This is a genomic window from Chryseobacterium daecheongense (assembly GCA_027920525.1).
Lineage (GTDB): Bacteria > Bacteroidota > Bacteroidia > Flavobacteriales > Weeksellaceae > Chryseobacterium > Chryseobacterium proteolyticum.
The window spans coordinates 3,690,974-3,806,316 of record CP115858.1 but is presented as its reverse complement, the minus strand read 5'-3'; the positions used below and the strand labels follow the sequence as shown (position 1 = coordinate 3,806,316).

The window sequence follows — 115,343 nt, the reverse complement described above, 5'->3', positions numbered from 1 at the left end:
TCAAATCTATATTATGAGTGTTTTAATTATTGTTTTCCTAACTGCAGTTGCTGCGTTATTTTCAGGCGTTTTTGAACAAGGAAAATTCGCAAGGTACATTGGGATTTTGGGGTTAATCATTGCATTATATGTTAGCTTCCTGCCTGAATGTTCATTTTTCGAACATTACAGACATATGTATGAATATGGCTCTAATACTGCCTTATTTACAAAAATCTCAATTGTAACTACTTTACTATTGTTCTTTCTGGGTGGTTTCGCATTCAGTAATCACAGAAGCCATCAGTCCGAATTGTATGCATTGATGCTATTCGCTTTGTGCGGAGGTATTACTCTTTTCGGATATCAGAATCTGGTAACCCTGTTCTTAGGTATTGAAATCCTTTCCATCCCATTGTATGTGATGGCCGGAGCTAATAAAACTGATTTAAGATCAAACGAAGCCTCTATAAAATACTTCCTGATGGGAGCGTTTGCCACCGGATTCCTTTTATTCGGTATTACGTTCATCTATGGAAGTACAGGAACTTTTGATATCTATAAAATCCATGATTTCGGAGCTGCTCACCCAAAAGATGTAATGTTCATCTTAGGGGTGATCCTGATGCTTTGTGCATTGGCATTTAAAGTAGCATTAGCACCGTTCCATATGTGGAGTCCTGATGTATATTATGGTTCTCCATCATTGATCACAGCTTTCATGGCAAGTGTTGTAAAAATTTCAGGATTTTTCGCATTCTTCAGATTAATGAATATAAGTTTTGCAGGAGTAACCCACGAATGGATTAATATACTTGGAGTATTCATTATCATAACCTTGCTTCTGGCCAATGTTATGGGTCTTGCACAGACCAATGCGAAGAGAATGCTGGCTTATTCTTCTGTTTCTCATGCAGGATATATCGGATTGGTATTCTTTGGAATGACGAATCTTTCTACTTATAATCTGGCTTTCTATCTTTTTGCTTACTCATTATCTACTGTAGGAGTATTTATGTGTCTGATATGGGTAGAAAAATTGAAAAGAGAAACTTCTTTTGGAGCATTTAAAGGATTGGCAAAATCAGAGCCTCTTTTGGCTACCGTAGCTGCAATCTCCATGCTTTCAATGGCTGGGGTTCCTTTAACAGCCGGTTTTATGGGTAAATTTGCATTATTTTCCCAGGCAATGAACGGAGCTGCCTTTTTAGTGCTGGTTGCCGTTTTAGGTTCTGCAGTTTCAATTGCTTATTACCTGAGATTAATCATAGCCATGTTTTTCTTTAAAGAAACAACATTCAAAACTTCAGAAAAAGTAACAATTACGTACAATATTGTAGCGGTGGTAATTATAGCTTCTATCATCATTTTAGGAGTATTCCCTGACCTGTTCGCAAAACAATTTGGACTGTAATCAAAATCATAAAAATATAAAAGCACAACATAAAGTTGTGCTTTTTTTATAACTTTACTTTATAATTTTCAGCATTGTTACATCTTTACAAAAAAGACGCCCCTTTTCAAGTATCCATTTCATTCAAAAAATATTTGGATGTTCTTGAGCATATCCGGTACAATGACCGATTAGAATACCGGGTGAATTATGCGGAATCCCTTATCGAGAAAACAAAAAAAATCAAGGAACTCAAAGACGGTTTCCAGGATGTTTCGTTATTAGAAAAACACGAGGACCTCATCAGGCTTTTATTGGCTGACTTGTTTCCAACGGGTTTAACCAATAATGAGATAAAAGCCGCCAGTATTCCTCTTTCAAAAACGACATTCAATTATACCGAACGATTCAAGAATATTTTAAAAGATGCCGGTAAGGATTTTGAAATTGAGCTTAGGAATATCAGTGATGATGAGTTCTATGTATTCTGCTGCTGTCTTATCCTCCAAAGTTATTTCAAGAGAGATGTGAAAAGTACAATGCCATTGTATTATGATATTCCCAATAAGCAGGGAATCATGAAGCATTATAAAATCACAGTAAATTCAGATTTCACAGATATTTATCCTACGGAAAAGGCTAAAATACCGGCGGATGATGTTATCGACATGCTTCTTGAAAACCTGGATGATTACAAGCTGTGGAAAAAACACTTTCCATCGAAATCATGGGTCTTAAAAGGTTTTACCATTGTTTCTCTGGTCGACTGTACATCTGAAGTTGCACTTTCCGATCTTAAATCAAGTATGATCCAGATTAATCCTGAAAACCTTACTCCGGATAACAATTTGATCGAGATATTTAAGTCTTATTTTGATGTCGCGGAATTGAACTTCGGGCTGATGCTTTTCAACAAAAAAGACCAGAGGCTGGAAAAGGTTCCGATTTACGAAAATCTTTTTACGAATCATATCCTTGATTTCTGGATCAATACCTTTGATGAAGAAACCCGGAAAAGCACCTTTGAAAATTTAAATAATAACTCCAGGGCTATTGTCATATCCAATGTCAATAATATGGAGCAGGAAATAAAAGATCAGCCTTCCTTTAGTATCTTAAAGGAAAACAACATCAACAGTTTCATGGTAATTCCAATCATGAAAGATGGGGAATTACTCGCCATTATGGAGTTTACCTCTCCTATTCCCAATAGTCTGAATGGCTTAAAATTGAAAAAGCTAGAGTTTTTCAGTGATATGATTCTTTTTTCGCTGAACAGATTCAGTTTTGAAAAGAATTATCAGATTGAGGCAATCATTCAACGGGAATACACGTCCATCCACAACAGTGTGGTCTGGAAGTTCAGAAATGAGGCAGAAAAGTATTTTAATGCTTCGTTAGCCAAGAAGATCTATACCTTAAAGCAGATTTCTTTTAAAAATCTTACGCCGCTGTTTGGGTTCTCTGATATCCGTTCTTCCTCCGAAAAACGATTCAATCTTATGTTGGAAGATCTTAACAGGCAGATTGATTGTCTTCATGATATTTTCACTCTGGTCAATTCAGATTCCGAGAAATATTTACTGGCTTTGGAGATTTTTGAAAATGAACTGAATAATGAGATCAAGGCCGATACGGAACAGCGCTTCCAAAGGTTATTAAGGGATGAAATTCATCCGTATCTTCAAGCAAAATTAGAGGTAAGGTCCACTAAGGAGGTAAAAACAATGATTTCAGAGTATTTTTCCCAGGTCTTCACTCAAACCGATCTGTTTTACAATAGCAGAAAAAGCCTTGATGATTCGATTACTCTGATCAACAGGAAACTTGCCGATATACTTGATGAGAATCAGATCAAAGCGCAAGCCATATTTCCCCATTACTACGAAAGGTTTAAATCAGATGGTGTAGAGCATAATTTATTCATCGGACCAAGTATCACTCCGGATCTTCATTACACATCCAAGGTGGTTCACCAGTTAAGATACTGGCAGCTGAAAACGATCTGTAAAATGGAACAGGAAATTAAAACCTTTAAGGAAGAGCTTCCCATTCCGTTGGATATCGCTTCACTTATTTTCGTTTATAATGAAAAAATAGATATCCGCTTCCGTATGGATGAAAAGCGTTTCGATGTAGATGGTGCTTATAATTCGTATTATGAAATTATCAAAAAAAGAATAGATAAGGCCCACATAAAAAATTCAACCGAAAGAATTACCTGTCCTGGAAAAATAACTATTGTTTACTTTGGAATGGAAAACCAGAAAGAATACCTGCAATACATCAGTAAGCTTCAGAAAAAAGAAATCCTTCAGTCTGATGTTGAGTTTTTAAAGGTTGAAGACCTCCAGGGGATAACAGGATTATTAGCCCTGAGGGTTTCGATTGCTTAAAGATTTTCTCCACAAAAAAACATCAGGCTTCCCTTTAGTTCACTTGTAAAATATAGTGGGAATAATCCAATTTCCCTATAGAATTATCCTATCATCCTGAACACGATTAAAGTGTAAGGAATGCATAGGCAAAAGAAAGTACGGAAATTATAATTCCTGCCATGAAAATCTGATACGTAATCGATAAAAGTTTATATTTTCTATCCAGTACCTTTCCCAGGTAATACAGGTCTTTTACCATCGAATCATAGATATAATCCCTGTCCTTGATCAGATCCTTCATTGCATTATGGTAATCATCAAAGATCATCTGATGAAAGTTTCCAAAAAACAGGAGGTTTACTTTTCTATTGCTAACATCTGTGTTCGTAAATTTCGTTTTTGTCACATTCGGCTTTGTGGATAAGATGGCAAAAATAATGGTCATCACACTTGAAATAAGCAACAGAAAACTAGGTACAATCAGGTGGGCGTTTTTAGGTGCATCCAGCTTTGGTACCAGAACTGAAAGACAAACCGAGATAATAATCGCATTTACAGAAAGTAATATGTTGGCCTTGCTGTCTGCAATATCACTAAGGCGGGTATGGTTATTTAAAGTAACCCTGAACAGAGTATCCACACTTCTGTCGGATTTCGGTTCTTTAGGTTCTTTTTTATTGTCTTTAGCATCGGAATTTTCCTTCTTCTCCTCTTCCTTTTCCAACTTCTTCTCAATCTTCTTAATATTCTTTTTCTTTAAAGGCTCCCAATTTTCTTTGGCATAATCGGTATAATATTTATGCTTGTTTTTCAGAAGCTCAAGGTTTCCGGCATTCCATTCATCATTAGAAAAGCATCTTACATTGGTAAGCTCCCACTCTTTCCTTAAAGAATCTGAAATATCATTATAATCATGGCTTGCAAAATGACTGCAATCGGCATCTTTTGCTATTTTCTCCAGTAAATTCTGTGGTTCATAGTTGATCTTTGTCGCCAAAATCAATTTAGAAACGTCTTCGATATAATTTTCAGGATAATTTTCATTGATGAGAAAATTTTTCATAATCTCTACTCCCTTCTCTTCATGATCCTGAGCACATTCAACATATCCTGCATCATGAAACCACAGAGCTAATATCACTTTCTCCTGGTCTTCTTTGGAGACAGGAGTATTTTTCATTATTTCTTCGGCCTTGTTAACCGTATATGTGGTATGAATAAAATTATGATAGAAATATACAGAAGATAACTTATCTTTGAATAAGTTTTCAACATAATTTTTAGCTTTTTGTAAAATATCCATTACTGAATTTTTGTTAATGTAAATTTATGAATTTATCCTTTAAAACTCATCTAAAAATAATTTCAGTCCCATTTAGGTTCTTATTGGTATCAGGACTCTTATATTCTTGTGCTACCTATAACGTAAAAAAGGGAAAAAACTTACAGGAAATTAAAAATTCTGCTATAAATTCTGAAAACGACTTTAAAATTTTCCTGGTTGGGGATGCGGGCAACGCAGATGAGCCACAGGCGAAGCAAACGCTGGATATTCTTAAGGGTAAACTGGACTCAGCCGACAAAAATTCGATGCTGATCTTTTTGGGTGATAACATCTATCCTTCAGGAATGCCTAAAAAGAAAGATAAAGAGTATCCTCTGGCCAAAGAAAAAATGGAAAATCAGCTTTCCATTACAAAAAATTTCAAGGGAAGAACCCTCGTCATTCCCGGAAATCATGATTGGTATCATGGTTTAGACGGATTAAAAGCACAGGAAGATTTTGTGAAGGATTATCTGAATGATAAAAAGGCTTTTTTACCTAAAAATGCTTGTCCTATTGATGATATAAGCCTGACCAGTGATATCAAGTTAATCGTTATCGATAGTGAGTGGGTTATAGCCAACTGGGACAAATATCCGGGAATGAATAAAAACTGCAATATCAAAACCCGGGACGATCTTTTTTATGAATTCCAGGATCTGATTACTAAAAATCAGGGAAAAAGGATTATTGTCGCTTTACACCACCCTGTTATCAGCAGTGGAACTCATGCGGGATATAATTCTGCTAGGTCTCACCTTTTTCCATTTAAAGGAAATATTCCGGCTCCCGGAATTGCAACAATTATTAATATTCTCAGAAATACCTCCGGTGCCAGCATGGAGGATATCAACAACCAGCATTATGCCGACCTTGCCAACAGGTTAAAGAGTATCGTCCAGGATAAAGAAAATGTAATCTTTGTTTCGGGACATGACCATAACCTTCAATACCACACCGACAGGAATATCAAACAGATCATCAGCGGCGGAGGTTCCAAAGTAGATCCTGCAACCATCGCTGAACAGACCGATTTTTCCTATGGAGGAAGTGGTTTTGCTGTTTTAAACATCCGCAAAGATCAAAGCTGCGATGTTGAGTACTTTTCCACTAAAAATAGCAAGGTTAAAACATTGGCCCATATCGACGTAATATCCAAACCTGAAACCTTTGTCAACAACTACCCTAATTCCTTTCCGGCTACCATCACCTCAACGGTGTATCCGGCAAACTTAACGGAAAAAAGGAAGTTCTACAGATGGTTATGGGGTGACCATTACAGAAAATATTATGGAATTCCTATTGAAGCTAAAACTGCCAATATTTCAGAATTAGACGGTGGATATATCCCTTTCAGGGAAGGAGGTGGAAACCAGTCCAACAGCTTGAGACTAAAAGCTAAAGATGGTCAGGAATTCGTCATGAGAGGCATTAAAAAAAGTGCCGTACGTTTTCTGAATAACATGGCCTTTAAAAAAAGTACCTTCGGAGAGGAACTGTATGACACTTTTCCGGACAAATTCCTGCTTGACTTCTATACAACCAGTCATCCGTTCACTCCATTTATTGTTGGAAATCTGGCGGAAAAAGTAAATATTACGCACAGTAATCCAAGATTATTCTATATTCCAAAACAACAGGCCCTTGGAGATTACAATGAACATTACGGTGACGAAATGTACATGATCGAAGAACGCTTTTCTTCAGATCCTAAAACGCTTGAATCCCTGGACAATGCAAGAGATATTCTTTCAACCGACGATGTCCTGAAAAACCTATCCAAAAATTATAAATATTCTATCGACAAAGAATCGTACATCAGAGCCAGAATTTTTGATATGCTTTTAGGAGATTGGGACAGACATTCTGATCAATGGAAATGGGCAGAATATAAAGACGGTGATAAGATCATCTATAAGCCGATTCCAAGAGACCGTGACCAGGCTTTCAGCAAGTATGACGGTGCTGCATTTAAACTGATCATGAACGTTCCGGCTATCCGCCATATGAAAACGTTCAAGGAAGACATTCAAAGTGTAAAACTCCTGGCTACAGAACCTTATCCTATTGATCTTGTTTTCTTAAAAGGTTCAACACAGGAAGAATGGGTTGCACAGGCAAAATATATTCAGGAACACCTTACTGATGCTGATATCAATGAAGCATTCGATCATTTGCCGAAAGAGGTTAGAGATGAAACCAGTGAGGATATTCAGAGAAAATTAAAATTAAGAAAAGAAAAACTACAGGACTATGCTGTTCAGTATTATGATGTTTTACAGGAAAAAGTTCCGTTAGCAGGAACTGTAAACCAGGATAAATTTGTAATCGTTAAAAATGCAAATTCCGTTGATGTTAAACAGTATAAACTTGACGATAAAGGTGAAAACCCTGAATTGGTATTTGAAAAAACATATTACGACAATAAAACCAAAGAGCTTTGGATCTACGGTCTTGAAGATGATGATGTTTACGATGTGTCAGGAAACGGCAAACCTAAAATGAATATCAGATTGGTGGGAGGAGATAATCACGATGTGTATAATGTTGCCAACGGAAAAAAGATCAGCATCTATGATTTTAAATCCCAAAAGAATACCTATAACGCAGGTTCAGCGGCCAAACATATTTCTGATGATTATGATGTTAACACCTATAATTACAAGCATCCGAAGTATAACTTCTTTGCCGGCTATCCCAATGCAGATTACAATCCGGATGATGGATTGATTATCGGTGTTTTAGCCAATTATACAGTAAATAACTTCGTTCGTGATCCATTTACACAGAAACATAGTTTAAAAGCCAATTTTTACACCAATACGGCAGGTTTCAGCCTTGCTTACAAAGGTATCTTTAAGAAAGCAATTTCAGGATGGGATTTCAATCTTGATGCAGCCTATACCACTCCCCGTTTTTCCGAAAACTTCTTTGGATTATCCAATGAAAGTGAATATGACCGTGAGGATACTAAAGCAAAGTACAACAGGGCCAGGATCTCAAAATTTAATTTTGCACCTTCCATTTCAAAGAAGAGCTGGCTTAATTTAAGCCATCAGTTTCAGCTTACCTTTGAAGACAATAAGGTACAGAGAAAGGGTGACCGCTTTGTGGATCAATCTCCTGATGTAAATCCTGGTGTTTTCAAAAGTCAGCAATTCGGAGGAGCCAATTATACCTTTAGTTTCAAAAACCTTGATAATAATGCTTTTCCTACCTTAGGTCTGGAATTTGTCGCGAGCGTGAACTGGAAAACCAATCTCTCGGACTTCGACAGAAACTTTTTATTTGTAAACGGATCATTAAATATTCACCACAGAATTGATAAAAAAGCAAATTTTGTTTTTTCGAATTCCAATAATGTAATGTGGATCAACAACAATAATTTTGAGTTTTATCAGGCGGCAAGTATCGGAGGTAATAATGGCTTAAGGGCATTCAGAAATGACCGGTTTTCCGGAAAATCGTACTTCACTAACAACTCCGAGATCCGTTGGGACTTTGGAAGGATCAAAAATAATATTATTCCGGCTAATCTGGGTATATTGGTTGGATATGATCTGGGACGGGTTTGGAATGATAACGAGAATTCCAGAAAATGGCATCAGGCTGCAGGAGTTGGTTTATGGTTAAGCCTTGTCGAAATGTTTTCCGCAAGATTAAACTATTTCTATGGATCTGACGGGGGAAGAATTTCTGCAGGCGTAGGAATGAATTTCTAAAACGGCACTATCCATTTTTATTGTTAAAAATTTTACATTTTTCAAAACAAAAGAGAGCTTTAGAATACCTTATTAAAATAATAAAAGTCGCACAGAAATTTCTGCGCGACTTTTTTATATTATATATTTGAAAGATCAATTTAAAAGGAAGTGCTGATTCACACGTCCGCTTAACTGAAAATTATCTCTAAGGTTTTAATGTAAAAAGATAAACATTACCTCCATCCTTCTTATCCTTTTCATCAGCAATTAAAAGATTTTTATCATCCACAAAAGTAACCGCTTCTTTCTGCGAATTATGGTGTAATGAAATTTTTTGAACTTTAATTTTCGAAAAGTCATCAGGAGTAAAGCCTGTAACGATACGCACATTTTTATGATTCAGCAATACGATCTGATCCCCTTTACTATTGATTGACGCTGCTGTGATCGCTGCATCGGCATACTTTCCATCCAGCTTGAATTTACCCATTAGCTTTGCTTCAAAATCACCTGCTTTATTGGGTACACGGAAAATCAGAAAACTCCCGTCAAAACCTTTGCTTCTGTTTTTAGTAAAAAGATAAAAATTTCCGTTCATCTCAACAAAAGCTTCACAATCATATAAAAGGTTTGACTTTTTAGGCGGAAACTCTGTTTGTCCTTCATAATGAAAGCTGGTTTTCTGGGTAACTTTTGTTGTTGTCTGAGAGGCATCTTTTAAATCAATTTTCAAAATAGAAAGATTGCGTCTGTCATTATCATTGTTCCCAAAATCACCAATATAGATATTTCCGTCACGGTCGCTGGTAATTTCTTCCCAATCATTATTTTCAGCATTCTCCACCAGCACATCCGAAACAAATGCTCCCTTTCTGTCCAGTCCGTACACCCGGTTTTTATTTCCCTGGTCTTCTATAGCCCATATTGTCTTTTTATCCGGAGACAAGGTAATACCGGAAACTTCTTTTAATTTTTTAGGTAATGAAAACTCTACTTTTAAAGTATCTTCTTTAGTTTGTTCTGAATTTTTAGGATTACATCCCATTAATAAAAGAGAGGTTACCATACAAAAGATATACATTTTCATTAATTTTTATTTAATATTTTAACTTCATCCCAAAGCAAATCCATCTCTTCCAGGGACATTTCTCCTAAATTCAGATTTCTTTCCGACGCCATCTCTTCCATCTTCTGAAATCTTGAGATAAATTTTAAATTAGTTTTCTCCAGGGCAGAATCAGGATTAATTCCGGTGATCCGTGCGTAATTAATCAGGGAGAAAAATACATCTCCCAGTTCCTGCTCTTTTTTCTCAAGATCCGTTTCAGCATGAAATTCTTCAAGTTCCTCATCTACTTTCTTCCATGCATCCTCCGCATCATGAAATTCAAATCCAATTCCTTTCACTTTATCCTGAACCCGGTAAGCTTTTACCATACTTGGAAGACTTTTGGGTACCCCTCCTAAAATGGATTTATTCCCTTCTTTCAGTTTTAGTTTTTCCCAATTCTGCTTTACTTCTTCTTCATCTTTCACCTCTGTATCTCCATAAATGTGAGGATGACGGAAAATAAGCTTTTCATTAAGGGAATTGATGACATCTGCAATATCAAAACTTTCTTTTTCAGAACCTATTTTAGCATAGAAAACCAAGTGAAGCAATACATCTCCCAATTCTTTTTTGATCTCCTGCAGGTCTTCCTGTAAGATCGCATCAGAGAGTTCATAGGTTTCTTCAAGTGTAAGATGACGCAGAGATTGTAAGGTCTGCTTCTGATCCCACGGGCACTTTTCACGAAGGTCGTCCATAATGTCCAATAATCTTCCGAAAGCGTCTAATTTTTCTTGTCTGGTATTCATAGGTCAATTGGGAATTCAATCTTATACAAATGTAAGGGTTATTTTAACTTGGGTACAAAACTTCGTGGGGAAAGTTAGATGTTAGATGTTAGATGTTAGATGTTAGATGTTAGATGCAAAATTAAGGAGAAGCCTTTGAATAGATTTTTCTGGCTTTAAAAATTTTATCCGGTACTTTTTTTATTAAAAAAGCCTTGTTAAGAAATTCTCAACAAGGCTTTATTTTAAATCAGGGCAAAGGGATTATCCCATTTTTCTGTGTGTACTTTTAGTAGCAGCTTTTGCTCCCGTTGAAGCTTTTGCTTTTGGAGTAGCAGGTTTTTCTGCTTTTGGAGCTGCTTTTTTAGGAGCTGCTTTCTCAGTAACAGCAACTTCATCCTGTGCCGGGTCTAAAGTTTCAGGCTCAGCTTTAACAAAGCTTTCAGGTGTAATATATCCTGCCTTGTGAAGGATATTATACCACTGTGCTAATTTTTTGATGTCAGAAGCATATACTCTCTCCGTATCATAATTAGGAAGAGAAGCTGCCATAAATTCTTTCAACTCAGCGTCAGAAGATTTATGAGAAATTGTTTCTTTGTAATCCTGGTTTTTAGCAATATTTTCAAAAACCTCAAACAAAGGAACCTCCTTATCAAATGTAAACATAGCAATGTTATCCAACAAGCTCACCTGGCTTGAGTTTCCTATACTTACTTTCTTCTTTGTAGATACATCTTCAATAATAAATCCGTTTCTTAATTGAGAAACTAATTTAAAAAGTCCTGGCTTTCCAGAGATTGAAATTATTTTTTCTAACAACATAATTTTATTTTTTTAATTTTTAGTAATCAGTAGAAACCTTTTACTGTCTATTATTTTTTGTTTATAATTAAATACACCTGTTACTTCGGAAATCTCATTTTGTAGTTGATGCTTACATCCCCCTGAGATATTTTTGTTAATTTACCTTTTACCAGCTTTTTCTTTAAAGCACTAAGGTGATCGGTAAATAATGTCCCTTCAATATGATCATATTCATGTTGAATTACGCGGGCTCTAATATCGGAAAAAGTTTCTGTATGCTTCACAAAATTTTCGTCATAATATTCGATCAGGATTGTGCTCTTTCTTTTTACATCTTCTCTCACATCCGGAATCGAAAGGCAGCCTTCGTTAAACTTCCACTCTTCCCCGGATTCTTCCAGAATTTTAGCGTTGATGAAAACTTTTTTGAAGCTTTTCAATTCTTCTTTGATATCTTCATAATCCTCATCATCAGCCAAAGGAGTTACATCTATTACGAATAAACGAATATCTAGGCCAATCTGCGGAGCTGCAAGGCCAATTCCGTTCGCACTATTCATAGTTTCGAACATATTATCAATCAGTTCTTGTAAATCGGGATAATTTTTGTCTATATCTTTGCCTACTTTTCTTAAAATAGGATCCCCAAAGGCTCTTATTGGTAGAATCATCTTGTTCTTTGTTCTAAAAAATTCTGCAATATGATGGTTGCACTTATTTTATCTATTAAACCCTTTTCCTCTCTCTTTTTTTTACTTTTCCCACTCTGGGAAATAAAAAATGATGCCATTTTGGAAGTAAACCTTTCATCAAAACGGTAAACGGAAATAGTTGGAAATTCTTTTTTAAATTCATCAATGAATTGTAAAATATCTGTTTCCACCTCGGATACGTTTCCTTTTAAATCTATCGGAAGTCCTATTACTACATCATCTACCTTATTTTCGCTGAAATATTTTTTCAGAAAAGACAGTATATGTTTTGTTTCTACAGTATCAAGGCTGCTCGCTATAATCTGCATGTCATCCGTTGTTGCAATGCCACAACGGGCCTTTCCATAGTCTATTGCAAGGATTTGTCCCATAGGTTTGCAAATTTAGTAAATTTTAATGATTTTATTCACAACGTAGTTTTTTTTATAAATCATGTTTCATTCCATATTTTTTTTTATAATTTTAATCTTCCAAAAAACGAAATTATGAAGAAACTCATTCTTGTGAGACATGCAAAGAGCGACTGGCCGGAAGAAACTGAAGATTTTGACAGACCTTTGGCAGACAAGGGTTTGGAGGACGCAATGAACATGTCCAGATTCTTAAAAAACAATAGTATTTCTATAGATTATTTAGTGTCGAGCCCAGCGGTTCGTGCATTGAATACCTGTAAGATTTTCAATCAGACATACCAGTTGAATTACATGACTGATGAAAAGCTATACAACCCTTCTGAAAGGAATTTTGAATCTGTAATTTACAACCTGGATGACCATCATAATTCGGTAGCATTTTTTTCACACAACAACGGAATTTCCAATTTTGCCAACTCTATATCAGAGGATATTTTTCATTTTCCTACCTGCGGAGTTGCCGGTTTTGAAATAGACTGTGATTCATGGTCGGAATTTGATGGAGCAACGAAAAAGCTTTTATTTTTTTACGAACCTGGAAAAATCTAAAATTATTTTAAAAATTTATTGTTTTATTCTTTTTACAATCTCCTTTCTTATGCATAATGCATGAGAAAATTTTTATAAAGATCATATCTCCAGTTCCGCTTTTATACATAACAGTTTCTAATATATGGGCAAATATCATGTTGCCCTTTTTGTCATTGTATTCAGAATAAAATATTTTTGCTTTATTAATATTTATTCTAAATAAAAGTAATAATGCAAAAACAATTCTATTTCTTACTGTTGATCCTGTTGCTTACAGGGAACACAATTTACGCACAGGTTTCGGCCAGTTCAATTATTACCAATCTGAATACACCCAACCCCATGATCATTGAAGACAATGAAATGTATATCGGCATTTATGCTTTGGATAAAGTGGTAAAGATAAACCTCGATAATCCCGGCGCCGCGCCAGTGGATGTGGTTACAGGAGTAAACAGACCTTATGGTCTGGCATTAAAAGATAAATATCTATATATCTCTGAATTTGGAGGAAATAAAATTTCAAGGGTCAATCTCAGTATTTCCAATCCGGCGCCTGAAGTTATCCTGACGAATGTAAACAGTCCTCTAGGGCTTGAATTCGTTGGAAATGACCTGTATATGGCTCTTGAGGGAGATAATAAGATTGCCAAAATAGATGTAAGCCAACCGATCCCACAATTAGTGGATATTACATCCGCAGCATCTCCATTTGAATTGGAAATAATCGGAGATGAAATTTTCTACACTGAACGGTTTGAAGGAAGAGTTTCAAAATTTAAACTCAATAGTTCTACTTCTCCAATAACAATAGCTCAGGGATTAAGTTATCCTTCCGGTTTAACCTCTCATGGAAATCAATTATATATTTCTGAAGCAGGAGCTTCTAAAATATCCCAATTAAATTTCACCCTGGCTAATCCAATAGTTTCCGATGGTATTGTCTCCAGTGAATTCAGCTACCCATCAGGATTAGCCGTAAAAAATAACACGATTTTTATTACGGATTTCTTCGGAGGCTCATTATTAAAAGCAGATCTGGGTGCTTTGTCTGTTTCTGAACAACAGTACAAAAATAAAACACAGATTTATCCCAATCCTGCTAAGGATTTCATAACAGTTATGAACCCTCCATCAAAAGAATATAAAATATATGACATGGTAGGGAAACTTATATTGTCCGGAAAACTCGAAAGAAATAATATCGATATAAGTCAACTGATAAAGGGAGCCTATATCATTCAGACCGGAGATCTGATTAAAAAATTCATTAAAGAATAGCTTATATTAATAATCCGGGCTCTAACAAATATTAGAGCCCGGATTATTATTGTATTTATATTAGAGAATTTTTTTTAAATCCAGATCATCAAAATCAAAACTGAAGTCCGTCACATCGGAAATAGCTTTTAGCCTTGCGGATTCAGCCTTCCCGCTTTCATCATAATTAAAGATAATATACGCATCTGCATCATAACTTCTATCATCCCATTTGATAATGAAAGAATTGTTGGAATAAGGAAGCAATTCTCCCTTTAATCTCGGAGAATTTTCACATGTGATTCTGTAAGCATTTCCCTGCTGGGTAATTTCTACATCCCCAAACCAGATATCATTATATTTTCCAACAAACTGTTCTGCTTTTGGCTGTAGGTTTTTATTCTTTTTAAATGTTTCGGATTTTTCAAAAGCTTCCTTCTTTTGTTTATCGTATTCAGCATTCATTTTAGCCATTCTGTCCCCGTATGTTTTGAGCCAGTTCCGGTCTGCAATTCCCAGATAAGAATCCTTTAAAGTATTGGTCACGGTATTAAAAGCTGCTCCGGACTGCTGATTGGTTAAAACGACAATCCCTAATTTCATATCCGGAATCAATGTAAACTGGGTTACGGTGCCGATCAGCCCTCCTGTATGCTGAATTTGTTTATGTCCTTTAACATCACTCAGGAACCATCCCATTCCATATCCGTAAAAGCTTGTATCATAAGGATTTTTAGGAGCTACTCCGCTAGGTATCTGCAGACTCCATAACTGTTGTACCTGTTTGTCAGAAACCAGTTTTTTTCCTTCTTTCGTTGTGAAATTATTTAATAAGAACTGGGCCCAGGTGGTCATATCTTTGATATTACTCATAATCCCTCCGGCTGCATTTCCTGTTTCATTCCAGTCGTGGGGAACAGCAATTGCTTTTCCATCTACCGGAGCATGGGCATCAATTTTATTGGTTACCCCTTTTGCCCTGTTATAGCTTCCAAAACTGGAGTTCATACCGACAGGTTTCATAATTCTTTGCTCAATAAAATCTGCCCAGCTTAAGCCGGAAATCCTGTGAATAACCTCCCCTGCAACAATGAACATGATATTATTATAATCTAACGTTGTTCTGAAAGGATTTTCAGGTTTCAGATATCTTACATTATGGACGATATCATTTACCGTAAGACTTCCTCCTTCCGGAAAAAACATCAGATCTCCCTGTCCTAATCCCAATCCTGCCCTGTGAGTTACCAGATCCTTGATGGTTACATTTTGAGAAACGTACGGATCATACATCTGGAATTCAGGAAGGTATTTTGAAACCTTATCATCCCATTTCAGTTTTCCTTCGTCTGCCAGAATTGCCAGTGCCGTACAGGTAAATCCCTTAGAATTTGAAGCAATTCCTACAAGGGTATTTTCGTCCATGGGTTGTTTTGAAGCCAAAGAACGAACACCGAATCCTTTCGAATAGATCAATTGTCCATCTTTAATCACTCCAACGGACATTCCCGGAACATCAAAGGTTTTTAAGGTATTTTGAATGAGCTCATCCAGTTTTTTTTCTTCAACCTGTGCATTCATCAAGCCGACTGTCAAAAGAAATATGAAAAAAGAAATTTTCTGTTTCATTATTTTTTAAATTTTCTCAAAGTTAATCAATTCGACATTTATTAAGTAAATTTGAACTTTATTTTAAACACGAAGAATATCCCTGAAAGAAAATGTAAGATAATGACTAAAATCCTTCTTCTTTCCGACTCTCATTCCTATATTGATGACAGGATCCTGGAATATGCCAAAGACGCTGATGAAATCTGGCACTGTGGTGATTTCGGTAGTCTTGAAGTGATCGAACAACTTGAGAAAATCGGTCCACTAAAAGGCGTTTACGGAAACATTGATAATGCAAAAATCCGGTCCGAATTTCCGGAGGTAAACAGGTTTTTCTGTGAGAATCTGGAAGTTCTTATGATCCATATCGGAGGTTATCCCGGAAAATATACCGCAATAGCTAAAAAAGAAATTGGAGAAAAAGCTCCTAAGCTATTTATTTCAGGACATTCTCATATTCTGAAAGCGATGTTTGATGCAAAAAATAATTTACTTCACCTTAATCCCGGGGCATGCGGAAAACAGGGGTGGCACAAAGTGAGAACAATGATGCGTTTTGTGGTCGATGGTGAAGAAGTAAAAGATCTGGAAATTATTGAATTAGGTCCAAAATAGAAATACATATGAAGATTGGAGATCAGGTTTCTGTGGTAGATGAAGATTTAAGCGGGGTTGTAACTTCCGTAAAAGGAAATATTGTTGTTCTTAAAGATGGATATGGTTTTACCCATCAGTATCCAAAGGAAAAGCTGGTTCCGAAAAATGCTTCCATATATGATAATATAAAAGTAGTAAAAAAGGCTGAACCCAAAAAAATCACTTCAAAGAAACATCAGAAAAATCATATGGTTCTCGACCTGCATTTTCATAATCTCGTTAAAAACCCAAATGATTATGACGGATTCGAGAGACTTTTCCTCCAAAAGGAAAAATTAATCGATACATTGATCTTCTGCCGGAAAAATCATCTTAAACGGTTGGAAATTGTTCATGGCATTGGAGACGGTGTTCTGCAAAGGATGGTTTTAGATGTTTTAGAAAGCCAGACCGATCTGGATTTTTACAATAAGGAAATACTTCATCATCAATCAGGTGCGGTAATGGTAGAATTTCACTAAATTTGCAGCAATAGAAATATGAACGTACTTAATTTACTTTTTACAAAAGACGGATTAATCTACCAAATTGCGAGGAATAAAAGCATTTTGGAAGAGAAATCTTATTTCGTTAATGAAGAGTCTCCTAAAAATTTTATCGCTGAGAAACTGGATGAAGTTTTAATAAAGCAAAGGTTCGATGAGATTTCTGTCATTTCAGCCTTGAACCATTTTACCCTTATGCCTGAAGGATTTTCAGAACATGAGGCGGGGTATGAACTTATTGCATTCAATGCTCCTGTGGATAAGGACAATGAAGAGCTGATGCTGTCCCTTAATAAAAAGTTCAGGATTCAGTTCTATTATACTTTTCCTAAAAACTTTTATAAAAAGATAAAGGAGCTGGCCGTTCCCGTTCACTTTAATTTTTCAGGAGAAAAATTCCTGAATTCAATCAGCCATAAAAACAATAAAGAAATCCACATTAACCTTTATCATAACCAATGTGAATTTTTTGCCCTTGATAATAAAAAACTGATCTTATACAATAATCTGGATGTCAATTCTGAGGTTGATTTTCTTTATTTTGTAATGTTCACATTAAGTAAAATAGGATTTGGGATCAATGAAACCAACTTCTATGCTTATGGTGAAACCACTGAAAATGAAACATTCATTTCTGAATTACAAAAATTCGTAAAGAACCTGAAAATTGTATATGATAACGTTCCTAATAAGAATTTTATACTTAATTAGGTCACAGGTTGCAGACGCCAGGTCTTACCTGACATTGCATCCATTACCAACAATCTAATATCTAAACAACATGTACAGAATAATTTCAGGCCGATGGAAAGCCAAAAAAATTGCCGCCCCAAAAAACTTTGATGTAAGGCCAACTACTGACTTTGCAAAGGAAGCTCTGTTCAGTATTCTGGAAAATAAATATGATATGCAATCGATCTCTGTTCTTGATCTTTTTGCAGGAATAGGCTCTATTTCATTAGAATTTGCCTCCAGAGGCTGTCAGGATGTAACTTCTGTAGAGATGAACCCCAAACATACAAGCTTCATTAATTCTACGGCATCCGAACTGGACATGTCGTTACAGGTTAATGTGCAAAGAGGGGACGTGGTGGACTGGCTCAAGAAATTCAGAAATAAAAAATCTTTTGAAATTGTTTTTGCCGATGCTCCTTTTGAAACTGAAGAGAAGAAATACTATGAAATCATCTCTTTGGTATTAAACAATAAATACCTAAAAGAAAACGGAGTTCTTATTATAGAGCATCAGAGTCGCTTAAAATTTGAACACCCGAATCTTATAGATACCAGAAAATATGGAAACGTAAGTTTCAGCTTTTTTGAACCAACTCAATCAGATACAGAAAACCAGGAACTCTAATTCCTGGTTATTTTTTTGGAATTGGCAATGGCTTCGTCTCCCCATCTTGTAATTTCATTCAAAACAGGAAGAAGCGTCTTTCCAAAATCCGTTAAGGCATACTCCACTACTAACGGCGGTTTTTCCGTATAAACCTTTCTGCTGATAATACCGTCTTCCTCCAATTGTTTTAATTGAAGGCTTAATGTTCTTTCCGTAATGGTAGGAATATCTTTCCTGATCTCATTATATCTTTTTGCCCCCTCAATAAGATGGTATAAAATCACTGCTTTCCATTTCCCACCAATAAACTTCATGGTGATACTTGTACAACACGGGTACGTTTTATTATCTATTGTATACATTTTACTACTATCCTTTTTGACCGTTCTTGCAAATTTATTAAACTTAAATTAGTTTTGCAACTATAAAAAATATAGTACAAAATTATGAATTTTTTAAACAAAATGAAAACCAGGTATACTGTGAAAAAGTATAATCCACAAGGTAAAGTAAGCGAAGAACAAATTCTTGAATTAAAGGAAATCCTCAACCTGAGCCCTTCTTCTATCAACAGCCAGCCATGGAATTTTATTTTTGTAAATAATCAGAAAATAAAAGAACAATTGGCTGAAGCTTCTTATTTTAATAAGGAGAAAGTATTGGACAGCAGTCAACTCATTGTCTTCCAGGTTCTGAAAAACGTTGAAGATTTTGAAAAGCAAATTCAGGAAAACTTACCTGAAGGATCGATTAATTACTATAAAACGATGGTAAAACCTAAAGGTGACATTGCAATACGGGCCTGGTTAGCCCATCAGGTATATCTCTCTCTTGGTGTATTGCTTGCTGCATGCGCCGAAATGGGAATAGATTCCACTCCTATGGAAGGAATTGAAACGGACAAGTACGATAATATCCTGAAGAATGATCTTTATGAAACTCTATTTGCTGTCACTATCGGAGAAAGATCCGGAACGGACACTAATCAACCGACAATCACCTCTAAGAAAAGACTGAAATCAGAAAAAATAATAGTAGAACTATAACTTTTTAAATGTTGATTAAAATAAAAGCTGCTACATTCCTTGTAACAGCTTTTTTATATTATAATACTTTCAATTCCAGGTCAATACTTTTACCAAAGAACTTTTTGGATATCTTTTCGAAATTCTTCGTCAGATCCGAAAGATAAAAGTGATAATTTGGCTTGGCATTAAGATCGTTTAAAAGATTGTATTTATCCAGAATAATTTTCAAATGGCTTGCCACGATATTCGGGGAATCGATAACACGAACACGGTTTCCGTAATATTGTTTGATCTCATCAATTAATAAAGGATAATGAGTGCATCCTAATATCAATGTTTCAATATTTTTTAGCTTGTTATTGCTTAAATAATTGTAAATGATCGCATGTGTAATCGGATGGTTTTTAAATCCTTCCTCAATGGCAGGAACCAGCAACGGAGTTGCCAGCTCATCCACTTTGATCCATTTATTATGCTTTCTTATACTTTTTTTATACAGCCCTGAATTCACAGTTGCTTTTGTAGCAATCACTCCAACATTGGTGTGGATCTCATAAGATACCTTCTCTGCAACCGGATTAATAACATCAATAACAGGAACTCTTCCGGCAACTGTCTGCATCACTTCATTAAGAGCATTTGCTGTTGCTGTATTACAGGCGATAACAATTGCTTTACAATTCTGCTCCAATAAAAAATTTGTGATTTTGGTAGAATATTCTATAATAGCTTCACGAGACTTTTCTCCGTAAGGAAGGTGCTTGGTATCACCAAAGTAAATAAGATCTTCATGAGGAAGAAGCCTTTTAATTTCTTTAGCAACGGTTAAACCTCCTACACCACTATCAAAAATTCCGATAGGTTGTTTAGCCGAAAGATGCGAATAATCTTGTTTCTTAGTTTTCAAAAGAGTTGAAATTTTATACAAAAATAATGAATTTCACCAGTATTACATCAAACTTTTACAATCAAATCAGGAACAGATCTGAAGCAATTCCATCCGCCATAAACCAGTGCTTTTCCGGTATTTTCAAATGATTATTTTCAATAACAAGTATGCCGTCAGCTATCTTTTCTTTAATCTCCTGATGAAATTTCTCAACTATTTCAGGAGAAAACTTATTCTTCAGTTTATCCAGGTCCACTCCCCATATCGTCCGTAATCCGATCATGATCATCTCATTAAACTGGTCTTCCTGCGATAGAATTTCAGTTTCTTTAGCCAAAGAATTTGAATTCAGCTTCTTTATATAAAGCTGATTATTTGCGACATTCCAACTTCTCACGTCAGCTCCGTTATATGAATGGGCTGAGGGTCCTAGTCCCAAATATTCTTTGTACTTCCAATAGGACGAGTTGTGCCTTGAATAAAATCCTGGTTTAGCAAAATTAGATACCTCATAATGATCAAAACCATTGTCTTTTAAAAAGTCTGACAAATAGTAGAACTCTCTATTTTGCTTTTCTTCTTTTGGTGTAGCCACTTTCCCTTTCAAAATCCAGTCATTCAATACCGTCTTAGGCTCTACGGTCAGTGCATAAGAAGAGATATGAGGAACATCCAGGGCAATTGTTTTATTCAGATTTTCTTTCCAGATTTCCAAATTAGAAGTGGGAGATCCATAGATCAGATCAATACTCAGATTTTCAAAACCGAAATCCTGTGCTCTCTTAATAGAATCCTCTGCCTGTGAAGCATTATGAGCACGGTTCATCAACCTAAGGTCATCATCAAAAAAGCTTTGCGTTCCGATTGACAATCGGTTAACCGGTGATTTCGAGAGATCTTTCAGGAAGGTCTTATCCAGATCATCCGGATTGGCTTCCAAAGTAATTTCTATATCCTTTTCAAAACTATAATACTTCAATACCTCATCAACAATTGAATTGATCTCATCTCCTGATAGGATTGAAGGTGTTCCGCCACCAAAGTACAACGACTGTAGTGTTTTATTATGTAATTCATCTTTCCTTAAAAAAAGTTCTTTCTTAATAGCAGAAAGCACCTCATCTTTAGACTGTAAAGATGTTGAAAAATGAAAATTACAATAACTACACTTTTGTTTACAAAAAGGAATGTGAATATAAATCATAAAAAAAGCTCTGAAAAATTCAGAGCTCAAATTTATTTAAATTAAATTGATTAATATCTATATCCTCTATGATTAATAAAGTTATCGAAGTTATAACCCAATCCGATCATAAAGCTGTTTCCTCCATAAGTCTGAATATCAGACAAACCTAAATTATAAGTTGCTCCGATCATAAACTTATTGAATCTTACTTTTACTAGTGGTGAAATACTTAATTGCTGGTTATCAAATCTGTTCTGAACTGATCTGTAACTTACCCCAAAAGAGAATGAATTGATATCATTAAAGAATGTGGCCATCAAGTTATAATCAATTGTTCTTGTAGAATTCGTATTCAAATTGATTAATGCAGATGGTGTAACGTACATATTATCTGCGAAATGCCAGTCATATCCTAAGTTTAAGAAGAACTTGATAGGAGAAGGCTCACGACCATTCACAATAGATTCGTCATTCGTCAAAGCAATATCATTAACCGATACTCCGGCAAAGATATTTCTAAAAGTCGCGGCTAAACCAAAGTTGGCATATGCCATGAAAATATTACTCTCCGTACCCTGCAATAAAGGATCATACCCATCTTCAGTATTGATTTTAGTATAATCAAAATTCATATTGTAAAAACTAACACTGGTACCGAATGAGAACTGATCTTTTCTCTCTCCTTCACTACTAAGCGGAATAAAATATGAAGCACCCGCTGTAATACCTCCTGCTGAAATAGGACCATTACTATCTCTAAAAACAGATATCCCTGCACCAACTCTATCAAAAATGTTAGCATTGATCCCTACTGACTGCACATTAGGAGACTCATTAAATTTTGAAAATTGCTGTTGATAATTGAGGTTGAGCTGAACATAATCTGTTTTACCGTATTGTGCCGGGTTGAACAGGAACTCACCATCCAAAAGATATTGTTGATAATATGGTAGTGTTTCTTGTGCTTTGTATGCATTTGACAAAAGAGCCAAACACACTATAGCATATAGTTTTCTCATAACAAATCTTGATTTCAATTCAACAAATATAAAAAAAATCTCAATATATTTTTAGTTTTCCAAATAATTTCTCCATTTTTTTACAGCATCCGCCATATCTTGAGGCATTGGGCTTTCAAAATACAATTCCTGTTTAGTGGTAGGATGTATAAAACCTAAGGTATGGGCATGAAGTGCATGTCTTGGCAGGATTTCGAAAACATTTTTAATAAAATGCTTATATTTAGGTAAATTCACTCCTCTTAAAGGCGTATGACCTTCATATCTTTCATCATTGAAAAGGGTATGGCCAATATGTTTAAAATGAGCCCTGATCTGATGGGTTCTTCCCGTTTCCAGTTTACATTCTACCCAGGTCATATATCTGAATCTTTCCAAAACCTTATAATGCGTAACCGCATGCTTCCCGTGGCTTCCATCCTCGTAAACCGACATCTGCATCCTGTTCTTAGGGTGACGCCCTATATGCCCCCGAATAGTACCTTCATCATCCTGTACATTCCCCCATACAAAAGCCCAATATAATCTTTTCGTCTTTCTGTCAAAAAATTGTTTGGCAAGGAAGCTTAATGCATATTCATTCTTGGCGATAACCAGTAGACCCGAGGTATCTTTATCAATCCTGTGAACAAGGCCTACTCTATCCAGATCAGATTTCTCACCATTTTTGGCAAAATGAAATGCAAGAGCATTTACCAAAGTACCATCCCAGTTTCCAAATCCGGGATGCACAACCATTCCTGGTTCTTTATCTACAACAACAAGATCATCATCCTCATAAACAATATTGATCGGAATATCCTGAGGGATAATTACATTTTCTCTCGGAGGATGGGCCAGTAGAACAGAAATCTGATCTCCCGGCTTTACACGGTAATTCTGTTTTACAGGAGTTCCGTTTACGACAACGTTACCTGCTCTGCATGTTTGTGAAATTTTATTTCTTGAAGAATTCTGCCTGAAAATCAGTAAAAACTTATCTATTCTTAAAGGCTCCTGGTTTTTATCGACAGTAATATTGAAATGCTCATACAGTCCTTTATTTTCCTCATCAATATCAATATTGTTGGAATCCAATAATTCTTCATCAAAAAAATCCTCGTTATCTTCTGTCATGATTTTTATTTTTTACACAAAAGGCTTCAACATGATAAGTTGAAGCCTGTATTTTTAATAATAAATGGTAACTACTCTACTACAACTTTCTTAGCCTTTGGCTTTTGAGCTGGTTGTTGTGTACCATTTGTTGCTGTTTTGTTATTTCCAGCATTATTATTTCCCGCAGGAGTATTGGTTGTTGTACTCTTAGGTTTACTTTCGGTTGTTGTTTTCGGCTTCGTATCAGCAGTCGCAGGTTTTGAAACCGGAGTTTTAGAAACTTCCGTTTTAGCAGGTTCAATTTTTTTATGAACCACTGGTGGTACAGGAACTGGTTCGTAAACAGGCTGCTGATGAACAGGAACTTCTTCATATTGTATAGGTGGCAACGAAGTATCTACCTTCATACGGTATACGGAGTTCAGCTCTTCTATTTTAGAGCGCAATTCTGCCGGAGTCTTTTTACTTGCCCAGAGGTCCATCTGCATTCCCTGATCTCTTACATCTCCTGCAGCAGGATCCTGATAATAGATAATATCAGATTCATCTTTACCTCCATCTTCATGTTCTACCAGTCCTACTTCAAACATACTTCTTGTAATTAATGCTCTGGCCTCTTTTACCGTTAAGCCAACTACATTAGGAATAGATATATTTCTCATGGGTCCAGAACCAACTACTACATCTATCGTTGAGAACCTAGGAATCAGCGATCCTGGTTTCATAGGGTTTCCTTTAAATAAAATTCTAAGTACTGCATCTTTCTGGATGCTAGGTTCGAAGATAGTATCTCCCACTTTCAGACCTACCTGATCTATCCTTTGAAAAGCCAGACCTGAATATTTGTTAATAACATCAGGAATTGCAACCGGAGCCCAGCTTCTCGGGTTTACGATCAGATAAATAGCTCTTCCATCCTTTACATGGGAACCAGGAGTAGGAGACATCTTTAAAACCTGGAAAGGTTTGTATTTTGGATCATAAGCAGCACTGTCTACTTCATAGCCCAGACCGGCATCATCTAATATTTTTACCGCCTCATGAACGGATTTGTTTACAACATTGGGAACCGGAATTTCCTGACCATGATTCGTATGGTATTCTAACCAACGAAATGTAAGCCATACCAACCCTATAAAAACACCGATGGCTATTAACAAATTCAGTAAAACTTTCCAGTTGAAAAGTGATTTAAGCATACTTAAAAATACTTTAATTATAATGGCAAATATAGCTAATAATTTTAGAATGTACTTTTTATTTATCACATTTCATATTTGGTTTCAAAATTTCGGATTTTCACCTGTTGCATTACATAAAATGATTAAATTTGCCTTAATTGATACTATTTGGTTATGAGCAAAAAAAGTGTTGCCGTAGTTATGGGCGGATATTCTGATGAATACGTAGTTTCCCTGAAAAGCGGTCAATTAATTTATGATTCGTTGGACAGGAATCTGTATGATGTATATAAAGTAGTTGTTTTAAAGGATAAGTGGTATTTTCTGGATCAGAACGAAAAGGAATATCCGATCAATAAAGGAGACTTCTCTGTAACATTGGAAAATAATGAACAATTGAAGTTTGATGTATGCTTTAATATCATTCACGGAACACCTGGTGAGAACGGCATACTTCAGGCCTACTGGGATGCTATAGGGCAAACTTATACGGGTTGTGATTTTTATCAGAGTGCCTTAACTTTTAATAAAAAGGACACTTTAGCAGTTCTGTCCAAATATGGTATCCCATCAGCAAAAAGTATTTATCTGAGAAAGGGTGAAAATATCAATGTTGATGAAATAGTAGACTATCTTGGTCTTCCCCTATTTGTAAAGCCTAACCAATCCGGTTCATCATTAGGGATTACTAAAGTAAAAGAAAAGTCCGAATTACTTCCGGCGACAGAAGTTGCATTTAAGGAAGATCATGAAATTTTAATAGAAAGCTTCCTGGATGGAATGGAAGTATCTGTAGGGGTAATTGATTTTAAAGGAGAGACAATTGTTTTGGGAATAACAGAAATTGTTCCTACCAATGAATTCTTCGATTATGAAGCCAAGTACGAAGGTGCTTCAGAAGAAATAACCCCTGCAAGAATTGACGAAGAAACAACAAAAAGAGTTGAAGAAATTTCAAAAAAGGCCTATGACTCTTTAGGAATGAGTGGTTTTTCACGCAGTGAATATATATTGATGGACGGCATTCCTTATATGCTCGAAATGAATACAAACCCGGGATTTTCTCCGGCAAGTATTCTTCCACAGCAGGCAAAACATTACGGTATATCCATAATGGATCTTTGTGGAAATGAAGTTGAAAAAGCATTAGCGAAAAAACCAAACTAATTATGAAAATTGCTGTTTTTCCGGGATCATTCGATCCTATTACTCTAGGTCACTATGACATTATAGAAAGAGCTGCTCCCCTTTTTGATAAATTAATTATTGCCATCGGACAGAATTCCCAAAAGAAATACATGTTCCCGCTTGAAAAAAGAATGGAATTCATCCAGAATTCTGTTGCAGAATTTCCCAACGTAGAGGTTGACTATTTTGAAGGCCTTACTGTCGATTATTGTTTTGAAAAAAATGCACAATACATAATCCGCGGATTAAGAAATCCTGCAGACTTTGAATTTGAAAAAGCAATTGCCCATACCAACCGAACTTTGGCCCATAAGAAGCTTGAAACTGTATTTTTATTAACTTCATCAGGAAAATCTTTTATCAGCAGCAGCATTGTAAGGGAAATCATCAACCACAACGGAGAGTATGAACTTCTGGTTCCTGAAGCGGTAAGAGTAGAGAAGACAAAAAAATAAATAACGGTTGATCAGTGATAAATGGTAAAGGATTTGCTTATGGAAGAATCATCAATCTATTATCAGCTATCATTCAAAATATATGCACGAACAGTTCAATTTTGCCATAGAAGTATTGGGGACAATTTCCTTCTCGATGTCGGGAAGCTTTGCTGCTATGCAAAAACGACTTGATCCTTTTGGAGTTCTCATTATAGCTTTCGTAACTTCAGTGGGAGGAGGAACTGTTAGGGATCTGCTTCTGGATATTCCGGTATTCTGGATGCATGATTTGCTGACCTGCGCTGTTATTATTATGACGAGCATATTTACGATGGTCTTTAAATCTTTTGAAAAAAACTTTCAGGTTACCTTATTTATTTTTGATAGCCTGGGACTCGGCTTATTTACCATTATAGGTATCCAGAAAGGTTTAAATGCAGACATCCATCCTTTGATATGCATCGGGCTCGGAACTATTACAGGTTGTTTCGGAGGGATTATCCGGGATATTTTACTCAACAGGATACCTCTGATCTTCAGAAAAGAAATTTATGCTACAGCCTGTATTTTTGGCGGAGCTGCTTTTTTACTAATGACAAAATATTCTAACCTTTCCTACACTTTTATCCAGATTTTTACGATCCTTCTGATAGTGGTGATCCGTACACTGGCGGTAAAATACCACTGGCAGATGCCTAAGTTCTACGGATATGACCACAATTCGGAAATGTAGATCATACAAAACAATATAAAAAGGCAGAAAGTAAACTTTCTGCCTTTATTTTTTATGATAAGGAATCAATTATCTTATTTTCCCTCCTCTTTGTCTCATATTAGGGTTATGCATATGTTTCTGCATTGTCGGCATCTTCAACTGATCTTTCATCATTTTGATCTGATCTGTCATCATTCCTGCACTATCCAATCTTTTAGCTTCTTCCAATAATTTCTGCCCTTCCTGTTTTCTTCCTTTAGAAATGGCAGAAGCAGCAAGATTTAAAGTAGCCATTGCTCTGTCATGTTTCATATTTAAACCGTACTCAAGTGCTTTCCTCATTAAAGGCTCAACTTTGGTAGGATGTTCCTGAGCCAGAGTTAATCCCTGCAGATAATGGAAATAACCATATTGAGATTTATGAAGCTGTGTCTGATAGTTCCTGATATGGTCTAAATAAGTTACAGCTTTTTCCATATTCTGTTTTCTCAATTGCCAGAAAGCCAAAAGGATATATTCATTTTTAAAGAAAAGAAAGATCGGCAAAGCTGAAAGAAGAAAGATTACAATTCCCCAACCTAAATTTCTTGTGAAAATCATCATGGCAAGTCCACCCAATATAAGAAGAGCTGCGATTACAATTTTTATGTATTTATTCATTATTCAATTTTAGAAGTGCAAAGATAAAAAATTTAGAGGTTAGAAGCTAGAACTTAGCCGTCAGAATTCTACTCCTGTTTACTTTTAATCCTCTCAAACGTTTGAAAACAGAAATCATACGGGTTCTTTTCATCCTTTTCATGGCAAATTTCATTTGTTTTTGCCCAGATTTTACCATCTATTTTTGGAAAAAAGGTATCCGCTTCAAGATCTGCTTTTACTAAAGTTACTTCAAGCTTGTCCACAACATCCATCGTCTGTTCATATATGTTTCCTCCGCCTATTATAAAGATCTCCTCATCAATTTTCTTGGCAAATTTTACAGCCTCCTTGATACTGCCCACGATCAGGATTCCTTCTTCAAACCAATCTTTTTTTCTTGAAATAACAATATTGGTACGGTTAGGAAGTGGCTTCCCGATGCTTTCATAGGTTTTTCTTCCCATGATTACCGGATGTCCGGAAGTTATATCTTTAAAATGTTTTAAATCTTTCGGAAGATGCCAGAGTAACTGATTATTAAAACCAATTTCATTTTTCTCCCCCATTGCTACCACAATTGTTGTCATTCAAATAATTTTCCACAAAATTAGCACATAATTTGTATATTTGATTAGCACAAAAAATTAAAAAAAATAAACTATGAAAAATAAAGGCTGTTTGAGCGCCGGAACTATTGGCATTGCTCTCCTTATCATTGTTGCCGTAATCTTCTTCTGGGGAAAAAGCGGATATAATAATTTCGTAACAAAAGAACAGAATGTTGACAGCAAATGGTCTAATGTAGAGACTGTTTATCAGAAAAGAGCCAACCTGATTCCTAACCTCGAAAGAACGGTAAAATCATATTCTAAATTTGAACAGGAAACTTTAACCAAAGTAATAGAAGCCCGTTCGAAAGCAACCTCTATAAATATTGATCCTACCAATATGACAGAAGCTGACCTTGCGAAGTTTCAGGCTGCACAGGGAGAATTATCAGGAGCTTTAAGCAGATTAATGGCTGTGGTAGAATCATATCCTAATTTAAAGGCTGATCAGCAGTACATCAATTTCCAAAGAGAATACACCGCAATTGAAAACAGTATCAGATCTGAAACGGTTTATTTCAATGATGCTGCGAAAGATTATAACACTACGATAAAAACTTTCCCAAATAATATTTTGGCGAATTTTACAAACTTTAAAGAAAAACCTTATTTCAAAGCAGAAGCCGGAGCTAATAAAGCACCAGAAGTTTTCTCTGAATAATGAGCAATTTCCTGACAAATCAACAAATAGCTTCCCTGGTGGAAGCTATTCAGTCTGCGGAAGAGAATTCTACAGGTGAGATCAGAGTGCATATAGATTCCCATACGGAAACCCAGCATGCCCAAACAGCGCTGGAAGTTTTTAAAAAGCTTGGTATGCACAAAACCACGCATAGAAATGCAGTACTTTTCCATGTTAATTTTGAACAAAAATACCTTACCATTATTGGTGATACGGGAATTCATGAAAAAGTACATCAGTATTTCTGGGACCACCTGCATGACTATATAACTTCTGAATTTGCCAAGGGAAATTATTACAAAGCTTTGAAGAGTGCCATTCTTGAGACTGGTATTGAATTAAAAAAATATTTTCCTGTAGAAGGAGAAAATCCCAATGAACTCCCCAATGAAATTACGTTCTCTTAAATCAGTATTTTCATTTCTATTGATCTGCTTTTACACTTTTGTATCAGCACAATATACCATTCCTAAAAAACCAGCTGTTTTATATCCTGTATATGATGAAGCTAACCTGCTTTCACAACAGGAAAAAGATGATCTTAATAATAAGCTGATCAAATTCGCAGATTCGACATCTACAGAAATTGAGGTGATTATTATTCCAAGTACAAAAGGAGAAGATGTCAATTTTCTGGCAACAATGTTTGGTGAAAAATGGGGAATCGGAAAGAAAGGGGTAGATAATGGAATTGTTTTTCTTATAGCAACTCAGGACAGGACGATGTCTATACAGCAGGGAAGAGCAGTAGAACAATATCTTACCGCCTCAGTTTCCGGACAAATACTGGATTATATTGTAACTCCTAACTTCAGGCAAGGATTGTGGTATGAAGGGATAAACCGCGGTACTTCAGCCATTATGGAAGCTGTTCAGGGGAAATTTAAGCCTGTAAATGAACCGGCAACAGGGGAAGGAAATGGAAAGGCATTGAGAGTTCTTATCATTGCTTTCGTCATATTTATTATTCTGGCTATTCTCTTCGGAAACCGAGGAGGTGGTGGCGGAAATAATGATGATGACGATGTAATCCTGAACAGAAGAGGACGCAGAAATTACCCTGGTGGGTTCTTCCCTTTCCCGGGCAGCTTCGGCGGTGGAGGCTTTGGTGGCGGAAGTTCCGGAGGAGGTGGATTTGGCGGCTTCGGAGGAGGTGGAAGTTTTGGCGGAGGAGGTGCATCCGGAGGGTGGTAACATACACATTAACAAAATATAAAATCAGCCATATAATGACTGATTTTTTTTATTTAAAACACTAAAATAAGAACATTTTATTGCTTTATTTTAATAAAAAATTTAAGTTTTTGTATTAATAAATTAACAAAACCTCTTAAAAACTATCGTTTTTCTATTAATTTTTTAATATATTTACTGAAAACAGGATTATGAAAAAGACATTGGTGGTTTTTGCACATCCTTATCTGGAACATTCAAACTCGAATGTAGAGCTTATCAATTTCTATGTTCGCCATCAGCATTTCACGCTTCGTGATCTTTATGAAGATTATCCGGATTTTCACATTGCTGCCTTTAGAGAAAGAAAACGGCTGAAAAATTATGACCGTTTTATTTTTCAGTTTCCCATTATCTGGTTTGGAATGCCTCCTTTGTTAAGATTATGGATTGATGAGGTTTTTGATCGCGACTGGCTTAAAGAAGGGGAATATAATCCCCTTGAAGGCAAAGAAGTATATATTCTGGTAACAACAGGAGGGAAAGAACGGTCTTTTACCAAAACAGGAACATATCAGTACACGATTGACGAGCTGATCAGTGGATTAATTGTTTCTTTAAATGTTTTTAAAGCCAATATCAAAAATATTAAAATCGTTTATGAAGCCAATAAGCTTACGAAAAAAGAAATTATTCTTCATAAAAAAGAGTTTATGGAACTATTGAATCAATGAAATAATATATGGAATCTTCTTTAGCAATTAACACGTTACTTTTTCTGGGTGTAGCCATTATTATGGTTCCGCTTGCCAGGAAATTTGGGTTAAGCTCCGTCATTGGATATATTGCAGGAGGAATCATTATTGGCCCTTACGTACTTAAGCTCACAGGCAAGAATGTCAATGATATCATGCATGCGAGTGAGTTTGGCGTAATCATGCTTTTATTTTTAGTAGGATTAGAACTGGAACCCAGGAAGTTCTGGGAAATGCGGAAAAAGATTATAGGATTGGGATTAACCCAAATGGTTCTCACCATCTCCCTGCTCATTCTGGTTTTCATCAGTGTTGGATGGAGAGCAGACCAGGCTACTGCTGTAGCAATGTGTTTCGCTTTGTCATCTACTGCTATTGTATTGCAGACCTTACAGGAAAAGAACAACCTCAAAACAACAGCAGGAGAAGCCTCTTTCTCCACTTTATTATTTCAGGATATTGCTGTAATTCCCATTCTGGCCATACTGCCTGTAATAGCACATTATAAACCAAGAAACCATAACAATGAAATACAGGTGATTATTCAGAAACTTCCTGAGTGGCTACAGGCTGCAACGGTACTTTTTGGAGTAGCAATCCTTATTCTGTTGGGAAGGTATGTATTTGTTCCTTTCTTAAGATATGTTTCGAAATCCGGAATGACCGAATTGTTAACAGCCTCTTCCCTATTTCTTGTTATCGGGGTTGCCGAACTTATGGTTGCCATTGGTCTGTCTCCGGCATTGGGTGCTTTCCTTGCAGGCGTCATGCTTGCAAACAGTGAATTCAGACATGAACTGGAAGCACAGATCGACCCTTTTAAAGGTTTATTGCTCGCGGTTTTCTTTGTCAGTGTAGGATCAACGATGAATTTCAATATCATCCAGGATGATCCTTTATTTATATTCACTACTGTTTTTGCAGTTTTGATCGTAAAGTTTATAGTTCTCTATGCTATCGGAAAATTCTTTAAAATAGACACTCCTCAAAGTCTGTTTTATGCGTTTGCCCTTTCTCAGGTCGGAGAGTTTGCTTTTGTCCTTATAAATTACGCATCTGATCTTTACCTACTCGGTCCTGAATTAAATGACCAACTTATGGCAGTAACAGCCATTACAATGTGTATTACTCCTTTTCTTCTGATTGTAAATGACAAATTTTTCACACCTAAATTTATCAAAGAAGAACCGGATACTGATCACGATTTTGATATTCTGGGGAGCGATGTTGCACAAAAGAAAATTATTATTGTTGGGTTCGGCCACTTTGGAAGTACGGTAGGACGGCTTTTAAAAGCCAATAAGATTTCAGCAACTGTTTTGGACAGAGATTCTGATCGGGTAAAATTGTTGCGTAGCTATGGCTTTAAGGTCTATTATGGTGATGCAACCCGTATTCCGATTTTACGTGCAGCAGGAATTGAAGATGCCGAGATACTGGTCCTTTGCCTTGATGATCCTAATGATAATATGTTTATTGCTGATCTTGTCCGGGAGCATTATCCCGATGTGAAAATTTTTGTAAGAGCTAAAAACAGAATTGATGCATACAGCTATCTCAATAAAGGTGTTGATAAAATTTACAGAGAAACATTGGGCACAGCTGTAGACATGGCTATAGACGTTCTTCATGAAACAGGCATGAGAAAATATGCTGCCAGACGTCTCGGACAGAGATTTATGGCCATAGATAAAGCATCTATAAGAAGGCTGGCAAAAATAAAAGAAGAAGATGAACTGCTTCTGTTTACGACAAAAGAACTCCTCCAAAGAGAGGAGGAGTTATTGGCATTTGATAATCTTAGTTTCGATAATAAAGATTGGGAAGGTGCCTCATCCGTTGAAGAAGAAGAAGAGGATTCTGAAGATTAATATCTAGTGTATATTAACGCTTCCTCCACTACTTTCTTCTTTATTTACAGAAGTTACATTTCCTTTTTTGTGAACATCGATACTTCCGCCTGAAGATGCATTAGCATCTATTTTGGATGTAGCGCTTATCTCTACGCTTGCTCCGCTGGAAGCTTCTGCTTTTACATTTTCTGCAAGAACCTGCTCTGCAGATACGCTGCTTCCTGAAGAGGATGTAATATTTGCATTTTTAGATTTCCCCGTTAATGAGATGCTTGCAGCTGAAGAAGCATCAATTTCTAAGTCAACAGCCCAGATTTTCCCTTCAAAACTACTGCTGCTACCCGCTGAAATTTCAAAATTATTCGCTTCCAGATCTCCGGTAACACTTCCCGCGCTGGAAATTTCTATATCCGTTTTCTCCTGGGTAAATTTATCTTTAACTGTGATTTTTCCGGCAGAATTTGCGTCAAGTTTGGTAAAATCCTTGGCATAAATTTTAGCGGTAACATTATTTTGATTCATCACTCTGATTCCCGGCTTATAATGGATATGAAGTTTCCCACCCGTATTATCTACAAGGATTTCATCAATAAGATTCTCTGGTGCAGAGATCACTACTCTTTCAGTTTCAGATTTTATAATCTCAGCATCAATAGCCTGAGAAACCTCAATTTCATCGAACTCGCCTTTAAATTCTTTCTCTCTGATAGGGCCGCTTCCTTTGTCCACTACCTTTGAAACCCAATCACTTTTTTCCTTGTTTTTCCTGTCATATTTTTCATTACATGCAGACACTGCTATTAAAGTTGAAAAAATAAAAAGAGTCGTCGTTTTCATATGTATTAATTTTTTAATTTAAGTTTTAGTATTCTTTTATATTAATAACAACTAAAGTATAAAAAATATTACAACTGTTTAGTTAATTACATTCCTAAAACTGACCAAAGGTAAAATCTTATATTTTTGATTTAAATTCTGCGACCATGTTATTTTCAGGAAAGACTTTACCGGAAAGCAGCTATTATAGTTTAGTTTTTAATATCTTTATGCTTCAATAATAAGTAATTTTATGAAAAATATTTCATCGGTATTATTAATTTCTGCCTTGGCATTTAACTACTCTTGTACTACAATGAAAAAAACCGATACTCAACAGGAAGTTCCTGTACCAGATTCTTCTCTTTCTTCAAATCCATTTATGAAAAAAAGTAAGCTTCAGTACGAGGCTCCGGAATTTGATAAGATTAAGAATGAAGATTTTAAACCTGCTTTTGATTTTGGATTAAAACAGCATGATGCTGAAATTGTTAAAATTGCAAACAATCCGGCAACACCTACTTTTGAAAATACAATTGTCGCTTTGGAGAAAAGCGGGGAAGTATTAAAAAGAGCCCTGATTGTATTTTCGAATTTAACAAGCGCAAATACGAATCCCACATTACAATCACTGGATGAAGAATACGCCCCGGTTTTTGCAGCGCACTCTGATAAAATGTATCTTAATGACAATCTTTACAAAAGAATACAATCTATTAAAGAAGATGGTTTAGATTCTGAAAGCAAGAGATTATTACAATATTATAAGCAGAATTTTGAGATCGCTGGTGCTAATCTTTCTGCGGCGGATAAAGAAAAATTGAAACAGATAAACCAGGAACTGGCTTCGCTTTCCACTCAATACTCCAATAAATTACTGGAAGCAAGAAAGCAGGGAGGTGTTTTCTTCTCGGACGCAAAGGAACTTGATGGCCTTTCTGCTGATGAAATTGAAGCAGCAGCAGCGGATGCAAAAACAGCAGGACAACCCGGCAAGTATTTATTAGCATTACAAAATACAACACAACAACCGCTATTACAGAATCTTAAAAACAGAGCTACCCGTGAAAAACTATTCAAGGCTTCATGGTTGAGAGCTGAAAAAGGAGATGCCAATGACACAAGGGAAACTATTGAAAAACTAGCTAAACTAAGACTTAAAAAAGCCCAGATCCTTGGTAAAAAAAGCTTTGCAGAATGGAAACTCCAGGATCAGATGGCTAAAACGCCGGAAGCAGCTACTAAACTGATGAATCAGATTGCAACTCCAGCAGTAGAAACTGCAAGACGTGAAGCAAAAGATATCCAGGACCTTATCGATCAGCAAAAAGGAGGCTTTAAAGTAGAGCCCTGGGATTGGAATTTCTATGCAGAACAGGTAAGAAAAGCAAAATTTGATCTGGATGAAAATCAAATCAAACCTTATTTTGAAGTAACCACAGTTTTAGAAAAAGGAGTTTTTTATGCTGCCGAAAAGTTCTATGGGCTTACGTTCAAAAAAAGAACTGACCTTCCAACCTATCATCCTGATGTGGTAACATATGAGGTTTTTGACCACGACGGAAAATCAATTGCTATTTATTATCTTGATTTTTACACAAGAGATTCTAAAAACGGAGGTGCATGGATGAGTAACTTTGTTGAACAATCTTACCTTTTAGGAACAAAACCTGTGATTGTAAATTGCTACAATTACCAGAAACCGGCACCCGGTAAACCTTCATTGATCAGTTATGATGATGTTTCTACCATGTTCCATGAATTCGGACATTCAATACACGGAATGTTTGCAAGCCAGAAATATCCTTCTCTTTCCGGAACTAATGTCCCTAGAGATTTTGTAGAATTTCCTTCACAGATTAATGAACATTGGGCTCTGGATCCTGTTATTCTGAAAAACTATGCCCTTCATTATGAAACTAAGCAACCTATCCCACAAGCATTGGTTGATAAGATCAAAAAAGCGGGAACTTTTAATCAGGGGTACATGACTACCGAATTGGTTTCGGCAGCAGAACTGGATATGGATTGGCACACAGTAACAAATGAAAGTCAGCTTATTCCTGTTCTGGAGTTTGAAAAACAATCCCTTGCCAAGCATGGATTTAATCTGGCTACTGTTCCACCGAGATATCACACTCCTTATTTTGCGCACATCTGGGGCGGTGGATATTCAGCGGGATATTATGCTTATTTATGGTCTGAAACATTAGATAATGATGCCTGGGAATGGATCAAAAATAATGGCGGCTTAACAAGAGAAAATGGAGACCGTTTCAGGAAATACATTCTTTCTGTAGGAAACTCTGTAGACCTGAACCAGGCATTCAGAGATTTTACAGGACATGATCCGGATATAAAACCTTTATTGAGAAACAGAGGGTTCATTAAATAATAATTGAAAAGCATTCATTAATTTGAATGCTTTTTATTTGTAAAATACATAATGTGAAATTTGTGGTATTATGATAAAAAATCATGATTTTTGTATTTTAAAAAATTGAAAAATGAATTGTCCATGTTGTTCGGGTAAATTATACGCTGAATGTTGCAAACCCCATCACACCGGAGAGAAGCATGCTCCAACTGCTGAAGCATTAATGCGCTCCAGATTTTCGGCTTTCGCAATCCCCAATGGTGAATATCTGATGGAAACTACTCTACCTGGAAAACGTAAATATCACAATAAAAAAGATCTGCAGGAGTGGGGAGAGATTAATGAATGGGTACAACTTGAAATTATCCGGACACCTGCTTTGAACCATGTGGAATTTAAAGCCCACTACATTGATCAGGATGGAAATCCACAAGTTCATCATGAATTTTCTGTTTTCCAGAAAATGCACAATCGATGGTACTATGTTTCCGGAGAATTTTTAGATTAAAAATACTTAGCTGAACTGATTATAAAAAAAATGTCCGAAAAATCGGACATTTTTATTTTTTAGTGAACATCTGTTCCGTCGATCCCATGAGAATGGCCATGTGATAACTCTTCTTCCGTAGCTGGACGTGTATTTAAAATTTCCACTTGAAAATCTAATACTTTTCCAGCCATAGGGTGGTTAAGATCTGCAATTACAACATCTGGAGTAACTTCTACGACCAATGCCTGAAAATTATTCCCTTGATTATCGGACAAAGGTAAAATAGCTCCTACAGGAGGTACACCGGATTCTTTAAACATGTCAATCGGTAATTGTGCAATGGCATCCGGTTGTCTTTCACCATAAGCTTCTTCAGGAAGAATAGTAAAGGATACTTTATCACCAGCTTTCAAACCAAGGATATTTTGTTCAAATTTTGGAATCATCATTCCTACACCGTGTAAAAATGTAAGTGGGTTTTCTGCTGTTGTTTCTTCTACAAGAATTTTACTTCCGTCTTCTTCGATAGTGTGAAGTATATAACTTACAGCTACAACATGATTGTTTTCGATTGTCATATTTTTATCTTTTTTTCGTGAGTCCTTTCACGATTAACAGCACAAATATACTACTTTTGATTTACAGAAAAAGTACTGAGAAAATCTTCAATCCATATTGAGTTTTTCTAGTTTTTATTCCTTGTCTGATCCCTTTTTTTCTGCCTCAATACAAAGAGATACAGACTTTCAACTTTAGCTCTTGCCCAGTCCGTTTTTCTTAAAAACTTCAGAGAAGAGCTGATACTCGGATTATCCGTAAAACATTTGAAGTTAATTTGTTCCCCAAGCTTCTCAAATCCGTTATAATATTCCACAAGTTCTTCCAGAATTGTATCCAGTCTTTTTCCGTGCAGCGGGTCTTTGGATTGTTCCATCTTTTTTTTTACAAAAGTACTAATAATACTGTGAGATTTTGAAAGAGGATTCCTGACCTACCTTTTATATGAATCATTAATTCGGGGATAAAATTTACAATAGAAATAATTTTGTAATCAGCCCCCTCTACTAAAAAAGTAAGATCAACCTGTTCAAATTATAGAATTCCCCTCTAAATTTCTCTTTCCCTTTTTTGTTTCTTACATTTGAGATATGAAAATTCTGCATACTGCCGACTGGCATTTAGGAAAACGTCTGGATCGGTTTTCACGTCTGGAAGAACAAGTTCAGGTAATGGATGAGATTGTTCAGATAGCTGATGCCCAAAAAGTAGATCTCATAATTGTTGCCGGAGATCTTTTTGACAATTTTAACCCAAGTGTTGAAGCAGTCGAGTTGTTTTACAAAACTTTAAAACGTTTATCATTAAATGGAAAGCGCCCGGTCGTTGCGATCTCTGGAAATCATGATTCTCCGAATTTAATTGATGCACCGGATCCACTTGCAAGAGAATGTGGAATTATTTTAATAGGTCATCCAAAGGCTAAAGTAACTCCCTTTGAATTAGAAAATTTTAAAATTTCAAATTCAGCTGAAGGATTGATTGAATTACACCTAAAGGAGATAAGCTTTCCTGTTCGGATCATGCATACTTCCTATGCCAATGAGATCCGGTTAAAAGAATATTTTGATGAAAATAAAGAGGAAGAACTTAATAAGATTTTAGCAGAAAGCTGGAAAAAGCTCGCAGAAGAATTTTGCGATGAGAATGGTGTTAATATTTTATGCGCTCATTTATACATGAATAAAAGAGGTGCAGAACTTCTGGAAGAGCCCGAAGGTGAGAAACCCATTAAAATTGGTACCGCGGACCTCATCTATTCAGATATTATTCCTGACCAGATTCAATATACGGCCTTAGGACATCTACACAGTTTTCAAAATATCGGAACAAAAGAAAAACCTGTTGTTTATTCGTCTTCACCTTTATGCTATAGTTTTAGTGAAGCAGGGCAAACAAAATATGTAAATATCATCGAAGCAGAACCGGGTAAAGAGGTTTCTTATGAAAGAATCGCTTTAAAAACCGGCAAGCCATTGGTAAGAAAGGTTTTTGATTCTGTCGAAAAGACGGTTTCATGGTTGCTTGAAAATCCCGATATGCTGATCGAATTAACCCTGGAAAGCGATACTTTTTTAAAGGCGGAGGACAGAAAACGTATTTACCAATCTCATCAAGGGATCATCCACTTAATCCCTAAAGTAAAAAATCAGGATTTTAGTGAAAACCAACCGCACGAAATTAATCTCAATCAGGATATACAAACTTTATTCAAAGATTATTTCAGGTCTAAAAATGCTGGCCAGGAAGCTAATGAAGAACTAATAAACCTGTTTAACGAAATCTTAAATTCCCAGTCATGATTCCCATTCAACTAACAATAGAAGGACTCTATTCCTATCAGGAGCGTCAGACCATTAATTTTTCCAACCTTACGGAAGCCGGATTATTTGGAATTTTTGGTTCGGTGGGTTCCGGAAAGTCATCGATACTGGAAGCTATTTCTTTTGCTCTGTATGGAGAAACAGAACGATTGAATATGCGGGATAAGCGAGCTTACAATATGATGAATCTCAAATCCAACAGTTCTTATATAGCATTCGATTTCGTCAACCATGAAAATAAGTTATTTCGTGCAACCAGGGATTTTAAAAGAAATTCAAAAAAATTTGAAGATGTAAAACCCTCTTCAGTTACTTTTTATGAAAACAAAGATGGAAAATGGATCCCGCTCGATCATTCTGATGCAGAAAAAGTTATCGGATTAAGCTATTCCAATTTTAAAAGAACCATCATTATCCCTCAGGGTCAGTTTAAAGAGTTCCTTGAATTAGGTGCTGCAGACAGAACCAATATGATGAAAGAGATTTTCAATCTTCAAAGGTTTGACCTGCAAAACAATGTTTCGAATTTAAATGCCAAAAACAGGTCCGAACTAGATCAGCTTCAGGGTGAATTGAAAGGATTTGAGGAAATTGATGAGGAACACATACGTTTACAAAAAGAAAATCTTAAAACAGAACAACAAAAATTCAGTGACGTAAAAAAAGAGCACCTGCAAGTTTCTGAAAAATATCAACAGCTAAAAATTTTAAAAACAGACTTCGAAAACTTACGTCAAAAAAAAGAAGAGTTTGAAAAGATTTCAACTGAGAAAGCAAAAATTGATGAGCTGGAAAAGAAAACAGATCTTTATGATACAACCTTTCGTATTTTCGACCCTTTATTGAATGAAAAGAAGAAGCTTTCCGGTGAAATTTCTGAGAGACAAAAGGAGTTGGAAATCCGGACAAAGTCTGTTGAAGAAACGGAAAAAAGCTTTAACCTTATCAAAGAAAAGCTTGTTGGCCTTCAACCTCAATTTGATGCTTTAGATCAATCAAAAATCCAGGAAAATGATCTTGGCCTGATCTTACAGATGCTACAATTTTCCGAAGAAATTAAGACACTTCGGGAAAGAACGCAAAAGGGTGCTGAAAAAGTTCTCGAAGTTGAGGAGAAACAAAAGCTTGGACAGTCAGCAATAAATACCCTTACTAAAGAAGCTGAGAGGCTGAAGCCTCAAAAGATCGAGGCTAATGTATTAGTCAGCGTCGGAAATTGGTTTGTCCAGAACAGAAACCTGAGAGAGCTGCAACAGAAACAAAGCCAAAAACTGATGGATCAACAGGATTTGATCTCTAAGATCCTTAATGATCTGAAAGTTTACAAAATTGATACTGAAAATTTCAGAGAAGATTTCAAACTCAAAACAGAAAATTTAGAAAATAAAAGGAAAAATCTGCAGCAAAAACTGGATCACCTGAAGATTCAGAAAGAATTATCCCGTTTTGCAACAAAGCTCCATTATGGGGAGAACTGCCCTCTTTGTGGCTCTCTGGAACATCCTCATATTATCGAATTTCATTATGTAGATACTGAGCTTAATGAAGTTCAGGAAGAAATTCAATTAAATGATCATGCTATTTCCAAAATCCAAAAAGAAATAGCAGAAATTGAAAAGATTCTGGATAGAAAAAAGATCTTTGAAGATCAGCTGAAGGCGGAACAGGAATCTTTCGATCTGCTTCAAAAGGAAAGTCAACTCCATGTTCAAAGATTCATATGGAACGAATTTAGTGCTGATCGTGAAACTGATTTCGAATTTAAACGGCAACAATCCTTTGCCATAGAAAAGCAAATTGAAGAAATTAACCAGAAGATCTTACACGAAAGGACAACCTTTGAAAAAGAGCAGGAAATCCTTGAAAAATATAAAAAAGCTTTAGATGAATTCAAACTAGAAGAGGCGAAGAAGGAAGAGCAGATCAGAACGAACCAATCCAATCTGAAGAGCCTGGACTGGAATGACTATCGGGATAAATCTCATCCAGAAGTTATGAAGCTTCACCAAAAATTAATTGAATCCAATCTGACAGTTGAAAAAGAATATCAAGCCTTAATCAACCGGGAAAAAGAAATCGTCCCCAAACTCGCGGAAGAAAAAGCGATTGCGAGCCAATTAAACATCCGAATTTCTGAATTAACAAAAGAAACATTCTTAAATGAAGAGGCATTACAAGTTGCCTTACAGCAACAAGGCTTTGGTTTGCTTACCGACGTCCAAAATATTTTGATGATCGAAATTGATGTTCATAAAACAAGGACTCAAATCCAGCAATTCCGTATTCAGTTTGAAACATTAAAAAACGGTATACAAGAGCTGGAGATCAAGCTGAAGGATTTTTCTTATGATCAGGAGGTATTTGAAGCTGCCGAGAAACAATTGAAAGACATTGAACTGCAATTAAAGGAAGCTAATGATTCTGTTGTAAAAGTAACTTCCGAAATTGAAAGACTGGAAAAAGAATATAAGAAAAAGGAGGCATTACTTAAAAACCTGAGTGAACTCCAAAAGCGGTCCGATAATCTAAAAATAATGACCAATCTGTTTAAAGGAGCCGGATTTGTTCAATATGTTTCCTCCATCTATCTTAGACAGCTTTGTGATCATGCCAATGTAAGGTTCCACAGAATGACCAGAAATCAACTAAGCTTGCAGCTTAATGACAACAATGATTTTGAAATTATTGATTATTTAAACGAGGGTAAATCGAGAAGTGTAAAAACTTTATCCGGCGGACAGGCGTTTCAGGTATCTCTGAGCCTGGCACTGGCATTGGCGGAAAGTGTACAGGCTACTACAAAAGCTGATAAAAATTTCTTTTTTATAGATGAAGGTTTTGGAACCCAGGATCTGGAATCTGTAAATATTGTTTTTGAAACACTGATGGGACTGCAAAAGGAAAACAGGATTGTTGGAATTATATCGCATGTTGAAGAGCTTAAAGAAAAAATTCCGGTATCACTTAGTATTGTTAAAGACGAGGAACGTGGAAGTTTGATAGAAATGCTTTAAAATATAGGTTTATTGAGTCCTTTTGCAGTACATTTGACTTTTGAAATATTATGGAGAAACTTCCCGTGACTTTTTATCCCAGCAAGCTTAAGCAAAGTATACTTTTGATCATTAGTTTACTGTTTGTAATTATGGGCTTTTATATTGTTACCACCAATCTTTGGATTGGGCTTGCTAATATTATCTTTTTCGGGCTTTGTGTAATTGTGAATGTCATCATGCTTATTCCTAATTCTTCTTATTTAAGGGTTGACCGAAAGGGATTTGAGATGAGATCATTATTCAGGTCGACTTTCATCCCCTGGCATGTTATTAATGGCTTTTCTACTAAAAGAATATTTATTAACAATATGGTAATGATTGATTTTGATTCTGAGTACATAGATATTTCCAAACTAAAATCGAGGACAGGAGCTTTTCCGGATACTTACGGAATGTCTGCCGGAAAGCTGGCAGAAATTATGAATGACTACAAAATAAATTCCGTGAATTCCTAGACTAAAAAATAAAAACTCCATTGAAAATTCAATGGAGTTTCTTTTTATAATAGCTTGACCTTCGGAAGCACTTCCTTACCAAACAATTCTATTGATTTCATCATCACGTTATGCTCCGGATCCCCAACATCCATATGTCCCACAAATCTGGTGATACCAAAAATCTCCTTCATATAAGCAATCTTGTCATACACCTCATCCGAGCTTCCAATAAATAAAGCTCCTTCTTTGCTTCTCCCACCATCATATTGTGCTTTGGTATAGGGAGCCCATCCTCTCGATGCCCCTATTCTGTCCATCTGCGATTTGTAAGTATGAAAATAGCCATCAATAACCTTTTGGTCATCGCTCACAAAAGTATGAGAGTGAATAGCAATCTGCATCTGGGAAACATCATGTCCTGCTTTTTGATATTCCTGCTTGTAAAATTCCACGAGATTTTTAAACTGTATCGGCATTCCTCCAATAATAGCTACAATCAATGGCATTCCTAATTTTGCTGCGCTTAGAACCGATTGCGGAGTTCCTCCCACGGCTCTCCATATAGGAAGTTTTCCTCCATTCTTTGCCCTTGGATATACAGTCTGATTGTGCATAGGTGCACGAAGTTCTCCAGACCACGTAACATTCTCTTCAGAATTGATTTTTAATAACAATTCCAATTTCTCATCGAAAAGTTGATCATAGTCATTAAGAGAATATCCATAAAGAGGAAAAGATTCTATAAAACTTCCTCTTCCGACAAATATTTCAGCCCTACCGTCAGAGATCAGATCCAATGTTGAAAAATCTTCATACACTTTTACAGGTTCTGATGAACTTAAAACAGTAACACCACTAGCCAATTTAATATTTTTTGTAATACTTGCCGCTGCTGCCAGAACCATTTCCGGAGATGATACTGCATAGTCCGGGCGGTGATGCTCTCCCATGGCAAAAACATCAATTCCTACCTCATCCATTAGTTTTACCTGTTCAAGAATTTCTCTGATCTTTACTCCTGCATCTTTATATTTTCCCGTTGTCTGGTCAAAAGCTAAGTCGCCAAACATTCCAATTCCTAATTCCATATTGTATTTTTTTATTTACATCAAAATTACAGGAATCAAAAATCAAAAACATTGATCAATGGTAAGATCGAAAAGCAGAGAAAAAAATTAAACTGATTTTTTAAGTTTCAGAAACTGCTTTTCAAAAAGATGATAAGAGAGATAGGCCAGAAATATGGTGAAAAGAAGTGCCGATATTATTACTGTATAATTACTTAGATCATATCTTTTCCCGATTCTATCGAATAAGACCAGGCAGATTGTATGTATAAGATAAAGACCATACGTATACTTTCCAAGCTTTCCAAAAATAGAACGGTCGGAGATTTTAAATACATTCCGGTCTCCTAATGTAAATAAAATGAGTACAGAGAATAATATCCCAAAAATGATAATTCCTATCTGAATATGTTTAAAGAAAATAATATCGGGAAGCAGTGCTATGGCAAGAATAACTATAAAAAAATAAAGATATTTATATATTGAAGGAATCATGCTCAATTTTCTAATGATATCCTTTTTAAAAACAAACAGATAGGCAGGAATAGCACCAAAAGCAAAATAACTGATGTTGGTAAATATATCCAGTGAACTGATACCTAATATGTGATAAATAATCCTTGATACAAAAGAAATGAAGATGCAAACTACAATAAGCTTCGGAATATTTTTTAAAGAAATAAAATACATAATGCATCCCCAAATGATATAAAAATGCTCTTCTACACAAAGAGACCAGATCACCGGCAACGGAGAAACATTGGCAAGCATCCCCGTAGACATCATTTTGTAATTTTCAATAAATGTAATAGTAAGGAGCCAATTGGGTTCATATCCCTTATTTGAAAAAGGCAGGTGAAAAAAATTAATGATATATGGTGTACAAAAAGCAAATATGATCATTGCATAATATAATGGCCATATCCTTAAGATTCTTCTTTTAAAAAATTTTTTAAGTGGAATTGTCTGATTATTTAATTTTTCAAGTATCAAAATGTACGTAATCAGAAAACCACTTAATACAAAGAAAAAAGAAACTCCTACTTCTCCTCTCGAAAAATAACGTAAAATACTACCCTCCGGAACAGGAGCATGCTGTATAAAGACCAGCAAAAAAGATAGAAACCTTAGTGAATCGAAAGTATGAAAATGAATCCTCTTACCTTTTTCAAAGTTCATTCTACTGTAATAAGTGGTTTTTAGTATGTTAATTTGATTACTTTTTCAGGTTCTGATCAAAATAATCGGTAATCTTTTGCATCAAATGTACCCTGTCTTTTCCTATTACATTATGAGGATGCCCAGGATATACAAAGTAATCAAGCTGAACCCCGTTATCTACCGCAGATTTAATAAATTTAATAGAATGCTGCCAAACTACCACATCATCTTGTGCTCCATGGATCATAAGAAGTTTACCTTTCAGATTCTGGACTTTGTCCAAGAGGTTTGCTTTTGCATATCCATCCGGATTTTCCTGCGGAGTATCCATGTATCTTTCACCATACATAATTTCATACATCTTCCAATCGATAACAGGTCCACCTGCAACTCCTACTTTGAATACGTCAGGCTGACGAAGCATAAAGCTTGTAGTCATAAATCCACCAAAACTCCATCCATGTATCCCCATTCTTTCCGTATCTACATAAGGTAGCGACTTCAGATAATTAACTCCTTTCATCTGATCATTCATTTCAGTAGTTCCCAGATTTCTGAACACAGCCTGCTCAAATTTTAATCCCCGGTTTGAAGATCCCCTTCCATCCATAGTAAAAATAATATATCCGTTTTGTGCCATATATTCATACCAAAGATTTCCTGAAGCCGGGAAAGAATTAGTAATCAGCTGTAGGTGTGGACCATTATATAAATAAACAATCACCGGATATTTTTTATTAGGATCAAAGTTCGTCGGAAGAATAATCTTTCCGTATAAAGGAGTTCCGTCATCCGCTTTCAAATTCACATTTTTGATTTCAGGGCGCTGATAGTTTTTTAATGTATTTTCAGAGGTGAAAACATTATTGTATTTTAAAGTGGCTGTATTAATAATATTACCTACTCTGGGTGTATTGGCATTGGTATAGACATCAAATAAATAGTTTCCATCACTGCTCAGGACTCCTGTATGCATTCCTTCCGCATCATCCAGTCTCTGCATTTTAAAGTTTGTCCAGTTGATCTTATACAAATGTCTTTCAAGAGGGGTTTCTTTTGTTGAAACAAAAAATATTTCCTTTTTCTTTTCATTAAAGCCCAATATATCCGTAACCAACCAATCTCCTTTTGTGATCTGGGCGATCAACCCTTTTTCCAAGTTGAAATGAAATAAATGATTGTATCCTGTTCGTTGACTTTGCCAGATAAAGTCAGTGTTGGATTTAGGAAAAAACACAAGCGGATGCTGAGGTTCCACATATTTATCATTTGTTTCTTCAAATAATGTTTTTACAAGATTTCCGCTTTCGGCATCATACTGATTCATTTTCATATGATTCTGTCCCCGGTTCAGCACAGCCACAAAAATATATTTAGAATCCGGACTCCAGGTAACCGCTGTTAAGTACTGATCTTTTTCTCCGTCAATTTTTAAAAAAGTTGTAGACTGATTTTTGATATTATAAACACCAAGACTTACCTGATGAGAGGTATTCCCAGCCATAGGATATTTTATATTATGATTCACCGCAGGAGTTACAGACCAATCGATAACGGGATAATCTGCAACCATGGTCTGATCCATTCTGTAAAAAGCTACAGATTCTGAATTAGGGGCTGGAAAAATTCCTGTATCAATACCAAATTCATTTCTGTGAACGGCCTGACCGTTAATTATATTTTCATCAGCATCATTGGTTACGGCAACAGATTTTCCGTTTCTGTTAATATAAAGATTATTCTTTACGGTGTAAGCCGCGGTCTGATTATCCCCAAAAACCTTTACATTGGCAGCATTTTCATTCAATGCCGAAGTCTTTTTTACCTTCCAGTCGTTTCCGGATTTTTCCACCCAGAACATTTGGTCATTGGCATTAAAATATGCATTGGTATTATTGATAAACTTAATCTGTGGAACCGCGTTCAGCTTATTTGAAGAGAATTGTTTGTTTAGCTGATTCAATGAAATAAGGGTATCCTGCTTATTGTTTTTTAAATCTGTAATTAAATACCCACCTTTTACAGCCTGAATATACGATTTGCCATCTTCAGACCATGAAAATTGAGAAATATTTTTAACTGCCAGATTTGTTCTTAGCCCATTTACAGCCTCCGCCATTGTAAATTTTTGGGTCTGAGCATATAAAGAACCGCCCAAAACCACCATCAGTAAAGTAAACTTATGTAATTTCATTATATAAAATTGAATCCATCAAAAATAAGAAATAAAAGTCAGCCGTTAAGAAAATGTTAAATTAAAAACATTCATAAAATGATATAATCATGTTAAGTGAATAATTTCTTACCTTAATATGGAAATTAATGAAGGAGTAATACGATTATGAATAAGAATAGAAAAAAAGTTCTGTAAGTTCAATTCACAAGCATGATATCGGATTTGTTTTTTGTGAAAAATATCTTGATCGCATTTTTAATACTAAATGGTAATCAAAAGGGATAACAATAGCCCCGATAGTAATAATTACCCCGCAGCAAGGGTATGGAACAGAATTGGAGCGAGGAGTAAAAATGGATAGCGGGAAACAGCTCCAAAAGAAACTTCATTTCTTATCCTATATCAATGGTTTCTATTTAAGCCTTAATGTACATTTGCAATATAAATAACAAATAAAAAATACAACACAATGGCAACAAAATGGAATTTAGACCCGGCACACAGTGAAATTACTTTCAAAGTAAAACACATGATGATTTCCAGTATTAAAGGAAGCTTCACTAATTTCAATGCAGAAATCGAAGCTGATGATGATACGTTTTCTAATGCTAAAACCAGTGCAACGATTCAAACCAATTCTGTTTCAACACACAATGTAGACAGAGATAACCATTTAAAGTCTGAAGAATTTTTCAATGCTGAGCAAAACCCTACCATTACGTTTGAGTCTCAAGCATTGAATGGAGATATAACCGGAAATCTTACGATCAATGGAATCACAAAGCCTGTAACTTTGGATGTAGATTTCGGGGGTATCAATAAAGACCCGTGGGGTAATACAAAAGCTGGTTTTTCTTTTGAAGGAAAAATCAACAGAAAAGACTTCGGATTAAACTGGAATGCAGCTCTTGAAGCAGGAGGTGTAATGGTAAGCGATGAGGTAAAAGTAGCTGGTGAACTACAGTTTGTAAAGCAAGCATAATTGTATCATAATACTTATAATCAGGTTCAGGGATTTCTAAAAACCTTGAACCTTTTTATTTTTTAAAAACCCTATTATGAACCTCAACGATTTACAAAACATCAGTGATCATTTCAATAACACAGAGAGAATGCCCGTATTATTTCTGGGTCATGGTTCACCCATGAATGCAATTGAAGAAAATCAGTTTGTTCAGGGGTTCAGAAAATCAGCTAGTGAAATTCCAACTCCCAATGCTATTCTATGTATTTCTGCTCACTGGTATACTCAAGGTACATATGTAACGGCTATGGATATGCCAAGAACCATTCATGATTTTGGAGGTTTTCCGAAAGCACTGTTTGATGTGGAATATCCAGCTCCCGGAAGCCCTGAATTGGCAAAAGAAACTATTGAACTTTTAGCTCCTTCGGTGGTCGTAGAAGATCACAATTGGGGATTAGATCACGGTGCATGGTCTGTAATTAAGCATATGTACCCTGATGCAAACATCCCGGTTATTCAATTGAGTATCGACTACACTCAACCTCCGCAATATCATTTTGATCTCGCAAAACGGTTGAATAAACTACGTGAAAAAGGCATCCTGATTATCGGAAGCGGAAATATAGTTCACAATCTGAGGTTGATCGACTGGCAGAACATCAATACGGTGGGTGCGGGCTGGGACTGGGCAATTGAAGCCAGGGAAAAAACCAACAACTGGCTCTTAGATGGCAATTTTCAAAACATAATTGACTATCAGAAACAAGGTACTTTTTTACAATATGCTGTCCCAACACCAGATCATTATTTACCTCTGATCTATACTTTAGGATTAAAAGATTCTTCTGAAGAACTTCGCCTATTCAATGACGAGCTGATAGGTGGGTCACTAAGTATGACAAGTGTAAGAGTGGGATAAATTATAGTATTTTTAACTTTAAAACAGTCTGGTTTTAAGTGTATACTTTCAAAAAATAAAAAAAAGGAAATATCCGAAGATATTTCCTTTTTTTATTATCCTGTATGAGTTATTGAACCGCGTTGAGAACATTGATATTCCCATAACCATAACTGGAATCCGGATTTGGATAGTAAGTAGCAGACTGCCTCATTTTTGTGAGTACCTGCTCTCTCGTCCATGATGGATTTTTTGACCAGACTAAAGCTGCAATACCAGCAGTTGCCGCAGTTGCAACAGAAGATCCTCCTACATAGTCAGACTGTCCGTTATAATAGCTCAATACCGGAACATTACTTCCTGAAGATCTTTCCATCTGAAATGTAAAATCAATTTGACTTCCGGAGTGGCAAACATCACATTTTTTATTGGAAGTATTTTCCTTTACTCCTGTTATTGCTTGGGTCTCCGGCATCCAGGCAGGGAATATCACCCCCACAAAATTGGTAAAGCTTGTTGATGTTCCCCCTGCACAGAAAATAAGTTTTCCCTTAGAGTAGGCATATTTTACACCATCCTCAATTTTTCCCACAGAAAATATATGTCCCATCGACATTGAGATAATCTTTACGTTATTGTTATTACCCAACTCAGTAAAAGCAGTTTTAACAGCAGTTTGTTCACTTGAGGTTTCCAACACAACATTTTCTGCTGCCCTGTATGCGATAAGATTGGCATTATAAGCTACCCCTACAGGTAATCCGGCATTATTTCTTGGCGCGGTCATTACAGAAGCCATTTTTGTTCCGTGACCACACTGATCTGCTGAACCATCTGAGTTATAAACTCCGAATTTACTGATGGTTCTTCCTGAAGATGCTCCGTTATTAAAACTATTTCCCAACAAGGTTTGCTCAGGGGAAACTCCGGTATCAATCAAACCAATAGTTATACCTGCGCCGGTACTGTAATTCCAGGCATTCGGAATACTGTGTTTTGTAAAAGCCCATGGAATTTTTGCACTTGGGGTTGTGCTTGTATAATCAGCTGTGTTGAGTGTTGTTGAAGAAAAGCCACATCCTGAAGAACCGCTCCCTGAAGATTTTGCATTTGTATTATATGCTGCTTCATATTCAAAATAATGATAATCTGCAGGCTCCAGATATCTGATAGTTTTCATCTTTCTGAGTTCAGTAAGTGTTTCCTGCTTCTCAATTACAACATCCATCTGATTAAGATACTGATCAGAAAGAAGAAGAAATCCTCTTTCATCTTTTCCTTCATACTTTTTGATGACAGATAAGAGCTCTTTCTCTATTTCACTGCTGTTAGGAGATTTACTTCTATCGAAATCATCTTTGGAAGAACCAAATCCAATGGACACCATCCTGTTTCCACGGAAGACGGCGCTCCAGAGGAAGTGATCTGAAGTCTGGCTCCAATTGAAGGAACCTTTACTTTTAATGGATTGATTGATTTCCGCGTTAATTTGTTTTGCTGTCAGAGGATCTTTCTGATAAGCTTCAAGACCGGAAGTTTCATTTTGGATACTTTCTCTGTTACATGATACGATAAAGAAAAATAAGACTAAAAGGTAAAATACATTTTTTCTCATATGTTATACTTTTGATTGGTATCACCAATATAACACTTTATCGTGAATTGTAATTCCCTGAATATTAATTTACTATTTCCCGAATATTAATTTTCTCAAATCATCCTGTAATAAAGTAAAAACAGGATTTACATACCCTTGTTTTCTATATCTCTTTTTCATAACAGACACTATTTTCAATCCCAATGTATTGTCCGTAATTTGGTATTCTTTTATAACCCATTTTTTCATATAAAGCAATTGCTTCGGGCTGCATAATTCCGGTTTCTAAAACACATCTGCTAAAACCGGACTCTTTAGCCCAGGTTTCTAATTCGGTTAATGCTTTTCCGGCTAGTCCCTTTCCTCTTTGCATCGGGCTCGTATACATTCTTTTGATTTCAACCGTATCTTCAGAAAAGATCTTAAAGGCACCACAGGAAACTGCAATATTGTCTGCATACATTACAATACAGTTTTTAAGGAGATCAATTCCATTGAATTGATGGTAGAAAGCATGATCCTTACCGTCGCGGATAGCAAGATCTTCATCCAGGAACTTCACAAGATTCTGGAAATCGATATCAGAGGAATCTACTCTTTTTATAATCATTGTTTTTTCAGCAAATATAAGAGATAACGAATTGAAAAAATAAAAAAGGCTTCCATTCAGAAAGCCTTTTTTAATATCCTGAAGATGCCAGAATAGATTTTAGATATCCTTATTCGGCATCTATTTTCTTCATGAGTTCAGCGGATGTTTCTTCTCCCATTTTTCTTCCGGCTTCCATACTTTCCTTTAGAATCAATGGCATAACCTCCAATACTTTTTTTCCTAGTGGCGTATTGTAGAATTTTATCAGCTCATCAATTTCCGTTTCGGTGTAATACTTATTGTAAATCGGCACATAAATTTCTGCAAACTTTTCGGGACTCATTTCCTTTGAAAACTCTTCCCAAAATTTTCGGGGTACCCCCGGATATGCCTGTTGATATTTTCCTATATTTTCACTTACTGCTTGGGAAGCCAGTTTATCACCTCCCGTAAGAGCAATGAGTTCTTTAATTTTCGCCTCTTTTATTTGAGCAAAGGTATTTACTCCTAAAAACAAAATACTTACGGCAATTATTCTCTTCATCCTCACTACTAATTCACAATGAATTTTCTATCATTGATTAATTCTGCAATAGCAAGCATATCTTTACCGATTAATCTGTCATCTTCCAGTTTTGCTACTTTGGAACGAAGAATACTGAAATTCTCTTCAATAATTTTTGAGCATTTAGCCGGTCTTCTGAATTCTAGCCCCTGAGCCGCAAACATCAATTCAACAGATAAGATATTGACCAGATTACCAAGAACCTGATTGAATTTTCTCCCGGAAATACTTCCCATAGAAACATGGTCTTCCTGTCCTAAGCTTGTTGGAATAGAATCTGCTGATGCAGGGAAGCAAAGTGTTTTATTTTCTGTAACCAAAGCAGCAGAAGTGTATTGAGGAATCATAAATCCTGAATTCAGTCCTGAGCTTTCTGTCAATAATCTTGGAAGGCCATATTTCCCTTCCAGAAGTAAATAACTTCTTCTGTCAGAAATATTTCCTAATTCAGCTGCAGCTAAAGTTGCATAATCCAGTGGCAAAGCCATAAGTTGACCATGGAAGTTTCCTCCTGAAATGGATTCCTCAGCGCTCAATACAATCGGATTATCCGTTACAGAATTCAATTCGGTTTCTGCCATCATTTTCAGGTGTTCAAAAGCATTTCTGCTTGCCCCGTGTACCTGAGGAACACATCGCATAGAATAAGGATCCTGTACTCTTTCACAATCCTCATGTGCTTTCATATTTTCAGAGTTCTTAAGGAATTTCAGCATTCTTGCTGCTACTTTTTTACTTCCTTCAAAAGGTCTGATCTCGTGAAGTTCTTTTTTAAAAGGGCTTTCAGAGCCTCTGTAAGCTTCAAGGCTCATGGCAGCAGTCATATCTGCAAGGTCCAATAAGTATTCAAACTTCTCCAATCCTTTGATCGCGTGAGCCAGGATAAATTGGGTACCGTTAATAAGCCCCAACCCTTCTTTAGGTCCTAAAGCTAAAGGATCCAGATTATGTTTTTCTAAAATTTCAGAAGTTTCATAGATGGCATCACCTTCCCAAACTTGTCCAAGACCCAACAATGGTAAAACAAGATGAGCTAAAGGAGCAAGATCTCCGGATGCTCCCACCGAACCTTGTTCAGGGACAACAGGAATGATATCTTTTTCCAACATCAGGATCAATCTTTCAATAACCTCTAAAGAAACACCGGAAAATCCTTTTGATAATGCATGAACTTTTGCAATCATCATAATCTTTGAAAATTCTTTATCAATAGGTTTTCCAACTCCAACAGCGTGGGAAATGATTAAATTATATTGTAACTGAGCTGTTTCATCAGCTGAAATTTTCGTATCACAAAGAGGACCGAATCCCGTATTAATCCCATAAACACATCGATCAGATTCAACAATTTTTTGAACATTTTTCTGGGATTTTAAAATTTGTTCTTTTGCTGCTTTATTAAGTTTTGCTTTATTGGGTTTTTTACAGATTTCCAATACATCATGGAAAGTGAAAATATCTACACCGTATATCATTTCTAAAAAATTTCTTTAAAATTACACATTTAGCGACTATTGTAAAAGCTAAATTTCACAGCGTTAATTTTTTCGGCAGAAAGTAATTTAATTTGCTATTTTTACGTCCGTTAAAAAATAACCAATGAAATCTAAAACTCTACTATTTGCACTATGCCTTATGGGCACAGCTTCCTTTGCACAGGACAAAGTGAAATACTCCAAAGAAGAAATTAAAAAGATGGAAACTTACCTTTTCAACGAAGGTTTTAATACACCATCTCCCAGAAAAACCTCTACTATTATTTTAAAAGATGGAAGCTCTCATAAAGGTTTTTGCAGTAAAATAGAAACCAAAAAAGGACAGATCTACGAAGTTTCTATTAAAGACAGTATTTCAAAAAAGAACGAAATCTTCAATGCTGAGCAGATCAGCGAAATGTATGTCTATCCTAGCAACGTCGAAAAAATAGCAAAAGTTGCTAAATACATGGGAAATATCCGGAATTTCGGAACTAAAAAATTAACTAAAAACACAACCGGCGAACGAATTCACTTTGTCAATCAAACAGTATCACTGAAAAATAAAAAAGAGGATAAAGAATTTCTGATGCAATTGATCAATCCTGATTTTAGTGAAATCATCTCCGTGTACTATGATCCCAGAGCCAAAGAAACGGGAGGTTTTTCAATTGGAGGTTCTCCTCAGCTCGGAGGTGGTGTAATCAAATCCTATTATATTAAAAAGGGAGATAAAGTACTTTGGCTGCATAAGGATGACTTTGAAGACAATTATGATTTTCTTTTTGGTGACAATGCAGAATTCATGAAAAAATATCCTAAGAAATCTGCTGAATGGGATTATTTTAGCTTTTTGGTCAATGAGTATACTGAAATGAGCAACGGATAAAATATCTTACATAATATGTCAAAAGCTGTAGAAAATTCTACAGCTTTTTTGTTCTTTTAAATCCCGGATGGATTCCGTAATTTTGTTATATGAATCCTTCTTTAGAATTACAACTCAAAACTTTACCTTCTGAGCCTGGCGTTTATCGTTATTACGATAAAAATGAACAGTTATTGTATGTAGGCAAGGCTAAAAACCTAAAGAAAAGGGTTCTTTCCTATTTCAATAAAAATTTATCGGGGTACAGGATAAAAATAATGGTCGGAAAAATCCAGCGATTGGAAACCACTATTGTGAATAGCGAGTATGATGCGCTTCTATTAGAAAACAACCTGATCAAAGAGCATAAACCTTTTTACAATGTAATGCTCAAGGATGATAAAACATATCCTTGGATTTGCATTAAAAATGAAGCATTTCCCAGAATTTTCCTTACGAGGAACATCATTAAGGATGGTTCGGAATATTACGGTCCTTATGCCAAAGTTCGTCCTGCAAAAATACTGCTGGATACCATAAAACATATTTATAAGCTCAGGACTTGTAATCTGAATCTTGCTCCCACTAAAATTGAAGATGGCAAATATAAGGTCTGCCTCGAATATCACATCAAGAACTGTGAAGGCCCTTGTGAAGGGTTGGAAAGCAAAGAAGAATATGATGAAAAGATTGACTCCATCCGCGGTATTATAAAAGGAGATTTCCGAAAAGCTAAAGATTACCTTATTAACCAGATGATGAAGCATGCTGCTAATCTGCAGTTTGAAGATGCACAGATCATCAAGGAAAGGCTGGATATTTTGGAAGATTATCAGGCAAAAAACACCGTTGTCAATCCCAATATTGACGATGTGGATGTTTTCGGAATGACCAGCGACGAAACGGCTGCCTATGTCAATTTCTTTAAGATCAGAAATGGAAATATAATCCAGAGTTTTACAACAGAAATCAAAAAGATCCTTGAAGAAACAGATGAGGATATTTTGGAAGAAGCTCTTATTGAAATTCGTCAGAAGTTTGGTTCCGACTCTAAAGAAGTTTTGCTTCCCTTTCATTTATCCGTTGAAATCCCTAATGTAAAACTTATTGTTCCTAAAGTAGGTGATAAAAAAAGGATCGTTGAACTTTCCGAGAAAAATGCTAAAGAATACCGTTTGGAAAAACTAAAACAGGTTCAGATTGTAGATCCTGAAAGACATTCCAACCGGATAATGGCTGAGATGCAAAAGCTACTGCGAATGCCTGTAGAGCCAAGACATATAGAGGGTTTTGATAATTCAAATATCCAAGGTACCAATCCTGTTTCAGCGTGTGTTGTTTTTAAAGATGGTAAACCTAGTAAGGCAGATTACCGCATCTTTCATCCGAAGACCGTAGAGGGTCCAAACGATTTTGCCACTATGGAAGAAGTGATCTATCGTCGTTACAAAAGAATGGTAGACGAAGGAGAGAGCCTTCCCCAACTTATTCTGATTGACGGTGGAAAAGGCCAGCTATCATCAGCCGTAAAAAGTTTAAAGCTTTTAGGTCTTTACGGAAAGATTACTATTATTGGAATCGCTAAAAGACTGGAAGAAATCTTCTTTCCCGAAGATCCTATCCCATTATATCTGGATAAAAAATCCGAAACTCTTAAAATCCTCCAAAGGGTTCGTGATGAAGCTCACCGTTTTGGTGTAAAGCATCATAGGACCAGAAGGAAAAACTCTACCATCAAATCTGAACTGGAAGAAATTCCCGGTGTAGGAGAAAAAACAATTGAACTATTATTATCCAGATTAAAATCAGTAAAAAGGATCAAAGAATCCAACCTGGAAACATTAGAGGAAATATTGGGTAAAAGTAAAGCCAAGGTTATTTGGGAGTATTTTAACGACTAACAAAATTTAAAAATAAAAGCGCTCTTTTGTTACATTACAAAAGAGCGCTTTTATTTTTGATCAGAAGGTATTTATACACCTCCCATTACGTACATATTTTCCATAGTTGGCACATCACTTCCACCCGCTTTTTCAAGGGTGATAGCAAATGCCTGCGCTTTCGGTATGTTAGAAAGAGCAATTTTACTATCTTTTTCTTCCGTATACATTCCTGCACTTATGGGTTTACCGTCTGCAATGGCCCATAATTGATATTGCATTCCTTCCGGAGCTTTAGGCAAAGCCTCTGCGTTCAGATAGACCTCTTTGGTCTTTTTGTCCCAAAATACCATTGCCTTGGAATCTGCATGTTTTTCCACTCCTTTTAGCATAACCATTTGCATATCAGGGCTGGATATCATCGTCCATTTTTCATTCATCTTTTGCAGAGCCGCATCTTTAGATTGTTTTTCAGTTTCCAATTTTGCGATCTCTTTTTTGCTTTCAGACTGATTATTCATCCAAAACAAATTTCCGGTAAGGCTTACTAAAAATAAGACCGAAGCTGCGATTGCATAAGTTTTCCAGATGTTATTTTTTGTATTTGCAATTTCTTTCGATCTATTTGTTACATCTCCGAAAGGCTGCGTTGGCTGCGCTGCAGGTGTAATTTTTTCAAAAGTTTGTTCTTTTTGAATCTTTTCCCAAATCTTAGATTTTAACTCATTAGGTGGGGCAACAGCCTGAGCAGTTGCCAGATCCTCTAGTACTTTTTGTGCTTCATCAAAAGCAGCTTTTACTTCAGCATTATTTTTCATCACACACTCCAAAATACCTGCCTCCTCGGGAGAAGCAAGTCCTAGAATATAAGATTCTATAATTCCGGATGATATGTATTCCTTAGTGTTCAATTTATTGATAATCTTTTAACAAATCCTTTAATTTTATTAATGCATTCCGCATCTTCGTTTTTACCGTACCCAGGGGTATTTTCAATTTATCAGATATTTCATTCTGTGTGTATCCCTGATAATAAGCCAGATCAATAAGTTCCTGTTTATCAGTTTCCAAACTTTCAAGCACATTATTAAAGCCAATAAAATCAGAGGTATTGTTTGTGGTAGAAAGTTCAGCACTGTTATATACGAAATCCGGAATTGGTTGGTTTTTTAATTCGTTTTGAAAACTTTTAGATTTTAGATAATCGATCGCTGTATTTCTTGCAATATTGATCATCCACGTATAGAATCTTCCTTTACTGGTGTCATACTGTTGGATAGAATTCCAGATTTTAACAAAAACATCCTGAATAATTTCTTCAGTATATTCTTTTGATTGTACGATTCGAAGTACTACACCATATAGTGCACCGGAATAATGGTCATACAAATAATGAAAACCAGCTTCGTTTTTATCCTTCAATAAAACGATAAGTTCTTCCTCCGAATAGTTTGTTTTAATAGCGAATATTTTTCGATTCAAATGTAATAAAATAAAACATATAATAACAAAAATCTAAAAGTTCTTTTACATCGTATATGAAATTAACAATTACAAGAATATGAAAGGTATATTAAAATCAATTCCTACAGATCCATATTTTTTCACTAGTTCTGTTTGTTTGGATTTTTATTTCCGACTAAAAAAATAAAAATCTTTAAATCTAAAACAAGATGAATGTCGTAAATGATCATAACAAGAAATCAAATACTATTTAATTAAAAAAATCAAAGAAATGAACACAAGATCAAAAATCGCAGTATTCGGAATGGTTGTATTATCATTCGCATTTAGCGGAACGGTAACTGCACAAACGATGAAAGAAAAAACAGTAATGGTAGGTGGAGCCGCTATGTATCCATCCAAAAATATCATTGAAAACGCTGTTAATTCCAAGGATCACAAAACACTGGTAGCAGCAGTAAAAGCTGCCGGATTAGTGGAAACCCTACAAGGAGCTGGTCCATTTACTGTACTGGCGCCTACAGATGCGGCATTTGCTAAACTTCCAAAAGGAACAGTTGAAAACCTGGTTAAGCCGGAGAATAAAGAAATGCTTACTAAAATTCTGACATATCATGTACTAGCCGGAAAGTTTAATGCTAAGGAAATCTGGGCCGCTGTAAAAGCAGAAAATGGAAAAAGTATGATGAAAACGGTGGAAGGAGAAGATGTTACTTTCTGGACAAAAGGCAAAGACCTTTATGTAAAAGATGCGAAAGGGAACAGTGCAAAAATTACCATAGCAGATGTTAATCAGTCTAATGGCGTTATCCATGTAATAGATACGGTTCTGATGCCTTAATTCTTAGTTTTTTTTATGGTTTAATAAATAACCCCTTACCTATTGTTATTTTGGTAAGGGGTTGCTTATTGTATTTAGTTTCCTAAAAACCTCTGAAGTTTTTACATTTTCTTATTTACCTGCATAAACATCTTTAGAATAACTACCATTTCCGGTAGGAATCTCTATTACAATATTTCCATTTTCATAATAACCGATAGTATTATCTCCATTTGCAAGCTTCACTCTGAACACCTCTCTTTTTGTTGTTTCCTTAAAAGTTGCATAAGGAACAGAGCTATCCGATTTCACAAGTATAAACTGACTGTTATCAATCTGAATTTTCTGTAGGGTTACTGCTCCGTTACTATATTTGTTTACAGAACTTCCTGTTGATGAAGCTGTATTAGTGTTATCCTGAATTGAAGCAACCTGCACCTGCTCATTGGTCTTCGTTTCAGCCGGAGCAGCTATTATCGTTGGATAAGAAACAGGAATAGAAACAAAAGTTTGTTTTAATGCATCCTGAAATCCCTCTTTATAATCTTTAATATTTGATGCTCCTTTACCGGTTAGTAATACCTTATCATGACAGTCTTTAAACTGAACGATCACTTTATTTCTTAAGAACCCGCTATCATCAATGACATCGGCATTTACAATATTACAAGGATTTTCTTTAGCTTCAGCAGGCCATTGCTCCCGGCTTCCCTGAAGAACAACATATTTTTTACCTTTTAAAGCTTTCGCCAAAGCAATATCCAAATCGAAACTTTCTTTAAAAGTGCTGAATTTTTCAGGTATAGAAATATACTTATAATCAGATACTTTTTGTCCGAAAGCAAGTATCGAACAAACTGTCAATATAGCAAATAATCCCTTTTTCATATTTTATTTTTTAATCATTTCTAAATGTTCCCATATCTAATTTAAGTGAAAAGAAGTTGGAATAAAAATTCGATCCTCCAATTCCTGAATTAGTAATAGCATAGTCAAGGGTAAGTCCTCGGTATCTGATTCCCAAACCTGCACTCGGCTGAAAAGAAACCTTTCTTTTCAGATCTTCAATATCCGTGATAGACTGAAAACGATTCACTCCCAAACGTACAAAAATCATTTTCTGATATCCCAATTCCGCTCCTGCATATGGGGTTATACTGGCAAAATCTGTGGAAATTAAAGCTGCTGTTTTAGCGAAATCCACATTGATTCCGGCTTCCGGTAAAACATAAACGCTGCTGTTGATTTCAAACATTTTACTTGCTCCTACATTAAGTTTAGGCATAGTAAGCTCCATTTTATCTTTTGGAGCAGGGTTAAACTCTTCTCCATTCACAACTGTAGATAACTCCTTCTGATTGATGCTCCAAAAGTTAACGGTGGTGGTAGCGTCACGAAGCATTCCCCCAAATTTCCATCCATTATCAGCTTTATAAATTGCCCCTACATCAAAACCAAATCCATATCCGCTCGCAAATTTCCCTACATTCCTGTAAACAATCTTGGCATTAACACCCACATCCAATTTTGTGTTACCGCCAGGATGAAATGCATAGGACAGAATAGCAGCATAATCTGACTGTGAAAACTTGGTGATTTTGTCATAGTCAATATTTCCCTCAGAATCGATCATTTGAGTCGTATTCAGAATATTATCTACCCCCAATCTCACTACTGAGACTCCGAAAACTCCCTCTTCCATCACTTTAGCATAGGCCAGATAATCATATTTTGCTATAGATTCAAAGTATTCGGCGTGCATGGCAGCCCCTTGCCAGTCTCTTTCGATAGACATCAGACCTGCTGGATTCCACATAGGAGAATAAACGTCATCCTGATTGGAAATAACCGCTCCACCCATCGCCAGGCCTCTTGCTCCTGCACCTATATTTAAAAATTCATTGGAATATTTTCTAATGATCTGAGATTGAAAAAATCCAAATGCTAAAGAAAATAGGAATAGTAGATATTTTTTCATCATATAAATTTGATGCTTAATTAGTTTTTTTTTGTTTTCTGGCTTTTATCAGCCCATTAGCGATAATTGCTAATATCATCACCAATGATGCTATATAAAATATAGGGCTCATATGCTCCGATTCGCCAAAGATAAAAAAAGCTAGTATAATTCCGTAAACTGGCTCTAAATTAACTGTTAAAATAAGTGTAAAAGGAGAAATATACTTCATCAGATTCACTGATTCCAACATTGGAAAAGCAGTAAAAACACTTGCTAACAAGCATATTAACGCCAAATCCCTGTAGTTTATTTCATTCATTTGAAAAATTTGCCCTGAAAATAAATAAAATATCAATAAAACTGACCATCCACAGAATATTTCATAAAAAATAATATTCCCTGAACTTGTTTTTCCAAACATCTTACCATTGAAAACGGAAAATATCGTCCCAAAAATAGCACACAAGACACCAAAAAGTATCCCTTCCTTATATTGAAACTCTGTTTTAAAAATCAGCAGGATACAAGCCACGATAACAATTCCCATGATAACTTCCGAAATATCTATTTTTCTTTTAAAAATGACAGGTTCTAATATTGACGCAAAAAGAGTAGATAATGATAAACAGCTTAATGCAATAGAAACATTCGAAACTTTAATGGAATAAAAAAAACAAAACCAATGAGCCGCCATTGCAGTACCAATCGCCGCCAATTGGAAAAATATTTTCTTTGAGACTTTTATACTCTCCTTTTTATAAATTCTTATGTAAGCATATAGGAATATCGCGGCAAATAGCATTCTGTAGAAAACCAGAATCTGAGCATTGGCATGAATCAGTTTCCCCAAGATTGCAGTGAATCCCCATAAAAAAATTATTAAATGCAATCTGAAAAGTGCTAATTTATGCATAACCTACCTTTAAATTTTTAAAATGCAAATTTACAAATAGCATTTCCAATTCCTTTCATAAAAAATAGATTTGAATAAGAAAAACAGATATTATTATAATAAACTCCCATTTTCATTTACTAAACTTCATGAAGAATCATATTTAATGATGAGAAGATCAAAAAAATCTTAATATATCTAACCGCAAAATACAGATACAAAAAACCCCGAAAATTTGGACAACTTTCGGGGCTTTCAAATAATAAACTATTAAAAAAATAAACTAGGAACAGAGTAATTAAAGAGCAATAATACTCCTCAATACTCTTACGTAAAGTTAGAAAAAATATCAATTAATTAAAAATAATTTCTTGTTAAATATTTCACAATTTTCTGTAAACCAAACTATTAAACACGTGTTTTAATAAAATTTATATTCTCTTTAAAAATAGTATCTTTAGGCGTAAAAAATTATAATTTTATGGATATCGAATTCAACAAACGAGAAGATCAAAACAGATTAAAATTATCCGAAATAAATCGTTTACTTGCCGAAATAAAAAAAGGAGGTGGAGAGAAAAAACTTCAAAAGTTACGTGAAGAAGGAAAAATGACTGCAAGAGAAAGAATTGATTATCTTCTCGATAAAGATTCAGATTCCATAGAAGTGGGAGCATTTGCAGGTTATGAGATGTATGAGGAACATGGAGGCTGTCCCGGAGGAGGTGTAGTGGTTGTCATTGGTTATGTTTCGGGTAGACAATGCCTTGTTGTAGCGAATGACGCTTCTGTAAAAGCAGGTGCCTGGTTTCCAATTACCGGAAAGAAAAATCTCAGAGCGCAGGAAATTGCTATGGAGAATAAACTTCCCATTATTTACCTTGTAGATTCAGCAGGTGTTTATTTGCCTATGCAAGATGAGATATTTCCTGATAAAGAACATTTTGGAAGAATTTTCAGAAACAATGCCAAAATGAGTTCTATGGGAATTATACAGATTTCTGCTGTTATGGGTAGCTGTGTGGCCGGAGGTGCTTATTTACCCATTATGAGTGATGAGGCAATGATCGTTGATAAAACAGGATCTATCTTCCTCGCAGGAAGCTATCTCGTAAAAGCTGCCATTGGTGAAAGTATCGATAATGAAACTCTGGGCGGAGCAACTACGCACTGTTCTATTTCAGGAGTTACAGATTATAAAGCAAAAGATGATAAAGATGCTTTAGACAGGATTAAGAATATCATGAAATCTATTGGAAGTACTGAAAAAGCAGGTTTTGACAGAATTGAAAGTTTTCCACCGAAAGAGAATCCTGAAAACATTTTTGGGATAATGCCAGCTTCAAGAGCTGAGCAATATGATACATTAGATATTATTAAATGTATGGTAGATAATTCCGAATTTGAAGAATATAAGCCGGATTACGGAAAAACTATTATTTGTGCTACGGCAAGAATAGATGGCTGGTCCGTAGGAATTGTTGCGAATCAAAGAAAATTAGTAAAGAGTGGTAAAGGAGAAATGCAGTTTGGAGGAGTTATTTATTCCGACTCTGCAGATAAGGCAACGAGATTTATCGCTAATTGTAATCAGAGAAAAATTCCTTTGATCTTTTTACAGGATGTTACAGGATTTATGGTAGGATCCAAATCAGAGCATGGAGGGATTATTAAAGACGGGGCAAAAATGGTAAACGCAGTAGCCAACTCTGTAGTTCCTAAATTTACTGTGATTACCGGAAACTCATATGGAGCGGGAAATTATGCAATGTGTGGAAAAGCATATGATCCGCGACTCATTGTTGCATGGCCATGGGCTGATCTTGCTGTAATGGGGGGAGCTCAGGCTGCAAAAGTTTTAGCTCAAATCCAGGAATCAACATTAAAAAAACAAGGAAAAGAAATCAGTGAAGAAGAGCATAATGAAATTTTAGATAGCATATCCAAAAGATATCAAAAACAAACCGAATCTACCTATGCTGCAGCCAGATTATGGACTGATGCTATCATTAATCCTACAGATACCAGAAAATGGATCTCTATGGGTATTGAAGCTGCTAATCATTCCCCTATAACAGAGAAATTTAATTTGGGAGTAATACAAGTTTGATGATGATACAATTTTCAATATATATTTATTGCCCTATTTGAAAAAGTAGGGCTTTTTGTATTTAGTGGCTTGGCTATCATTGATAACTGATAAAGAATGATTGATGATTGATATTTGATGAATGATCTTTTATCATTTATCATTCATCAATGATAAATGATCACTGACCCTTATCGTTTATCATTTATTCCTATGGTATGGTAGGTATAGATGTGTATAGATATAGTTATAAAACAAAAAAGTCTCATACAAATTCATGTATGAGACTTTTAATAAAAACTGGCGGCGACCTACTCTCCCGCTTGTCGCAGTACCATCGGCGCTGGTGGGCTTAACTTCTGTGTTCGGAATGGGAACAGGTGAGCCCCACCGCTAAAACCACCCTAAAGAAGGTATATAAGATATCAGAGGCTAGATTTCAGATTTCAGACCTATTATAAAGTCTGTTATCTGATGTCTTGTATCTGACATCTGTTTTATCGGTAAATTTCATCACAAAGGCAAAACCAGTATTGCACTTATAAGACTTGAATTAGTGTAACCTATAGGCTATAAATCTACGGGTAATTAGTACTACTCGGCTATGCTGTTACCAACTTTACACCTGTAGCCTATCAACGTGGTCATCTCCCACGACCCTTAAAAGATGTCTCATCTTGAGGCGAGTTTCGCACTTATATGCTTTCAGTGCTTATCTCTTCCAAACATAGCTACTCAGCGGTGCACCTGGCGGTACAACTGATACACCAGAGGTTTGTTCAATTCGGTCCTCTCGTACTAGAATCAAGCCCTCTCAAACATCTAACGCCCGCAATAGATAGAGACCGAACTGTCTCACGACGTTCTGAACCCAGCTCGCGTGCCACTTTAATGGGCGAACAGCCCAACCCTTGGGACCTTCTCCAGCCCCAGGATGTGACGAGCCGACATCGAGGTGCCGAACCTCCCCGTCGATGTGAGCTCTTGGGGGAGACTAGCCTGTTATCCCCGGAGTACCTTTTATCCTATGAGCGATGGCCCTTCCATACGGAACCACCGGATCACTATGTCCTGCTTTCGCACCTGATCGACTTGTAGGTCTCACAGTCAAGCACCCTTATGCCATTACACTCTACGCACGGTTACCAAGCGTGCTGAGGGTACCTTTGAAAGCCTCCGTTACTCTTTTGGAGGCGACCACCCCAGTCAAACTACCCACCACGCAATGTCCTTCCTAAAGGAAGTTAGGCTCCAAGTAAGTAAAGGGTGGTATTTCAACGTTGACTCCACAAACACTAGCGTGCCTGCTTCATAGTCTCCCACCTATCCTACACATTACTTACTCAAAGTCAATACGAAGTTATAGTAAAGGTTCACAGGGTCTTTTCGTCCCATTGCGGGTAATCGGCATCTTCACCGATACTACAATTTCACCGAGCTCGTGGCTGAGACAGTGCCCAGATCGTTACACCATTCGTGCAGGTCGGAACTTACCCGACAAGGAATTTCGCTACCTTAGGACCGTTATAGTTACGGCCGCCGTTTACTGGGGCTTCAGTCAAACGCTTCGCTTACGCTAACGCCCTTCCTTAACCTTCCAGCACCGGGCAGGTGTCAGACCCTATACAGCATCTTTCGATTTAGCAGAGTCCTGTGTTTTTGATAAACAGTCGCCTGGGCCTCTTCACTGCGGCCACCATTGCTGATGGCGTCTCTTCTTCCGAAGTTACGAGACTATTTTGCCTAGTTCCTTAGCCACGACTCACTCGAGCACCTTAGGATTCTCTCCTCGACTACCTGTGTCGGTTTTGGTACGGGTTGCTTCACTTCGGCTTTTCTTGGAAGCACTTTCCCTGCAGCAGCTTCGCCCGAAGGCTAGGCCTTGACTATTCCGTCAGTCTCCAGCAGGTACGGCACTCCGTCCCCTTTTTAGTGTGAGCAAGTATGGGAATATTAACCCATTGTCCATCCACTACCCCTTTCGGGTTCGCGTTAGGTCCCGACTAACCCTCAGCTGATTAGCATGGCTGAGGAAACCTTAGTCTTTCGGTGAGGGGGTTTCTCGCCCCCTTTATCGTTACTTATGCCTACATTTTCTTTTCTGTCCGCTCCACAATACCTCACGATACTGCTTCGGCGCAAACAGAATGCTCCCCTACCAGATGTACAATGTACAAATCCATAGCTTCGGTAATATGTTTATGCCCGATTATTATCCATGCCGGACCGCTCGACTAGTGAGCTGTTACGCACTCTTTAAATGAATGGCTGCTTCCAAGCCAACATCCTAGCTGTCAATGCAGTCCAACCGCGTTGCTTCAACTTAACATATATTTGGGGACCTTAGCTGTTGGTCTGGGTTCTTTCCCTCTCGGACATGGACCTTAGCACCCATGCCCTCACTGCTGATCAACATTTATTAGCATTCGGAGTTTGTCAGGAATTGGTAGGCGGTGAAACCCCCGCATCCAATCAGTAGCTCTACCTCTAATAAACTTATAATCAACGCTGCACCTAAATGCATTTCGGGGAGTACGAGCTATCTCCCAGTTTGATTGGCCTTTCACCCCTACCCACAGGTCATCCGAAGACTTTTCAACGTCAACCGGTTCGGTCCTCCACTCTGTGTTACCAGAGCTTCAACCTGCCCATGGGTAGATCACAAGGTTTCGCGTCTAATCCTACTAACTATCCGCCCTATTCAGACTCGCTTTCGCTCCGGCTCCGGACCTGAAGTCCTTAACCTCGCTAGTAAAATTAACTCGTAGGCTCATTATGCAAAAGGCACGCCGTCACCCAACTTGTGGGCTCCGACCGCTTGTAGGCGTACGGTTTCAGGTTCTATTTCACCCTTCTATTCGAAGTGCTTTTCACCTTTCCTTCACAGTACTTGTTCACTATCGGTCTTTCAGGAGTATTTAGCCTTGGAGGATGGTCCCCCCATATTCAGACAGGATTTCACGTGTCCCGCCCTACTCATTTATCATCTATATATACCTTTCGAATACCGGGCTATCACTGTCTATGGCCGCACTTTCCAGTACGTTCTTCTAAATATATAAAGACTTTTGGGCTAATCCGCTTTCGCTCGCCACTACTTACGGAATCTCTTCGATTTCTTTTCCTCCGGGTACTTAGATGTTTCAGTTCTCCGGGTTTGCTCCTCTTACGAGGTAATACATCTTCAATGTATTGGGTTGCCCCATTCGGACATCTGCGGATCAATTCGTGTGTGCCAATCCCCGCAGCTTTTCGCAGCTTACCACGTCCTTCGTCGCCTCTGAAAGCCTAGGCATCCGCCATACGCCCTTAACGATTTCTTTCCTATTTTTAGGTTACTCAAGCACTTATAAGTGCTCGGTTTTCTCTTTGTGATGTCTTTACCGTTAATGTCAATGATCTTTATTTCTTCTGTATTAATGTAAAACGTATTCATGTATCAATGACGGCTCTCGTCATGAGGTTTACATGCTTCTTTTTTACATATACAAACTGTGGAGAATAAGGGAGTCGAACCCTTGACCTCCTGCGTGCAAGGCAGGCGCTCTAGCCAGCTGAGCTAATTCCCCTCTAGTAGACTTCAGATATCAGATCCTAGATCTCAGACTTAATGTCTCATGTCTTATATCTGATCTCTTCCCGTCTTATAATTAGTAGTCTCGGGCAGGCTCGAACTGCCGACCTCTACATTATCAGTGTAGCGCTCTAACCAGCTGAGCTACGAGACTGTCTTGTTAGACTTGCAGATTCAAGATCCCAGATATCAGACTTACATGGTCTTTCTTCTTCTATCTTTCCTCTTGTCTCTCTTCCCTTTACTAATTTCTAGTGGGTGTTGTATTTTTTTATATATCAACCAAATAAAAAACTAAAGCTTCTCTTTAAGTAAGTACATGGTACACTTAAGTACCTTTATTTTGTTTAACGTTCTTCAACGCTCTAAAATGAGATGTTCCAGCCGCACCTTCCGGTACGGCTACCTTGTTACGACTTAGCCCTAGTTACCTGTTTTACCCTAGGCAGCTCCTGTTACGGTCACCGACTTCAGGTACCCCAGACTTCCATGGCTTGACGGGCGGTGTGTACAAGGCCCGGGAACGTATTCACCGCGCCATGGCTGATGCGCGATTACTAGCGATTCCAGCTTCATAGAGTCGAGTTGCAGACTCCAATCCGAACTGAGACCAGCTTTCGAGATTAGCATCCAGTCGCCTGGTAGCAGCCCTCTGTACTGGCCATTGTATTACGTGTGTGGCCCAAGGCGTAAGGGCCGTGATGATTTGACGTCATCCCCACCTTCCTCTCTACTTGCGTAGGCAGTCTCACTAGAGTCCCCAACTGAATGATGGCAACTAGTGACAGGGGTTGCGCTCGTTGCAGGACTTAACCTAACACCTCACGGCACGAGCTGACGACAACCATGCAGCACCTTGAAAAATGTCCGAAGAAAAGCCTATTTCTAAGCCTGTCATTTCCCATTTAAGCCTTGGTAAGGTTCCTCGCGTATCATCGAATTAAACCACATAATCCACCGCTTGTGCGGGCCCCCGTCAATTCCTTTGAGTTTCAAACTTGCGTTCGTACTCCCCAGGTGGCTAACTTATCACTTTCGCTTAGTCTCTGAATCCGAAAACCCAAAAACGAGTTAGCATCGTTTACGGCGTGGACTACCAGGGTATCTAATCCTGTTCGCTCCCCACGCTTTCGTCCATCAGCGTCAGTTAAGACATGGTAACCTGCCTTCGCAATTGGTGTTCTAAGTAATATCTATGCATTTCACCGCTACACTACTTATTCCAGCTACCTCTACCTTACTCAAGACCCGCAGTATCAATGGCAGTTTCATAGTTAAGCTATGAGATTTCACCACTGACTTACGAGTCCGCCTACGGACCCTTTAAACCCAATAAATCCGGATAACGCTTGCACCCTCCGTATTACCGCGGCTGCTGGCACGGAGTTAGCCGGTGCTTATTCGTATAGTACCTTCAGCTACCCTCACGAGGGTAGGTTTATCCCTATACAAAAGAAGTTTACAACCCATAGGGCCGTCATCCTTCACGCGGGATGGCTGGATCAGGCTCTCACCCATTGTCCAATATTCCTCACTGCTGCCTCCCGTAGGAGTCTGGTCCGTGTCTCAGTACCAGTGTGGGGGATCACCCTCTCAGGCCCCCTAAAGATCATTGACTTGGTGAGCCGTTACCTCACCAACTATCTAATCTTGCGCGTGCCCATCTCTATCCACCGGAGTTTTCAATATCTAATGATGCCATCAAATATATTATGGGGTATTAATCTTCCTTTCGAAAGGCTATCCCCCTGATAAAGGTAGGTTGCACACGTGTTCCGCACCCGTGCGCCGCTCTCTAGATCCCGAAAGATCTATACCGCTCGGCTTGCATGTGTTAGGCCTCCCGCTAGCGTTCATCCTGAGCCAGGATCAAACTCTCCATTGTATGTTTGTCTGACTCACTCAAAGTTTTGACGCTTTAGTTTTTCCTTACTTGGTTGTTATATTGTATTTCAATGATCTCTCTTCTTCCGCTTTTCTCTAAAGCTTTTTTTCTGTCGTTTTTGCTTTAGATTTGCGAGTGCAAAAGTAATTAATGTTTCTGAACTGACCAAATGTTTTTGAAGAAAATTTTAAAGTTTTTTCTGTAACCTTAATCCCTCTCTAACACTTATCTCAATTTTACTCCGCGCTCCCTTAATTGGGACTGCAAAGATACAAACTTTTCTCAATTTTCAAAATAAATTATTATTTATTTTTTTAAATCTTCGTTTATAATTACTCTCTTCTGCGCTACCTACTATCTCTCGTTTTCAGTGGGGCAAAAGTACACCTTATTCATCACATAATCCAAATCATTTTATACTTAAATTCATATTTAGTTCATATTTGATCTTAACTCACTGATAAGCAACTTCAAAAATTTCAATGCTTTTTCCTGGGTTTAGAATGATAAAAGCAAAAACATAGGAGAAAACTGCTATAACAAGGGAAAAAATAAAAGCTATAAAATGAAGGGTTTTCTATGGAAAAATGGAGGGTTGAGACAGGAAAAACAAGAAGTAGAAAGGGAAAAGTAAGGAGAAAAATGGAAAATGAAGTGCTGAAGAGTAAAGAAAAAAATATCTGACTAAAAAAAGACTGCAATAAATTCGGTTTGAACACAACAAAAAATATGATGTAGCATTTTATAAGATCAATAAGTATCTCTTTATTCTTTATTCTTTATTCTTTATTCTTTATTCTTTATTCTTTATTCTTTATTCTTTATTCTTTATTCTTTATTTAAATTTCCTCCTCTTATTTCGCACATAATAGATAGCTGTATAATAAATCAGCATACTTATTACTGGTAAAGGTAGAAGATAAAATCTTTATATGATCCCTCCTATTATATTGATATTCGTAATCCATATCATTATGCCCGGTATTAAAGTATAGATCATATTATATCTTGTATTGCTTGGGATGGCAGGATAAAATCTGGAGTTTAAATTTCCTAGGATTTAGATCCTGTTCCTAAAGGAAAGCTTTTCATCAATTGCAATATACTGGGATATCTTTATTCCGGATAAGGTCATTCTTCCAGGCATATAATTCATTAAGCCGTGCATGCAATAACAATATGGAATAATTTATAATTGATTAAGATATTATTGATGATTGGCGATTAAAACCTAAAAGTTGAAAATTAAAAATGGAACGTTTTTAAGTTGGCTAAACCCACTAGGATTTTGGAGGCTATTACTGAAGGGCTAAAGACCACCTCTATTGATGAAAGCTTGTAAAAGAATAAAGAGCCTAAAGTAGTAGTAGTAGTAGTAGTAGTAGTAGTTGTTGTTGTTGTTGTTGTTGTTGTTGTTGTTGTTGTTGGAAGAGGAATAAAATACAAAGTCCTACTAACTATGAATGATAAATGAGTGCTATTAATTGATAGTTGTCTGTTAATCAATAATGATTGATAGTTGATGATTGATAATTGATGGATGATCTTTTATCATTTATCATCCATCATTTATTTCTTATCGCTTATTAATAGCCATTTATCATTCATCAATGATCATTTATCTTTTATTCCTATGGTATGGTAGGTATAGATGTGTATAGATATAGTTATAAAACAAAAAAGTCTCATACAAATTCATGTATGAGACTTTTAATAAAAACTGGCGGCGACCTACTCTCCCGCTTGTCGCAGTACCATCGGCGCTGGTGGGCTTAACTTCTGTGTTCGGAATGGGAACAGGTGAGCCCCACCGCTAAAACCACCCTAAAGAAGGTATATAAGATATCAGAGGCTAGATTTCAGATTTCAGACCTATTATAAAGTCTGTTATCTGATGTCTTGTATCTGACATCTGTTTTATCGGTAAATTTCATCACAAAGGCAAAACCAGTATTGCACTTATAAGACTTGAATTAGTGTAACCTATAGGCTATAAATCTACGGGTAATTAGTACTACTCGGCTATGCTGTTACCAACTTTACACCTGTAGCCTATCAACGTGGTCATCTCCCACGACCCTTAAAAGATGTCTCATCTTGAGGCGAGTTTCGCACTTATATGCTTTCAGTGCTTATCTCTTCCAAACATAGCTACTCAGCGGTGCACCTGGCGGTACAACTGATACACCAGAGGTTTGTTCAATTCGGTCCTCTCGTACTAGAATCAAGCCCTCTCAAACATCTAACGCCCGCAATAGATAGAGACCGAACTGTCTCACGACGTTCTGAACCCAGCTCGCGTGCCACTTTAATGGGCGAACAGCCCAACCCTTGGGACCTTCTCCAGCCCCAGGATGTGACGAGCCGACATCGAGGTGCCGAACCTCCCCGTCGATGTGAGCTCTTGGGGGAGACTAGCCTGTTATCCCCGGAGTACCTTTTATCCTATGAGCGATGGCCCTTCCATACGGAACCACCGGATCACTATGTCCTGCTTTCGCACCTGATCGACTTGTAGGTCTCACAGTCAAGCACCCTTATGCCATTACACTCTACGCACGGTTACCAAGCGTGCTGAGGGTACCTTTGAAAGCCTCCGTTACTCTTTTGGAGGCGACCACCCCAGTCAAACTACCCACCACGCAATGTCCTTCCTAAAGGAAGTTAGGCTCCAAGTAAGTAAAGGGTGGTATTTCAACGTTGACTCCACAAACACTAGCGTGCCTGCTTCATAGTCTCCCACCTATCCTACACATTACTTACTCAAAGTCAATACGAAGTTATAGTAAAGGTTCACAGGGTCTTTTCGTCCCATTGCGGGTAATCGGCATCTTCACCGATACTACAATTTCACCGAGCTCGTGGCTGAGACAGTGCCCAGATCGTTACACCATTCGTGCAGGTCGGAACTTACCCGACAAGGAATTTCGCTACCTTAGGACCGTTATAGTTACGGCCGCCGTTTACTGGGGCTTCAGTCAAACGCTTCGCTTACGCTAACGCCCTTCCTTAACCTTCCAGCACCGGGCAGGTGTCAGACCCTATACAGCATCTTTCGATTTAGCAGAGTCCTGTGTTTTTGATAAACAGTCGCCTGGGCCTCTTCACTGCGGCCACCATTGCTGATGGCGTCTCTTCTTCCGAAGTTACGAGACTATTTTGCCTAGTTCCTTAGCCACGACTCACTCGAGCACCTTAGGATTCTCTCCTCGACTACCTGTGTCGGTTTTGGTACGGGTTGCTTCACTTCGGCTTTTCTTGGAAGCACTTTCCCTGCAGCAGCTTCGCCCGAAGGCTAGGCCTTGACTATTCCGTCAGTCTCCAGCAGGTACGGCACTCCGTCCCCTTTTTAGTGTGAGCAAGTATGGGAATATTAACCCATTGTCCATCCACTACCCCTTTCGGGTTCGCGTTAGGTCCCGACTAACCCTCAGCTGATTAGCATGGCTGAGGAAACCTTAGTCTTTCGGTGAGGGGGTTTCTCGCCCCCTTTATCGTTACTTATGCCTACATTTTCTTTTCTGTCCGCTCCACAATACCTCACGATACTGCTTCGGCGCAAACAGAATGCTCCCCTACCAGATGTACAATGTACAAATCCATAGCTTCGGTAATATGTTTATGCCCGATTATTATCCATGCCGGACCGCTCGACTAGTGAGCTGTTACGCACTCTTTAAATGAATGGCTGCTTCCAAGCCAACATCCTAGCTGTCAATGCAGTCCAACCGCGTTGCTTCAACTTAACATATATTTGGGGACCTTAGCTGTTGGTCTGGGTTCTTTCCCTCTCGGACATGGACCTTAGCACCCATGCCCTCACTGCTGATCAACATTTATTAGCATTCGGAGTTTGTCAGGAATTGGTAGGCGGTGAAACCCCCGCATCCAATCAGTAGCTCTACCTCTAATAAACTTATAATCAACGCTGCACCTAAATGCATTTCGGGGAGTACGAGCTATCTCCCAGTTTGATTGGCCTTTCACCCCTACCCACAGGTCATCCGAAGACTTTTCAACGTCAACCGGTTCGGTCCTCCACTCTGTGTTACCAGAGCTTCAACCTGCCCATGGGTAGATCACAAGGTTTCGCGTCTAATCCTACTAACTATCCGCCCTATTCAGACTCGCTTTCGCTCCGGCTCCGGACCTGAAGTCCTTAACCTCGCTAGTAAAATTAACTCGTAGGCTCATTATGCAAAAGGCACGCCGTCACCCAACTTGTGGGCTCCGACCGCTTGTAGGCGTACGGTTTCAGGTTCTATTTCACCCTTCTATTCGAAGTGCTTTTCACCTTTCCTTCACAGTACTTGTTCACTATCGGTCTTTCAGGAGTATTTAGCCTTGGAGGATGGTCCCCCCATATTCAGACAGGATTTCACGTGTCCCGCCCTACTCATTTATCATCTATATATACCTTTCGAATACCGGGCTATCACCGTCTATGGCCGCACTTTCCAGTACGTTCTTCTAAATATATAAAGACTTTTGGGCTAATCCGCTTTCGCTCGCCACTACTTACGGAATCTCTTCGATTTCTTTTCCTCCGGGTACTTAGATGTTTCAGTTCTCCGGGTTTGCTCCTCTTACGAGGTAATACATCTTCAATGTATTGGGTTGCCCCATTCGGACATCTGCGGATCAATTCGTGTGTGCCAATCCCCGCAGCTTTTCGCAGCTTACCACGTCCTTCGTCGCCTCTGAAAGCCTAGGCATCCGCCATACGCCCTTAACGATTTCTTTCCTATTTTTAGGTTACTCAAGCACTTATAAGTGCTCGGTTTTCTCTTTGTGATGTCTTTACCGTTAATGTCAATGATCTTTATTTCTTCTGTATTAATGTAAAACGTATTCATGTATCAATGACGGCTCTCGTCATGAGGTTTACATGCTTCTTTTTTACATATACAAACTGTGGAGAATAAGGGAGTCGAACCCTTGACCTCCTGCGTGCAAGGCAGGCGCTCTAGCCAGCTGAGCTAATTCCCCTCTAGTAGACTTCAGATATCAGATCCTAGATCTCAGACTTAATGTCTCATGTCTTATATCTGATCTCTTCCCGTCTTATAATTAGTAGTCTCGGGCAGGCTCGAACTGCCGACCTCTACATTATCAGTGTAGCGCTCTAACCAGCTGAGCTACGAGACTGTCTTGTTAGACTTGCAGATTCAAGATCCCAGATATCAGACTTACATGGTCTTTCTTCTTCTATCTTTCCTCTTGTCTCTCTTCCCTTTACTAATTTCTAGTGGGTGTTGTATTTTTTTATATATCAACCAAATAAAAAACTAAAGCTTCTCTTTAAGTAAGTACATGGTACACTTAAGTACCTTTATTTTGTTTAACGTTCTTCAACGCTCTAAAATGAGATGTTCCAGCCGCACCTTCCGGTACGGCTACCTTGTTACGACTTAGCCCTAGTTACCTGTTTTACCCTAGGCAGCTCCTGTTACGGTCACCGACTTCAGGTACCCCAGACTTCCATGGCTTGACGGGCGGTGTGTACAAGGCCCGGGAACGTATTCACCGCGCCATGGCTGATGCGCGATTACTAGCGATTCCAGCTTCATAGAGTCGAGTTGCAGACTCCAATCCGAACTGAGACCAGCTTTCGAGATTAGCATCCAGTCGCCTGGTAGCAGCCCTCTGTACTGGCCATTGTATTACGTGTGTGGCCCAAGGCGTAAGGGCCGTGATGATTTGACGTCATCCCCACCTTCCTCTCTACTTGCGTAGGCAGTCTCACTAGAGTCCCCAACTGAATGATGGCAACTAGTGACAGGGGTTGCGCTCGTTGCAGGACTTAACCTAACACCTCACGGCACGAGCTGACGACAACCATGCAGCACCTTGAAAAATGTCCGAAGAAAAGCCTATTTCTAAGCCTGTCATTTCCCATTTAAGCCTTGGTAAGGTTCCTCGCGTATCATCGAATTAAACCACATAATCCACCGCTTGTGCGGGCCCCCGTCAATTCCTTTGAGTTTCAAACTTGCGTTCGTACTCCCCAGGTGGCTAACTTATCACTTTCGCTTAGTCTCTGAATCCGAAAACCCAAAAACGAGTTAGCATCGTTTACGGCGTGGACTACCAGGGTATCTAATCCTGTTCGCTCCCCACGCTTTCGTCCATCAGCGTCAGTTAAGACATGGTAACCTGCCTTCGCAATTGGTGTTCTAAGTAATATCTATGCATTTCACCGCTACACTACTTATTCCAGCTACCTCTACCTTACTCAAGACCCGCAGTATCAATGGCAGTTTCATAGTTAAGCTATGAGATTTCACCACTGACTTACGAGTCCGCCTACGGACCCTTTAAACCCAATAAATCCGGATAACGCTTGCACCCTCCGTATTACCGCGGCTGCTGGCACGGAGTTAGCCGGTGCTTATTCGTATAGTACCTTCAGCTACCCTCACGAGGGTAGGTTTATCCCTATACAAAAGAAGTTTACAACCCATAGGGCCGTCATCCTTCACGCGGGATGGCTGGATCAGGCTCTCACCCATTGTCCAATATTCCTCACTGCTGCCTCCCGTAGGAGTCTGGTCCGTGTCTCAGTACCAGTGTGGGGGATCACCCTCTCAGGCCCCCTAAAGATCATTGACTTGGTGAGCCGTTACCTCACCAACTATCTAATCTTGCGCGTGCCCATCTCTATCCACCGGAGTTTTCAATATCTAATGATGCCATCAAATATATTATGGGGTATTAATCTTCCTTTCGAAAGGCTATCCCCCTGATAAAGGTAGGTTGCACACGTGTTCCGCACCCGTGCGCCGCTCTCTAGATCCCGAAAGATCTATACCGCTCGGCTTGCATGTGTTAGGCCTCCCGCTAGCGTTCATCCTGAGCCAGGATCAAACTCTCCATTGTATGTTTGTCTGACTCACTCAAAGTTTTGACGCTTTAGTTTTTCCTTACTTGGTTGTTATATTGTATTTCAATGATCTCTTTTCTTCCGCTTTTCTCTGAAGCTTTTTCTCTGTCGTTATTGCTTTAGATTTGCGAGTGCAAAAGTAATTAATGTTTTTGAACTGACCAAATGTTTTTGAAGAAAATTTTAAAGTTTTTTCTGTAACCTTAATCCCTCTCTAACACTTATCTCAATTTTACTCCGCGCTCCCTTAATTGGGACTGCAAAGATACAAACTTTTCTCAATTTTCAAAATAAATTATTATTTATTTTTTTTAAATCTTTCGTTTATAATTACCCTCTTCTGCGCTACCTACTATCTCTCATTTTCAGTGGGGCAAAAGTACACCTTATTCATCAAACAATCCAAATCATTTTATATTTAAATTAAGCATTGTGGAAAAACAAATGCTTAAGCAGCTGGTATCAAATGGTTTAAAACAAAAATATAGTTATCCACAATATGAAATAAGATTTCAACTGCAATCATGGAATGGAATTTTCCGGCTGTAAAGGTTAAAAACTCAATGAAAATAACAAGTGAATAAATATACCATGAAAAGAAGGGTATGCATTTCAGTTGCTATAATTAATGAACAATGATCCTTGTTATAATCAACTATCACAAGAAAAACAGTTGAACAAATATGCTATATCTTATAAAAGGTCTGACATTCTAGCCCCGATAGTAACGGTTACCCCGCAGTAAGGAAGGGATCTGAAAGAAAGCAAGGAACGAGGAGTATGAGTGGATAGCGGGATTTGCTCCAAAGAAAAATTAAAAAACAGCTTAATCTGTCATTTCAATTGTATGATCAAAAAAAACGCTTGACAAGCATCTTATATATATAGTATCCTAGTAAGCATCCGACAACATCGGCTACTATATCTAAAGTTTCCATGGATCTTCCCAATCCCATTTCCTCCTGAAGGATCTCTGTAAGGAAGGCATATATAAGGATGATCTGAAAAAAATACGAAAACTTAATTTTAGGAAACGCAGCAATAAAGCAAAATCCAAGCATTGCAAAAATGCTGACGTGTAAAACTTTATCGATCCCATTGAACATAAACCAATATTCATGGTTCTCTTCTCCGGGCTTGAGAAGCATATAAGTAAGAAATGCCCAATAAATGGGCAATATCTTACTAAATATTTTTGAAATCCTATCCAATGATAGCCTGATATTCTTCTGCAGTGAGTAATCCAGACTGATCAGCACCATCAGCGATCTCTAATTTAATGATCCATCCGTCACCATAAGGATCCGTATTCAACAACTCCGGCTGAGCTTCCAGCTCTGAATTGAATTCCGTAACTTTTCCTGCGATAGGCAAGAATAGATCAGAAACAGTTTTTACAGCTTCAACACTTCCAAAAACAGCTCCATTATCAAGATCATCATCAACTGTATCGATATCAACATATACGATGTCACCCAACTCTCCCTGAGCAAAATCTGTAATACCAATAGTAGCTACGTTTCCTTCAATCTTGATCCACTCGTGATCTTTAGTGTACTTTAATTCCGATGGTGTGTTCATTTTTTGATTTTTATTATTCTACAAATTTATTCAAAATTATATAAGGTTCAAAAAAAGTATGTTTGTTTATTTGAAATGTTTTTTTACTAATTAAAAATAATAAAACTATAATGTATCAGCAAGCTATATACTCAATTAAAATCTACTCATTATTTACTAAACAAAAAGGTCTTTCAAAATAAAAGCATCACCTATTTAATAAAAAAATCATCCCTTTAGTAAAGGGATGATTTTAACGTAATTTATTTGTTATTCTATTTAAAAGCCTCCGGGGTCCCCAAATGTAAATGTCGCAGACAAGCCAGCTCTAACTGTAGATAACGGGAACGCTGTAGAGATTTTATATTTAGAAGTCATTTGTTCATAGAAGACTCTTAAATTTAAGTTCTCAGAAACATTATAGTCCGCTGAAAGCTTTATATTCATTAATCTCTGTCCTCCAGTAATCTGAGAATCATCCAATAGGATATTGGTAATACTGGTTCTGCTATCTCTTAATGAGAAGTCTCCCCTGATATTAAGATCACTTCCCTTTCCTTTACCTCTCTTTCTGGTATCATTTACTCCCAATCGGAAATTACGAATAATATACCCCAATCGAACGACATATTCTGTATTGGCATCTTCCGTAAGGGTTTGGTTTACCAATCCTAATAATAGCATTCTATTCCTATTATATTGGATACCGAACTGCATGTTGTTCCTCATCGTTACGTCAACCCCGATCAGTGGAGAGAACGACTCAACATATCCTACCTGAGAGAAAGTAAATGGATTAATATAGTTATTATTGACATCTAATAGACTACCACCTGTTGAAATTGCATTGAAATAATCAATACTTGACTGTATTCCTGTCGCAGTATAGGTAGCATTATAACTATGTAAAATATCAAACTTAGAGAATTGCCCATTGATGATTGGTACATTTCTTAAACCAGAATAAGTAACTTTCCAGTTTGGTATAGGCAAGCCCGCTTTTTTGGCGTCGCCAATTCCTTTAGGTGATTTTCCTTCAACAGCTGCTCTGAATGCGGGAATTAAAACATACGCGTTTGCAATACCATATCCTTTAGTAAATCCATCGTTTCCTATCGTAGAGATATCCCCTATTTGCTGAGAAATGGCTCTGGCATTCTGTCTGATCGATTGATATACCGCTGCACCATCTTTGAAAGAAGTTTTCAAAAGTACTACAGAGTTTGAATAAGTAATTAGATCATTAGCGAAAGTAAAATTAGGATTAGCTCTGCCCGTTGATGGATCCACATAATTGAAGCCAGATTGCGAAAAATTTCTATTGTAATTATGCAATACACTTACATCAATTCTCAAATCATTCATTGGTACAACCTGTAAATTAGCCCGCAATTCCCTTGTTGACATTCGTACATATGGGTCTGTCATTAAGTCTCTTGTACTCACCCAGCCATTTTCAATAACTGTTCTTCTTATGTCAGCCTGTGAACCCAATAAAAAGCCAATAGTAGGTCCACCTAATGTCTGTCCATATCCATACCAGTTTGGCGCGGAAAGTAAACCGGGTAGCACAGTTCCGTTATTTTCTGAATAATTCACATCTAACTGTTTGAAAGACGTAAGTAAAAATGCGGCACTTTGTAAAACAGTCAGTCGATTTTTAAATTTATAGTTTTTAAACTTATATCTTTTCTTTTCCCATTGCTGTGTATAAACATTATTCAAAGAATCAATTTCCTGTTTACGTTTTGAAAGTTTGGTCGTGATATTTTTGAAATATTTAAACTGGCTAAAGAACTTTGGAAAATCTGCAGTTGCAGTTGCTTGAATGACATTAGTATTCTGACCTATAGATCCTAAACTTCCTTGTGAATCATATAATAGAGCTGTAGATCTGGCATTCCAGTTATAAGTAAATCCATAGCCTAACTCTGCGTCAATAAAATCCAGATATGGTAAATATTGGAACGGAAGTTTATAATTCAATTGTACCCTGTGGTTATACAAGACGGGTCTTCCCGATCTGAATACATTTCCAAAAATGGAAGAATTATCCATTGTGTTTACATCTACATTATCGTTCAATGTTCTTGTTGCAGAGTTGATTTCCAGTTTTAAGGACTTGGTAAAATTAAACCCTAAACCATATTGCCATCCAAAATAAAAGTTCCTGTTTCTTATCGCCTGAGACTCATCATTGAAGTTACCATTGATTATAGCATCTACACTTCTGAATTCAAGTTCATTATAATTCCTGTCAATTTCCGTTCTGAAAGAGAATCTTGTAGGTATAGGATTTAAATTAAACTCTTTGATCCATCTCAGGTATTTAGTAGACTTAGCCGTATCACTGATCATTTTATTGAACGGCTTAATAACCCAAGGTTTAAAAGTATAATTATAATCTATATACCCTCGGAGATACTGCCTGTAGTTTTTCTTTGTATAAATATCCCTGAAGAAATCATCATTATAAACAGCCGTAACGGATAGGTTTTCTACATCATAGAATTTAGGCTTCTTATTAGGATTTACACGTTCTTTATGCATATTGACAACTCCTAAACTTCTCTGTTGGGTATACGTTCTTGCCACTTTTTTCAATTGCTCTCTATTTGGCGCCTTTTTAAACTCAACGTCTGTATCTAAAGGGTTGTACTTTGGATCTTCGATGGTTTGTGAGTAGGAATAATTAACCGGAATTTTAACCCCGGTTTTTTCAGGTAGGAACTTATCTAGGTTTACCGCCGTATTAATACTGAATGCTGATTGAGTAGACTGATTTCTTTCTGCCGGTTTAGAATCTATATTCCCAAATCCGACAGATGTATAAGATGCACTTGTATTAACAACCGCAAAATCTCCAAGGTTAAAATTTAAACTTGCATTTCCTGCATATCCTCCCTGATTATCTATTTCAGAAAGTCGGATTTCATTTACCCATAATATTCTATCAATAGGTCCTCCAGGCGCATCTCTATCAATCCCATTTCTAATTCCGATAACTATAGTTGTAATATTACCTAAGCTTGGTCGTCCCTTAATATAAATATTCTTTAAATTGTCCGCCTCACCAAAAACCGCATCCCTAATTCTTTTTGAAATATTATTTGGAGAACTCTTATCCCTCCTTATTTTAGCATCTACAAAGTTTTGAATTTCTAAATTAACTTCATTCTCCATTGGCCAAATTTCCATTGGCGTAGTTGCTGTTTTAGGTGTTATTTTCAAGGAAGCTTCGTACTCATAATAATTATCTGCTGCATCACTTCCAAAACGAATAAAAAATTTAGTTTTAGGATCCATGCCCTCTTCTCTTCTTAAAGGATCTTCGGCATGCACAAAAAGTTTTAATTTCTTATATCTTCTCATGTCCAAGGTTGTATTTTTAAATACTCCCCTTGATTCACTTTTTGGTAGCTGATTTGCCCTTAAATATAAAGAACTTTCATTTTGCCTTTGTACTCCCGCATTACCACTAAGAATTTGCCTATCTATTCCTGGAGGCAAAACATAAGGAGGTTGATTTAAAGCATTTTCCTCAATATTTACACTTCCAATTTCTAAATTTTGCGGATCAGGGACATTCACTGTTCCTTCTTCTGTTATTGGATTCGTATCGCCATCAGCTATTGACACTGCAGTATTTTTAGGATATTTTCTCCAGTCTGATCTTACTAAATCAAAGGTTCCAAATCTCAGTGTGGAAGTCTTATCAAATCCGGTCAATAACATTCTTGCAAATCGTACATTATTTAAAACTCCCGGATCATGATCCCCAGCATCCATTACATATGAAGAAACAGGAATCCTGAATAAGTACCATTTCACCGGAGCGGTCTGCCCATTTTGAAACTGTGCCTGAACAGTTTTCATATCAACAATATTATTTTGTCCTAAAACTAAACTTTGCTGGTCCAGTTTAATCTGGTATTCGTTATAGTTTTCACTTTGATCCAGGTTATAATCTTTATTAATATCTTCAGCATCAGGAGTCTGAGATGCTACCTCGAGTGAATTGCTTTGTGAGTTTCCTTCTGGTCCTCTGAAATATTTGTATCTCTGAACCAAAGATGAAGCCTGCGTTCCTGTAAATTTTGCTGATAGATAAAACACAAAATCATCTACTGCAGGGTCAGCAAGGTTTGTCACTGGATTGGTGAATGTGTTTCCGAACCTCATGGCTTCCTGATCCGAAGTCAAACCATCATATCCGGCATCCTGCGCTGTTCTCTCTTGTCCTTCACTTGAAAAGGCATAAAGGATAGGTGGTTGCTTTGGCTGAATTCCCCAGTTTGAGCTTGTTGTTACAGAAGGTGTGGATGGTGTCGGTAATCCATTTTCATATTGCATATACCCATCCTTTAAAATATCTTCAGACACATTACCTAATTGCAATAAAATCTTTGGTGGATTATTTAAATCGTTTCCTAAAGTGTTTCCATCTGCGTACGGATCCATCATCCAGAATTCTACATACTCAATATTTGAGTTCGTAAAATTGGAAACCGTAATGGGTCTCATCATACCTGCCCATCTCTGTTGTGTAGATTCATTATTAGGGTTTACATTATAAGGCCCTTTTTCTGCTGGATAATAAGAGATATCCATAGTATTTAAAAAGGTCTGTTCACCAGCTACAAAATCCCTGTTATTGTAGATCTCTGAGTATTGTACTCGTCTAGAAGCATGATTAGATACGGACTGAGGTGTAATTCCTGCGGGAGCCCTTCCTCCAATTCCCCAAAATCTCGGATCAATTGTATACCAGGATAAGAGTCCTCTTCCATATCCATTAGTAATGTCATTACCTGCCCCTGCTCCCTGAAATACTCCTCCTGATTTTTCGGGTTTTGAGGCTAAACTCCACGCAGCTGGTTCTTTTAATGATATTTTGGATGTTGTCTGCTCAAAATCATCAATATAAGACTGATCATTTGTCCCCTTATTCAATCCAGGAAGCAAATAAGCACCTTCCATTTTAAAGTTTAAATTAGATGGAGCTTCAGTCTTTACCATCGGAATTTTATTGGTCAATCTTGTCAGGAATGGAACCTGATTGTTGTACATCAAATTGATGCCGGCCATAGTGTTATTTACTGCCTCTTGTCCATAATTTACCTTTTGAGTGAGCGGAGACTCAGAATAATTGACAACAGTTGCTCCTAAGATAAAATTCTCATTAAATCTTCTTTCTAAATTTAATCCTAAAAATCTTTTTCTCTGCGTATTGAAAGTTAACTGGTTTTCCAGTGAGATGTTAATTGCCTGACCAGATTGTTTTACATTCTCATTGATAATTGTAACTGTTCCCAGCATATAATCTACGGTATAATCAATCCCTTCCGTTAACTGTACTCCATTCGCAGAAACTTTTACGGAACCTTGTGGCACATTGACCGCTCCCAAAGAAATTCCCTGTCCTGCAGTTCCTTTGTAACGTCCTTCTAAAGTGTATCGTTTAGGAACATAGGTTGCAAATTGTTTTTGCTGGTTATAAATATCTGTTTGCACATAGGTAGGATCACTACTTCCAAGTACATTGCTCATATAGCTTCCGAACGGCTGTGTTTTCGTAAAGATGATCTTTCCTGTTTCTGGTCTTATGGTTATTCCATTGACAAAATCAAAAAGGCCGTCACCTGTTCCTCCACCACTATTATTTTGTATATCGCCGTTCATATTCAAACGGTCCCAGTTTAAGAGTTTCAATAAATTAGTGTCTTTAACACTTGTGTTAGGAAGATAATTAACCTTACCTCCTGTCTGGGCATCTCTATAAAGAACATTCAATATAAATCCATCCTGGCTTATCTGTCCTGCGTCTAAAGCATAAATATTCTTCATCATCAGAGGCCACATCGGAGACGAAACATCAATTTTCGTTGATCTCAGGACTTTTGTAATCAGTACAGGACTTTCTTCAGAAAATTCCCCAACTTTATATACTTTATTTGTTCCATCCGTATATGAATAAGATACCGCTAAAATCTGATTATCATTCAATTTTTGATTTAGCGAGATATATCCTAGCTGTGGCTGTAATGTATATTCACTGGCATTTAGCCTTCTCGCTTTTTTATTAAAAATATAATGAACATTATTATTATAAGTCTCTGTACCTCCGGTTGCAACAGGCAGTGATTGTCCCTGTATCAGGTCTGCATAGTTTACACCTGCATCACGTGGTATAGGTCCCATTGTGGTGGAAACTGTCTGGTAAAGATTATTATTAGGGTTGTCTGGTAGTGATCCACCCATATCTCCCAGGTCCCTGATACCAACAATGCTCTTTTGAGCCGCCAGATTACTGTTGCCCTGATCTAAAACATATACTTCAAGCCTTGTAATATTAACTCTGGAGTTGATCTGCGGATAATTAGCCAAGGCATTATCATAATTATCCAGGAAATAATGACTTAAAAAGAAGTGCTGATTATCTTCATAATCAATTGCGTCTATTTTAAAGGTGTTTACAGCACCTCCACCCTGTACAACTATATTTCTTGCTTCTCCCTGCTGTTGAGATAAGACTACTGTTCCAAAAGTTTTCCCTAATTGAAACTCAGTCTTCACCCCGAATAACGATTGGGAACCCCTGATTAAACTGGTAGAAAGCGGCATATTTACATTACCAAATTCCACCCTTTTAATGATCCTGTCTTCTGAACCTGCTCCGGGTGAATTCACATCTCCAAGCCCTTTAGTCTGCAGGTCTTTCCAGCTTCCTTTAGACTGCCAGACTAAATTCATCCTGTTTTCAAATGCAAAACCACTTTGAGTATCATAGTTAGCCTTCAGCTGCAAATTTTCTCCTACTTTACCCAGTAAACCGAGCTGAATTCTCTGATTGATATCAAAGGTAAAACTGGTTCTGTTTTGTGGTAAGATTAAAGGGTTATCAATCTTTTGATACAATCCTGCAAAGTCAAAGGAAGCAAATCCTGTAGGGATAATTTCTATTTTATTGCTTCCGAAAATTGTTTCAAAAAGTTTATTTCGGATAGTTAATGCCGGAATTAATCCTCTTCTCTGTGCATCGCTTTTATCTTTTCTGAAGAGTAGATTATATTTATCCGATTTATCTTTGTAATAAGCCTTGGTCTGGCTTGCCATCATGAATTCCTTGTATTCCTGAGGTGACATTGCAGTCGGCGGTCCGGTTACTGTATTTCCTATTTTCGGATATACATAATACATTCCGGTTTTTATATCGTAAAAGGCTTCAAATTGAGTAGGATCAGCCAGTTCATAGTCCTTCTTTATAATTGCAGTGTCACGTCTTACCTGTGCAAAGGTAGTTACTGACATACATAAGAACGACAGGAACAAAAATATATTGAGATACTTATTATTTGCCACCAAATGTTAAAGGTTTTTTAAAATTTGTTTTACCAATTCTTCTACCGAAATGCTTGGATTTTGTTTCATCATGCGGTCGGCGATTTTTTCGCTCATGCGTTTAGGAATTCCTAAAACTTCTAATGCAGATAACGATTCTTCCTTGATTTTATTATTCACCTGTGTAGAAATATTTTCCTCAAGACCATTGAATTTTTGGACTTTATCTTTCAAATCCACAATGATTCTTTCTGCTGTTTTAGCGCCAATACCCTTGGCTTTTTGAATGAGGGCACTGTTTCTCGAAAGTATAGCTGTGGCAATCTCATCAAGGCTTAAAGTAGATAGTAAAATAAGTGCTGAAACCGCTCCTACACCATTAACACTTATTAACAAATTAAACATCTCTTTTTCTAAACGACTGTTAAAGCCAAACAACAAATGAGCATCTTCACGAATGATTTGCTGGATGAATAAAAAAGTCTCTTTATTAAGAGTAAGAGTTTGCGAGGTCATTAAACTAATACCTGTATAATAACCAACTCCATTAACGTTGATTACAGCATAAGTTGGCGTAAGTTCTTGAACAATGCCTTGTAAAGAAAATATCATTATTAATTTTTAAAACTCCCAAATATAGTAATTTAAACTAATTAATGTTTTCATTTCACGCACGAATGATTTTTAACTTAATTTTTGAGGTGATACTCAACCATTTGGTTGAAAAACAAAAAACTCCAAAATTTGGAGTTTTTAAATATTTAAATCGAAGATTTTTTTTAAGAAATTATTTTTTAGCTTCTCTTCTCTGGGCATCAAGAACTGCCACTGTTGCAAGATTTACAATTTCATCTACACTTGAACGCATTTGTAAAACATGCACAGGTTGTTTTAATCCCATAAGAATAGGTCCAATCACCTGAGCAACTTTCATCCCCCTGATAATTTTGTATGATAAATTAGCACTTTCGAGATTAGGAAATATAAATGTATTTGCCGGAGTTTCTCCTAATTTTGAAAATGGATAATCACTAAGGTGATCCGCATTCATAGCAAAATCAGGTTGAATTTCACCATCTACAATCATTTTAGGATACTTTTCATGTAAAATACTTACTGCTTTTGCAACTTTTTTAGAAGTTTCAGAGATCGCTGCAAAATTCTCGAATCCAAGCATTGCAATTCTTGGTTCAATAGCAAAAGATTTAATAGTAATCTCCGCCATTCTTGCAATATTTACAAGATCTTCCGAAGTAGGATTATTATTAATAGATGTATCAGCAAAGAAAATCGGTTTCTTTTCAGAAAGGATCATCATCATTGCTGCCACTTTATCTACTCCTTTTTCTTTTTCAATAATCTCTAAAACAGGACGTAAAACGGATGCATAATTTTTAGAAAAACCTACAATCAGCGCATCTGTATCGCCATGCTTCAACATTAAAGGACCAAAGTAATCCCTTTGACGCACAAACCTTTTAGCCTTGTATTCATTCATTCCTTTTCTTTGACGAAGTTTCCAAAGCGTTTCTCTATATTTTTTCCTGTTTTCTTCCTGATCGTCATCATTCGGATCAATAATCGGTACATCCAGATTAATTCCGTAACGTTCCATTTGCTCCTTGATGTATTTCTTTTCGCCCAACAAACTTGGATAAGCAATTCCTTCTTCATAAAGAATCTGAGCCGCCTTCAATACGTTGTATTCTTCTGCATTTCCTAAGGTCACCCTTTTTGGATTGGATTTCGCACGGCTTTGCATCATCCTTACCAATTTTTCATCTCTTCCCATTCTATCAAGAAGCTGATGTTCATACTCTTCAAAATCAGAAATAACTCTACCAGCAACTCCACTTTCGATAGCTGCTTTTGCCACAGCACTGGAAACCCTGGTAATTAACCTGTTATCAAATGGTTTTGGAATAAAATACTCTCTACCGAACTGAAGGTTTTGAAGATTATAAGCCAAAATAACAGCTTCAGGAACTGGTTCTTTTGCCAAATCTGCAATTGCATGAACAGCTGCAAGCTTCATTTCTTCATTAATTCCTTTCGCCTGTACATCAAGTGCACCACGGAAGATGTAAGGAAAACCAAGTACGTTATTAACCTGATTAGGAAAATCACTTCTACCGGTTGCCATAATTACATCCTTACGTGTTTCAATAGCAATGTCATAAGCAATCTCCGGATCAGGATTTGCCAATGCAAAAACAATAGGATTTTCATTCATACTGTTGAGCATTTCCGGGGTCATTACATTTCCTTTAGATAACCCGACAAAGACATCAGATCCTTTTACAGCATCTTCCAAACTCTCAATATCCGTCTGAGCGATAAAATCTAGTTTTTCAGGAGTCAGGTTTTCTCTCTTATGATTGATAACTCCCTTACTGTCGCACATTAAAACATTTTCTTTCCTGAGGCCTAATGAAATATACAGTTTGGTGCAGGCAATAGCCGCAGCACCGGCACCATTTACCACCATTTTTACGTCCTCAATATTCTTATTGGCAATCTGTAAAGAATTAATCAGTGCAGCAGCAGAGATAATAGCCGTCCCATGTTGGTCATCATGCATCAACGGAATATCCAATTCTTCCTTTAATCTCTGTTCAATATAGAATGCTTCAGGAGCTTTTATATCTTCAAGGTTAATTCCTCCAAAAGTTGGAGCAATCCCTTTTACAATCTGAATAAATTTATCAGGATCTTTCTCATTGATCTCAATATCAAAAACATTTATATCAGCAAAAATTTTAAATAACAGCCCTTTTCCTTCCATTACAGGCTTCGATGCTTCCGGTCCAATGTCACCTAATCCTAAAACAGCTGTACCATTAGAAATTACAGCTACAAGATTACCTTTTCCGGTATAATCATAAACAGTCTCCGGCTTTTCGTGAATCTCCATACAAGGAACAGCCACTCCAGGAGAATATGCCAAAGACAAATCTCTTTGAGAAGAGTGGGGTTTGGAAGGGATCACCTCGATCTTCCCTTTGGGTTCAGCTTTGTGGTAATCTAATGCGGCTTGATTAAAGTTCTTTTCGTCGCGATGGATTTTATTTGACATAGAGTGTATTTTTTTATAGTATATATTTAATATGGTAATTTACTAAACTTTCAATCGGTTTTTGTACAATATTACCAATGTTTAAATTAAGTTCTGCAGCTGCAGAGCGAAGAATATCTTCATAATAATAAGCAATAGATCCGATAAAGTTAATTTCGGCATCCTTGGATTCTTCATAAGGAAGAACCTGGTATTCAAAGAAATTTCTCATCTCCTCGAAAACCATTTTTTGAAAGTATGGGTGATCCTTCCGTTCTACAACGAATTTATTGAAATTAGCCAAATAAGCATTTGGCCTTGAGGTATGGTACATATTTTTTAATGCCTCCTCAATTGTTAACTGATAGATTTCCTCAAATTCTATATGTAGGTCCTGAGGAAGTTTCTGCATGAAAAAGCGACGTACCAATTGTTTCCCAATAGCACTTCCGCTACCTTCATCTCCAATAAGAAATCCCAGAGACGGAAGCTTTATTTTTAGATTTTCTCCGTCAAAGTAACAAGAATTGGATCCCGTTCCCAGAATGCAAACAATAGCAGGCTTTCCAGTATAAGCGGCATACGCAGCAGCCATCAGGTCTTCTTTTGCTAAAACATCAGCTTTAGTAAAAAATTTACCCAATTCTCTTTCGATAGTCGCACAGTTTTCAGGGATACCACATCCTGAACCATAGAAAAAAACCTTTGTTATCGAGTTTTTAACAGCACTAAGGTTGATGTTTTTTTCAATTTCGGGTACAATAAGTTCTGCGGCAATATTATTGGGATTAAAACCAATAGTCTCCGTCTTCATAAAGACCTTTTTAAAGTCATCTAAAATTACCCAATCACATTTGGTAGAACCGCCATCAACAATAGCAACCATATATTACATTTTAGTTTAAGGATGCTAAATTATGAATTTTATCTCTAAATAGCTTCACAAAGAAGCCACAACGTGACTGGTATAACTAATGTTTTATATCATCTTTTTTTTCATTGAACTGTATCAGCCAGTCCTGAATTTCATCTTCCAGATAAGAAGCCTGTAACATCATCGCATTGATAAAATCATCTGGCACCTGTTCACCCTTGGAGTTTTCAAGACTCCAAAGCTCATCAGACATATTTTCATATTCAGAATATACTCTCCTGAAACGGGAATTCTCCTTCTCAAGAGCTTCAATATTTTTCTGTTGGAGCTGGAATTTTCTGTATTTGTTTTGACTTTTCATACAAATATTGTTATAAATTGGGTTATAAATTTGTGGAGAATGCTTTCAATCGGGCATTACAAGATAGAAAAAACCATCAACACAACTGGCTGAAAATGAATTTATTATCAGGTACTTTTTATTTACTTCTGAAATTAAATTTAGAACTATTTTTGATTTAAAAAAAATATTTAACATCTTTTTTTACTGTTTAACATATAGTTATAAATTTGCACATCAGATAAATTCGATGAGAGAATTAATACTACGTCAGAAACAAATATTGTTCTTCATAATAGCAGGAGGACTCAGTGCTGTTATGGAGATAGGAAGTTTTAAGATCTTCAGCACATATCTTCCTCAATTTTTGCATTCGGAAACAAATTTTCATGGAATCCATTATCCATTGAGTAATATTTTTTCTACCTGCTGCGGAATTATCAGCAATTATTTTTTAAGCATCTGGTTTGTTTTTGAAAGAGGAAAACATTCAAAAAGAAAAGAATTTGCCTATTTTATGATTATCTCTTTTATTTCAACACTACTCAGCCTTAGTTTCTTTCAAATATTTTACAGCTTTGTATTTAAAGATAATATCAATTTAATTTTTTATACCTTGAGTCCAGAAATTCTGAGTAAGATCGCTGCGATTTTATTGGTTTCAATTCTTAATTATTCTGTCAAGAAGAAAGTAATTTTTAATGGTTAGTTTGTGGTAAAGATTTTAAATTATTTGTGGAGATTCTGGCTTCTGATATTAGCCTTTTTTTTAACGATCATTTTTGGAATACCTGTTTATATTTTATCCTTTAGCAAAAAACACTACAGATATGCCTATCAGTTTATCCGCTTTTGGTGTTACGGAATGTTTTATGGTATGGGGCTTCGCTATGAGCTGATTAATCTTACGGATAAAAAGATTGACAGAAAAAAACAATATGTAGTTATTTCCAACCATACCTCTATAATGGATATTATGCTTCCATGCATTCTATTTCCACATCACCCTCTTTGTTATGTAGGAAAAAAGGAGTTAGTGAAAATTCCTATTTTCGGCACCATCTATAAAAGGATCTGCGTTATGGTAGACCGAAGTAGTGCCAGAAGCCGTGCAGATGTTTATAGAAGATGTGCTGAAAAAATGGAAGAGGGAAATAGTATTGTTATTTTTCCGGAAGGCGGTGTGCCTGACGACACGTCTATTCTTCTGGACGAATTCAAAGACGGACCTTTTACCTTATCTACAAAACATCAGTCTCCGATAGCAGTCTTTACTTTTATTGGCTTGAAAGAAATGTTTCCCTTCGATAATTCTAAAGGCCACCCCGGTAAAGTAAAGGTTTATTTCAATGATATTATGGAGCCTTCGGCATCTCAAAAGGATATGAAAACGCAAGCTTTTAACGAAATAAAAAAAACCTTGCTAGAACGCTCTATTTAAAAGAAATAATTATATTTGTTATTAAGAAATCTTTAACAAACATGTCGAATTATTCTAAACAAACTAATTGGGGACAGTTTATCCCATTAGTCACTGTATTTTTTTTCTGGGGATTTGTTGCAGCAAGTAATGATATTTTGATCCCAGTCTTCCAAAAAGCTTTTAACTTAAGTCAAACCGAAAGTATGCTGGTGCAGATCTGTTTTTATGTCGCCTATACTGTCGGTTCTTTAATTTATATGGTTATTTCTAAAGGTATTAAGCAAGACCTGGTTAACAGAATCGGATACAAAAATGGATTAATTGCCGGGCTTCTTATTTCTGCCGCTGGAACCCTATTATTTTATCCAGCAGCCAATTTGGGATCGTTCCCACTGATGATATCAGGTTTGTTTATTGTTGGATTAGGTTTTTCTTTACAACAAATCGTAGCCAACCCATTGGCAATTGAGGTAGGACCTACTGAAACCGGATCACAAAGGTTAACAATGGCAGGAGGAATCAATAACCTGGGAACTACAATTGGACCACTGATTGTTTCTTTTGCTATTTTCGGATCTGCCGCTGCTGCCAATACAGAAGCGAGCATAGAAAGTGTAAAAACGCCTTATTTAATATTAGGAGTGGCCTTTGTTTTAGTTGCAATCATGCTTAAATTCTCCTCTCTTCCAGCAGTTACTCCAACCAATTTAGAAGACACAGATGACGCTGTTCCGGGAGAACATAGAAAATCAGCTTTTCAATATCCACAGCTGGTACTTGGAATGATCGCTATTTTTGTTTACGTGGGTGTAGAAGTTTCTACAGCGAGTAACTTACCTGCTTATATGGAGAAACATTTAGGTTTTGCAACAAAAGATGTTGCTCCTTACATATCTTTATATTGGGCTTCTCTAATGATTGGTCGTTGGACCGGTGCTGTTGAAGCTTTTGATCTGAGTGCCGGATTTAAAAAGATTTTACGATTTCTAGCTCCTTATTTAGCTTTTGGTGTATTTTTACTAGTAAATGCAATCGCAAAACACGATCTCAATCATTTTTATGTTTATGCGTTTATTATCATAGCAATGATCATCTGTGACATTCTGAGTAAGGGAAATCCAGCCAGGATGCTTCTTATATTTTCCTGCGCAGGAATTACCGCTTTATTAATAGGAATGTTTACTACAGGAATGGTTTCAGTATATGCCTTCACAAGCGTAGGATTATTCTGTTCAACACTCTGGCCTTGTATTTTCGCTTTGGCTATCAATGGTCTTGGTAAGCATACAAACCAAGGTTCCGGATACCTGATCATGATGATTATGGGAGGGGGAATAGTAAGTATTATTCAAGGTTATGTAGCCGACCTCACCTCTATTCATTTCAGTTATATTGTAGGTGTAATCTGCTTTGCTTATCTGGCATTCTATGCAATCCGTGTAAGTGGAATCTTAAGATCTCAGGGAATTGATCTTGACAAAATTTCAAAAGGTAGTGGACACTAAAAATATACATACATATAAGAAAAAAAGATTTTGGGCAGGTATATTACTTGCCCAATTCTTTTTGTTTTTTGCGTTTTCAAAATCACAATTATTCATTTCTGTTTTTGAAAAGTTTTTTGAACTACAAAAGGTATTTCATCAGATTATATTCTCATGGATCCCTTTCTCATTTGGAGATGTTTTATACGTCCTACTGGGCATTGTCTGTCTATACCTTATTTTCCAGCTTTTCAACAGGAAAAAGAGAAATAGTTCCTTACTAAAATTTTTAGTACTGATTAATCTCTTTTATTTTTCTTATCAGGTTTCATGGGGAATGCTATATTTTCAGACCCCGATTATTAAAAAATTAAGAAATCAGGAAAGACCCAATATAGAAAAAGCCAGAAGGCTGGCTTTGATATATCTTGAAAAATGTAAATCTACCCGACAACTTGTGTCCGAGGATAAAAACGGAATCTTTGTGATCCGTAATTCAAAAATCATTCAAAAAGAAATTCTTTCGCAGCAATTAATGCTTCCCCAGTACATTTCAGATAAAAAAGTAACGGCAGTAAATTCAATCAAACCGAGTTTATTCAAGGATATAATGAATTTCACAGGCATCCTAGGGTACTATAATCCATTTACTGCAGAAGCACAATACAATTCCAAGCTTCCCTCTTCGTTTATTCCATTTACTCTAGCCCATGAAACTTCCCATCAATTAGGATTCGCAAGAGAGCAAGAAGCCAACTTCATCGGATATCTGGTTGGTATTAACTCTAAAAATTCAGATTTGCGATACAGCACTGAATATTTTACATTAAAAAGTCTTTTAAGGTTTATTGCAGAGGAAGACCCTGCGTTTGCAAAAGCAGTAATAAAAAATTATTCTTCTGGGATGAAAAGGGATCGCTTATATGAAAAGAGCTTTATTTTAAAACATCAGGGATGGCTTGATGACTTCTTTGGTTTTACGAATAATTTATTTTTACAAAGCAATCAACAGGAAGGCTCCGTAACCTATTCCTATTTCATTGATTTACTGTTGAATTATGAACAATAAAAAAGAATCGTATCAGGCGATACGATTCTAAAAACACAAATGATGAAAAAAAATTTATTACCTTGACTTGTTCCCTCATTCAAGGCGATGTAAAAGTACAACAATATTTATAAAAACAAAAACATTTTTATTTATTTGTAAAACTTTATGAAAACTTTATGATTTTTTAAGTTTATTTGAGTTTACACCAAATATATGTTTCCTGTAGCAAATTTTACTTTTAAATAAAAAAAAATGTAGATTATTGAATTATAATTAAAAAATTCACTAAATAAAGCAATAAAACAAAATTTAAAATTTATCACTTTTATATAAATAACTCTACTTTTCGATAGTTGGAATTTCTATATAACTATCATTATACCATTCAATATTCAATGGTTCTGTAGCATCATCAATTGTTTCTTCACTTACATCCTTTCCAGTACCATAATTGACCTGATATGCTGAATTCTTGTTTACTCCTAAAATTACAACCAATTTACTTCCTTTAGGTATTTTTTTACTAACAAACATCGAATTTACGACCGGAATGGTTTCAATTTTTCCAGGCTCAAGAAGACGTCTTTTTTCTCTGTTTTCAGCGTAGCTGGCCCTTCCAAGAAAGTCGGATAAAAAGAATATTTTATTATCTGGCTTTATCTGGATTAAGGATATTGTAATATCCATATCTTTTTTATTCAGAGCCGCTTTTATCTGTGCATTAAATGCACCACTAATAATAAGATCTTTATCCAATACCTCTGTCTGATAAACAAGAGAATTATTTATCTTTATACTATCACTTTTTCCTACTTTAAAATATACATCTTTATCGTCTCTATTTTTAAAATCAACTGTTTGTTTTGTTGAATTCAATACACCAGGTTTATCTTTAGTCAAAACCAATTGTTCATTTTCTTTTTTTGTGAAATAAAGCTTTAGTTTACTATTATGCGATTTTTCTAAGGCAGGTACATGGAGCCACTCATTAGTGTCCATTATTTGAATATTTATCTTGTCTTTTAAAAGTTCAGGTTTCATCCCGTCTTTCAGAATATAATCAAACCAAGAGAAAGCGAGATCGCTTATATTGATTCTAGCCACAGGATCTACTTTATATCCTCTTAATATATTTACACCATAACTTTGAGCTCCTCCATGATCGTAAGGCCCCATTACAACATAGTGATTGGCATTTTTATTATATTTAAGATGTTCCCGGAAATAGTACATCGCTCCAAGCTGATCGTCATCATAAAACCCCGTTGTGGTAAGAACAGGAATATTAATTTTTGAAAAATCTTCTTTGTAAGGGACCATATCTTTCCAAAATTTATCGTAGCTTGGATGGTCCAGCCATCTTTGAAAAATTTTATCTCTTATACCTTTTACAGAATTAAGAGCTCTAAAGGACTTTCCGCTTTTATACCAAGCTGTATTAATAGAATCCCATTTTGCAAAATTCCGGAAATCAGATTCATCTGTTAATTTGTTGTTAGTGACATATGCTATCCATTGCAGCATATAGCTCATAAATACATTATTAGTCATCGGATAATCAATTCCAATTCCTACGGAAACCTGAGGTACAATTGTTTTTAGCGCTGGATGTAGTTTTTTCACGGCTCCCCACTGACTGAAGCCTAAGTAACTACCACCAATCATCCCAACTTTTCCGTTACACCACGGCTGTTTACTGATCCAGTCGACTACATCATAAAGATCATGCGATTCATGCTCGAAAGGCTCTATTTCATCCGGACTATTTCTCTTCCCACGCGTATTTACAACCACTCCGACATAATCGTATGCTACAGCTCTTTTTCCAACAGCATAATCATATTTTCCGGCATAGATATTATTGGTAAGAATAACCGGCAAAGGTTTTTCATTCCCTTTCCTACGCATAATTGTTATTTCAACATTGCCCCCACCGCTTGTTTTTAAATTAAATGACTCAATCGTATATCTTTCTTTATCTTTTAAAATTAAAAGGTCTGTCACTTTAGATTGAATTTGAGAAGAAACCTTTAGATCCAGGTAACTCATAGCAAGCCCCAATGCTGCCGCATTCGCAATACTATCATTCTTCAGTGCCATCAAGCCTTTTTTCAATTTTGTTCTCTGTAATGGAATATCTTCACTAAAGATTTCAGCCACCCGGAATGAATATTTTTCAGGAAGCTCAGCATATTTAATATTAAAAGCTTTTTCCAGTGCTTTTGGAAAAACCGCTCTTTCATTTTTTTCAATATCTTTAGCTAAAGCATATATTTCATAGTTAACAAATCTGGTACAGGCATATTTACTGTTTGCAAAAACATTTCTGTATTTCCCAATAGTTGTAACGGCGTTTTTAAAACGACCTGCTAAAATTTCCAATTTCAGTTGCTTTTCCAAAGAATCTAATCCTTTAGATTTTTCATATTTCCCAACTGACTTGGCAGCAAAATCTGAAATATTTTTTTCGAGAATTAAGGAATCATTTGCAGCCTTTGCTGAAAAGTATATTTTTTGTGCTGACATGGTATTGATAAAGAACAATACGATAATTACCAGTTTTATTTTCATTTTAATAATATTTATAATATTTGTGATCTTTGATAGAAATAAATTAGTAAAGCCTCTTATCACAAAAATAAGAATAATTCATAACCCGAAGATTAATCTTTCAAAAGATCAATCTAAACACCTGGCTTTCAAAACGCTTTAACTAACATTCGACCGTAATCAACAAAGATTACTAATTTGGTCTATTTGTAAAAAGAATACTTTTATAATATCTGTGTAAATAATCATATATAATCATTTCAAATATTCTTTGATCGGAAGCAAAAAGTCTATTAATGTTCATATGGAATATACTTTGAAAAAAACTTTGCCCCTTAAACTCTACGGATTGATTAATATTGTCAAATACTTGGCTACTGTTAGTAATACTATAAACAATCCTATTTCTTATTGTTCTATAATTATCTGAAAGAAAGTAGTCAATTAATCTAGGCTTAATTTCTCTGTATTTTTTATCCAGCTGGCTATTGAGGCTTTTATCAGAATTAAATTCTTTCTTAAATGCATAATTATAGTCTTTAAGCCAACTAAGTTTTTCCTCAACAGAAAGATGAAGCATATCCAATGTTTTATCAATATGAAAAAGACTTAATAAAATTTTCTCTTCATCATCCATATATAAACAATCCAAAACTAAACTACTATTGAAAGAGAATAAGGTTTCTGCGTCTTCAATAGTATGTTCACCGTACCTTTCAATCTCCCTACTATAAGTATCAATGAGAATATTAGAGATTTCTCCACTCACCGTATAATCCTCTAGACTTTTGTTTATTTTTTTTAAAATTTCATCATAGCCTCCAGCACTATTTAATTTAAATCTAACCCGTATATGTGATTGAGGATCATGATATCTGATAAAAAACCATTTTGAAATGATATTGCTTTGTAGAAGATAATCAGCTAAAGGCTTGATTGCTTCATCTAAAATATAATCTGCTGTTTTTATTCCGGTATAGATTTTAAAGTATATCCATTCATTACCAGGAGTAAATTTTCTTATAGTTTCAGTTTCCATCTATTGATTCCTATAAAGAGGAAATATAAACTGATGACTAAAATCATCAGCATCATATAAAAACTCCTCAATGAATATTGATTTTTTGCTTTTTATTGTTTGTACAAAAAGCTTGGCCATTTCGTAATTATCCAGGTTTAAAGTCAAAGTATTGTCTGACTTAACCCACCGTATCCAGTTAGGAATTTTTCGAATTTCTCTCCACTCTTTTAAGCTCTGTAAAAACAATTCTTCATCACTAATTAACTGGCTCACGTCAATTATATGCTCATCCGTAATACGCCATTGGGCCTTAGAGAGAATGCTATTCTTGTACTCTACTCTTGGAAGGAAATAATAGATTTTTTTTAAATCCCCCCAATTGAAATATATACCAACTCTACGATCCTGGGCATTAAGATCGGATAAAAAATGATAAACAGGTAAAGAATGAGCAGAATAATTATGTGCATTGCTCAGATAAGGCATAACTTCTTTATTTAATTTTTTAGAACGCAAGACAATCCTATTATTCTTAAAAGAAATATATAAATCATCAATAAAAATCTGATTCTCTATAGGTAAAGTGGATTGTGCCAGATAAGGAATTTCATATTCTCGTAAAGATGGTCTTCTAATCACATTTCCTATCCTTGCTTCTGGCAAATGAATAATCTCTGCATGAATAACATTCTTATTTAATTCTGATTCTTTTTCAGCAATTGCTTTCGTTAAATTTTTTATATCCGATTTTTCTGAACAAAACCTGCCCAGCAAGTTAGCTGCACTCGCACCTCCACTACTGGATATGTATAATTTTTCCTGATCTTCAGCAACTATTATTTCAGCCATGAAGGAGATAGTGTCTGGTAAATCTCCCCAATTTTCATCAAAGCCCTCGAAATCTTGGTCGGAAAGCTTAATCGCATAACTATTTGTTAGGATGCTTTCCTGAACTTTTTTGTTTAAAATAACCTGAACAGGGTTGAACTTGGCATTCAACTCTGACTTCCTTTTTTCTTCAGGAATTACCAGATCATCTAAATAAGGATGCACTCCTTTGGCACTGGCATTTTGCAAATACCCTATACCAATTTCTGTATCCAGAGCATATAATAATGGAATCTCCTCACTTTCAAATCTATTATAAAATGCTTTTTTAAACCTATCAAAATTAGTATCATTATTTTTCAAAGAGATCTTATTTAGAAAACTGATTGTTTCTTTAAGTTCTTTTTTCCAAAAGACCGGCAATGCAAATTGATCTGAAAAATACATATCAGTCTGAAAAAGATATTTGTTTTCGTATTCTATTCCAAAACTTTTGATCAGGTTTTCAATCTCACTATAAACGCCAATGTGATTTCCAAAACAATCATCTAAGCCACTCAACTTATCTTTAATAGATGTCAAAACCCCAATTTCAACTTTTGCCCCAATTTTATCAAGTACAGAAATTAGTTCATCTAAAAAATCATTCCCGGAAACATTAGGATCTATTTCACTTATTAAAACCTGGTTTTCAATAAGTTCTTCAACAAAACCGATAGCCTCTGTTATGGTTATATCCTCTTCAATTAGTATTTCTGCAATTTCAATAATTGTTCGTCCTTCCTTTACGTAATATAATACTTTCTTAAGTTCGTCAGAAAGTGGGGCCGATGATATTATATAATCTCTTTTTCCATTACGAAACTCGTATTCAATAAAGCGAATTTTATTTCCAATTATATGAATACTGTTGTTAGGAAAGAATAAAAGCTTACTTTTAATTTCTGGCACGTTAACTAAATAATCAGCTAATGCAACCAAGAAATACATATCTAAATTAGTTTGACGAATTTTCGTTCCTCCATCATGCTTTTTAACAGTATGTTTAAATTCACCCAACCCTATACCTGAAAACAAACCGAATGGCGTACATCGTGTACTCATACGACCATAATATTTTATTACAGTACTTTTCAGTTTATCTTGTTTTTTAGGCGCAAGCTTTTTCCCTGAATCGAGCCATTGATTAATTTCTTCATAAAGATTTGGAGATGCCAGGTAAATAGATTCCTGAAAAGAAGGCCGTTTACAGATTTCTATCAATTCTTCATCACTAAAAAACCTCTTACTTGAATTTTCTAGAAATTCTTTATTTGAATAGTGAGGTGTGCGGACCACATATTGGTCAAAAAATGAATAGGGAAATTGTGGCATTTATTTTTTTATCTCTTCTACTGGTTGATAGTCTGGATGACCTAGCTGCCAAAAAGCGAAAGCATAAATTAACGAATTTCTTTCATGAATTTTATAAACCGGGTCTTCTATTCCGTGACCAGAATTTTGATTCACTTTTAACAATACTGGATTATTCGATTTCTTATTTGCATTTAATTTTGCTGCAAATTTTATTGATTGCCATGGTGCCACTCTTGTATCATTCATACCAGTAATTAATAAGGTTGACGGGTACTTGATATTCTTCTTAATATGATGGTATGCATCCATTTTCAATAAACTTTTAAAACCTTCTGGATCGTCTATATTTCCAAACTCATCGGCATCAGTGCCTCCAACTCCATTTAATTTGCTTCTTAAAGTATTGAGTGTACCAACTTCAATAATTGCAGTTTTAAATAAATCCGGTCTTTCGGTAATTGCTCTTCCAACAAGGATACCTCCAGCACTTTGTCCCCAAACTGCTATTTTATCAGGGGATGTATATTTTTGATTAATCATATATTCTGTACATGATATTAAATCCTTCCAAGAGTTGGGCTTATTGATTTTTCGCCCATCTAAATGCCATTTCTCTCCTTTTTCTCCACCTCCTCTAACGTGTGCTATAGCCATTATACCACCTTGGTTCGCCCAAAGCAAATAACTTCTTGCAAAAAAAGGCCGAATTGATTCGCCATAAGCTCCATATCCATAAATTAACATCGGAGATTTTCCGTCTTTCTTTAATTTTTTATTATAAATAAGAGATAATGGAATATCTTGATTATCGTGAGATTTTACGGTAATTTCTTCTACAATTATATCTTTAAATTCAGGATAATAAGTTATAGGAACCAAATTTTCCAGTGTAAATAAATTGTTCTTAAGGTCGTATCTGTACCTTTGTTCATCATTTGCCCAACCTGAACAACTAACCCACAATTCAGAAAAATTATTTCCCTTTGATTGCAAATTTATACTTCCACTTACATAAGGAAGTTCTATAAACTTTTGTTTTCCTCTCTTATATAGATACAATTTAGCTTCAACACCATTCTTTGTTGTAGTATAATAAATTCCATCCTTCGTAATAACATAACTTTTAAGAACTTCATCCTTAAATTCAGCGACTAAAACTTCAGGGTTTTTAAAATCTGGATTTTGTACATTCGTTTTACATAATTTAAAATTAGGAGAATTATATCCAGAAAGGAAATAAATTTCATCTCCCACTAAACGAACATAAAATACTTTATCCTCCTTTTTATATAAAGCTTTCCAACTTTTTCTGTTTTTAAAAAAATCGTCTTTATTTATAATAAAAGTATCCCTGTAATCTTCAGCATCCACTAGCATTCCAATGTAATATTGATCATCAGAGTTAAATGCTAAAATACCCGGGTATTTTTCTGTTGCTATATTTAGTTCAGGATTATTTTTCCTTGAAAATACATCTTTTCTTAAATTGGGATTTTCTCCTACTTTATATAGTACGAGTTGCGTGTTTTTAGCAAATAGCTGAGATTTTGGATCAACTACAGGATAATACACATAAAAAAAACCAGAATTATCGTCTAACCATTTAACACCTGCAATAGAAGACGGATTTGCATGAGTAATAATTTCCGGGTGAATACTTCTGTCCTTTACTTCCAGTATTATTATTTCAGATATTTCTTTACCTTTTTCTGATAATGAAATTGCTACTCTGCTACCATCCCAGCTTGGGCTTATAAGATTAATAATGAATTCATGCTCTTCCTCGCTTTTTGTTGAAGAAATAAAATTTGAAGGATCATATAGCATTTCTTCTTTACCGTCAAATCCATCTTTATAATAAAGCTTAGCATATTTTTCATCACCATTTCTTTTTAAATAGAAATACTTATTATTACTTATAATTTTCAGATCTGAAATGAAATAACCTTGTCTTTTTTCAAGTTCAAGTCTTTTATCCAGATAATAGTTTTTGTTAGGAACCTTATTTAAAACCGAGTCTGTATAAATATTTTGTGCATTTATCCATTGCTTGGTTCTATCATCATTTAAATTTTCCAGATTGCGATATTCATCAATAACCGTAGCCCCATAATAACTGTCGGTCACAGGAATTGATGGGGCTAAAGAGGCTTGCGAATATAAAAAATTACTTACAAATGTTATAATTATAAATATTCTAAATTTCATTCTTTTAATTAAAAGCGGTTCCAGATATTGTATCTTTTGGCTTACTTGTATTATCAATATCAGCACAAGTACCCGTATCTTCAAGTCCATCGCCAAAATTCTTAGGACCTCCTCCAATAATTTTGTTCAGGTTGTTAATCTTTACCATCTGAACCTTCTTCAAAGATAGTTTTTTCTCCTTTTTCATTTCATTTAAAGTTTAAGTTAATTCATAGGAGCTGCAAATAAAGTAATTTTTTTGATCATATAGCAATTTACACTTATAAATTTATAAATTCAATACCAAATAAAACAACATAAATCACTAATAAACAATACATTAAATACAAAAAACAATATGTCATCATTTGTCGATATATATATTAAAAAAAGTATAATTTTGCACTCAGTTTATTTGTGAAACAATGAAATCAAAGTACTTCTTATTTCTTATACTATCATTTAATCTATTATTCTCTAAAAGTGCAGTAAATGATACTTTAAAAACGTATAGTTATTCGCAACTAAAAGAAAAATTCTATGACTGTATGCATAATGATAGAATTAGTGATGCTAAAATAATTTCAAAATATTACTTAAATAAAGCAAAAGTTGAAAAAAATGCTGGTGAAATATCTGAAGGATACATTCTTGCACATTTTAATCAAAATCTTAAAAATGCTTTAATTTATATAGATAGTGCCTTTATCAACAAAAAAGGGCTAGATCAAAATATTTATCCGGCAAGGCTATATTTGTTACGAGGTAATTTGTATTTCCGAAATGATAGTTTAAAGCCTGCATTCAATAATTATATGTTAGGGCTGAAATTCGCAAAAGAGAAAAATAATAAAAGACAAATAGCTTTTGCCAATATCAATATAGCCTATTTAAACAACTATATAGGTAAACACACAGAAGCTGCCAAAATTTTAAAATTTTATTTTGACAACGGTATATATTTAAATGAAAATGAACGTAATCAGATCCATTATAATTTAGCCGACACTTATATAGAGATTAATAAAATGGACTCTGCTAAAATACTTATTCAAAAGGGTATTCAATTTTCACTAAAAAATAAAAACACTTATCAATATCATCAATACTTATTTTTAGATGGTTTTTACAATTTAAAACTTAAAAAATTTAATCTTGCAATTGAACAATTATTAAAATGCAAAAAATTCTTTGCAAAAAGTGAAAATGATCTCAATATCAATTATACTTTATTAAACCTGGGTAAAGCTTATGATGGCTTGAAAGAAAAAAATAAAGCTGCAGAAAGTTTTGCTTCAGTAGATTCCATAGTACAGAAAAGCAATAACACATTCCCTGAACTTCGTGAAGTATACACTTATCTGATTAACTATTACAAAGGAAATAATAATAAAGAAAAACAGCTTTATTATATAGATCGTTTCTTAACCGTTGACAAGGTACTCGACTCACAATTCAGATATATTTCAAGGGAATTACCTCGCCAATATGATACTCCCCAACTATTAAAAGAAAAAGAGAATATAATTAATGATTTACAAAACAGAAAAAAAATTCTCTACATCTCAATAAGTATATTATTTATTGGTCTTTTAGTCCTCTTATATCTATATAAAAAATCTAAAAACTCGGAAAAACGGCATCGAGAAATTGCTCAGAAATTAATTCATTCCATAGAAGAAAAGAATAATGCGTTTACAGAACCAGAGCCTAATGTCATAATTACTGAGATCTCTGATAAAAAGATACCATTTAATCAAATTGAATCTAAATCTAAATCAATTCCTGAAGAAGTTGTACAGTTTATTTTAAAGGGATTAGAAAATTTCGAGACCAAGCAACAATTTTTGAAAAAGGGAATTACACTTAGTAGTCTGGCAAAAACTTTAAAAACAAATTCTGCCTATTTATCGGATGTTATTAATACATATAAGGAAAAAAATTTCGCATCATACCTTAATGATCTTCGTATTAATTATGCGTTAACAAGATTAGTTCATGATAAAAAGTTTAGATCTTACAAGCTTTCTGTCATTTCAGAGGAGTTGGGATACAATAATGAACAAGCATTTTCCATTGCTTTTAAGAAAAAAACAGGAACTACACTTTCCATTTACATTAAAGAGGTAGAAAAATCCCATAATCAGAATTAAACTTCAAAATCCTTAACAAAAACCTAATTAACAGATACTTAAATAAAATATATTTATAAATCAATGCCTATACATTTATAAATACACATCCTATTCCTTTTTTTTGAGATGTAATGTTCTGTAAGTTTGCTCTGTAATCAAAAACAAAAATTGATTAACAAATAATATTTTTTAATTGTGCGCACAAAGACAAGAATATTACGCTAATAGCAAACACTCCCGGATGTCAGGGATTATATGACAGAATAAATTATTATTAAAAATCAAAATTAAAACAATGAAAAAACAAGTATCATTAGGCAAATTAAGCTTAAACAAGGAAAAAATCGCTCAACTAAGTGCAGAGGGAATGTCAATTGTAAAAGGAGGAAATTTTGGAGGTAGCACTTGTGCCGGGTTTACTTGTGGATGGTGTACATCTACAATGGATTCTTCTACTACAAAACCACCTAAACCAGAAGAAGGACTAGAGCCTCAAGGTTAAGATTAATAAAATTATAAGAGATTATATTTTGGAACTAGCCCCGTGTATACGGGGTTAATTCCTTAATATAATAACATTAATCACTTATAGATTAGATCTGTTATACTGATTTTTAACACTCAATACGTCACAACATCGAATTACTCTAATTAAGTTCAAATATGCTGTTTGTTGCTCTCTTATTAATAAAACTATTACTCACCACTTTATCATAATTAACTATGAAAACAAAACATATAAATATCAGCAATATTATACACGAGCTGGAACAAGATATAACAGAGAATGTATTTAATACTAATGATAACTCTCTATTCAATGGTAGAGCCGGTGTATTGATTTTATATTATTTATTATATGAGAACACTCAAGATTCTCAATACATTGATAAAATTGGAGATGTAATTACCCAAATTTTTCAAGATATCAATGAAGATAATTATTCTGGTGGCAATTCATTTTGCAATGGTTTGGCAGGAATAGGATATGCCCTGAATCTTTTAAAAAAGAAAAAAATAATTTCAGAAGAATTTGAAGTCGTTTTAAAAGATTTTGACACCATTTTATTGCAAGAAATTGATGCCTGCCTTCACAATAAAAAGTTTGATTTCTTACATGGCGGATTGGGAATAGCACTTTGCCTGTTAGAGAGGGCAAGTGAAAATGTCTTATTACAAGAAAAAATTGATAGTTTTTTTTCAAAATATATTTTCATTGTAGAAGAGCAAATAAAAAAAGATAATAGTTTGGAATTCTTTGATGAATCAGGAGATTATACAGCTAAATATAATTTGGGAATGGCTCATGGACTCATTTCAAACTTATGTCTCCTTATAAAATATTCAAACCAGATATCTCATGATGTAAGATCCATAATTAAGGCCATTTCAGATAAGATATTGGAATTTTATAAAAAAGAAAACTCTTGTCAATTTCCAAGTATTATCTATACAAACAGGGAAAGTACATATAACGCTCCATTAGGATGGTGTTACGGAGACAATATTATTGCATTGGGATTATTAAAAAGTGCTGTCTTTCTGGAAGACTCCTATCTCTATTCTATAGCAGAGCAAGTTGCAATTAATGCATTGAAGAGAGACCATGAACGATTCGTTGTTAAAGATGCCATGATCTGCCACGGTACTGCAGGTGTTTCGTACATCTACGAAAAATTGTATAAAATTACCTCGAATGAAAAATTAAAGGAATCATCTCAAAAATGGTTTGAAACTACTCTCGATTTTTACTCAGTAGACGAAAAGTCTCATAGTTATAAAACTTATGTTGGAGATGATGAATATACCAGTACTATATCATTACTCAATGGAAAAATTGGGATAGCAATTATGCTATTAATGCGAGAAAACAGTAATCTAGATTCAGATTGGGATAATATTTTATTATTAAACTAAGGATATGACTTATACACATTTTAATAAAGCCATCATCAGGACTCCGGCATTGCCATTATCATTTTTTAAAAAAATTTTTGAGCCTACTACGGATATCTGGGAAGTCATAAGACAAAATGATCAAATTAGAATAGCAATCCATTATGCTTCGCCAGAGTTATCAGAACAAATAAATCTTTATCTGAACAATAAAATTACGGATTCTAAAAAGAAAGAAAAACTCGAAAAGTCAGTATTGAAATATTTATCAAGAATGTCTACCAGATCTACCCCTTTTGGTACCTTTTCGGGAATTTCTGTAGTTGAAGAATCTCATCAAAATACCCAACTTTGCATTCCCAATGCAAAATCAGATTATAATCATGTCAAAGTTAAATTTGATATGGAATTCTTATATCAATTATCTGACTATGTTGAAAAGCAGGAATATGTTTTTCCATATTTAAAATATAAGCCCAATAACTCATTATACAAACTTGGTAATAAATACAGATATGTAGAGGTTAGCTTAGAACAGGGAGGGAAAAGTTATGATTTATCATCTGTAGAGTATTCTGAAATTATCGAGGAGCTTTTAAAGTTTTCCAGAGAAGGACGCTACATTCATGAGATGATAGATTTTGATTTAATTAAAGACTATTCCTATGAAGAAAGATCATCCTTTATAAAAGAATTAATTGACGCTCAAATCTTCATGTCTGAATTAAAACCTTCTACGACTGGGGAAAGTCATGAAAATATTATTATTTCCACGTTAATGAGAATTGATAGTGAATGTCATGGAAAAAATACTGAAATTCAGAAGCTAAAGAAAAAAATAGAAGATATTTTGGATAAGGTAGCTACCTTAGATAATCAAAATTTTGAAAATCACACCCAAGAACTGGAAGAGCTATACCAATCTATAAGAAGTATTGGGAATTTATATTTTACAAAAAGTAAATTATTACAAGCTGATTTAATAAAAGAGCCTAATAACTCATCTTTTGATTCTGAAAACATTAAGATTATATACGAGGCAATGGACGCTTTAACCAGACTCAGTTTAAAAGGTAGAGAAAATTCTGAACTAAAAGCCTTTAAAAAGAGTTTTGCTAAGAGATATGAAAACCAATGGGTCTCTGTAGCAGATGCCGTTGATATGGAATACGGTATCGGATATGGAGACAAAAGTGGTACCCATAAAAATTATTTGGTTGATGATTTTCAATACACAGCTAGAAATAGATCACCTCTAACAAAAATTACATGGGACAATAGTTTACACGATTTTTGGAAAGACAAAATACTAGCTGGCTTATCAAATCATTCCAGCGATATTGAGATCACAGAATCTGAACTTAAAAAATTCCCTAAAGACGAAAAATCACTTAGTGCGACGTTTTGTGTATCAACATCTCTTGTTAGCAATGAAGAAAATAATAAAAAAATATTCTTAAAATATGCTGGGGGACCTACAGCCAACTTCCTAATTGGAAGATTTTCAACAATAGATGATCAAATCAAAGATCTTTATCATGACATTGTGGACGCCGAGGAAAAAATTCATCATGATAAAATTGTTGCTGAGCTCAACCACCTTCCTCAGGATCGGTTAGGAAATGTTATGCACAGGGCAAATTCAAGAAAATATGAAATACCTTATTTAGTAAATTCAAGTGTAGATCAAGAATATCAGATCCCAATTTCAGATTTGGAAATAAAACTTGTTAATGATGAATTTATATTAAGGTCAAAACAAAAGAAAAAAGAAGTCTTACCTTATTTAAGTTGTGCTTTAAATTACAAAGCAAAAGGATTACCAATTTTCACATTTTTAGCCGAACTTCAGGAACTTCAGGGGACTGGAAGCTATGCATTGGATTTAGGTTTTTTACCCGACTTCTTCGAAAGAATCCCAAGAATAAATTATAAAAACATCATTTTAAGAAAGGCATCCTGGAAAATACCAAAATCAATTATTGAGGCCCTGGAAAATACTTCTTCAGATCACGAATTGTTGGAAGCATGGGAAAAGTATACAAAAGAAAAAGGAATTCCAGCCTTCTTTAGTATCAGTATGTTTGATAATGAAATGATGATTAATTCACATCATGCTACATCTTTGAAAATATTTATTGAAGAAGCTAAAAAACATTCCGTAATTAATATACAAGAGTCTATATTGGAAGAATATAATGCGATCAAAGATATTGACGGAAATGAGTATCATAACGAAATGCTTTACTTTTTCAAAAAACAAATTCCGGCTAAGAAAAGTTCTAATGATATTTATTGTTCTGAAAAAGAATTGAGTGCTCAAAGAAATTATATAATTGGAAGTGATTGGACATATTATAATATCTATATGGGATCTAATCAATCTGATAAAGTTTTAACTGATCTAAAGGAAGAACTTGATGTATTAGTAGAAAACAAAAGTATTGACAAGTGGTTTTTTATTAGATATAACGATCCAGACTATCATTTAAGATTAAGAATTTTCAGCAATAAACAATCATCAATACCTCATTTAGCTTTAAATAAAGTATTCAATGCCTTATATCAAGATAAACGAATCATAGATATTTCTCAAAATACTTATAAAAGAGAATTAGAAAGGTATGGGGCGAAAACTATCGAGCCTGTTGAAAGTATATTCTTTCACGACAGCATGATGTTGACAGAATTGTTAACAGTAATCACTCATAATTATCAAAATCCTGAAGAGATCAAATGGAAAGCGGGAATTTATATTGTACACAAATATATAGAAGCATTTAATATTTCTTTGGAAGACGCTTGTCAATATGCAAGCAATGTTTGTGATTACTTTACTAACGAATTTTCGTTCAGCAGGGAAACAATCGTCCAGCTAGATAAGGATTATAATCAAAAGAGAATCTATTATAAGAATCTTATAGATGAAAAGAAAGTAGAAGATATAGAAGAAGGAGAAATATTATTTCAAATTATAGATCATTACTTTAGCTTAATAAGGGAAGAAATAATCCTGCATCAGCTTTCTCATGATAAATTAGTAGAAAGTATTATACATATGAGTGTCAATAGGCTTTTTACTAATAAACAAAGACTATACGAGTTTTCATTATACCATATCCTTAAAAGATATTATAATCAAAAGATCAATCAGAATAAAGTAAAAAAGCCGGTTGAGATTTTAGCAAAATAAGGTTTTTAAAGGGAATTACGTCTCTTCTGGTAATACAGCTTAGAAGAATGAATGATGAAGTTATCTTTATTTATACAAATACTTTTGAAATGGAAATAAACAAAAATATTATGCTAAGTAGACTCAAAGTGGTTTATATCCTCCTATTTATATGGATTAATAATTCCACTATAAAATCACAGGAATACAAACATACTTCTATAAATATGGAAACAGGGAAAAACCTGAAACAAGTAATAAATGCCTTTGATATAAAAAGTATTATTGGCTTAGGGGAAGGAACACATGGCACTAAAGAATTTAATGATGTTAGAATAGCATTAATAAAGGAACTTGTCAATAAAGGTTATAAAACAATAATTTTTGAAAATGCATTCGGTGATACTTATTTCCTTAATCAGGAATTAAATTCTGAAGTCCCTTTGTCTACTGTGATGCAGAATAATCTTTTATCCATATGGCAAACAGACGAAGTTAAAAATTTCCTTACATGGATTAGACTTTACAATCAAAAACATTCAGATAAAATTACTTTGTATGGAGCTGATTTTAATTATGTATCTAATGCAATTAAAATTCTGCAGCAACAACTTGGATCAAATAATGAAGATATAAATAAGGATCTTTTAAGGCTAAAAGAAATTGGAAATATCCAGGATTCTATCTGGAATAAACAAAATGACAAAAATTTTAAGATTGATATGAATACTCTCATAGAAAATGGGAATGAAGGATATGAACTTACACAAAAAATTGATGCATTTACAAAGCAAAATACAATGAAATCCTCTAAGTCTTCATTAGAATTAGCCCTTGCCAATTGTACCTACGCTTTTTCAACTTTTTATGCAGCAAAGAAGAAGACAGAGGAAAAATCAAGAGATGAATTAATGGCAAATATGATTTCAAAAATTCAGGAAGAAAAAAAGAAAGTCATCATATGGGCACATTCTGCGCACATTTCTTTTCAATTTCCTTATAATGTTACAGATCTAGCTATGGGAGGATACCTAAAGCAACATTACGGTGATAAATATTATGCATTGGGAACTTTAACCGCTAAGGGAACTTATAGTGCAACACTTGATAGAATTGACACAAAAAACAATAGTTTTAAATCCTATACCCTTAACCCTATCGTAGAGAAATCATGGGAATATTATTTCTCCCAAAACAAAGACACTATGTTCTTCATCGATTTACATCAAAACTCTAATCTGAAGAAACTGCTGAAAATGAAGTTTATTGGTTATGGTCCTGAAAGGGAAGACTCCTATACTAAAGACATTAATATTAGTGACTTCTTTGATGGCATTATTTTTATCAAAAATACATCCGCAGCTGTACATACCCTTTAAAATATGTCACCTTGCAAAAATTCAGCAAATCTCCATTTTAGCATATATAAATGATTAACAATAATTTACTAAATCTCTATTAACACATAATAAGCAACGAAATTCAAAAATCAGTCTTAAGTCACCTATAAAGGAAGAAATATTTGTTTTATTAAAACATCTTTGTATTTTAGATAAAAAAATTAACATGACCTTAGATAAACTAATCAACTACTTAAAACTTGATAAGCAGGAGTTCATTTTCCAGTTTAATTCGCATCCCAATTATCCTTCAGCACTTGCTTTTAGTGATACGCTCAACTTTTTGGGTGTAAGAAATGATGCTTATGAATTGGATAAAGAATATTGGGATGAACTTCCTGAAGAATTTATTGCAATTGTAGATAATTCTTTCTCTTTGGTTAAGAAAACGGGAACTCAATATTCCGTTTATTCTGATAAATCAAAGACATTAAATAAAGATGAACTTCACAAAAATGCGACCAATTTTGTTTTGTTATTTGAGAAAACAGAAAATGCAGAACAAAAAATATCAAATTACAAACCTTTTATATATGCAATTCTTGCCGTAATCCTTTTATATTCCATTCTGAATTTTTCATGGTTTGAAATCCTCTTTAATTTCTTATCATTAGTGGGAGTCTATATTTCACTGGAAATTTTTAATCAAAAATTTGGGAATACATCAGCAGTAATTGGTAGCATTTGTGGTGATACATCAGCAAATCAGATTAAGAATTCTTGTAATAAAATTATTAATGAAGATAAAACAAGTATTCTGGGATTGAAATTTTCTGATTTCTCTTTAATCTATTTTGTTGGAATTACAGTATTGGGATTATTTTTGCCTGCAACAAGTTATGTAATAAAGGGCTTTACCATTGTTTCCCTTATTGCCATTGGTTATTCACTATATGTTCAGGCTTTTGTAGAAAAAACTTTTTGTAGAGTTTGCCTATTAATCATTTCAGTTCTTGTAGCACAACTTATTTTAACATTATTCTTTTTTGAAAACTCTTATTTCAATGCAAATATTGCCATTTTAAGCATATTATTATGGGGAATTACTTTTTTTGCGGTTTCTTATTTCAATACTTTGCTTACAGATAAGGAATCTCTTCAAAAGTCGAATGCAAAAAATTTAAGATTTAAAAGAAATTATGATCTGTTTAAAAGAGAGCTTTTAGATAAGGAAAAAATTACTTTCAGTGATAACGAAACTTTTTCACTGGGAAATAAAGATGCAAAAATCCATATTTTAGTGGTTTCAAATCCTTATTGTGGTTTTTGCAAGGGTGCACATGAAATTTTAGAAAGTCTTTTAAAAAAATATCCGAATGAAATTTCTGCCCAGATAAGATTCAATTATTTTGCAGAAAAATCCAACGAAAAAGCAACAGGCCTCCTATCAGATTTTATGAGTATCTATAAGAACAAGCATGAAAGTGAGTTTTTAAAAATAGTAGAAACCTGGTTTGAAAATAAAGATGAAAAACAAATCAGAGATCTGGCAGGTACTAATGGCCAATTAGAGGATCTTAATTCATTAAACGAGATGTCAAAAGAAAATCTAAATGCGGGATTAAGCTTTACTCCTATTTTAATTATTAACGGATTTCAGTTTCCTGACAAATATGATCGTGAGGATATTCATTATTTCATTGATGAATTAATTGAGGATGATGAAATTTAAAATAATTACAATAATTTAACAAATTTCACTAATTTAGGAAAAAAATAACCATCATTATACAAGTCATCACAGTGCTTACACTGATCGAAAACTAATAGCATGAAAAACATACCACTTTTTTCACATCAGAATCCTAAAAGCATTCAAATAGAATCTTTAATCAGCAGACCATTATCCAACGGAAGACTTGTGTTATATTCTGATTATTGTCCTTCAGAAATTTGCAGGGTAATAATGTCCAAAAGATGTTTACTGATGGACGGCAATTACTAGAAATAATGACAATTAGTATAAAAAATATTAATAAAAAATGTCGTCAAAATATGACGGCATTTTTAAATGATTTTGAATTTTGAAGAAATTTCCTTTTTACAGGCAACCTGACGCTAAAGACTGTGGTCCTACATGTCTTAGAATAGTCAGCAAACATTATGGTAAAAGTATATCGTTACAACAAATCCGCAGCCTTTCTGAAACTACACGTGAAGGAAGTAGTTTATTAGGGCTGAGTGATGCTGCTGAGGATTTAGGATTCCGTTCATTAGGAGTTCAGGTGGACTTTAATACTTTTGTTGAAGAAGTTCCTTTTCCATGTATAGTACATTGGAATAAGAATCACTTTGTCGTAGTCTATAAAGTTGATAAAAATAATAAAGTATATATTTCTGATCCAAGTTATGGACTCATCACCTACAATAAAGACGAGTTTATCAAATTATGGATTGGTGAAAATGCCACTGAAAATACAGAGGAAGGAATTGTTCTTATCCTGGAAACAACTCCAGCTTTCTTTCAAACAGAATTTGATGATCAGGAAAGTAAGGCTAGTTTTTCCTTTCTTTCTAAATATTTATTTAAATATAAGTCTTTGGTTATTCAGCTTGCTGTAGGATTATTGGCAGGAAGTTTATTATCCCTTTTATTCCCTTTTCTTACTCAGAGTATCGTAGATGTGGGAATACAAAACCAGGATCTGCATTTTATTTACCTGGTCTTACTTGCACAAATCATGCTTTTTATAGGAAGGATGGGAATTGAAGTTATTCGAAGCTGGATTTTACTTCACCTTTCTGCAAGAATCAACATCTCTATTATTTCGGATTTCTTTATCAAACTTATGAAACTCCCTATCAGTTTCTTTGATACAAGAATGACAGGAGATATTATGCAGAGAATTAATGACCATCATCGAATTGAGCAGCTTCTGACCAATTCATCACTTAACACGTTATTTTCACTTGTTAACCTAATTATCTTCAGTATAGTATTACTTCTTTATGATTACAGACTGTTTATTGTTTACCTCGTGGGAGCTATCTTATATATCGGATGGATCACATTCTTTTTAGGCAAAAGAAAAGAGCTGGATTATAAAAGATTTTCCCAGGTTTCTCAGGAACAAAGTAAAGTTATCGAACTGATCAATGGAATGCAGGAGATAAAAATGCATAATGCAGAGAAACAGAAACGTTGGGATTGGGAATTTCTTCAGGTTAAGCTGTTTAAAATCAGGATCAAATCTCTTTCTTTAGAACAATGGCAATCTGTAGGAGGTAACTTTATTAATCAGATGAAGGATATTCTGGTAAGCTTTCTTTCCGCTAAACTGGTTTTAGATGGAAACCTCACGTTAGGGATGATGCTTTCTGTACAGTATATCATAGGCCAGCTTAACAGTCCTCTTTTACAGCTCATTGATTTTATCAAACAAACCCAGGATGCTAAAATTTCCCTTGAAAGACTAGGAGAAATACATGATAAAGAGGACGAAGAGAATAAAGATGAACAATATGTTTCAGACCTTCCTCAAAAGGATATTGACATAGAAAATCTTTCATTCAGATATATAGGCTCGGATTCTTATGTGTTTGAAAATCTTAATCTGAGTATTCCATATCAAAAAACAACAGCAATTGTGGGAGCCAGTGGAAGCGGTAAAACAACTTTGCTCAAACTGTTAATGAAATTTTATGAACCCAATCAGGGAGATATTAAAATTGGTAACACAAAACTAACAAATGTTTCACCCAGATTCTGGAGGGATCATTGTGGTGTTGTTATGCAAGAAGGCTATATCTTCAATGATACCATTGCTAATAATATCGCGATAGGTGAAGATCATATTGATAAAAAGAAGCTACGGAAAGCAGTAGAAATAGCGAATATAAAAGAGTTTATTGAAGAACTTCCACTAAGCTATAATACCAAAATAGGAAATGAAGGTGTGGGCGTAAGTGGTGGACAAAAGCAAAGGCTCTTCATCGCAAGGGCAGTTTATAAATCCCCGGAATACATTTTCTTTGATGAAGCAACTTCCGCATTGGATGCAAACAATGAAAAAGTAATTATGGAAAATCTTGAACAGTTTTTCAAAGGTAAAACAGCCATTGTCATTGCTCATAGACTCTCCACCGTAAAGCATGCAGATAAGATTATTGTTTTAGATAAAGGAAAGGTAGTGGAAGAAGGAAGCCATACTGAGCTTGTTGCTCTGAAGGGGGAATATTACAGACTCGTAAAAAATCAGCTTGAATTAGGAAATTAATCTGTGTTTTTTATTAACTTCACTATACTAATCCCATAAAATATTAATTATGAACAATTTAAAAAAAATCAAAAGACAAGTTTTAAAAGAAGTAAATGGTGCAGGCCCAATTCCTGCATACCCATGCAATTGTTTTTGCATTATAGGAAATGATAAAGTGTGGAATGCATGCAACAGATATTGCCCGGGAGGAGTAATTCCAGGTGTTGAAATGGGAAATGATCCCAAATGTGATTATAATTTACCCCTATAATTTTTAGCATTATAGAGATTAAAGCAAAATCCTCTATTTGAGGATTTTTATTTTCAATTGTTTATTTTAATATGGAAAAAGAAATTTTAGATAATATAGAGCTTCGTTCGGAAAGTGTTCAGGATATTCTTACAAGACCGCCCCATTGGATGATACGCTGGGGAAACACCATCATATTTATTATCCTTATCCTCATTTTAATTATGAGTTATATAATAAAATATCCTGAGTTTGTGTCAGCTCCTATTGTGGTTACTTCCCAAAACCCACCTGAAAAATTAGAGGCCAGAACAAATTCTAAAATTGAAAAAATTTTTATCAAGGACCATCAGGAGGTTAAGAAAAATGATGTCCTTATGGTTATGCAGTCTGCTGCCAATTATAAAGATGTTCTTGCTCTGAAAAAAATCATCGACTCTCTTTCTCCTACTCACTTAGCTTCCTTTCCTATAAATGAAACGTCTCATTATAAATTAGGAGAGCTTCAGGGAGATTATAACAATTTTGCAAAAGCATTTCAGGATCAGGAATTATTTACAAGACTTCAGCCCTACGCTCCTGAAAATCTTGCTGCTAACCAAAGTATTTCTGAATACAGGGTAAGGATTGCCACGACAAAACAACAAAAGAAACTTGAACAAGCTAAATATGAGCTTACAAAAAAAAGCTATCAAAGATCACAGGAACTTTTTAACCAGGGAGTCATCGCTTCCGTAGAACTTGAAGGGGAAAAAATAAAATACATCCAGGCTCAACAAAATCTGGAAAATATTACCATTTCTTTATCTCAAATGGAAGAAGCAATATCCAACCTTAACAAAACTAAAAGCGGGACTGCTATCAATACGGAAAAGGATAAAATTAATTACTCTTCACAATGCCTGCAATTGTTTGAGCAATTAAGAAAATCGATGAAACAGTGGGAGCAGAACTTCCTTGTTATTTCTTCTACAGATGGTATTGCCAGCTTTCAGCAATTCTTTGGAGAAAACCAATTTGTAAAAACAGGGGATGCGATCTTATCTATATTACCTCGGAATAAAGAGAATTTAGTTGGAAGAATGTATGTCCCTCCTACTAACTCTGGAAAAATTGCTCCCGGAGAAAAGGTTTTGATCAAACTGGATAATTACAGGTTTCAGGAGTATGGTATTGTAGAAGGTAAAGTACAGAATATCTCTCTCTCTGCCGATGAAAAGGGAAATTACTACGTAGATGTTCTACTTCCTAAAGGCTTAAAAACATCATATAACAGAAATCTCACATTTGATAAAGAGCTTAGAGGTAATGCTGATATTGTTACTCAGGATCTAAGACTCATTGAAAGATTTTTCTATCAAATCAGAAAACTATTGGGATATCAAAGCTAATAGAGCCAAATCACAATATATAAAACCCACAACTAATAGTTGTGGGTTTTTATATAATCTTACAATAGTAATCACATATCAATAGTAATGTTTATCACATAATCATATGCACGTCAATTGTGTTATTTAGCCATAACTAGTTCATAAAAACATTTTATATATAAACGCTTACAAAATTCTTTTTATACGGCTTAATTGAGATTTATTCTAAGAAAACTACGGAGATTCGGAACCAAGAATGAGAATAAATATTAATGGGTATCATCTTTTAAAACAAAAAAGGAAAAGTAATAATTTACTTTTCCTTTCTATAGTAGCGAAGACGGGAATTGAACCCGTGACCTCAGGGTTATGAATCCTGCGCTCTAACCAACTGAGCTACCTCGCCTTTTTGGTGGTGCAAATATATAAAATATTTCTAAACCTCCAAAATTATTTTAGCTTAAAAAACTCCAAAACATCGGCAACATGGTCTGGTTTATTGATTATCTTATTGTTAGCATCTAAAATAAAATAAGTCGGAGTTGCATGAATATTATAAGTTTCACTATAACTACTATTCCATCCTCT

At 35.7% G+C, this 115,343-nt stretch carries 87 protein-coding genes, 5 tRNA genes and 6 rRNA genes (1 of these 98 cut by a window edge); 43 read left to right on the top strand and 55 right to left on the bottom strand.

From position 1 onward, the window contains the following. Positions 1–13: 13 nt before the first annotated feature. The gene (locus tag PFY10_16920) at positions 14–1,393 is read left to right on the top strand and encodes an NADH-quinone oxidoreductase subunit N (GenBank protein ID WBV55895.1); all 1,380 of its coding nucleotides are present in this window, start codon (positions 14–16) and stop codon (positions 1,391–1,393) included. 74 nt (positions 1,394–1,467) lie between these two features. Further along, a complete protein-coding gene (locus PFY10_16915; protein WBV55894.1) occupies positions 1,468–3,768 on the top strand; it encodes a GAF domain-containing protein in 2,301 nt (766 codons plus the stop codon). Positions 3,769–3,874: 106 nt separating this feature from the next. Here the strand turns inward: PFY10_16915 and PFY10_16910 are convergent, their stop codons facing one another. Beyond that, complete coding sequence (locus PFY10_16910; GenBank protein WBV55893.1) at positions 3,875–5,053, bottom strand: DUF5706 domain-containing protein; 1,179 nt, start codon at positions 5,051–5,053, stop codon at positions 3,875–3,877. Between the two features lie 26 nt (positions 5,054–5,079). Between PFY10_16910 and PFY10_16905 the strand changes: the two genes are divergently transcribed. Beyond that, positions 5,080–8,796, top strand: a complete 3,717-nt coding sequence (locus PFY10_16905) for a metallophosphoesterase (protein WBV55892.1) — start codon at positions 5,080–5,082, stop codon at positions 8,794–8,796. Between the two features lie 187 nt (positions 8,797–8,983). Here PFY10_16905 and PFY10_16900 read toward each other — a convergent pair whose 3' ends face one another. From PFY10_16900 to ruvX, 5 genes are all read right to left on the bottom strand, one after another. Beyond that, a complete protein-coding gene (locus PFY10_16900; GenBank protein ID WBV55891.1) occupies positions 8,984–9,865 on the bottom strand; it encodes an SdiA-regulated domain-containing protein in 882 nt (293 codons plus the stop codon). Next, a complete protein-coding gene (gene mazG / locus PFY10_16895; GenBank protein ID WBV55890.1) occupies positions 9,865–10,638 on the bottom strand; it encodes a nucleoside triphosphate pyrophosphohydrolase in 774 nt (257 codons plus the stop codon). The genes PFY10_16900 and mazG overlap by 1 nt, the downstream gene beginning before the upstream one ends. 243 nt (positions 10,639–10,881) lie before the next feature. Beyond that, positions 10,882–11,442, bottom strand: coding sequence for a DUF5606 domain-containing protein (locus PFY10_16890; GenBank protein ID WBV55889.1), 561 nt, complete (start codon positions 11,440–11,442; stop codon positions 10,882–10,884). 80 nt (positions 11,443–11,522) lie between these two features. Next, complete coding sequence (gene def / locus PFY10_16885) at positions 11,523–12,095, bottom strand: peptide deformylase (GenBank protein WBV55888.1); 573 nt, start codon at positions 12,093–12,095, stop codon at positions 11,523–11,525. After that, entirely contained in the window at positions 12,092–12,508 is a 417-nt protein-coding gene (gene ruvX, locus PFY10_16880; GenBank protein ID WBV55887.1) for a Holliday junction resolvase RuvX, read from the bottom strand. Before ruvX ends, def begins: the two co-directional genes overlap by 4 nt. 114 nt (positions 12,509–12,622) lie before the next feature. On the opposite strand from ruvX, the gene PFY10_16875 reads away from it, so the two are divergent. Together PFY10_16875 and PFY10_16870 are read left to right on the top strand one after the other, a co-directional pair. Continuing rightward, positions 12,623–13,099 (top strand): histidine phosphatase family protein, encoded by a 477-nt coding sequence (locus PFY10_16875; GenBank protein ID WBV55886.1) that lies wholly within the window; start codon positions 12,623–12,625, stop codon positions 13,097–13,099. Between the two features lie 213 nt (positions 13,100–13,312). Further along, a complete protein-coding gene (locus PFY10_16870) occupies positions 13,313–14,362 on the top strand; it encodes a T9SS type A sorting domain-containing protein (protein ID WBV55885.1) in 1,050 nt (349 codons plus the stop codon). A gap of 60 nt (positions 14,363–14,422) precedes the next feature. On the opposite strand, the gene PFY10_16865 is transcribed toward PFY10_16870, so the two are convergent. Further along, positions 14,423–15,970, bottom strand: a complete 1,548-nt coding sequence (locus tag PFY10_16865) for a serine hydrolase (GenBank protein WBV55884.1) — start codon at positions 15,968–15,970, stop codon at positions 14,423–14,425. A gap of 102 nt (positions 15,971–16,072) precedes the next feature. Here PFY10_16865 and PFY10_16860 point away from each other — a divergent pair, with 102 nt between their 5' ends. The 4 genes from PFY10_16860 (at position 16,073) to rsmD (ending at position 18,454) form a co-directional block, all read left to right on the top strand. Continuing rightward, positions 16,073–16,567: a metallophosphoesterase family protein gene (locus PFY10_16860; GenBank protein WBV55883.1), complete on the top strand. Its 495-nt coding sequence runs from the start codon at positions 16,073–16,075 to the stop codon at positions 16,565–16,567. Between the two features lie 8 nt (positions 16,568–16,575). Next, a complete protein-coding gene (locus PFY10_16855) occupies positions 16,576–17,070 on the top strand; it encodes a Smr/MutS family protein (protein WBV55882.1) in 495 nt (164 codons plus the stop codon). A gap of 18 nt (positions 17,071–17,088) precedes the next feature. Beyond that, entirely contained in the window at positions 17,089–17,805 is a 717-nt protein-coding gene (locus tag PFY10_16850; GenBank protein ID WBV55881.1) for a DUF3822 family protein, read from the top strand. A gap of 70 nt (positions 17,806–17,875) precedes the next feature. Then, complete coding sequence (gene rsmD, locus PFY10_16845; protein WBV55880.1) at positions 17,876–18,454, top strand: 16S rRNA (guanine(966)-N(2))-methyltransferase RsmD; 579 nt, start codon at positions 17,876–17,878, stop codon at positions 18,452–18,454. Here rsmD and PFY10_16840 read toward each other — a convergent pair. After that, on the bottom strand, positions 18,451–18,798 hold the full coding sequence (locus PFY10_16840; GenBank protein WBV55879.1) for a helix-turn-helix domain-containing protein: 348 nt from the start codon (positions 18,796–18,798) through the stop codon (positions 18,451–18,453). The genes rsmD and PFY10_16840 overlap by 4 nt on opposite strands. Positions 18,799–18,882: 84 nt before the next feature. On the opposite strand from PFY10_16840, the gene PFY10_16835 reads away from it, so the two are divergent. Continuing rightward, positions 18,883–19,482: a nitroreductase family protein gene (locus tag PFY10_16835; protein WBV55878.1), complete on the top strand. Its 600-nt coding sequence runs from the start codon at positions 18,883–18,885 to the stop codon at positions 19,480–19,482. Between the two features lie 58 nt (positions 19,483–19,540). Here PFY10_16835 and murI read toward each other — a convergent pair whose 3' ends face one another. From murI to PFY10_16810, 5 genes are all read right to left on the bottom strand, one after another. Next, on the bottom strand, positions 19,541–20,371 hold the full coding sequence (murI, locus tag PFY10_16830; GenBank protein WBV55877.1) for a glutamate racemase: 831 nt from the start codon (positions 20,369–20,371) through the stop codon (positions 19,541–19,543). 61 nt (positions 20,372–20,432) lie between these two features. Continuing rightward, entirely contained in the window at positions 20,433–21,557 is a 1,125-nt protein-coding gene (hemW, locus tag PFY10_16825; GenBank protein WBV55876.1) for a radical SAM family heme chaperone HemW, read from the bottom strand. A gap of 50 nt (positions 21,558–21,607) precedes the next feature. After that, the gene (locus tag PFY10_16820; protein WBV55875.1) at positions 21,608–22,558 is read right to left on the bottom strand and encodes a type IX secretion system membrane protein PorP/SprF; all 951 of its coding nucleotides are present in this window, start codon (positions 22,556–22,558) and stop codon (positions 21,608–21,610) included. 51 nt (positions 22,559–22,609) lie between these two features. Further along, positions 22,610–23,674: an RluA family pseudouridine synthase gene (locus PFY10_16815; GenBank protein ID WBV55874.1), complete on the bottom strand. Its 1,065-nt coding sequence runs from the start codon at positions 23,672–23,674 to the stop codon at positions 22,610–22,612. Between the two features lie 71 nt (positions 23,675–23,745). Then, complete coding sequence (locus PFY10_16810) at positions 23,746–24,855, bottom strand: PASTA domain-containing protein (GenBank protein ID WBV55873.1); 1,110 nt, start codon at positions 24,853–24,855, stop codon at positions 23,746–23,748. A gap of 156 nt (positions 24,856–25,011) precedes the next feature. On the opposite strand from PFY10_16810, the gene PFY10_16805 reads away from it, so the two are divergent. The 3 genes from PFY10_16805 to PFY10_16795 all read left to right on the top strand — a co-directional run bounded on the left by PFY10_16805 (position 25,012) and on the right by PFY10_16795 (position 27,195). Further along, complete coding sequence (locus PFY10_16805) at positions 25,012–26,004, top strand: D-alanine--D-alanine ligase (GenBank protein ID WBV55872.1); 993 nt, start codon at positions 25,012–25,014, stop codon at positions 26,002–26,004. Between the two features lie 2 nt (positions 26,005–26,006). Next, on the top strand, positions 26,007–26,480 hold the full coding sequence (gene coaD / locus PFY10_16800) for a pantetheine-phosphate adenylyltransferase (protein ID WBV55871.1): 474 nt from the start codon (positions 26,007–26,009) through the stop codon (positions 26,478–26,480). A gap of 82 nt (positions 26,481–26,562) precedes the next feature. Further along, positions 26,563–27,195, top strand: coding sequence for a trimeric intracellular cation channel family protein (locus tag PFY10_16795; GenBank protein WBV55870.1), 633 nt, complete (start codon positions 26,563–26,565; stop codon positions 27,193–27,195). Positions 27,196–27,264: 69 nt separating this feature from the next. Here PFY10_16795 and PFY10_16790 read toward each other — a convergent pair whose 3' ends face one another. Then, positions 27,265–27,837 carry a tetratricopeptide repeat protein gene (locus PFY10_16790; GenBank protein WBV55869.1) on the bottom strand — a complete coding sequence of 191 codons (573 nt, stop codon included), beginning with the start codon at positions 27,835–27,837 and terminating at the stop codon, positions 27,265–27,267. A 68-nt stretch (positions 27,838–27,905) separates the two neighbouring features. Then, a complete protein-coding gene (locus PFY10_16785) occupies positions 27,906–28,406 on the bottom strand; it encodes a dihydrofolate reductase (protein WBV55868.1) in 501 nt (166 codons plus the stop codon). Between the two features lie 73 nt (positions 28,407–28,479). Here PFY10_16785 and PFY10_16780 point away from each other — a divergent pair, with 73 nt between their 5' ends. The 5 genes from PFY10_16780 (at position 28,480) to PFY10_16760 (ending at position 32,908) form a co-directional block, all read left to right on the top strand. After that, complete coding sequence (locus PFY10_16780; GenBank protein WBV55867.1) at positions 28,480–29,088, top strand: LemA family protein; 609 nt, start codon at positions 28,480–28,482, stop codon at positions 29,086–29,088. Next, on the top strand, positions 29,085–29,516 hold the full coding sequence (locus PFY10_16775; GenBank protein WBV58957.1) for a TPM domain-containing protein: 432 nt from the start codon (positions 29,085–29,087) through the stop codon (positions 29,514–29,516). The genes PFY10_16780 and PFY10_16775 overlap by 4 nt, the downstream gene beginning before the upstream one ends. Continuing rightward, on the top strand, positions 29,497–30,303 hold the full coding sequence (locus PFY10_16770) for a TPM domain-containing protein (protein ID WBV55866.1): 807 nt from the start codon (positions 29,497–29,499) through the stop codon (positions 30,301–30,303). The genes PFY10_16775 and PFY10_16770 overlap by 20 nt, the downstream gene beginning before the upstream one ends. Positions 30,304–30,494: 191 nt before the next feature. Continuing rightward, entirely contained in the window at positions 30,495–31,016 is a 522-nt protein-coding gene (locus tag PFY10_16765; GenBank protein WBV55865.1) for an NAD(P)H-dependent oxidoreductase, read from the top strand. 8 nt (positions 31,017–31,024) lie between these two features. Further along, positions 31,025–32,908: a monovalent cation:proton antiporter-2 (CPA2) family protein gene (locus PFY10_16760; GenBank protein WBV55864.1), complete on the top strand. Its 1,884-nt coding sequence runs from the start codon at positions 31,025–31,027 to the stop codon at positions 32,906–32,908. Between the two features lie 3 nt (positions 32,909–32,911). On the opposite strand, the gene PFY10_16755 is transcribed toward PFY10_16760, so the two are convergent. Then, the gene (locus PFY10_16755; protein WBV55863.1) at positions 32,912–33,727 is read right to left on the bottom strand and encodes a DUF2807 domain-containing protein; all 816 of its coding nucleotides are present in this window, start codon (positions 33,725–33,727) and stop codon (positions 32,912–32,914) included. Between the two features lie 232 nt (positions 33,728–33,959). On the opposite strand from PFY10_16755, the gene PFY10_16750 reads away from it, so the two are divergent. Both PFY10_16750 and PFY10_16745 read left to right on the top strand, forming a co-directional pair. Beyond that, a complete protein-coding gene (locus tag PFY10_16750; protein ID WBV55862.1) occupies positions 33,960–36,101 on the top strand; it encodes a M3 family metallopeptidase in 2,142 nt (713 codons plus the stop codon). Positions 36,102–36,213: 112 nt separating this feature from the next. Beyond that, a complete protein-coding gene (locus PFY10_16745) occupies positions 36,214–36,591 on the top strand; it encodes a YchJ family protein (protein WBV55861.1) in 378 nt (125 codons plus the stop codon). A gap of 59 nt (positions 36,592–36,650) precedes the next feature. Here PFY10_16745 and PFY10_16740 read toward each other — a convergent pair whose 3' ends face one another. Continuing rightward, positions 36,651–37,151 carry a peptidylprolyl isomerase gene (locus PFY10_16740; protein WBV55860.1) on the bottom strand — a complete coding sequence of 167 codons (501 nt, stop codon included), beginning with the start codon at positions 37,149–37,151 and terminating at the stop codon, positions 36,651–36,653. Positions 37,152–37,258: 107 nt separating this feature from the next. Continuing rightward, complete coding sequence (locus tag PFY10_16735) at positions 37,259–37,507, bottom strand: VF530 family protein (protein ID WBV55859.1); 249 nt, start codon at positions 37,505–37,507, stop codon at positions 37,259–37,261. 214 nt (positions 37,508–37,721) lie between these two features. Here PFY10_16735 and sbcD point away from each other — a divergent pair, with 214 nt between their 5' ends. From sbcD to PFY10_16720, 3 genes are read left to right on the top strand one after another with little or no spacing between them, the layout of a single operon-like run. Then, positions 37,722–38,933: an exonuclease subunit SbcD gene (gene sbcD, locus PFY10_16730; GenBank protein WBV55858.1), complete on the top strand. Its 1,212-nt coding sequence runs from the start codon at positions 37,722–37,724 to the stop codon at positions 38,931–38,933. Further along, positions 38,930–41,968, top strand: a complete 3,039-nt coding sequence (locus PFY10_16725; GenBank protein WBV55857.1) for an SMC family ATPase — start codon at positions 38,930–38,932, stop codon at positions 41,966–41,968. Before sbcD ends, PFY10_16725 begins: the two co-directional genes overlap by 4 nt. A 50-nt stretch (positions 41,969–42,018) precedes the next feature. Continuing rightward, complete coding sequence (locus PFY10_16720) at positions 42,019–42,465, top strand: hypothetical protein (GenBank protein ID WBV55856.1); 447 nt, start codon at positions 42,019–42,021, stop codon at positions 42,463–42,465. Between the two features lie 44 nt (positions 42,466–42,509). Here the strand turns inward: PFY10_16720 and PFY10_16715 are convergent, their stop codons facing one another. The 3 genes from PFY10_16715 to PFY10_16705 form a co-directional block, all read right to left on the bottom strand. Continuing rightward, a complete protein-coding gene (locus PFY10_16715; protein ID WBV55855.1) occupies positions 42,510–43,535 on the bottom strand; it encodes an LLM class flavin-dependent oxidoreductase in 1,026 nt (341 codons plus the stop codon). Between the two features lie 87 nt (positions 43,536–43,622). Further along, on the bottom strand, positions 43,623–44,693 hold the full coding sequence (locus PFY10_16710) for an acyltransferase (protein WBV55854.1): 1,071 nt from the start codon (positions 44,691–44,693) through the stop codon (positions 43,623–43,625). A gap of 37 nt (positions 44,694–44,730) precedes the next feature. Then, positions 44,731–46,869 carry a DPP IV N-terminal domain-containing protein gene (locus PFY10_16705; GenBank protein WBV55853.1) on the bottom strand — a complete coding sequence of 713 codons (2,139 nt, stop codon included), beginning with the start codon at positions 46,867–46,869 and terminating at the stop codon, positions 44,731–44,733. A gap of 451 nt (positions 46,870–47,320) precedes the next feature. On the opposite strand from PFY10_16705, the gene PFY10_16700 reads away from it, so the two are divergent. Beyond that, positions 47,321–47,833, top strand: a complete 513-nt coding sequence (locus PFY10_16700; protein ID WBV55852.1) for a YceI family protein — start codon at positions 47,321–47,323, stop codon at positions 47,831–47,833. 76 nt (positions 47,834–47,909) lie between these two features. Further along, positions 47,910–48,737: a 4,5-DOPA dioxygenase extradiol gene (gene ygiD, locus PFY10_16695; GenBank protein WBV55851.1), complete on the top strand. Its 828-nt coding sequence runs from the start codon at positions 47,910–47,912 to the stop codon at positions 48,735–48,737. Positions 48,738–48,846: 109 nt separating this feature from the next. Here ygiD and PFY10_16690 read toward each other — a convergent pair whose 3' ends face one another. The 4 genes from PFY10_16690 to hutH form a co-directional block, all read right to left on the bottom strand. Continuing rightward, the gene (locus tag PFY10_16690) at positions 48,847–50,331 is read right to left on the bottom strand and encodes a S8 family serine peptidase (GenBank protein ID WBV55850.1); all 1,485 of its coding nucleotides are present in this window, start codon (positions 50,329–50,331) and stop codon (positions 48,847–48,849) included. A 145-nt stretch (positions 50,332–50,476) separates the two neighbouring features. Continuing rightward, positions 50,477–50,923, bottom strand: coding sequence for a GNAT family N-acetyltransferase (locus tag PFY10_16685; protein ID WBV55849.1), 447 nt, complete (start codon positions 50,921–50,923; stop codon positions 50,477–50,479). A 109-nt stretch (positions 50,924–51,032) separates the two neighbouring features. Then, the gene (locus PFY10_16680) at positions 51,033–51,449 is read right to left on the bottom strand and encodes a DUF2059 domain-containing protein (protein WBV55848.1); all 417 of its coding nucleotides are present in this window, start codon (positions 51,447–51,449) and stop codon (positions 51,033–51,035) included. Positions 51,450–51,457: 8 nt separating this feature from the next. Continuing rightward, positions 51,458–52,945 (bottom strand): histidine ammonia-lyase, encoded by a 1,488-nt coding sequence (hutH, locus tag PFY10_16675; protein ID WBV55847.1) that lies wholly within the window; start codon positions 52,943–52,945, stop codon positions 51,458–51,460. Positions 52,946–53,069: 124 nt separating this feature from the next. Between hutH and PFY10_16670 the strand changes: the two genes are divergently transcribed. Together PFY10_16670 and uvrC are read left to right on the top strand one after the other, a co-directional pair. After that, positions 53,070–53,834, top strand: a complete 765-nt coding sequence (locus tag PFY10_16670; protein ID WBV55846.1) for a hypothetical protein — start codon at positions 53,070–53,072, stop codon at positions 53,832–53,834. A gap of 89 nt (positions 53,835–53,923) precedes the next feature. Further along, entirely contained in the window at positions 53,924–55,714 is a 1,791-nt protein-coding gene (gene uvrC / locus PFY10_16665) for an excinuclease ABC subunit UvrC (protein WBV55845.1), read from the top strand. Positions 55,715–55,785: 71 nt separating this feature from the next. On the opposite strand, the gene PFY10_16660 is transcribed toward uvrC, so the two are convergent. Then, on the bottom strand, positions 55,786–56,604 hold the full coding sequence (locus PFY10_16660; GenBank protein WBV55844.1) for an anti-sigma factor: 819 nt from the start codon (positions 56,602–56,604) through the stop codon (positions 55,786–55,788). A 1-nt stretch (position 56,605) separates the two neighbouring features. Next, positions 56,606–57,175 (bottom strand): sigma-70 family RNA polymerase sigma factor, encoded by a 570-nt coding sequence (locus PFY10_16655; GenBank protein WBV55843.1) that lies wholly within the window; start codon positions 57,173–57,175, stop codon positions 56,606–56,608. A 253-nt stretch (positions 57,176–57,428) separates the two neighbouring features. Here PFY10_16655 and PFY10_16650 point away from each other — a divergent pair, with 253 nt between their 5' ends. After that, complete coding sequence (locus tag PFY10_16650) at positions 57,429–57,998, top strand: fasciclin domain-containing protein (GenBank protein ID WBV55842.1); 570 nt, start codon at positions 57,429–57,431, stop codon at positions 57,996–57,998. 111 nt (positions 57,999–58,109) lie between these two features. Here PFY10_16650 and PFY10_16645 read toward each other — a convergent pair whose 3' ends face one another. The 3 genes from PFY10_16645 to PFY10_16635 are packed head-to-tail and all read right to left on the bottom strand — an operon-like array spanning position 58,110 to position 60,850. Beyond that, entirely contained in the window at positions 58,110–58,865 is a 756-nt protein-coding gene (locus tag PFY10_16645) for a hypothetical protein (protein ID WBV55841.1), read from the bottom strand. Positions 58,866–58,875: 10 nt separating this feature from the next. Further along, positions 58,876–59,958: a PorV/PorQ family protein gene (locus tag PFY10_16640; GenBank protein ID WBV55840.1), complete on the bottom strand. Its 1,083-nt coding sequence runs from the start codon at positions 59,956–59,958 to the stop codon at positions 58,876–58,878. A gap of 13 nt (positions 59,959–59,971) precedes the next feature. Then, positions 59,972–60,850: an EamA family transporter gene (locus tag PFY10_16635; protein ID WBV55839.1), complete on the bottom strand. Its 879-nt coding sequence runs from the start codon at positions 60,848–60,850 to the stop codon at positions 59,972–59,974. Between the two features lie 460 nt (positions 60,851–61,310). Here PFY10_16635 and PFY10_16630 point away from each other — a divergent pair, with 460 nt between their 5' ends. Continuing rightward, a complete protein-coding gene (locus PFY10_16630) occupies positions 61,311–62,939 on the top strand; it encodes an acyl-CoA carboxylase subunit beta (GenBank protein ID WBV55838.1) in 1,629 nt (542 codons plus the stop codon). 277 nt (positions 62,940–63,216) lie between these two features. Here the strand turns inward: PFY10_16630 and rrf (PFY10_16625) are convergent. The 18 genes from rrf (PFY10_16625) to PFY10_16540 all read right to left on the bottom strand — a co-directional run bounded on the left by rrf (PFY10_16625) (position 63,217) and on the right by PFY10_16540 (position 88,451). Continuing rightward, positions 63,217–63,325: ribosomal RNA gene (rrf, locus tag PFY10_16625) — 5S ribosomal RNA — on the bottom strand. 161 nt (positions 63,326–63,486) lie between these two features. Beyond that, positions 63,487–66,241, bottom strand: a 23S ribosomal RNA gene (locus PFY10_16620). A gap of 172 nt (positions 66,242–66,413) precedes the next feature. After that, positions 66,414–66,487: transfer RNA gene (locus PFY10_16615), tRNA-Ala, on the bottom strand. 85 nt (positions 66,488–66,572) lie between these two features. Next, positions 66,573–66,646, bottom strand: a tRNA-Ile gene (locus tag PFY10_16610). 214 nt (positions 66,647–66,860) lie between these two features. After that, positions 66,861–68,377 (bottom strand): 16S ribosomal RNA (locus tag PFY10_16605). Positions 68,378–69,622: 1,245 nt separating this feature from the next. Continuing rightward, positions 69,623–69,823, bottom strand: coding sequence for a hypothetical protein (locus PFY10_16600; GenBank protein WBV55837.1), 201 nt, complete (start codon positions 69,821–69,823; stop codon positions 69,623–69,625). 272 nt (positions 69,824–70,095) lie between these two features. Next, positions 70,096–70,204: ribosomal RNA gene (gene rrf, locus PFY10_16595) — 5S ribosomal RNA — on the bottom strand. Positions 70,205–70,365: 161 nt separating this feature from the next. Continuing rightward, a 23S ribosomal RNA gene (locus PFY10_16590) occupies positions 70,366–73,120 on the bottom strand. Between the two features lie 172 nt (positions 73,121–73,292). Then, a tRNA-Ala gene (locus PFY10_16585) sits at positions 73,293–73,366 on the bottom strand. 85 nt (positions 73,367–73,451) lie between these two features. Beyond that, positions 73,452–73,525, bottom strand: a tRNA-Ile gene (locus PFY10_16580). A gap of 214 nt (positions 73,526–73,739) precedes the next feature. Next, a 16S ribosomal RNA gene (locus tag PFY10_16575) occupies positions 73,740–75,256 on the bottom strand. Together the 16S, 23S and 5S rRNA genes with 4 tRNA genes alongside form the textbook arrangement of a ribosomal RNA operon. Before the next feature lie 855 nt (positions 75,257–76,111). Further along, entirely contained in the window at positions 76,112–76,438 is a 327-nt protein-coding gene (locus PFY10_16570) for a VanZ family protein (protein WBV58956.1), read from the bottom strand. A 25-nt stretch (positions 76,439–76,463) separates the two neighbouring features. After that, the gene (gene gcvH, locus PFY10_16565) at positions 76,464–76,841 is read right to left on the bottom strand and encodes a glycine cleavage system protein GcvH (protein ID WBV55836.1); all 378 of its coding nucleotides are present in this window, start codon (positions 76,839–76,841) and stop codon (positions 76,464–76,466) included. A gap of 258 nt (positions 76,842–77,099) precedes the next feature. Beyond that, positions 77,100–84,131: a cell surface protein SprA gene (gene sprA / locus PFY10_16560; GenBank protein ID WBV55835.1), complete on the bottom strand. Its 7,032-nt coding sequence runs from the start codon at positions 84,129–84,131 to the stop codon at positions 77,100–77,102. A gap of 57 nt (positions 84,132–84,188) precedes the next feature. Next, on the bottom strand, positions 84,189–84,773 hold the full coding sequence (gene ruvA / locus PFY10_16555) for a Holliday junction branch migration protein RuvA (GenBank protein ID WBV55834.1): 585 nt from the start codon (positions 84,771–84,773) through the stop codon (positions 84,189–84,191). Positions 84,774–84,948: 175 nt separating this feature from the next. Continuing rightward, a complete protein-coding gene (locus PFY10_16550) occupies positions 84,949–87,237 on the bottom strand; it encodes an NADP-dependent malic enzyme (protein ID WBV55833.1) in 2,289 nt (762 codons plus the stop codon). Positions 87,238–87,250: 13 nt separating this feature from the next. After that, positions 87,251–88,102: an ATPase gene (locus PFY10_16545; protein WBV55832.1), complete on the bottom strand. Its 852-nt coding sequence runs from the start codon at positions 88,100–88,102 to the stop codon at positions 87,251–87,253. An 85-nt stretch (positions 88,103–88,187) separates the two neighbouring features. Beyond that, a complete protein-coding gene (locus PFY10_16540) occupies positions 88,188–88,451 on the bottom strand; it encodes a hypothetical protein (GenBank protein ID WBV55831.1) in 264 nt (87 codons plus the stop codon). Between the two features lie 229 nt (positions 88,452–88,680). Between PFY10_16540 and PFY10_16535 the strand changes: the two genes are divergently transcribed. Genes PFY10_16535 through PFY10_16520 form a run of 4 tightly spaced genes read left to right on the top strand, consistent with a single transcriptional unit; the run spans position 88,681 to position 92,406 of the window. Next, a complete protein-coding gene (locus PFY10_16535; protein WBV55830.1) occupies positions 88,681–89,139 on the top strand; it encodes a GtrA family protein in 459 nt (152 codons plus the stop codon). Positions 89,140–89,142: 3 nt separating this feature from the next. Next, positions 89,143–89,871 carry a lysophospholipid acyltransferase family protein gene (locus PFY10_16530; GenBank protein ID WBV55829.1) on the top strand — a complete coding sequence of 243 codons (729 nt, stop codon included), beginning with the start codon at positions 89,143–89,145 and terminating at the stop codon, positions 89,869–89,871. Positions 89,872–89,912: 41 nt separating this feature from the next. Further along, on the top strand, positions 89,913–91,358 hold the full coding sequence (locus PFY10_16525) for an MFS transporter (protein ID WBV55828.1): 1,446 nt from the start codon (positions 89,913–89,915) through the stop codon (positions 91,356–91,358). Next, entirely contained in the window at positions 91,348–92,406 is a 1,059-nt protein-coding gene (locus tag PFY10_16520; GenBank protein ID WBV55827.1) for a DUF3810 domain-containing protein, read from the top strand. Before PFY10_16525 ends, PFY10_16520 begins: the two co-directional genes overlap by 11 nt. A 321-nt stretch (positions 92,407–92,727) precedes the next feature. Here PFY10_16520 and PFY10_16515 read toward each other — a convergent pair whose 3' ends face one another. The 5 genes from PFY10_16515 to PFY10_16495 all read right to left on the bottom strand — a co-directional run bounded on the left by PFY10_16515 (position 92,728) and on the right by PFY10_16495 (position 100,538). Continuing rightward, on the bottom strand, positions 92,728–94,959 hold the full coding sequence (locus PFY10_16515; protein WBV55826.1) for a CocE/NonD family hydrolase: 2,232 nt from the start codon (positions 94,957–94,959) through the stop codon (positions 92,728–92,730). A 172-nt stretch (positions 94,960–95,131) separates the two neighbouring features. Beyond that, entirely contained in the window at positions 95,132–95,977 is an 846-nt protein-coding gene (locus PFY10_16510) for a thiopeptide-type bacteriocin biosynthesis protein (protein WBV55825.1), read from the bottom strand. Continuing rightward, positions 95,978–98,161, bottom strand: coding sequence for a lantibiotic dehydratase family protein (locus PFY10_16505; GenBank protein WBV55824.1), 2,184 nt, complete (start codon positions 98,159–98,161; stop codon positions 95,978–95,980). After that, positions 98,162–100,351 (bottom strand): prolyl oligopeptidase family serine peptidase, encoded by a 2,190-nt coding sequence (locus tag PFY10_16500; protein WBV55823.1) that lies wholly within the window; start codon positions 100,349–100,351, stop codon positions 98,162–98,164. It abuts the gene before it with no gap. A gap of 4 nt (positions 100,352–100,355) precedes the next feature. Beyond that, on the bottom strand, positions 100,356–100,538 hold the full coding sequence (locus tag PFY10_16495) for a hypothetical protein (protein WBV55822.1): 183 nt from the start codon (positions 100,536–100,538) through the stop codon (positions 100,356–100,358). A gap of 340 nt (positions 100,539–100,878) precedes the next feature. On the opposite strand from PFY10_16495, the gene PFY10_16490 reads away from it, so the two are divergent. The 10 genes from PFY10_16490 to PFY10_16445 all read left to right on the top strand — a co-directional run bounded on the left by PFY10_16490 (position 100,879) and on the right by PFY10_16445 (position 114,773). Beyond that, positions 100,879–102,483, top strand: coding sequence for a helix-turn-helix domain-containing protein (locus tag PFY10_16490; GenBank protein ID WBV55821.1), 1,605 nt, complete (start codon positions 100,879–100,881; stop codon positions 102,481–102,483). Between the two features lie 277 nt (positions 102,484–102,760). Further along, positions 102,761–102,967, top strand: a complete 207-nt coding sequence (locus PFY10_16485; protein ID WBV55820.1) for a class I lanthipeptide — start codon at positions 102,761–102,763, stop codon at positions 102,965–102,967. 221 nt (positions 102,968–103,188) lie between these two features. Further along, positions 103,189–104,382, top strand: coding sequence for a lanthionine synthetase C family protein (locus PFY10_16480; GenBank protein ID WBV55819.1), 1,194 nt, complete (start codon positions 103,189–103,191; stop codon positions 104,380–104,382). Positions 104,383–104,386: 4 nt separating this feature from the next. Continuing rightward, on the top strand, positions 104,387–107,554 hold the full coding sequence (locus tag PFY10_16475) for a lantibiotic dehydratase (protein WBV55818.1): 3,168 nt from the start codon (positions 104,387–104,389) through the stop codon (positions 107,552–107,554). Positions 107,555–107,664: 110 nt separating this feature from the next. Further along, the gene (locus PFY10_16470) at positions 107,665–108,912 is read left to right on the top strand and encodes an erythromycin esterase family protein (GenBank protein ID WBV55817.1); all 1,248 of its coding nucleotides are present in this window, start codon (positions 107,665–107,667) and stop codon (positions 108,910–108,912) included. A gap of 187 nt (positions 108,913–109,099) precedes the next feature. After that, positions 109,100–110,605, top strand: coding sequence for a thioredoxin domain-containing protein (locus PFY10_16465; GenBank protein WBV55816.1), 1,506 nt, complete (start codon positions 109,100–109,102; stop codon positions 110,603–110,605). 99 nt (positions 110,606–110,704) lie between these two features. After that, positions 110,705–110,878, top strand: a complete 174-nt coding sequence (locus tag PFY10_16460) for a hypothetical protein (GenBank protein WBV55815.1) — start codon at positions 110,705–110,707, stop codon at positions 110,876–110,878. A gap of 79 nt (positions 110,879–110,957) precedes the next feature. Beyond that, positions 110,958–113,150, top strand: a complete 2,193-nt coding sequence (locus tag PFY10_16455; GenBank protein WBV55814.1) for a peptidase domain-containing ABC transporter — start codon at positions 110,958–110,960, stop codon at positions 113,148–113,150. Positions 113,151–113,199: 49 nt separating this feature from the next. Next, positions 113,200–113,403 (top strand): hypothetical protein, encoded by a 204-nt coding sequence (locus PFY10_16450; protein WBV55813.1) that lies wholly within the window; start codon positions 113,200–113,202, stop codon positions 113,401–113,403. A gap of 71 nt (positions 113,404–113,474) precedes the next feature. Further along, positions 113,475–114,773 carry an HlyD family efflux transporter periplasmic adaptor subunit gene (locus PFY10_16445; protein WBV55812.1) on the top strand — a complete coding sequence of 433 codons (1,299 nt, stop codon included), beginning with the start codon at positions 113,475–113,477 and terminating at the stop codon, positions 114,771–114,773. Between the two features lie 314 nt (positions 114,774–115,087). On the opposite strand, the gene PFY10_16440 is transcribed toward PFY10_16445, so the two are convergent. Together PFY10_16440 and PFY10_16435 are read right to left on the bottom strand one after the other, a co-directional pair. Further along, positions 115,088–115,161, bottom strand: a tRNA-Met gene (locus tag PFY10_16440). 44 nt (positions 115,162–115,205) lie between these two features. Then, positions 115,206–115,343: the 3' end of a TlpA disulfide reductase family protein gene (locus tag PFY10_16435; protein ID WBV55811.1), read on the bottom strand. It continues 1,149 nt past the right edge of the window; the window shows 138 of its 1,287 coding nt (coding positions 1,150–1,287); its start codon lies beyond the right edge, outside the window — the gene reads right to left on this strand; its stop codon occupies positions 115,206–115,208.

Coding starts and splice junctions, on each gene's coding strand:
- PFY10_16760 (WBV55864.1), top strand. CDS start 31,025: ATGGAATCTTCTTTAGCAATTAACACGTTACTTTTTCTGGGTGTAGCC.
- hutH (WBV55847.1), bottom strand. CDS start 52,945: ATGATATACGGTGTAGATATTTTCACTTTCCATGATGTATTGGAAATC.
- ruvA (WBV55834.1), bottom strand. CDS start 84,773: ATGATATTTTCTTTACAAGGCATTGTTCAAGAACTTACGCCAACTTAT.
- hemW (WBV55876.1), bottom strand. CDS start 21,557: ATGATTTATATTCACATTCCTTTTTGTAAACAAAAGTGTAGTTATTGT.
- PFY10_16485 (WBV55820.1), top strand. CDS start 102,761: ATGAAAAAACAAGTATCATTAGGCAAATTAAGCTTAAACAAGGAAAAA.
- PFY10_16540 (WBV55831.1), bottom strand. CDS start 88,451: ATGAAAAGTCAAAACAAATACAGAAAATTCCAGCTCCAACAGAAAAAT.
- PFY10_16840 (WBV55879.1), bottom strand. CDS start 18,798: ATGTATACAATAGATAATAAAACGTACCCGTGTTGTACAAGTATCACC.
- PFY10_16850 (WBV55881.1), top strand. CDS start 17,089: ATGAACGTACTTAATTTACTTTTTACAAAAGACGGATTAATCTACCAA.
- PFY10_16890 (WBV55889.1), bottom strand. CDS start 11,442: ATGTTGTTAGAAAAAATAATTTCAATCTCTGGAAAGCCAGGACTTTTT.
- PFY10_16860 (WBV55883.1), top strand. CDS start 16,073: ATGACTAAAATCCTTCTTCTTTCCGACTCTCATTCCTATATTGATGAC.
- PFY10_16765 (WBV55865.1), top strand. CDS start 30,495: ATGAAAAAGACATTGGTGGTTTTTGCACATCCTTATCTGGAACATTCA.
- def (WBV55888.1), bottom strand. CDS start 12,095: ATGATTCTACCAATAAGAGCCTTTGGGGATCCTATTTTAAGAAAAGTA.
- PFY10_16680 (WBV55848.1), bottom strand. CDS start 51,449: ATGAAGAGAATAATTGCCGTAAGTATTTTGTTTTTAGGAGTAAATACC.
- PFY10_16835 (WBV55878.1), top strand. CDS start 18,883: ATGAATTTTTTAAACAAAATGAAAACCAGGTATACTGTGAAAAAGTAT.
- PFY10_16690 (WBV55850.1), bottom strand. CDS start 50,331: ATGAGAAAAAATGTATTTTACCTTTTAGTCTTATTTTTCTTTATCGTA.
- PFY10_16750 (WBV55862.1), top strand. CDS start 33,960: ATGAAAAATATTTCATCGGTATTATTAATTTCTGCCTTGGCATTTAAC.
- PFY10_16450 (WBV55813.1), top strand. CDS start 113,200: ATGAACAATTTAAAAAAAATCAAAAGACAAGTTTTAAAAGAAGTAAAT.
- PFY10_16480 (WBV55819.1), top strand. CDS start 103,189: ATGAAAACAAAACATATAAATATCAGCAATATTATACACGAGCTGGAA.
- PFY10_16785 (WBV55868.1), bottom strand. CDS start 28,406: ATGACAACAATTGTGGTAGCAATGGGGGAGAAAAATGAAATTGGTTTT.
- PFY10_16505 (WBV55824.1), bottom strand. CDS start 98,161: ATGCCACAATTTCCCTATTCATTTTTTGACCAATATGTGGTCCGCACA.
- PFY10_16525 (WBV55828.1), top strand. CDS start 89,913: ATGTCGAATTATTCTAAACAAACTAATTGGGGACAGTTTATCCCATTA.
- PFY10_16545 (WBV55832.1), bottom strand. CDS start 88,102: ATGGTTGCTATTGTTGATGGCGGTTCTACCAAATGTGATTGGGTAATT.
- sbcD (WBV55858.1), top strand. CDS start 37,722: ATGAAAATTCTGCATACTGCCGACTGGCATTTAGGAAAACGTCTGGAT.
- PFY10_16900 (WBV55891.1), bottom strand. CDS start 9,865: ATGAAAATGTATATCTTTTGTATGGTAACCTCTCTTTTATTAATGGGA.
- PFY10_16470 (WBV55817.1), top strand. CDS start 107,665: ATGCTAAGTAGACTCAAAGTGGTTTATATCCTCCTATTTATATGGATT.
- PFY10_16745 (WBV55861.1), top strand. CDS start 36,214: ATGAATTGTCCATGTTGTTCGGGTAAATTATACGCTGAATGTTGCAAA.
- gcvH (WBV55836.1), bottom strand. CDS start 76,841: ATGAACACACCATCGGAATTAAAGTACACTAAAGATCACGAGTGGATC.
- PFY10_16700 (WBV55852.1), top strand. CDS start 47,321: ATGGCAACAAAATGGAATTTAGACCCGGCACACAGTGAAATTACTTTC.
- PFY10_16645 (WBV55841.1), bottom strand. CDS start 58,865: ATGAAAAAGGGATTATTTGCTATATTGACAGTTTGTTCGATACTTGCT.
- PFY10_16780 (WBV55867.1), top strand. CDS start 28,480: ATGAAAAATAAAGGCTGTTTGAGCGCCGGAACTATTGGCATTGCTCTC.
- PFY10_16630 (WBV55838.1), top strand. CDS start 61,311: ATGGATATCGAATTCAACAAACGAGAAGATCAAAACAGATTAAAATTA.
- PFY10_16770 (WBV55866.1), top strand. CDS start 29,497: ATGAAATTACGTTCTCTTAAATCAGTATTTTCATTTCTATTGATCTGC.
- PFY10_16670 (WBV55846.1), top strand. CDS start 53,070: ATGAAATCTAAAACTCTACTATTTGCACTATGCCTTATGGGCACAGCT.
- PFY10_16550 (WBV55833.1), bottom strand. CDS start 87,237: ATGTCAAATAAAATCCATCGCGACGAAAAGAACTTTAATCAAGCCGCA.
- PFY10_16635 (WBV55839.1), bottom strand. CDS start 60,850: ATGCATAAATTAGCACTTTTCAGATTGCATTTAATAATTTTTTTATGG.
- PFY10_16715 (WBV55855.1), bottom strand. CDS start 43,535: ATGGAATTAGGAATTGGAATGTTTGGCGACTTAGCTTTTGACCAGACA.
- PFY10_16735 (WBV55859.1), bottom strand. CDS start 37,507: ATGGAACAATCCAAAGACCCGCTGCACGGAAAAAGACTGGATACAATT.
- PFY10_16870 (WBV55885.1), top strand. CDS start 13,313: ATGCAAAAACAATTCTATTTCTTACTGTTGATCCTGTTGCTTACAGGG.
- PFY10_16815 (WBV55874.1), bottom strand. CDS start 23,674: ATGACAGAAGATAACGAGGATTTTTTTGATGAAGAATTATTGGATTCC.
- PFY10_16535 (WBV55830.1), top strand. CDS start 88,681: ATGAGAGAATTAATACTACGTCAGAAACAAATATTGTTCTTCATAATA.
- PFY10_16820 (WBV55875.1), bottom strand. CDS start 22,558: ATGAGAAAACTATATGCTATAGTGTGTTTGGCTCTTTTGTCAAATGCA.
- PFY10_16705 (WBV55853.1), bottom strand. CDS start 46,869: ATGAAATTACATAAGTTTACTTTACTGATGGTGGTTTTGGGCGGTTCT.
- sprA (WBV55835.1), bottom strand. CDS start 84,131: ATGTCAGTAACTACCTTTGCACAGGTAAGACGTGACACTGCAATTATA.
- PFY10_16795 (WBV55870.1), top strand. CDS start 26,563: ATGCACGAACAGTTCAATTTTGCCATAGAAGTATTGGGGACAATTTCC.
- PFY10_16710 (WBV55854.1), bottom strand. CDS start 44,693: ATGAACTTTGAAAAAGGTAAGAGGATTCATTTTCATACTTTCGATTCA.
- PFY10_16755 (WBV55863.1), bottom strand. CDS start 33,727: ATGAAAACGACGACTCTTTTTATTTTTTCAACTTTAATAGCAGTGTCT.
- PFY10_16515 (WBV55826.1), bottom strand. CDS start 94,959: ATGAAAATAAAACTGGTAATTATCGTATTGTTCTTTATCAATACCATG.
- mazG (WBV55890.1), bottom strand. CDS start 10,638: ATGAATACCAGACAAGAAAAATTAGACGCTTTCGGAAGATTATTGGAC.
- PFY10_16720 (WBV55856.1), top strand. CDS start 42,019: ATGGAGAAACTTCCCGTGACTTTTTATCCCAGCAAGCTTAAGCAAAGT.
- rsmD (WBV55880.1), top strand. CDS start 17,876: ATGTACAGAATAATTTCAGGCCGATGGAAAGCCAAAAAAATTGCCGCC.
- PFY10_16790 (WBV55869.1), bottom strand. CDS start 27,837: ATGAATAAATACATAAAAATTGTAATCGCAGCTCTTCTTATATTGGGT.
- PFY10_16460 (WBV55815.1), top strand. CDS start 110,705: ATGAAAAACATACCACTTTTTTCACATCAGAATCCTAAAAGCATTCAA.
- PFY10_16810 (WBV55873.1), bottom strand. CDS start 24,855: ATGCTTAAATCACTTTTCAACTGGAAAGTTTTACTGAATTTGTTAATA.
- PFY10_16650 (WBV55842.1), top strand. CDS start 57,429: ATGAACACAAGATCAAAAATCGCAGTATTCGGAATGGTTGTATTATCA.
- PFY10_16920 (WBV55895.1), top strand. CDS start 14: ATGAGTGTTTTAATTATTGTTTTCCTAACTGCAGTTGCTGCGTTATTT.
- PFY10_16685 (WBV55849.1), bottom strand. CDS start 50,923: ATGATTATAAAAAGAGTAGATTCCTCTGATATCGATTTCCAGAATCTT.
- PFY10_16875 (WBV55886.1), top strand. CDS start 12,623: ATGAAGAAACTCATTCTTGTGAGACATGCAAAGAGCGACTGGCCGGAA.
- PFY10_16510 (WBV55825.1), bottom strand. CDS start 95,977: ATGGAAACTGAAACTATAAGAAAATTTACTCCTGGTAATGAATGGATA.
- ygiD (WBV55851.1), top strand. CDS start 47,910: ATGAACCTCAACGATTTACAAAACATCAGTGATCATTTCAATAACACA.
- coaD (WBV55871.1), top strand. CDS start 26,007: ATGAAAATTGCTGTTTTTCCGGGATCATTCGATCCTATTACTCTAGGT.
- PFY10_16500 (WBV55823.1), bottom strand. CDS start 100,351: ATGAAATTTAGAATATTTATAATTATAACATTTGTAAGTAATTTTTTA.
- PFY10_16495 (WBV55822.1), bottom strand. CDS start 100,538: ATGAAAAAGGAGAAAAAACTATCTTTGAAGAAGGTTCAGATGGTAAAG.
- PFY10_16490 (WBV55821.1), top strand. CDS start 100,879: ATGCATAATGATAGAATTAGTGATGCTAAAATAATTTCAAAATATTAC.
- PFY10_16855 (WBV55882.1), top strand. CDS start 16,576: ATGAAGATTGGAGATCAGGTTTCTGTGGTAGATGAAGATTTAAGCGGG.
- PFY10_16445 (WBV55812.1), top strand. CDS start 113,475: ATGGAAAAAGAAATTTTAGATAATATAGAGCTTCGTTCGGAAAGTGTT.
- PFY10_16905 (WBV55892.1), top strand. CDS start 5,080: ATGAATTTATCCTTTAAAACTCATCTAAAAATAATTTCAGTCCCATTT.
- ruvX (WBV55887.1), bottom strand. CDS start 12,508: ATGGGACAAATCCTTGCAATAGACTATGGAAAGGCCCGTTGTGGCATT.
- PFY10_16475 (WBV55818.1), top strand. CDS start 104,387: ATGACTTATACACATTTTAATAAAGCCATCATCAGGACTCCGGCATTG.
- PFY10_16465 (WBV55816.1), top strand. CDS start 109,100: ATGACCTTAGATAAACTAATCAACTACTTAAAACTTGATAAGCAGGAG.
- PFY10_16740 (WBV55860.1), bottom strand. CDS start 37,151: ATGACAATCGAAAACAATCATGTTGTAGCTGTAAGTTATATACTTCAC.
- PFY10_16910 (WBV55893.1), bottom strand. CDS start 5,053: ATGGATATTTTACAAAAAGCTAAAAATTATGTTGAAAACTTATTCAAA.
- PFY10_16725 (WBV55857.1), top strand. CDS start 38,930: ATGATTCCCATTCAACTAACAATAGAAGGACTCTATTCCTATCAGGAG.
- PFY10_16805 (WBV55872.1), top strand. CDS start 25,012: ATGAGCAAAAAAAGTGTTGCCGTAGTTATGGGCGGATATTCTGATGAA.
- uvrC (WBV55845.1), top strand. CDS start 53,924: ATGAATCCTTCTTTAGAATTACAACTCAAAACTTTACCTTCTGAGCCT.
- PFY10_16865 (WBV55884.1), bottom strand. CDS start 15,970: ATGAAACAGAAAATTTCTTTTTTCATATTTCTTTTGACAGTCGGCTTG.
- PFY10_16640 (WBV55840.1), bottom strand. CDS start 59,958: ATGATGAAAAAATATCTACTATTCCTATTTTCTTTAGCATTTGGATTT.